This is a genomic window from Roseovarius sp. CAU 1744 (assembly GCF_039839345.1).
Lineage (GTDB): Bacteria > Pseudomonadota > Alphaproteobacteria > Rhodobacterales > Rhodobacteraceae > Roseovarius.
Genome location: NZ_JBDOQV010000002.1, coordinates 282,628 through 396,920, shown reverse-complemented (window position 1 = coordinate 396,920; position 114,293 = coordinate 282,628). Strand labels below are relative to the sequence as shown.

105 protein-coding genes, 4 tRNA genes and 1 other RNA gene (2 of these 110 only partly in view) are annotated in these 114,293 nt (G+C 62.8%); 39 read left to right on the top strand and 71 right to left on the bottom strand.

The window, feature by feature from the left end; genetic code table 11:
* On the top strand, positions 1–880 hold the 3' portion of the coding sequence (locus AAFO92_RS05845) for a nucleoside-diphosphate sugar epimerase/dehydratase (protein ID WP_347533714.1). It extends 998 nt beyond the left edge of the window; 880 of the gene's 1,878 nt are visible here — the last part of the coding sequence; the start codon falls outside the window, past its left edge; the stop codon is at positions 878–880.
* A 196-nt stretch (positions 881–1,076) separates the two neighbouring features.
* Here the strand turns inward: AAFO92_RS05845 and AAFO92_RS05840 are convergent, their stop codons facing one another.
* The 3 genes from AAFO92_RS05840 to AAFO92_RS05830 form a co-directional block, all read right to left on the bottom strand.
* The gene (locus AAFO92_RS05840; protein ID WP_347533713.1) at positions 1,077–2,546 is read right to left on the bottom strand and encodes a carboxypeptidase M32; all 1,470 of its coding nucleotides are present in this window, start codon (positions 2,544–2,546) and stop codon (positions 1,077–1,079) included.
* A gap of 1 nt (position 2,547) precedes the next feature.
* Complete coding sequence (gene ctaA / locus AAFO92_RS05835; RefSeq protein WP_347533712.1) at positions 2,548–3,687, bottom strand: heme A synthase; 1,140 nt, start codon at positions 3,685–3,687, stop codon at positions 2,548–2,550.
* 65 nt (positions 3,688–3,752) lie between these two features.
* Positions 3,753–4,493 carry an RNA methyltransferase gene (locus AAFO92_RS05830; RefSeq protein WP_347533711.1) on the bottom strand — a complete coding sequence of 247 codons (741 nt, stop codon included), beginning with the start codon at positions 4,491–4,493 and terminating at the stop codon, positions 3,753–3,755.
* Between the two features lie 166 nt (positions 4,494–4,659).
* On the opposite strand from AAFO92_RS05830, the gene AAFO92_RS05825 reads away from it, so the two are divergent.
* Complete coding sequence (locus tag AAFO92_RS05825; protein WP_347533710.1) at positions 4,660–5,280, top strand: thiamine phosphate synthase; 621 nt, start codon at positions 4,660–4,662, stop codon at positions 5,278–5,280.
* A 3-nt stretch (positions 5,281–5,283) separates the two neighbouring features.
* On the opposite strand, the gene AAFO92_RS05820 is transcribed toward AAFO92_RS05825, so the two are convergent.
* The 4 genes from AAFO92_RS05820 to AAFO92_RS05805 form a co-directional block, all read right to left on the bottom strand.
* Positions 5,284–7,017, bottom strand: a complete 1,734-nt coding sequence (locus AAFO92_RS05820; RefSeq protein ID WP_347533709.1) for an ankyrin repeat domain-containing protein — start codon at positions 7,015–7,017, stop codon at positions 5,284–5,286.
* Between the two features lie 169 nt (positions 7,018–7,186).
* The gene (locus AAFO92_RS05815) at positions 7,187–7,990 is read right to left on the bottom strand and encodes a lysophospholipid acyltransferase family protein (protein WP_347533874.1); all 804 of its coding nucleotides are present in this window, start codon (positions 7,988–7,990) and stop codon (positions 7,187–7,189) included.
* A gap of 26 nt (positions 7,991–8,016) precedes the next feature.
* Complete coding sequence (locus tag AAFO92_RS05810; RefSeq protein ID WP_347533707.1) at positions 8,017–8,784, bottom strand: GNAT family N-acyltransferase; 768 nt, start codon at positions 8,782–8,784, stop codon at positions 8,017–8,019.
* A 100-nt stretch (positions 8,785–8,884) separates the two neighbouring features.
* Complete coding sequence (locus AAFO92_RS05805) at positions 8,885–9,088, bottom strand: DUF3553 domain-containing protein (protein ID WP_347533705.1); 204 nt, start codon at positions 9,086–9,088, stop codon at positions 8,885–8,887.
* Positions 9,089–9,115: 27 nt separating this feature from the next.
* On the opposite strand from AAFO92_RS05805, the gene AAFO92_RS05800 reads away from it, so the two are divergent.
* The gene (locus AAFO92_RS05800) at positions 9,116–9,715 is read left to right on the top strand and encodes a histidine phosphotransferase family protein (RefSeq protein WP_347533704.1); all 600 of its coding nucleotides are present in this window, start codon (positions 9,116–9,118) and stop codon (positions 9,713–9,715) included.
* On the opposite strand, the gene AAFO92_RS05795 is transcribed toward AAFO92_RS05800, so the two are convergent.
* The 10 genes from AAFO92_RS05795 to AAFO92_RS05750 all read right to left on the bottom strand — a co-directional run bounded on the left by AAFO92_RS05795 (position 9,712) and on the right by AAFO92_RS05750 (position 17,707).
* Entirely contained in the window at positions 9,712–10,977 is a 1,266-nt protein-coding gene (locus tag AAFO92_RS05795; protein WP_347533703.1) for a glutamate-5-semialdehyde dehydrogenase, read from the bottom strand. The two genes, AAFO92_RS05800 and AAFO92_RS05795, sit on opposite strands and share 4 nt — an antisense overlap.
* A 46-nt stretch (positions 10,978–11,023) precedes the next feature.
* Positions 11,024–12,130, bottom strand: a complete 1,107-nt coding sequence (proB, locus tag AAFO92_RS05790; protein WP_347533702.1) for a glutamate 5-kinase — start codon at positions 12,128–12,130, stop codon at positions 11,024–11,026.
* Positions 12,118–13,155 carry a GTPase ObgE gene (gene obgE, locus AAFO92_RS05785; protein WP_347533701.1) on the bottom strand — a complete coding sequence of 346 codons (1,038 nt, stop codon included), beginning with the start codon at positions 13,153–13,155 and terminating at the stop codon, positions 12,118–12,120. The genes proB and obgE overlap by 13 nt, the downstream gene beginning before the upstream one ends.
* Before the next feature lie 53 nt (positions 13,156–13,208).
* Complete coding sequence (locus AAFO92_RS05780) at positions 13,209–13,715, bottom strand: GNAT family N-acetyltransferase (RefSeq protein WP_347533700.1); 507 nt, start codon at positions 13,713–13,715, stop codon at positions 13,209–13,211.
* A gap of 4 nt (positions 13,716–13,719) precedes the next feature.
* On the bottom strand, positions 13,720–14,259 hold the full coding sequence (locus tag AAFO92_RS05775) for a GNAT family protein (protein WP_347533699.1): 540 nt from the start codon (positions 14,257–14,259) through the stop codon (positions 13,720–13,722).
* Positions 14,256–14,861: a LysE family translocator gene (locus AAFO92_RS05770; RefSeq protein WP_347533698.1), complete on the bottom strand. Its 606-nt coding sequence runs from the start codon at positions 14,859–14,861 to the stop codon at positions 14,256–14,258. The genes AAFO92_RS05775 and AAFO92_RS05770 overlap by 4 nt, the downstream gene beginning before the upstream one ends.
* A gap of 84 nt (positions 14,862–14,945) precedes the next feature.
* The gene (gene rpmA, locus AAFO92_RS05765) at positions 14,946–15,215 is read right to left on the bottom strand and encodes a 50S ribosomal protein L27 (RefSeq protein ID WP_347533697.1); all 270 of its coding nucleotides are present in this window, start codon (positions 15,213–15,215) and stop codon (positions 14,946–14,948) included.
* 11 nt (positions 15,216–15,226) lie between these two features.
* Complete coding sequence (locus tag AAFO92_RS05760; RefSeq protein WP_347533696.1) at positions 15,227–15,886, bottom strand: 50S ribosomal protein L21; 660 nt, start codon at positions 15,884–15,886, stop codon at positions 15,227–15,229.
* Between the two features lie 214 nt (positions 15,887–16,100).
* Positions 16,101–16,931 carry a DUF2059 domain-containing protein gene (locus AAFO92_RS05755; protein WP_347533695.1) on the bottom strand — a complete coding sequence of 277 codons (831 nt, stop codon included), beginning with the start codon at positions 16,929–16,931 and terminating at the stop codon, positions 16,101–16,103.
* Complete coding sequence (locus tag AAFO92_RS05750) at positions 16,928–17,707, bottom strand: DUF2059 domain-containing protein (protein WP_347533694.1); 780 nt, start codon at positions 17,705–17,707, stop codon at positions 16,928–16,930. The genes AAFO92_RS05755 and AAFO92_RS05750 overlap by 4 nt, the downstream gene beginning before the upstream one ends.
* 181 nt (positions 17,708–17,888) lie before the next feature.
* Between AAFO92_RS05750 and AAFO92_RS05745 the strand changes: the two genes are divergently transcribed.
* A tRNA-Ser gene (locus tag AAFO92_RS05745) sits at positions 17,889–17,978 on the top strand.
* A 316-nt stretch (positions 17,979–18,294) separates the two neighbouring features.
* Here the strand turns inward: AAFO92_RS05745 and AAFO92_RS05740 are convergent.
* From AAFO92_RS05740 to AAFO92_RS05720, 5 genes are all read right to left on the bottom strand, one after another.
* Complete coding sequence (locus tag AAFO92_RS05740) at positions 18,295–18,768, bottom strand: hypothetical protein (RefSeq protein ID WP_347533693.1); 474 nt, start codon at positions 18,766–18,768, stop codon at positions 18,295–18,297.
* 11 nt (positions 18,769–18,779) lie between these two features.
* Positions 18,780–19,088 (bottom strand): hypothetical protein, encoded by a 309-nt coding sequence (locus tag AAFO92_RS05735; RefSeq protein WP_347533692.1) that lies wholly within the window; start codon positions 19,086–19,088, stop codon positions 18,780–18,782.
* A gap of 132 nt (positions 19,089–19,220) precedes the next feature.
* Positions 19,221–20,087: an AraC family transcriptional regulator gene (locus tag AAFO92_RS05730; protein WP_347533691.1), complete on the bottom strand. Its 867-nt coding sequence runs from the start codon at positions 20,085–20,087 to the stop codon at positions 19,221–19,223.
* Positions 20,088–20,505: 418 nt separating this feature from the next.
* Positions 20,506–22,581 carry a M13 family metallopeptidase gene (locus tag AAFO92_RS05725; protein WP_347533690.1) on the bottom strand — a complete coding sequence of 692 codons (2,076 nt, stop codon included), beginning with the start codon at positions 22,579–22,581 and terminating at the stop codon, positions 20,506–20,508.
* Between the two features lie 150 nt (positions 22,582–22,731).
* Positions 22,732–23,712 carry an SH3 domain-containing protein gene (locus AAFO92_RS05720; RefSeq protein ID WP_347533689.1) on the bottom strand — a complete coding sequence of 327 codons (981 nt, stop codon included), beginning with the start codon at positions 23,710–23,712 and terminating at the stop codon, positions 22,732–22,734.
* A 735-nt stretch (positions 23,713–24,447) separates the two neighbouring features.
* Here AAFO92_RS05720 and AAFO92_RS05715 point away from each other — a divergent pair.
* Positions 24,448–25,197 carry a CPBP family intramembrane glutamic endopeptidase gene (locus AAFO92_RS05715; protein ID WP_347533688.1) on the top strand — a complete coding sequence of 250 codons (750 nt, stop codon included), beginning with the start codon at positions 24,448–24,450 and terminating at the stop codon, positions 25,195–25,197.
* A gap of 112 nt (positions 25,198–25,309) precedes the next feature.
* Here AAFO92_RS05715 and AAFO92_RS05710 read toward each other — a convergent pair whose 3' ends face one another.
* On the bottom strand, positions 25,310–25,939 hold the full coding sequence (locus AAFO92_RS05710) for a pyridoxamine 5'-phosphate oxidase family protein (RefSeq protein WP_347533687.1): 630 nt from the start codon (positions 25,937–25,939) through the stop codon (positions 25,310–25,312).
* A gap of 9 nt (positions 25,940–25,948) precedes the next feature.
* On the bottom strand, positions 25,949–26,413 hold the full coding sequence (locus AAFO92_RS05705; protein WP_347533686.1) for a nuclear transport factor 2 family protein: 465 nt from the start codon (positions 26,411–26,413) through the stop codon (positions 25,949–25,951).
* 149 nt (positions 26,414–26,562) lie between these two features.
* Between AAFO92_RS05705 and AAFO92_RS05700 the strand changes: the two genes are divergently transcribed.
* Positions 26,563–27,117, top strand: a complete 555-nt coding sequence (locus AAFO92_RS05700; protein ID WP_347533685.1) for a TetR family transcriptional regulator — start codon at positions 26,563–26,565, stop codon at positions 27,115–27,117.
* Here the strand turns inward: AAFO92_RS05700 and AAFO92_RS05695 are convergent.
* Positions 27,114–27,986 (bottom strand): NAD(P)-dependent oxidoreductase, encoded by an 873-nt coding sequence (locus AAFO92_RS05695; RefSeq protein WP_347533684.1) that lies wholly within the window; start codon positions 27,984–27,986, stop codon positions 27,114–27,116. The two genes, AAFO92_RS05700 and AAFO92_RS05695, sit on opposite strands and share 4 nt — an antisense overlap.
* Positions 27,987–28,063: 77 nt before the next feature.
* Here AAFO92_RS05695 and AAFO92_RS05690 point away from each other — a divergent pair, with 77 nt between their 5' ends.
* Positions 28,064–30,538, top strand: coding sequence for a penicillin acylase family protein (locus AAFO92_RS05690; RefSeq protein WP_347533683.1), 2,475 nt, complete (start codon positions 28,064–28,066; stop codon positions 30,536–30,538).
* 7 nt (positions 30,539–30,545) lie between these two features.
* On the opposite strand, the gene AAFO92_RS05685 is transcribed toward AAFO92_RS05690, so the two are convergent.
* From AAFO92_RS05685 to AAFO92_RS05585, 21 genes are all read right to left on the bottom strand, one after another.
* Positions 30,546–31,670: a M56 family metallopeptidase gene (locus AAFO92_RS05685; RefSeq protein ID WP_347533682.1), complete on the bottom strand. Its 1,125-nt coding sequence runs from the start codon at positions 31,668–31,670 to the stop codon at positions 30,546–30,548.
* Positions 31,660–32,055, bottom strand: a complete 396-nt coding sequence (locus AAFO92_RS05680; RefSeq protein ID WP_347533681.1) for a BlaI/MecI/CopY family transcriptional regulator — start codon at positions 32,053–32,055, stop codon at positions 31,660–31,662. Before AAFO92_RS05680 ends, AAFO92_RS05685 begins: the two co-directional genes overlap by 11 nt.
* 76 nt (positions 32,056–32,131) lie before the next feature.
* Positions 32,132–32,410: a DUF2160 domain-containing protein gene (locus AAFO92_RS05675; protein ID WP_347533680.1), complete on the bottom strand. Its 279-nt coding sequence runs from the start codon at positions 32,408–32,410 to the stop codon at positions 32,132–32,134.
* A 1-nt stretch (position 32,411) separates the two neighbouring features.
* Positions 32,412–33,209, bottom strand: coding sequence for a carbohydrate ABC transporter permease (locus AAFO92_RS05670; RefSeq protein WP_347533679.1), 798 nt, complete (start codon positions 33,207–33,209; stop codon positions 32,412–32,414).
* A complete protein-coding gene (locus tag AAFO92_RS05665) occupies positions 33,206–34,069 on the bottom strand; it encodes a sugar ABC transporter permease (protein WP_347533678.1) in 864 nt (287 codons plus the stop codon). Before AAFO92_RS05665 ends, AAFO92_RS05670 begins: the two co-directional genes overlap by 4 nt.
* Entirely contained in the window at positions 34,066–35,142 is a 1,077-nt protein-coding gene (locus AAFO92_RS05660) for an ABC transporter ATP-binding protein (protein ID WP_347533677.1), read from the bottom strand. Before AAFO92_RS05660 ends, AAFO92_RS05665 begins: the two co-directional genes overlap by 4 nt.
* Complete coding sequence (locus AAFO92_RS05655) at positions 35,142–36,218, bottom strand: ABC transporter ATP-binding protein (RefSeq protein WP_347533676.1); 1,077 nt, start codon at positions 36,216–36,218, stop codon at positions 35,142–35,144. The genes AAFO92_RS05660 and AAFO92_RS05655 overlap by 1 nt, the downstream gene beginning before the upstream one ends.
* A 108-nt stretch (positions 36,219–36,326) precedes the next feature.
* On the bottom strand, positions 36,327–38,066 hold the full coding sequence (locus tag AAFO92_RS05650; protein ID WP_347533675.1) for an ABC transporter substrate-binding protein: 1,740 nt from the start codon (positions 38,064–38,066) through the stop codon (positions 36,327–36,329).
* Between the two features lie 263 nt (positions 38,067–38,329).
* A complete protein-coding gene (locus AAFO92_RS05645; protein ID WP_347533674.1) occupies positions 38,330–41,776 on the bottom strand; it encodes a translocation/assembly module TamB domain-containing protein in 3,447 nt (1,148 codons plus the stop codon).
* Positions 41,776–43,575 (bottom strand): autotransporter assembly complex family protein, encoded by a 1,800-nt coding sequence (locus AAFO92_RS05640; RefSeq protein ID WP_347533673.1) that lies wholly within the window; start codon positions 43,573–43,575, stop codon positions 41,776–41,778. Before AAFO92_RS05640 ends, AAFO92_RS05645 begins: the two co-directional genes overlap by 1 nt.
* A gap of 319 nt (positions 43,576–43,894) precedes the next feature.
* Positions 43,895–44,350, bottom strand: coding sequence for a universal stress protein (locus tag AAFO92_RS05635; protein ID WP_347533672.1), 456 nt, complete (start codon positions 44,348–44,350; stop codon positions 43,895–43,897).
* Positions 44,351–44,372: 22 nt separating this feature from the next.
* Positions 44,373–46,223 carry a glycine betaine ABC transporter substrate-binding protein gene (locus AAFO92_RS05630; RefSeq protein WP_347533671.1) on the bottom strand — a complete coding sequence of 617 codons (1,851 nt, stop codon included), beginning with the start codon at positions 46,221–46,223 and terminating at the stop codon, positions 44,373–44,375.
* Between the two features lie 27 nt (positions 46,224–46,250).
* A complete protein-coding gene (locus AAFO92_RS05625) occupies positions 46,251–47,801 on the bottom strand; it encodes a BCCT family transporter (protein WP_347533670.1) in 1,551 nt (516 codons plus the stop codon).
* A 366-nt stretch (positions 47,802–48,167) separates the two neighbouring features.
* Positions 48,168–48,257, bottom strand: a tRNA-Ser gene (locus tag AAFO92_RS05620).
* Between the two features lie 238 nt (positions 48,258–48,495).
* The gene (locus AAFO92_RS05615; protein WP_347533669.1) at positions 48,496–50,916 is read right to left on the bottom strand and encodes a DUF3772 domain-containing protein; all 2,421 of its coding nucleotides are present in this window, start codon (positions 50,914–50,916) and stop codon (positions 48,496–48,498) included.
* Positions 50,913–51,947, bottom strand: a complete 1,035-nt coding sequence (locus tag AAFO92_RS05610) for a cysteine synthase A (protein WP_347533668.1) — start codon at positions 51,945–51,947, stop codon at positions 50,913–50,915. Before AAFO92_RS05610 ends, AAFO92_RS05615 begins: the two co-directional genes overlap by 4 nt.
* A 55-nt stretch (positions 51,948–52,002) precedes the next feature.
* Positions 52,003–52,971: an NUDIX domain-containing protein gene (locus AAFO92_RS05605; protein WP_347533667.1), complete on the bottom strand. Its 969-nt coding sequence runs from the start codon at positions 52,969–52,971 to the stop codon at positions 52,003–52,005.
* 163 nt (positions 52,972–53,134) lie between these two features.
* Positions 53,135–53,593: a TrgA family protein gene (locus AAFO92_RS05600; RefSeq protein WP_347533666.1), complete on the bottom strand. Its 459-nt coding sequence runs from the start codon at positions 53,591–53,593 to the stop codon at positions 53,135–53,137.
* On the bottom strand, positions 53,594–54,802 hold the full coding sequence (locus AAFO92_RS05595) for a cyclopropane-fatty-acyl-phospholipid synthase family protein (protein WP_347533665.1): 1,209 nt from the start codon (positions 54,800–54,802) through the stop codon (positions 53,594–53,596).
* A gap of 70 nt (positions 54,803–54,872) precedes the next feature.
* Positions 54,873–56,300, bottom strand: a complete 1,428-nt coding sequence (locus AAFO92_RS05590) for a deoxyribodipyrimidine photo-lyase (protein WP_347533664.1) — start codon at positions 56,298–56,300, stop codon at positions 54,873–54,875.
* A 56-nt stretch (positions 56,301–56,356) separates the two neighbouring features.
* Positions 56,357–57,583: an aminotransferase class V-fold PLP-dependent enzyme gene (locus tag AAFO92_RS05585; protein ID WP_347533663.1), complete on the bottom strand. Its 1,227-nt coding sequence runs from the start codon at positions 57,581–57,583 to the stop codon at positions 56,357–56,359.
* Between the two features lie 352 nt (positions 57,584–57,935).
* Between AAFO92_RS05585 and AAFO92_RS05580 the strand changes: the two genes are divergently transcribed.
* Complete coding sequence (locus AAFO92_RS05580; protein WP_347533662.1) at positions 57,936–59,759, top strand: BCCT family transporter; 1,824 nt, start codon at positions 57,936–57,938, stop codon at positions 59,757–59,759.
* Between the two features lie 86 nt (positions 59,760–59,845).
* Here AAFO92_RS05580 and AAFO92_RS05575 read toward each other — a convergent pair whose 3' ends face one another.
* The gene (locus AAFO92_RS05575; RefSeq protein ID WP_347533661.1) at positions 59,846–61,540 is read right to left on the bottom strand and encodes a tetratricopeptide repeat protein; all 1,695 of its coding nucleotides are present in this window, start codon (positions 61,538–61,540) and stop codon (positions 59,846–59,848) included.
* A 62-nt stretch (positions 61,541–61,602) separates the two neighbouring features.
* Between AAFO92_RS05575 and ssrA the strand changes: the two genes are divergently transcribed.
* The 8 genes from ssrA (at position 61,603) to AAFO92_RS05535 (ending at position 67,102) form a co-directional block, all read left to right on the top strand.
* Positions 61,603–61,953, top strand: a transfer-messenger RNA (tmRNA) gene (ssrA, locus tag AAFO92_RS05570).
* A gap of 90 nt (positions 61,954–62,043) precedes the next feature.
* The gene (locus tag AAFO92_RS05565) at positions 62,044–62,475 is read left to right on the top strand and encodes a nuclear transport factor 2 family protein (RefSeq protein ID WP_347533660.1); all 432 of its coding nucleotides are present in this window, start codon (positions 62,044–62,046) and stop codon (positions 62,473–62,475) included.
* Between the two features lie 121 nt (positions 62,476–62,596).
* Entirely contained in the window at positions 62,597–63,409 is an 813-nt protein-coding gene (locus AAFO92_RS05560; RefSeq protein WP_347533659.1) for a sulfurtransferase/chromate resistance protein, read from the top strand.
* A gap of 4 nt (positions 63,410–63,413) precedes the next feature.
* The gene (chrA, locus tag AAFO92_RS05555) at positions 63,414–64,667 is read left to right on the top strand and encodes a chromate efflux transporter (RefSeq protein WP_347533658.1); all 1,254 of its coding nucleotides are present in this window, start codon (positions 63,414–63,416) and stop codon (positions 64,665–64,667) included.
* A 72-nt stretch (positions 64,668–64,739) separates the two neighbouring features.
* Complete coding sequence (locus tag AAFO92_RS05550) at positions 64,740–65,210, top strand: ClpXP protease specificity-enhancing factor SspB (protein WP_347533657.1); 471 nt, start codon at positions 64,740–64,742, stop codon at positions 65,208–65,210.
* Positions 65,211–65,319: 109 nt separating this feature from the next.
* Positions 65,320–66,711 (top strand): class II fumarate hydratase, encoded by a 1,392-nt coding sequence (fumC, locus tag AAFO92_RS05545; protein WP_347533656.1) that lies wholly within the window; start codon positions 65,320–65,322, stop codon positions 66,709–66,711.
* On the top strand, positions 66,711–66,887 hold the full coding sequence (locus AAFO92_RS05540) for a DUF4169 family protein (RefSeq protein ID WP_347533655.1): 177 nt from the start codon (positions 66,711–66,713) through the stop codon (positions 66,885–66,887). Before fumC ends, AAFO92_RS05540 begins: the two co-directional genes overlap by 1 nt.
* The gene (locus AAFO92_RS05535) at positions 66,884–67,102 is read left to right on the top strand and encodes a ribbon-helix-helix domain-containing protein (RefSeq protein WP_347533654.1); all 219 of its coding nucleotides are present in this window, start codon (positions 66,884–66,886) and stop codon (positions 67,100–67,102) included. Before AAFO92_RS05540 ends, AAFO92_RS05535 begins: the two co-directional genes overlap by 4 nt.
* A gap of 101 nt (positions 67,103–67,203) precedes the next feature.
* On the opposite strand, the gene AAFO92_RS05530 is transcribed toward AAFO92_RS05535, so the two are convergent.
* The 4 genes from AAFO92_RS05530 to AAFO92_RS05515 all read right to left on the bottom strand — a co-directional run bounded on the left by AAFO92_RS05530 (position 67,204) and on the right by AAFO92_RS05515 (position 71,087).
* Entirely contained in the window at positions 67,204–67,617 is a 414-nt protein-coding gene (locus tag AAFO92_RS05530; protein ID WP_347533653.1) for a hypothetical protein, read from the bottom strand.
* Positions 67,618–67,707: 90 nt separating this feature from the next.
* A complete protein-coding gene (locus AAFO92_RS05525) occupies positions 67,708–69,072 on the bottom strand; it encodes a cytochrome P450 (protein WP_347533652.1) in 1,365 nt (454 codons plus the stop codon).
* On the bottom strand, positions 69,069–70,295 hold the full coding sequence (locus AAFO92_RS05520) for a hypothetical protein (protein ID WP_347533651.1): 1,227 nt from the start codon (positions 70,293–70,295) through the stop codon (positions 69,069–69,071). The genes AAFO92_RS05525 and AAFO92_RS05520 overlap by 4 nt, the downstream gene beginning before the upstream one ends.
* A gap of 39 nt (positions 70,296–70,334) precedes the next feature.
* A complete protein-coding gene (locus tag AAFO92_RS05515) occupies positions 70,335–71,087 on the bottom strand; it encodes a cytochrome c biogenesis protein CcdA (RefSeq protein ID WP_347533650.1) in 753 nt (250 codons plus the stop codon).
* Positions 71,088–71,179: 92 nt separating this feature from the next.
* On the opposite strand from AAFO92_RS05515, the gene AAFO92_RS05510 reads away from it, so the two are divergent.
* Positions 71,180–71,407 (top strand): sulfurtransferase TusA family protein, encoded by a 228-nt coding sequence (locus tag AAFO92_RS05510; RefSeq protein WP_347533649.1) that lies wholly within the window; start codon positions 71,180–71,182, stop codon positions 71,405–71,407.
* Positions 71,408–71,432: 25 nt separating this feature from the next.
* Here the strand turns inward: AAFO92_RS05510 and AAFO92_RS05505 are convergent, their stop codons facing one another.
* From AAFO92_RS05505 to purC, 7 genes are all read right to left on the bottom strand, one after another.
* Positions 71,433–72,329, bottom strand: coding sequence for a DMT family transporter (locus AAFO92_RS05505; protein ID WP_347533872.1), 897 nt, complete (start codon positions 72,327–72,329; stop codon positions 71,433–71,435).
* A 168-nt stretch (positions 72,330–72,497) separates the two neighbouring features.
* A complete protein-coding gene (locus AAFO92_RS05500) occupies positions 72,498–75,212 on the bottom strand; it encodes an Rne/Rng family ribonuclease (protein WP_347533648.1) in 2,715 nt (904 codons plus the stop codon).
* 686 nt (positions 75,213–75,898) lie between these two features.
* The gene (locus tag AAFO92_RS05495; RefSeq protein WP_347533647.1) at positions 75,899–77,233 is read right to left on the bottom strand and encodes a sigma-54 dependent transcriptional regulator; all 1,335 of its coding nucleotides are present in this window, start codon (positions 77,231–77,233) and stop codon (positions 75,899–75,901) included.
* 6 nt (positions 77,234–77,239) lie between these two features.
* Positions 77,240–79,012, bottom strand: coding sequence for an ATP-binding protein (locus AAFO92_RS05490; RefSeq protein WP_347533646.1), 1,773 nt, complete (start codon positions 79,010–79,012; stop codon positions 77,240–77,242).
* A gap of 39 nt (positions 79,013–79,051) precedes the next feature.
* Entirely contained in the window at positions 79,052–79,720 is a 669-nt protein-coding gene (purQ, locus tag AAFO92_RS05485; protein WP_347533645.1) for a phosphoribosylformylglycinamidine synthase subunit PurQ, read from the bottom strand.
* Positions 79,720–79,959 (bottom strand): phosphoribosylformylglycinamidine synthase subunit PurS, encoded by a 240-nt coding sequence (purS, locus tag AAFO92_RS05480; protein WP_347533644.1) that lies wholly within the window; start codon positions 79,957–79,959, stop codon positions 79,720–79,722. Before purS ends, purQ begins: the two co-directional genes overlap by 1 nt.
* A gap of 61 nt (positions 79,960–80,020) precedes the next feature.
* A complete protein-coding gene (gene purC / locus AAFO92_RS05475) occupies positions 80,021–80,782 on the bottom strand; it encodes a phosphoribosylaminoimidazolesuccinocarboxamide synthase (protein WP_347533643.1) in 762 nt (253 codons plus the stop codon).
* Between the two features lie 267 nt (positions 80,783–81,049).
* Here purC and AAFO92_RS05470 point away from each other — a divergent pair, with 267 nt between their 5' ends.
* The 3 genes from AAFO92_RS05470 to bmt all read left to right on the top strand — a co-directional run bounded on the left by AAFO92_RS05470 (position 81,050) and on the right by bmt (position 84,415).
* The gene (locus AAFO92_RS05470) at positions 81,050–81,364 is read left to right on the top strand and encodes a DUF1476 domain-containing protein (protein WP_347533642.1); all 315 of its coding nucleotides are present in this window, start codon (positions 81,050–81,052) and stop codon (positions 81,362–81,364) included.
* Between the two features lie 88 nt (positions 81,365–81,452).
* Positions 81,453–83,366, top strand: coding sequence for a phosphatidylglycerol lysyltransferase domain-containing protein (locus AAFO92_RS05465; RefSeq protein ID WP_347533641.1), 1,914 nt, complete (start codon positions 81,453–81,455; stop codon positions 83,364–83,366).
* A gap of 38 nt (positions 83,367–83,404) precedes the next feature.
* Positions 83,405–84,415 (top strand): betaine--homocysteine S-methyltransferase, encoded by a 1,011-nt coding sequence (gene bmt, locus AAFO92_RS05460; protein ID WP_347533640.1) that lies wholly within the window; start codon positions 83,405–83,407, stop codon positions 84,413–84,415.
* A 144-nt stretch (positions 84,416–84,559) separates the two neighbouring features.
* On the opposite strand, the gene guaD is transcribed toward bmt, so the two are convergent.
* Positions 84,560–85,858 carry a guanine deaminase gene (guaD, locus tag AAFO92_RS05455; protein WP_347533639.1) on the bottom strand — a complete coding sequence of 433 codons (1,299 nt, stop codon included), beginning with the start codon at positions 85,856–85,858 and terminating at the stop codon, positions 84,560–84,562.
* A 124-nt stretch (positions 85,859–85,982) separates the two neighbouring features.
* Here guaD and mgtE point away from each other — a divergent pair, with 124 nt between their 5' ends.
* Together mgtE and AAFO92_RS05445 are read left to right on the top strand one after the other, a co-directional pair.
* Entirely contained in the window at positions 85,983–87,380 is a 1,398-nt protein-coding gene (mgtE, locus tag AAFO92_RS05450) for a magnesium transporter (RefSeq protein WP_347533638.1), read from the top strand.
* On the top strand, positions 87,377–87,934 hold the full coding sequence (locus AAFO92_RS05445) for a 5-formyltetrahydrofolate cyclo-ligase (RefSeq protein ID WP_347533637.1): 558 nt from the start codon (positions 87,377–87,379) through the stop codon (positions 87,932–87,934). The genes mgtE and AAFO92_RS05445 overlap by 4 nt, the downstream gene beginning before the upstream one ends.
* 68 nt (positions 87,935–88,002) lie before the next feature.
* On the opposite strand, the gene AAFO92_RS05440 is transcribed toward AAFO92_RS05445, so the two are convergent.
* Positions 88,003–89,136, bottom strand: a complete 1,134-nt coding sequence (locus AAFO92_RS05440; RefSeq protein WP_347533636.1) for a PA0069 family radical SAM protein — start codon at positions 89,134–89,136, stop codon at positions 88,003–88,005.
* Positions 89,137–89,328: 192 nt separating this feature from the next.
* On the opposite strand from AAFO92_RS05440, the gene AAFO92_RS05435 reads away from it, so the two are divergent.
* The 4 genes from AAFO92_RS05435 (at position 89,329) to AAFO92_RS05420 (ending at position 92,365) form a co-directional block, all read left to right on the top strand.
* Positions 89,329–90,033 (top strand): B12-binding domain-containing protein, encoded by a 705-nt coding sequence (locus AAFO92_RS05435; protein WP_347533635.1) that lies wholly within the window; start codon positions 89,329–89,331, stop codon positions 90,031–90,033.
* 140 nt (positions 90,034–90,173) lie between these two features.
* Positions 90,174–91,139 carry a phosphatase PAP2 family protein gene (locus tag AAFO92_RS05430; RefSeq protein ID WP_347533634.1) on the top strand — a complete coding sequence of 322 codons (966 nt, stop codon included), beginning with the start codon at positions 90,174–90,176 and terminating at the stop codon, positions 91,137–91,139.
* Positions 91,140–91,217: 78 nt separating this feature from the next.
* Complete coding sequence (locus AAFO92_RS05425; protein WP_347533633.1) at positions 91,218–91,874, top strand: DUF1638 domain-containing protein; 657 nt, start codon at positions 91,218–91,220, stop codon at positions 91,872–91,874.
* A gap of 155 nt (positions 91,875–92,029) precedes the next feature.
* A complete protein-coding gene (locus AAFO92_RS05420; RefSeq protein WP_347533632.1) occupies positions 92,030–92,365 on the top strand; it encodes a GYD domain-containing protein in 336 nt (111 codons plus the stop codon).
* A 49-nt stretch (positions 92,366–92,414) separates the two neighbouring features.
* On the opposite strand, the gene AAFO92_RS05415 is transcribed toward AAFO92_RS05420, so the two are convergent.
* Positions 92,415–92,825 carry a SufE family protein gene (locus tag AAFO92_RS05415; RefSeq protein ID WP_347533631.1) on the bottom strand — a complete coding sequence of 137 codons (411 nt, stop codon included), beginning with the start codon at positions 92,823–92,825 and terminating at the stop codon, positions 92,415–92,417.
* Positions 92,826–92,955: 130 nt separating this feature from the next.
* Between AAFO92_RS05415 and AAFO92_RS05410 the strand changes: the two genes are divergently transcribed.
* Positions 92,956–93,465 carry a hypothetical protein gene (locus tag AAFO92_RS05410; RefSeq protein ID WP_347533630.1) on the top strand — a complete coding sequence of 170 codons (510 nt, stop codon included), beginning with the start codon at positions 92,956–92,958 and terminating at the stop codon, positions 93,463–93,465.
* Positions 93,466–93,471: 6 nt separating this feature from the next.
* On the opposite strand, the gene rnd is transcribed toward AAFO92_RS05410, so the two are convergent.
* The 4 genes from rnd to AAFO92_RS05390 form a co-directional block, all read right to left on the bottom strand.
* Positions 93,472–94,629 (bottom strand): ribonuclease D, encoded by a 1,158-nt coding sequence (gene rnd, locus AAFO92_RS05405; protein ID WP_347533629.1) that lies wholly within the window; start codon positions 94,627–94,629, stop codon positions 93,472–93,474.
* An 83-nt stretch (positions 94,630–94,712) separates the two neighbouring features.
* Positions 94,713–95,306 carry a phosphoribosylglycinamide formyltransferase gene (purN, locus tag AAFO92_RS05400; protein WP_347533628.1) on the bottom strand — a complete coding sequence of 198 codons (594 nt, stop codon included), beginning with the start codon at positions 95,304–95,306 and terminating at the stop codon, positions 94,713–94,715.
* Positions 95,303–96,349, bottom strand: coding sequence for a phosphoribosylformylglycinamidine cyclo-ligase (purM, locus tag AAFO92_RS05395; RefSeq protein ID WP_347533627.1), 1,047 nt, complete (start codon positions 96,347–96,349; stop codon positions 95,303–95,305). Before purM ends, purN begins: the two co-directional genes overlap by 4 nt.
* Positions 96,350–96,380: 31 nt before the next feature.
* Positions 96,381–96,587, bottom strand: a complete 207-nt coding sequence (locus tag AAFO92_RS05390; protein ID WP_347533626.1) for a hypothetical protein — start codon at positions 96,585–96,587, stop codon at positions 96,381–96,383.
* On the opposite strand from AAFO92_RS05390, the gene AAFO92_RS05385 reads away from it, so the two are divergent.
* The 3 genes from AAFO92_RS05385 (at position 96,573) to AAFO92_RS05375 (ending at position 97,941) form a co-directional block, all read left to right on the top strand.
* Positions 96,573–96,649, top strand: a tRNA-Ile gene (locus AAFO92_RS05385). The two genes, AAFO92_RS05390 and AAFO92_RS05385, sit on opposite strands and share 15 nt — an antisense overlap.
* Before the next feature lie 123 nt (positions 96,650–96,772).
* Positions 96,773–97,228, top strand: a complete 456-nt coding sequence (locus AAFO92_RS05380; protein WP_347533625.1) for a hypothetical protein — start codon at positions 96,773–96,775, stop codon at positions 97,226–97,228.
* Between the two features lie 32 nt (positions 97,229–97,260).
* Positions 97,261–97,941, top strand: a complete 681-nt coding sequence (locus tag AAFO92_RS05375; RefSeq protein WP_347533624.1) for an SOS response-associated peptidase — start codon at positions 97,261–97,263, stop codon at positions 97,939–97,941.
* A gap of 222 nt (positions 97,942–98,163) precedes the next feature.
* Here the strand turns inward: AAFO92_RS05375 and AAFO92_RS05370 are convergent, their stop codons facing one another.
* Entirely contained in the window at positions 98,164–99,624 is a 1,461-nt protein-coding gene (locus AAFO92_RS05370) for a M81 family metallopeptidase (RefSeq protein ID WP_347533623.1), read from the bottom strand.
* A 141-nt stretch (positions 99,625–99,765) separates the two neighbouring features.
* Here AAFO92_RS05370 and AAFO92_RS05365 point away from each other — a divergent pair, with 141 nt between their 5' ends.
* From AAFO92_RS05365 to AAFO92_RS05350, 4 genes are all read left to right on the top strand, one after another.
* Positions 99,766–100,458, top strand: a complete 693-nt coding sequence (locus tag AAFO92_RS05365) for an XRE family transcriptional regulator (protein ID WP_347533622.1) — start codon at positions 99,766–99,768, stop codon at positions 100,456–100,458.
* A gap of 29 nt (positions 100,459–100,487) precedes the next feature.
* Positions 100,488–102,038, top strand: coding sequence for an ABC transporter substrate-binding protein (locus AAFO92_RS05360; RefSeq protein WP_347533621.1), 1,551 nt, complete (start codon positions 100,488–100,490; stop codon positions 102,036–102,038).
* Positions 102,039–102,136: 98 nt separating this feature from the next.
* A complete protein-coding gene (locus AAFO92_RS05355; RefSeq protein ID WP_347533620.1) occupies positions 102,137–104,155 on the top strand; it encodes a CocE/NonD family hydrolase in 2,019 nt (672 codons plus the stop codon).
* Positions 104,156–104,171: 16 nt separating this feature from the next.
* On the top strand, positions 104,172–105,029 hold the full coding sequence (locus AAFO92_RS05350) for an alpha/beta hydrolase (RefSeq protein WP_347533619.1): 858 nt from the start codon (positions 104,172–104,174) through the stop codon (positions 105,027–105,029).
* A gap of 61 nt (positions 105,030–105,090) precedes the next feature.
* Here AAFO92_RS05350 and AAFO92_RS05345 read toward each other — a convergent pair whose 3' ends face one another.
* Together AAFO92_RS05345 and AAFO92_RS05340 are read right to left on the bottom strand one after the other, a co-directional pair.
* Complete coding sequence (locus AAFO92_RS05345) at positions 105,091–105,288, bottom strand: hypothetical protein (RefSeq protein WP_347533618.1); 198 nt, start codon at positions 105,286–105,288, stop codon at positions 105,091–105,093.
* Between the two features lie 133 nt (positions 105,289–105,421).
* Positions 105,422–106,726, bottom strand: coding sequence for an ATP-binding protein (locus tag AAFO92_RS05340; protein ID WP_347533617.1), 1,305 nt, complete (start codon positions 106,724–106,726; stop codon positions 105,422–105,424).
* Positions 106,727–106,766: 40 nt separating this feature from the next.
* Here AAFO92_RS05340 and AAFO92_RS05335 point away from each other — a divergent pair, with 40 nt between their 5' ends.
* From AAFO92_RS05335 to AAFO92_RS05315, 5 genes are all read left to right on the top strand, one after another.
* The gene (locus AAFO92_RS05335; protein ID WP_347533616.1) at positions 106,767–107,678 is read left to right on the top strand and encodes an MBL fold metallo-hydrolase; all 912 of its coding nucleotides are present in this window, start codon (positions 106,767–106,769) and stop codon (positions 107,676–107,678) included.
* Positions 107,679–107,759: 81 nt separating this feature from the next.
* Positions 107,760–107,834: transfer RNA gene (locus AAFO92_RS05330), tRNA-Asn, on the top strand.
* Positions 107,835–107,956: 122 nt separating this feature from the next.
* Complete coding sequence (locus AAFO92_RS05325) at positions 107,957–109,438, top strand: ABC transporter substrate-binding protein (RefSeq protein ID WP_347533615.1); 1,482 nt, start codon at positions 107,957–107,959, stop codon at positions 109,436–109,438.
* A 76-nt stretch (positions 109,439–109,514) separates the two neighbouring features.
* Positions 109,515–110,567 (top strand): AbrB family transcriptional regulator, encoded by a 1,053-nt coding sequence (locus AAFO92_RS05320; protein WP_347533614.1) that lies wholly within the window; start codon positions 109,515–109,517, stop codon positions 110,565–110,567.
* Positions 110,568–110,625: 58 nt separating this feature from the next.
* Positions 110,626–111,381, top strand: a complete 756-nt coding sequence (locus AAFO92_RS05315; protein WP_347533613.1) for an SDR family NAD(P)-dependent oxidoreductase — start codon at positions 110,626–110,628, stop codon at positions 111,379–111,381.
* On the opposite strand, the gene AAFO92_RS05310 is transcribed toward AAFO92_RS05315, so the two are convergent.
* The 3 genes from AAFO92_RS05310 to bamE all read right to left on the bottom strand — a co-directional run.
* Positions 111,382–113,205 carry an ATP-binding cassette domain-containing protein gene (locus AAFO92_RS05310; protein ID WP_347533612.1) on the bottom strand — a complete coding sequence of 608 codons (1,824 nt, stop codon included), beginning with the start codon at positions 113,203–113,205 and terminating at the stop codon, positions 111,382–111,384. It lies immediately after the preceding gene.
* Between the two features lie 39 nt (positions 113,206–113,244).
* Positions 113,245–113,979 (bottom strand): GNAT family N-acyltransferase, encoded by a 735-nt coding sequence (locus tag AAFO92_RS05305; protein WP_347533611.1) that lies wholly within the window; start codon positions 113,977–113,979, stop codon positions 113,245–113,247.
* Positions 113,980–114,065: 86 nt separating this feature from the next.
* On the bottom strand, positions 114,066–114,293 hold the final stretch of the coding sequence (bamE, locus tag AAFO92_RS05300) for an outer membrane protein assembly factor BamE (RefSeq protein ID WP_347533610.1). It continues 228 nt past the right edge of the window; 228 of the gene's 456 nt are visible here — the last part of the coding sequence; its start codon lies beyond the right edge, outside the window — the gene reads right to left on this strand; its stop codon occupies positions 114,066–114,068.

Below are 114,293 nucleotides of genomic sequence, written 5' to 3'. Positions count from 1 at the left end.
CAGCGATGTCGATATTCAACCGGTGCTCGGCTCGGTCTGCGAGCGCGATCTGGTGACCGGTGTCATGAAGAAATACAAAGTCGACACGGTGTTGCACGCCGCCGCGTACAAGCACGTGCCGCTGGTCGAATACAACGCCCTCGAGGGGATGCGGAACAACGTGCTGGGCACCAAGGTGGTGGCGGATGCCGCGCGCGATGCCGGGGCCGAACGTTTCATCCTGGTCTCGACCGACAAGGCGGTGCGCCCCTCCTCGATCATGGGGGCCTCGAAACGCTTTGCCGAACTGCTGATACAGGATCTTGCGACACGGTCGACCAGGACTCGTTTCTCGATGGTGCGGTTCGGCAACGTTCTGGGCTCCAGCGGATCGGTTATCCCGCTTTTTCAGGAACAGATCGCGCGGGGCGGCCCGGTGACGCTGACCCATAACGACATCACCCGCTATTTCATGACCATCCCCGAGGCGGTCCAGCTGGTCCTGCTGGCAGGCACCTTCGCGCGCGGCGGTGACGTCTTTGTGCTGGACATGGGCAAGCCGGTCCCCATTCGCGACGTGGCCCGCAAGATGATCGAAGGTGCGGGGCTCAGCGTGCGCGACCGCGACAATCCCGACGGCGATATCGAGATTCGCATCACCGGGCTGCGCCCCGGTGAAAAACTGCACGAAGAGCTTCTGATCGGGTCGGACATGCTGACCACCCCGCACAGCCGCATCCTGCGCGCGCAGGAGGATCACCTGTCGGAAATCGAGATGGCCAATGCGTTGAACGCGTTGAAACAGGCGATTGAGACCCGCGACCCGAAGCTGATGAACCAGACTCTGTCGAAATGGATCGAACGTGCGGACAAGGCGAAACCCGTGATCGTCAACGAATGACCGGTTGAACTGTCAGGACGATCGCCCCCACAAAGCCGGAATTGCGGGACAAGCTTTCATTGACGGACACGGAATTTTCGAAAATTCCGTATCGGAAAATTGCAATTTTCCCTTCCGTTTTCTGCGAAGAAAACGGTGTCGGCGTTGGCGGTACGGGGGGCCGCAAAGGGGTCAATGCCGCCATCGCAAGGCCTGGCTACGTTGGATAAAGCGCGCCGAACTTCGTATCCAGATACGCCATAAGCGGGGCCGCTTTGGGTTCTGCCCCGCACGCACGTGTGATCAACTCGCGCGGTTCATAGAGCCCGCCATGCCGCTGCACGTTTTCTTCCAGCCATGTTGTCGCGGCGGTCAAATCTCCATCGGCCAGTTGCGCCTCCAGATCAGGTACGGTCTGACGCAGCGCCTCGTGCAGGCAGCCGGCATAAACATTGCCAAGGCTGTAGGTCGGAAAATAGCCGAACAGCCCGACCGACCAGTGCACATCCTGTAGGCACCCATCCGAGGCACGCGTCACGTCATAGCCGAAATCCGCCTTGAACCGGTCGTTCCAGGCCGTTTCGAGATCGGCGACCGAAAGATCACCGGCGATCAGTGCCCGTTCCAGGTCAAACCGCAGCATGATGTGCAGGTTATACTGAACCTCGTCGGATTCGGTCCGGATGAACCCGCGATGAACCCGGTTCACCGCCCTGTAGAACGCATCCGCGTCCGCCACGCCCATATCCCCGAACCGGTCGCGCATCTGCCCGTAGAGCCAGCCGCAATAGGCCCGGCTTCGGCCCAGCTGGTTCTCGTATATCCGGCTCTGGCTTTCATGCACCCCCATCGACACGCCCTGCCCCAGCGGGCTGAGCGCGTAGGCCGGATCAATCCGCTGTTCGTAACAGGCATGGCCGGTCTCGTGGATGGTGGCATAAAGACAGTTGAACGGGTCGTCCTCGCTGGTGCGGGTAGTGATGCGCACGTCGCTGCCGCTGCCCGAGCTGAAGGGATGCACCGCCTTGTCCAGGCGTCCGCGTGTCATGTCGTAGCCAAATTGCCGGGCCAGTTCGCGGGCCAGCTGCATCTGCTTTTGCGCTGCAAATTTCCCGCTGACCGGCGGGTGTTCCGGCTGTGACAGCGCCCGCTGCCGCAGCGCCACCAGACCGGGGCGCATCTCGTCGAACATCGCCTGCAGCTGCGCACCGGTGGCACCGGGTTCAAATTCATCCATCAGCGCGTCATAGGCATCTCCGTCCCCGGCCAGCGCCTGCCCCTCCTCCCGCTTGAGGCGCACGACCTCCGCCAGCACCGGGGCAAAGGCGGCGAAATCATCCTTGCTGCGGGCCTCGGCCCAGACACCCTGCGCGCGGCTGGTCAGCCGGGCCAGTGCCGTGGCCAGATCCGCGGGCACGCGTTGCGTACGTTCGTAGCTGCGCCGGATCAGCCGCAGCTGCGCCGCGCCGGCCTGATCTGGGGCGTCGGCCGCCGCCAGCCAATCGCCGACACGAGGGTCCGTGCGCCGGGCATGTATCACCGCCTGCAACGCGCCGCTCTCCTCGGCACGCTGCTCGGCCGCGCCGCGCGGCATCATTGTTTCCTGGTCCCAACCCAGGCGGCCGGCAATCTGCGACAGCGCCTCAGTCTCTCGCTGAAACGCCATCAGCTCGTCGAACGCGTTCACGTCAGGTCCCCCGGATGGATTGCGCCTGCGGATAAAGGCTCAGGAATCGCGCCCGCAGGATCAGCACCCACAGCGCCACCGCCACCAGCTGATGCACGATTGCCACCTGCCAGGGTGCGCCGTAAACCACGGTCATGATGCCCAGCACGATCTGCGCCATCACGGCGATGAATGCCGCCTTGAACGCCACCCGCGTGGCAGAGTTGGCGCTGCGCCGGCCGCGCAGAAAGACCACGACCGAAAAGACAAGCAGCAGATACCCCGTGATCCGGTGAACGAACTGTACCAACCCGGGATTCTCAAACAGGTTGCGCCAGCCCAGCTCAGTGATCCAGATCGTCGGCGGTAGCACCTGCTCGCCCATCAGGGGCCAGTCGGTATAGCTGCGCCCGGCGTCGATCCCGGCCACCAGCGCGCCGATGAGTATTTGCAGAAAGGTGAAATGCAGCCAGCCGGTCGACAGCCCGAAGAGTTTCGCCTCTTTGCCGCGCCGGGCCTGCATCAATTCGCGCTCTTCGCGGCCCAGGGCCATGACATACCAGCCGATGAACCCGAGGATGACAAAGGCCAGCCCCAGATGCACGGCCAGCCGGTAGCTTGCCACATCGGTCATGCCCTGCCCCAGCCCCGAGGCGACCATCCACCAGCCCACGGCACCCTGTGCGCCCCCAAGAGCGCCCAAAAGCAACAGGCGCCGCGTCCAGCCGGCGGGGATCTTCCGGGCTGCAAGGAAAAACAGGAACCCCACCGCCCAGACCAGTCCGATCACCCGGCCCAACTGCCGATGCCCCCATTCCCACCAATAGATGCGCTTGAAATCCGCCAGTTCCATCCAGGAATTCTGCACCAGGAATTCGGGAATTTCCCTGTATTTGCCGAATTCCACCTCCCAGTCGGCGGCACTCATGGGCGGCAGCGCGCCGGTCACCGGTTTCCATTCGGTGATCGACAGGCCGCTGTCGGTCAGCCGCGTGAGCCCGCCCACCGCGATCATCACAACGACAAGCGCGAACAGCACCGCCAGCCAGGCCCGGATTGCGCCGCGCGCACCGCGGCGGCCCTGGTCGATCATGCCGCCCTTCGGCGCTTCGCGCTTCGGCGCGTCACCGACCTCTTCAAAAATGCTGCGCTTGCCGCTCATCGTGATTGCTCCTGACTTCCGGGCAGAGCCTAGTGCGCCCCTGCGCCCCCTTCAAGCACCGCCCGTCAACGATTCTTCCAGCGGACCATCTGCCGCATCACGCCATGCAGCATCTGTATGTCGGCCCGCGTCAGCGGCATCCGGCTCCACATGTTCCGCAGGTTGACCTTCATGCCCTCGGCCTTGGTTTCCGGAAAGAAGAACCCGGCCTCGGACAGCCGTTCCTCGTAATGCGCGGCCAGCTTTTCAACCTCGATCTGCTCGGCCCATTCGGTCCGGGCCATATCGACGCGTTCCGCCGTGACCGCGCCCTGCGCCCGCCGCCATTCATAGGCGGTCAGAAGCACGCATTGCGCCAGGTTGAGCGAGGCGAAATCAGGGTTCACCGGCACGTTGATGATCGCGTTGGCGCGCGCGATATCGTCATTTTCAAGCCCGGCGCGTTCGGGGCCGAAAAGCACGGCGACTTTTTCGCCAAGGGCAATCTTCTCGGCCGCGACCTGCATGGCGCGTTCCGGGCTGAGTACCGGCTTGGTCAAACCCCGCGCGCGCGCCGTGGTCGCCATCACATAGTGACAATCCTCCAGCGCCCCCGCCACGTCATCGCATAGCTGCGCCTCGTCCAGCAGCCGCCCGGCCCCGCTGGCCATCGCCACCGCCTTCGGATTGGGCCAGCCGTCGCGTGGGGCCACGATCCGCATCCGGTCCAGCCCGAAATTCCACATCGCTCGCGCCGCCGCGCCGATATTTTCCCCCATCTGCGGACGCACCAGCACAAAGGCAGGCTGTTCTTGATCCGTCGGCATGTCACCCGGCTCCGTTTTCCTGCCCGCCTCATAGGCCAAAGCAGGGGTCAGGAAAACCCCGCCCCATGCTTCATCGTTCCAAAAATACTCAAATTCCACCGCCCCGATAGACCCGCTGCGGTTTCCACGTTATAGCGGCGCAAACCATTGCAGGAGTGCAAGGAAAATGACCGAAGCCGAGCAGCCCCAGCTATATCTCATCACGCCGCCCGAACTGGAGCTCAGCCGTTTTCCCGACCAGTTGGCGCAGGTGCTTGACGCCCATGAGGTCGCCTGTGTGCGCCTGGCGCTTGCCAGCCAGGATGAGGATCGTATCGCCCGCGCGGCAGATGCCTGCCGAGAGGTCACCCATGCCCGCGACGTGGCGCTGGTGATCGACACGCATCTGATGCTGGTCGAACGGCTGGGGCTCGACGGGGTCCACCTGACCGACGGTGCGCGCTCGGTCCGTGCGGCGCGCAAGGAACTGGGCGCCGACGCCATCGTCGGCAGTTTCTGCGGCACCTCGCGGCACGAGGGAATGAATGCCGGCGAATCCGGCGCCGACTATATCAGCTTCGGCCCGCTGGGCGCCTCGGGGCTGGGCGATGGCAGCCGCGCCGATCACGACCTCTTCGACTGGTGGTCGCAGATGATCGAACTGCCCGTCGTCGCCGAAGGCCACCTGGATGCGCAGATCATCCGCACCCTCGCCCCGGTGACCGATTTCTTCGGGATCGGAGAGGAAATTTGGCGCGCGGAGGATCCCGCCGCGGCGCTTGGCGCGCTCATCACGGCAATGCAGTGACCCTTACCCTCTGCGCGCCCGGTTCAGCAGCGTCTGGACCTCCGCACCGGCCTCGGCCTCGGCGACCGTGGCCAGCGATTGGCCGCTGTCGCTGGTAATGTCCAGATCGGCACCTTTTTCCAGCAAGTATCGGACGGCGTCGGCATGATTGGCGGCCACGGCAAACACCAGCGGCGTGGTCCAGCCATTTTCCGGTGGTTCGCGATCGGGAAAGAGATCGGCAAATCTCTGGTTGAGCCTGGTTGAATCCTCGGCCAGCCGCGCGCTGATCTGCGCCAGATTTCCCCGTGCCGCGGCGGTGAAGATATCCATGTCCTCCAGATCGAGCAGGGCGATGATCTCTTCCTGCCCGGAATGCAGCGCGTATCCCATCGGCGTGGCAAAGTGCCAGTCGTCCCGGATCGTCGGATCGGCGCCGGCCCTCAGCAACAGGCGCACGCAATCGGCATGACCGTTCAATGCCGCCTCATGCAGCGCCGTGTTGCCGTTGATCGCATTCACATCGACCCCAAGGGCGATCATCGCCTCCAGCGCCGGCAGATGACCGCGTTTGCCGGCGTCGCGCAGCATGTCCGCGATCGGAGCGGTTGCCATAAGGCCGGGATGATCGGCCAGCAACGTCTGCGCCCGCCGAAGATCCCCGGCCATACAGGCCACCTGAAACGCCTCCTCGGGTGTGGGGTCCGATTGCGGTGCTCCGGCATCCAGCAACATTTCGGCGATGTCATGTTCTCCCATCAGCAACGCCACCTGATACGGTAACTTCCCTTTCGTTCTGGTTTCATAGGTGTCATCCGCGCGCCGCAAATCGACGCCATGCGCCAGCAGCAGACGGACCCGGGCGGAAAATCCACGTTTGATGGCCTGGATAAGCTGAAAGTGCAGCGTCTCGCTGGGATGCGGCATCACCCTGTCATCCTCAACCAGCAGCCAGTTATTCCTGTCTTTTGCCGTCAACCCGTATTCCAACAGCAATTCCAGGCAGGTATTGTCGGGTTCGAAACAGCGGTTGTAACAGGCCTGGCTGTCATTGGGGTTTGCACCGCGCTCCAGCAGCGCGCGCGCGAAAACCGCAAAATCAGGATGCTCCGGCTGGTTGATTGGTCCGCCCTCGCCCTCACCAAAGATGCCGGTCAGGGCGGTGAACTTATATTGTCCGCCCCACATATAGTAGGCGTTGGGGTCAGCGCCGCGCTCCAGCAGCGCCAACCCGGCCGCCAGAGTGGAGGTTCCGGGCAGCCGGGCATAGGCCGCGTACATCAATGGCTCCCATCCGAAATATCCGCCCTTGCGATTCAAGAGTTCCGGCTTGCTGTCCAGCCATCGGTGGATGGCTGCCACATCACCGGTGGCCGCGGCGGTGTAGATGCTGTGATGTGCAATCCCGGGGTGCCGGTCCAGCAATTTCCGGGCCTGCTTGAACCGCGCCGGGCCGAAATCGGGCACCGGGCCATAGGCCACTGTCACCAGGTCCAGAAACCGGTTGGCCAGCTGATCGGTGCTTTCATCCGCCGTGCCTTCGACATGGCGCTTCAGTCTGGTCCAGCTGGAAAATCCATGACTGCGCGCCACGACAAGCTGCGCCTGTTGCAGGCCGATGGCCTTGGGGTCGCCAAAATATGGCCCGACCTGGGCCAGAGCCGCCGCGTCTCCGGCACGGACCGCCTTCAAGAGCGATTTGGCGCGTTTGCGCAGGTTTTCCAAACTGGCGCTGGCGGGAAGTGGGGTGATCGTCATGATCGACCTCCTTTCATATCGTCCGGTATCCGCGCCCTCGGACCTGAAAAGAGGTGAGAGAGTAGTATGGGTCAGTCTTTCAGACGGGCTTGGCCCTTCCCGCGGATCGGATGCCTTCTGACAGGCTCCCGAATCGTGACACGACGCCGTGATCCATGCAAGTGCGGCTTTACACCAGCTGCCTTTCAGGCGGCATCCCTGCCCTCACGATCTGTTCCAGATGGGCGGCCAGAACCTTGCGGTCGGCAAAATCCGCAACCTTGACCGGGTCGTGGTAGATTACCGTGACCGAGCCCTGCCGGGGCGCTGCCAGAACCCGGAGCAGGTGCGGGCCGAAATCCATCTCGCCCCACCAGCCGTAGAACCGGGGGTCGGTGCCTGCGGGCGCGCGGTAGACCACAGTAACCGGCTGCACATGCAGCCTGTCGCGCAGCTCGGGGCTGAAGAGGGACTGAAAAAGTGTTGGTTTGAAACGCAAAACCCGCAATCCGTCCGTCGACGTTCCCTCGGGGAAAAACAAGAGCTTGTGACCGGCGGTCAGGCGGCGTTCGAACAGTTCCGTCTGCGCCTTGGCCTGTTTCGGATCGCGCGCGATGAAAACCGTGCCGACCAGGCTGGCCAGAAAACCGATGACGGGCCAACCGGCGACCTCTGCCTTGGAAACGAAATAGATCCGCTTGCGCGCGTTGAGCGTGAAAATGTCCAGCCAGGACACGTGGTTCGATACCACCGCGCCGGGCAGGTCCATCCGCTGCCCCTGCGCCGCGTGGCGCATCCCCAGCACCACGAACCAGCTGCGTGCGACCCATTGGGTCAGGTAGGGGCTGAACGGCCGCCGCTGCCCGTAAAGCGGCACCTCGATCACCCGCAGGATCAACGTCGCCAGCACCCCGGCCAGCAGGATAACCCCGATGGCAACCCCGCGCAGCCCCGCCCGAAGCCATCCCGCGGCCCCGATCGGCGGCAGGGTCATCACGTCATCGGGGTTCCAGGGCCGGGTCACGCCTCAACGCCCTTGGAATAGATGCTTTTCTGTTTCTCGTTCAGGCGTTCCGTATCGAGGATCAGGCAGACATCGGTCGTGTTGAACGCATGATCCACATAGGCCCCGTCGCCGACGTACCCGCCCAGGCGCAGATACGCCTTGATCAATGCCGGCACCTGCAGCATCGCCGCCCGCCGGTCCAGATCCTGGGGGTCGACCAGGTCAAGCCGCTGGTAATGCGCCTCCTTGGCCCTGACGCGCAGGCTTTCGGGCGCCAGGTGCCGGTGATGCAGCAGCGACAGCGGTTGCGCCAGGTCATCCGGGTTGATGCCGTGAAAACTGGCGACGCCGAACAGCACCTCGATACCGTGATCGGCGACGTAATGCGCCAGCCCGTTCCACAGGTGATACATCGCCGCGCCGCCGCGGTAATCGGCGTCCAGGCAGGACCGTCCAAGCTCCATCAGCCTCCGCCCCGAGGATTTGAGCACCGAAAGGTCGTATTCGTCCTCGGAATAGAACTGTCCCGCCCGCGCGGCCTGATCGCCCCGCAACAGGCGGTAGACCCCGACAACGGCATCGTCCCTGCCCGTATCCAGCAGCAACAGGTGATCGAAATACGGATCGAACTGATCCCGTTCCAGCCGCGCGTCGTGATCGACCAATGGCCCGTCGCCGCCCAGCTCCTCGACGAAGACGCGATACCGCAACGCCTGCGCCGCATGCAGTTCAGGCTCGGATTCGGCCAGTTTCACGCGAAATTCTGTTGCCTCTTGGCGCATTCTCAGCCCGGGATTTTCCATTTCTCCGCGTTTTAGAAAAGCCGGCGCGCATTGGCAATCAATCTGACCGGGCGGCGCTGGTGCTCTCCCTATGCGTGTGTTAACCTTCTGGTAACCCCGGTGGGGGATTAAGGACGGGTACCAGTAAGACATGCCGACCATCGACAACGACCTTCCCCGCATTGGGGAAATTCACGGTGACCTTCCCGGTGATGTTCGATTGCACCTGGCCTGTCCCCCAATCGGGCTGATCCGGGTGTTCGACCAGCATCCCGGGTTCGAGTAACGCGTTGAGATCCGACATACAGCGATTGCCTTTGGAGTGACCCTTTTGACCGACCATACAGCGAATGTCGCCGCCCTGATAGGCTCCCGTATCTGCCACGATCTGATCAGCCCTGTGGGCGCGGTTACCAACGGGCTGGAACTGCTGGCGATGTCCGGTGTGGGCGACAGCCCCGAGCTTTCGCTGGTCAACAGCTCTGCCGCGGATGCCAGTGCGCGCATTCGTCTGTTCCGCCTGGCCTTCGGCACCGCCTCCGACGGCCAGAGCACCAGTTGCGACGAGTTGCAACGCGTCCTTGCGGATCACTACGCGGACGGGCGCATCAACCTGCGCTTTCACCCCACCGAGGACCCGTCGCGCAAGATTGCCAAGGCCGTCGTGCTGGCGGTGCTCTGCGTCGAACAATCGCTGCCGGTGGGCGGCGTCATCGACATCAGCGCAGATGGCGACAGCTGGAACATCACCGGCACGTCAGAACGGATCCGGGAACGCGCCCCGCTTTGGGCCGGCCTGCAGGGTGACGCACCGCTGGATGACCTCGCCCCGGCAGATGTGCAATTCCTGCTCCTGCGTGTCCTGCTGGAATCGCTGGATCGCCGCGGCGCGGTCGCGTCCACGACCGAAAAGGTATCCCTGACCTTCTAGGATCGAACGGCCCCCTCGCCTTCGACAAGGTATTTGAAACTGGTCAGCTGGGCGGCGCCAACCGGACCGCGCGCGTGCATCTTGCCGGTCGCGATGCCAATCTCGGCCCCCATGCCGAACTCTCCGCCATCGGCGAACTGGGTCGAAGCGTTGCGCATCAGGATCGCGCTGTCGAGCTCGGCAAAGAACCGTTCCGCGGCGGCATCATCCTCGGTCACGATGCAATCGGTGTGGTTCGACCCATATGTGCGGATATGCGCCATGGCCTCATCGAGCGACTCAACCACCCGGGCCGCGATGATCATATCGAGGAATTCACACCCGTAATCGGATGAGCTTGACGCGGTAACCCTTTCGATTGACTGCAAAACGCCATCCCCACGCACATCGACCCCCGCGTCCAGAAGGGCGCGGATGACGCCCTGACCGATCGTGCTGACCACGTCGCGGTGAATCAGCAGGCATTCCGCCGCCCCGCAGATGCCTGTGCGCCGGGTCTTGGCATTCATCACCACCTTCAGCGCCTTCTCCGGGTCGGCCTCGGCATCCAGGTAGATATGCACGATGCCTTCGAGATGGGCAAAAACCGGGACCCGCGCCTCGCGCTGGACAAGGCCCACCAGCCCCTTGCCGCCGCGCGGCACGATCACGTCGACGGTATCGGTCATGGTCAGCAACTCCTGCACCGCCGCGCGGTCACGGGTGGGCACCAGCTGAACCGCATCTGCGGGCAGGCCGGCCTTGTCGAGCCCGTCGACCAGGCAGGCATGGATCGCGCCCGAGGAATGAAAGCTTTCGGATCCGCCGCGCAAGATCACCGCGTTTCCGGATTTCAGGCACAGCGCCCCGGCATCGGCGGTCACGTTCGGGCGGCTTTCGTAAATCACCCCGATCACCCCAAGCGGCGTGCGCACCCGGCGGATATGCAGCCCCGTGGGCATGTCCCATTCGGCCAGAACCTCGCCCACCGGATCGTCCTGTGCGGCCACCGCGCGCAGCCCGTCGACAATGCCCTGGATACGCGCCTCGTCCAGCTTCAGCCGGTCCATCATCGCATCGGTCAGGCCCTTTTCGCGGCCGTATTCCAAGTCTTGCGCATTGGCATCGACGATCTCGGCCCGGCGTGCCCACACCGCATCGGCCGCCGCCTCAAGCGCGGTGCGTTTCTGGTCGGCGCTGGCGGTGGCAAGCTGGCTCGCGGCCGCCTTGGCGCGGGCGCCGATATCGGCCATCAGGGCGGGGATGTTTTCAAGATCTTTCATCTGGCTTGTCCTTGGAAGTCACGGGTCAATCTATCATCAAGCGGGTTCAGAATGCCATATCGTCACGATGGATCAGCGGTCCCCGGCCGGGATAGCCCAACACATCCTCGATCTGATGGCTGCGCAACCCCATGATCTTGTGCGCGTCGGCGGCGTCGTAGCGGGTCAGCCCCTGGCCCAGCCCGTGGCCGTCGGCATCCCTGACCTCAACCGCATCACCGCGCCCGAACCGGCCTGAAACGGCGGTGACCCCGGCGGCCAGCAGGCTGCTGCCCCCGCGCAGGGCACCGGCGGCGCCGTCATCCACGGCGATCCACCCGCGCGGCTTCATCGCCGCGATCCACGCCTTGCGCTTCTGCTGCGGGTCGCCCTGCGCCAGAAACCAGGTGCAGGCAGCGCCGTTTTCCAGCGCCTCGACGGGATGCAGGACCGAGCCCTCGGTGATCACCAGGTCGCAGCCCGCCGCCGTCGCCGTCTTGGCCGCCATCAGCTTGGTTTTCATTCCGCCCTTGCTGAGGCCCGAACCGGCATCGCCGGCCATTGCCTCGATCTCCGGCGTGATTGCCTCGATCACGTCAAAACGCCGCGCCGAGGGATCCTGCGCCGGGTTGGCCGAATAGAACCCGTCCACATCGCTGAGCAGGATCAGCTGGTCCGCCCCGGCGGTCACCGCCACCTGCGCCGCCATCCGGTCATTGTCGCCATAGCGGATTTCATCGGTGGCGACGGTGTCGTTTTCGTTGACGATCGGTACGACACCCAGCTTCAGCAGCTGCTCCAGTGTGGCGCGCGAGTTCAGGTACCGCCGCCGGTCGGCGCTGTCCTCGAGCGTGACCAGCACCTGTGCCGCCTTCAGCCCATGCTCGCCAAGCGCGCGGTCATAGGCTCCGGCCAGCTTGATCTGGCCCACCGCCGCTGCCGCCTGCGACTGTTCCAGCGACAGCTCGGTTGCGGGCAGGCCAAGCGCATTGCGCCCCATCGCGATCGACCCCGAGGAGACCAGAACCACATCCGTGCCCCGCGCCCGCAGCCGGGCGACATCGGCGGCCAGCGCGGCCAGCCACTCGGCGCGCAGATTGCCGCTTGCGCGGTCCACCAGCAACGCCGACCCGATCTTGATGACCAGGCGTTTCGCGTCCTTCAGGGTTGCCACGGCGCGGGCTCCGTCTGCTCGGACTTGTAACGCAGCCTGTCCTTGTCGATCTGCGTGCGAAGGGCGCGCAGCACCTCTGTCACCCCGTCGCGGGCAACGCCGGACATGGTCATCACCGGCCCGCCGCTTGCCTGTTCCAGCGCGGCAACCCGCTCGGCGCGTTCCTCGTCGCTCAGCGCGTCGGTCTTGTTCAGTACCGTCACCCGCGGCTTGTCGGCCAGAATATCGCCATAGGCCTCGATTTCATGGATGATCGTCGCGCAATCGTCGGCCACCGCGTCCGACGTCCCGTCGACCAGATGCAGAAGCACCGAGCAGCGTTCGACATGGCCAAGGAACAGATCGCCCAGCCCCCGGCCCTCGGACGCGCCGTCGATCAGGCCCGGAATGTCGGCCACGACAAATTCGACGTCGTCCACGCCCACCACCCCCAGATTGGGATGCAGCGTGGTAAAGGGGTAGTCCGCGATCTTGGGCCGGGCATTCGACGTGGCCGCCAGAAAGGTCGATTTCCCCGCGTTGGGCAGGCCCAGCAGGCCGACGTCGGCAATCAGTTTGAGCCTCAGCCAGATGGTGCGCTCCACCCCCTCCTGCCCCGGGTTGGCGCGGCGCGGGGCCTGGTTTGTCGAGCTCTTGAAATGCAGGTTGCCAAAGCCGCCATTGCCGCCGCGCGCCAGTTCCACCCGCTGGCCTACCTCGGTCAGATCGGCGATTACCGTTTCCTGATCCTCGTCCAGCACCTCGGTGCCCACGGGCGCACGCAACACGATGTCATCGCCATCCTTGCCGGTGCGTTGCTTGCCCATGCCGGGTTGGCCGTTCCGGGCAAAGAAATGCTGCTGATAGCGGAAATCAATCAGCGTGTTCAGCCCCTCGACCGCCTCGATCCAGACCGAACCGCCATCGCCGCCGTCGCCGCCATCCGGGCCGCCATATTCGATATATTTCTCGCGGCGAAAACTGACGCAGCCGCCCCCGCCTGCACCCGAACGGATATAGACCTTGGCAAGATCGAGGAATTTCATGGCACGGTCCTTTATGGCATCCGCAATTGCGATAGAGGGAAAACCCGCCGCGCTCAAGCCTGCGGCGCGTTGAGGGTGAAATTGCGGGTTGGCACGTCCGCCCCCCGCGCCGTGCATTTGCTGGTGCAGGCCGCCCCTTCGGCAAAGCCCAGTTTCAGCAACACGCGCGCCGATCCGGGGTTGTCGTCGAAAACACAGGCTTTCAGCCTGCGCCACCGGCCATCGGCAAAGGCGCGGGCGACCAGCGCGCGGCAGATCTCGGTGGCGTAGCCCTGCCCCCAGTGGTCGCGCGCCAGCATATACCCCAGTTCGCCCTCGCCAAAGACGCTGGCCATGCCGACAATCGTCCGGTCGCGCATCACGACCCCGCCCAATCCCTTATCCGCCGGGATAGGCTGGCAGCGCGACGCGGTGAATTCCCGGTCTGACGGCCAGGGCCAGGTGCCGGTATTGCGCACCACGTCGAAATCCGAGGCGATGGCGTGCACGGCCTCGACATCCTCCTGCCCCGCCTGACGCAGCAGCAACCTGTCGGTGCGCAGTATCTCGCCCGAACCCATGGCCCTACCCGTACCGTCTGCTGTAGGTCCAGGTGGGCACGGTCATGCCGCGGGCCACGGAAAAGCTCTCGGCATCGCCAAGGTACTGGAAACCGCAATTCGTCAGCACACGCGCCGACGCGGCGTTGTCCTGGAACACGCTGGCAAAGATGTTGGCGCAATCCTGCGGGTTTGCCTCGACCAGGGCCGTCACCGCCGCCGAGGCGACACCGGTGTTCCAGAAGGCAGGCGCCACCCAATAGCCGATCTCGGACTGGTTCCGGTCCAGCCGCATCAGGCTGATCAGCCCCATAAGCTCGTCACGGCCGGACTTGCTGCCATCCATCGCCCAGAAATCCTCGATCCGGTCCTCGGCGCGGGCGCGGTCAATCAGCGCCTCGGTCAGGCCGGGCGGCAACGGATGCGGGATCGAGGTGGTGTTCATCGCCACCCGCGCGTCCCCCGCATTCATCGCGATCAGCCCGGCATCGGACGGGCGCAGCGGGCGCAGGTCAAATTGCGCCGTTTCGATGACGGGTTGGTTGACGATGGTATCCAGTTTCATCCGTTTTCTCCCCCGAAGAGTACAAACAGCACCGAGGCGACCGTCAGCGCCGCCAGTGCCCACATTAAATATTTTTCCGCCGGTTTTCCGGCCACGGTCCGCGCGATCCGGTCCCCTCCATACGTCCAGATCGGGTGCAAAATGACCTGCAGGGCCAAGAAAGAGATGGCGACGACCAGCGTCGCCTGCAAGGCCGGCGTGCCCGGGGTCACGAAATTGGTAAAACCGGTAACGATCATCGCCCAGGCCTTGGGGTTCAGCGGGTGAACAATCAGACCCGCTGCGAATCCGGGCGCATTCGCGGCACCGTGCCCGACGCCAAGCCGCATATTGGCCACCTTCCAGGCCAGCCAGCAGATATACGCAGCCGACACCCATTTCAGCGCCAGAAAGACGCCCGGCGCCTGACGCGCCAGTTCCATAAGGCCGAACCCGATGGGCCAGATGATCAGCTGCTTGCCAAGCGCGACCCCGGCGACGAAAGGCAACGCCGCGCGGAACCCGAATCGCGCCCCGGTGGCCAGCAACGCCATGTTCGCCGGTCCCGGTGTGCCGACCTGAGAGGCCCCGAAGGCCAGAAGGCTGATAACGGCAACGCTCATGTAAGTTGCCTCCCTGCAAAACGAAAAAGGGACCGGCGGTATCGCCGATCCCCTTGAATTTCTTCCAAAACCCTATTGGTCGGCTTACTCGGCGGCCTCCGCCACTGGCAGGACCGAAATAAAGGTACGGCCCTTGAGGCCCTTGTGGAATTTGACGGCGCCTTCGACAGTGGCAAAGATCGTGTGATCCTTGCCCTGGCCCACGCCTTCACCCGGCCAGAACTTGTTACCGCGCTGGCGCGCGATGATGTTGCCGGGGATAACGGCTTCGCCACCGAATTTCTTTACACCAAGGCGGCGACCGGCTGAGTCTCGGCCGTTACGGGATGAACCGCCTGCTTTCTTATGTGCCATCTCGTCTCTCCTTAGCCTTTGGCCAGTTCTTTGGCCTGTTCAACCCATTCGGGCTTGATCTTCATCGCGTCGAAGCTGTCGACATCGACCGCCGCCAGTTCGGCAAAGCTGGTGATGCCGGCATCGTTCAGCTTTTTGACCGCCGCGGGACCAACACCGGTGATCGCCGTCAGATCATCCGCTGCTGCCGGCTTGGCCTCGGCCTTTTTCGGCGCTTCCGCCTTCGGCTCGGCCTTCTTGGGGGCGGGCTTGGCTTCGGCCTTCTTGGCTTCGGCTTTCTTGGCCGGTTTCGCCGACACCGCGGCGGCGGAAACGGACCCTGCGCCCATCGCTGCCTTCACGCCGGACTTGTCGGCACCCTTTTCCAGGATCTCGGTCACGCGCAGCACAGTCAGCTGCTGGCGGTGGCCCTTGGTGCGCTGGCTGCCGTGCTTACGGCGGCGCTTGACGAAGTGGATGACCTTGTCACCCTTGATCTGGTCGACAACCTCGGCCTGCACGGCGGCACCATCCACCAGCGGCGCGCCGACAACCGGCTTGTCGCCGCCCAGCATCAGAATCTCGTTGAATTGAACTTTTTCACCGGCATCCGCTGCAAGCTTTTCAACACGAAGCATGTCACCCGAGGACACCTTGTATTGCTTGCCACCGGTCTTGAGGACCGCAAACATTTGCTTTTCCTTCACATTTCCGCGTCCGCCGGTCCCCCGCACCCGGGGCGTTTCGGCCGTTGGCCACCTTGAACAGCGCGCCCCGAAAGAGCGATATTTCATCCACCCGCACAGGGACCGCCCCTGCCGAGATGCGCGCTTATCGGGGCAAACCGGGCGCAAGTCAAGCCCTGAGTTTGCCGCGCCTGCCCGGTCGCGGCGCCCCGCGCCCCGGCTATAGCGGCACGCTTTTCATCTGTTCGGCAATCGCCCGGCCGATCAGATAGGAAATCTCTTCATACATCCGGTCGAATGACGCGAAAATGGCACGGTTGAGCTCCCGCCCGGCCGGTGTCCGGTAAAACGCGGCATATTCCTCCAGCTGCGCAGGGCGCAATGGTTCATAGGCGTATAGCAGGAACGCCTCCAGCCATTCCTCGGAACTCTTGCGTGTCTCGTCCTCCTGCGACCAGACATCGGCAAAGATTTCGTCTTCGGTCGCCTCGTAGGCACCGCCGTCCCTGAGGCCGCGATAGAACATCAGGCTGGCATTGAGTGCGCCCATGACGTTGAAATCAACCAGGTCGCTGTCGTCGATCACCCGGGTGATCCGGGCGGCAAGCGCGGGGTCGCGGCCCTCGGCCTCGCGGAACCGGGCAATCGCGGCCTGCTCCTCGTCGGGATCCAGAAAGATGTGGCGGGCCTCCAGCTCATGCCCGATGATTTCCTGCCCGTCGGGTGTTTCGAAATAGGCGATCATCGGGCCCAGATCCGCATCGGCAAGCTCCTTGCGGAAATCGGCGCTGACGAGCGACAGCATGTTGTGGACATCATAAATGCGTGACACTTCCGCGCGCCACGCCCCCTGATCGGCATCGGGGATCATCTCCTGCCCCAGCTCGGCGCCGTACCGTTCGCCTTCCAGGCGCATGATGGCGACCGTCTCTTCGAAACGCAGCAGGTCGATCAGACGGCTTGCGGCCTCATCGCTGCCGGCCAGACCCGGCACCGCCGCAACGATTAACCCCAGGGCCGGAACGATCCGCCGGCGGATGGCGTCGATCAAAGCTCGAGGCCCGGCGACAGATCCGCCATCCGATCGGCCAATGCCTCGAACCGGTTTGCCATGATCTCGTACTGGACCGCGTTCATCAGAACATAGAGCTGCTTCATGTCAGGATGTTCCAGCGCCTCGGCATAGGCCAGCAGGTCCGCATCCGAAAGGTCGCGATAGGTATACGCCGCCGAGATCAACCCGGATTGCTTCAGCGTCTCACGCAATGCGTCTTCGGATTCGCTCAGCAGGGCGCGCAGGGCCTCTGCGTCGATCTCCTGCTCCAGAACCCCGGCGTTCGAGGCCGCCATGAGGAACCGGAACTGGATCTCGTGCATCCCCTTCACCGAGGTATCGGCGCTGTCGATCGCGTCATTCATGCGCCTGAGATATTCGATCCGGTCGCCCCCCTCTTCGACGATCTCCGTGCCAAGCGACACGCGCTCAGCGTCGTTTTCATCCATGTGCGAGATATTCTCGACCTCGACCAGCCGCTGCCCCAGGGGCGAGCCATAAAAATCAATGGCGTGGTCCAGCAGCCTGTCATCCAGCGTCTGCGACAGGATCTCCAGGGCCGTCTCGCGCATCCGGTCGGTGTCGAAAACCTCCTCCGAGGTCGTGGTCCATTCGCTGCCGAAATCGCTGGCTGCCATGCCCAGCATCGAGGGCGCGTCCTTGGCCGCAAGCGCGATACTGTCCAGCGATACGTCGAAACCGGTTACCACCAGAAAATTCTCCAGCCGCGCGCGATCCGCCGCCTGCACCGCGCTGCCAACGCTGATGCTCAAAGCCCATATCAGGGTGAAAACGGCCAGTAGCGGATGATGAAGACGGCGGCGACCTGACGACATGGCAAGCGGATCCCTTGGTTTTGCTGACCCTTTATACCTAGGAAAATTCTGCCGCCAAACAATGCAAAACCTCTTGTCACCGTTTCCAAACGCAATTACACGCCCCCAAGACCCCCGCGGAGAGGTGCCGGAGTGGTCGAACGGGGCGGTCTCGAAAACCGTTGTGGGTGCAAGCCTACCCAGGGTTCGAATCCCTGTCTCTCCGCCAATTCAAAATTGCTTTGAACGCCATAAAGCCCCGAAAATGAATGCCGTTAGCTCGTTCCGAAACATTTCGGGGCGTTATCGTCCGCATTTATTGAGTTGCAAGATACGATACCTTCTGCGCTGCACCGCCCCAAGTGAACTGCAGGGGAATCCAACCGCAATCAAGAAGCCAGGCAGGACGCTTTCGCTCTGAAAGCGCGCACTCTGGCATGGGCGCGCGGCTTCCGGCGGTCTAATCCATCGGAGAACTGCGAAAGCTGCTAAAAAAACGCGTGCCGGTGAATTGCCACCCAGCGTGAACTGGACGGCAATCTGGATTACTCGGCGGCGACCAGAATGATGTGAGAGGCCTCGCCGCCCTCTTCCAGCAGTTCGACCGCGTGGCGGCAAAACGCGCTGTAATCATACGCGGCAATTGCATGCTGACCCCCGATATAGGCAGAAAAACCCATCATCGTGGCAAGCACGGCCTTTTGTTTTTCGTCTTCATCCTCGATCGCGGCGATGTGTTCAAAGACATAGGCCAACTCATCGGCGTTGCGGGTTTCGTCGATCTCGAACTCCTCGCAATTCGCCGCGTAAGCGTGTTGCAGCGCCAGCGATTTCAGTACCGCGCTATGGGCTTCGTCGAGATACGCGGTGATCGCATCATTAGCCATGTCGGAAACGTGGATATCCATTTCCACCAGCACCGCGTCGCTGCCTGAAAGGGGCGGCTCGTCGGACTGGGCAAATGCGTTGGTGGCCGCGAAGGCTGCGGCGACGGCAATGGTCGAATAAGTTCTCAACATCTCTTGTCTCCTTACCTGCGGCCGAATTCGTTGTAGGTGGCATAAGGCTCGACCCGTCCACGCCAGTAACAGGCTTTGGCGTTGGGGAAACAGTAGATCGGGCTGCCCCTCTTGTACCCTTCAAGGTAGTGACCGCTGCGGCGATGGTATCGGTAGTTGTTGTTTCTTCTTTCCTTTTTGATCTCACTCGCGATGGCAACGCCCAAAATGGCACCGGCGAGACGTGCTTTCTCTTTTTCGGTTAGCGCGGTTGCAGGTTGCGCTAACCCTCCGATTGCCACGGCGCCCGCAAGCGTCAAGGCGGTCAATGATCGTTTCATTTCTTATCCTCCGTGTTGAATGCAATTGGTGAAAAAATGACGATGTTCCCAAGGTCAATTAACTCGGTACTACGCGATGAAAATTCTGATTTCCCCCTCCACTGGTTTCTGTTGTTGATTGATTACCCGTATTTAGCCTTCGCGGCTTCGGCGCAGGGTTTCGGATGGCAGTTCGCCGAACATCTGCTTATAGGCCTTCGAGAACCTGCCGACGTGGCTTATGCCGCAGCCCACAGCGATGGATGTCACCGTATCTTCGGGACCGGCCCTCACAAGGCGCTCACGGGCGTTCCTCAATCGAATATTCGATAGCCGCGTCCACGGCGTCTCGCCGGTAGTTTTGCGAAACAATATCTGTAATTGGCGCTGCGAAACGCCGGCCGCCGCCGCGATATCGATCAGCCGGAGAGGGTCGTCGTAGCGTTCCTGCATGAATGCTTCGGCCTTGGAAATTGTCCGCGGGGACCCGGATGCCATTTTCTGGTCGGTGTCTGACGCAGTATCGAGCACCAAACGCAATTGATCTTCGACGAGTTGCTCTGTTAGTGCGTGCCAGTGCGCGGGCATCGCCTTTTCCAGGCCCTGGTTGAAAACAGAGAACACATATCTGAGAAGGCGGCTGAGCGAGACCGCAGCAGCATCTGAAACCTGTATTTCGGGTTTTCCGGTCCGATTGAAATTCAGATCCAGGCCTTCGACTGCCCTGGCTTGCATCGGCACCTTGATCAAGAAAGACCGAAAGTCATTGGTGCCGTTGCGGCGCACGCGGGATACCCTGTGGCTGGGCCTGAAGGCCAGCGTGCCACCTTGTGGCCGGCGAAATTCGCTTTCTTCGGATCGGACTTTCAAAAACCCGTGGTGCGGCATCATCACGGTCAGGGATCCATTGTCGATGAGTTCGATATCATGACCCGACGACCTGATATCAAGCAAATTGATCCCGCTTCCTTCCAGCTCTGCGTGGGCAACAACGATCTTTCGCTGCGGCACATCAGCCATGCGAAAATCGATGGGTTGACTGAAACGAATGTTACTACTTTTTCCAGAGAAGGCAGCATTATCGGACCACGAATGCACCTGATACCTGATCAAATTCCCCCTCCCGAAAATCACTGAAATCGAAGTCTAGATTAAACCCTAAACCCCTGAATCTAAAAGTCTGACAGCTAAAAACCGGCCCCAGAATACTATTTTTTCGCAATTTGGCCAAGTGGCTGCGCAAATCGGACAACGTGACGACCTGCGCATCGCGCAGGGTATAGAGAATCCCACCGCCGGGCTACCCTGTCGGAACGGCGGCACCCGTCATGCCGCAAGCGGGTGATTTTGGATCAGGGCTCTCTCCACATCGCCCGACAGGTTATACGGCCCGGTCCGAACACCGGGACGCAAACACAGATCTGTCCCCGGGAAACCCCTACCAGGCAGCGGCCCGTTTCTCCGGGGGGAGCCACATTGGATCACCCTCCTTGATGTCGAAGGTTTCATACCACGCATCCACATGCTGGAGCGCGGCAACCGCCCGGTAGAAATCGGGCGCGTGGCCATCGTTGATGACAATGGCCTTGAGATAGGTGTCGGTCGCCTTCATCGTCCAGAACTGGGCCCAGGCGACAAAGCACCGCTCGGCGGGGGTCATGCCGTCGATCTCGACGTTTTCCTCGGGATGTTCCTCAAGATATTGCATGAGCGCCTCGTAGGCCAAGGTGATGCCGCCGACATCCGCCATGTTTTCGCCCACACCCAGCTGTCCGTTGATGAAGACGCCCGGCAGTACCTCATACGCATTGGCCTGGTCGATCAGCTTCTTGGCTTCGACCAGGAATGCCTCGGCGTCTTCCTCGGTCCACCAGTTGCGGAAATTCCCGTCTCCATCATACTGCCGGCCGGTGAAATCGAACCCGTGGGTCATTTCGTGGCCGATGACGGCACCGATCCTGCAGAATTTCAACGGCGCATCCATATCGGAGGAATAGGCCGGCGGCTGAGTAATTGCCGCGGTGACCTCGAACCCGTTGATAAGGGGCGAATAGGCTGCATTCATCGCGATCGGCAACGTCGATTCAGCGTTGAACTCATCGTGTTCCGGTGGCCGCGTGAGCAAATCCAGCTGCCGCTCCATTCCGAACGCGCCAAGTGCAATCATGTTGGCAACCGGATCAGGCCCAATTTCAACCCCGCTGTAGTCGATCCACGTGTCGGGGTAGCCGACCTTGTAGTAGAACTTGTCGACTTTCTCCAGGGCTGCCACACGCGTGGGGTCGGACAGCCAATCACTGTTTTCGATCCGCTGGCGGAACACCGCCTTGATGCGTTCGATCATGTCGAGCATTTCGGATTTGGTTTCGTCCGAGTAAAATTTTTCGACATAGACCTGGCTGGCGGGATGCCCGAGATGCTTGCTCATGAGCTTGTAGATACGTTCCGACCTCGGCAGGTCGTTTCGTGCGCCCAGCAGCGCCTCGAAGAAATCCACCGAGACATCATTTAACGCGCTTGCCAGGAAAGGAGAATACTTCTGGATGAGGCGGAATTTCACGTAGTCCTTCAGATCATCCAGCGGCGTTGTGCGCCAGACTTCGGAAACCATGGCAAGGGCGCGCGGCTCCCACATGTAGAAGAACGCAGGTTTCTCGAAACCGACGGTTTCCAGATACAGGTCAACATCCACCTCGGGCGCGATTGCCTTAACCTCATCAAACGATTTACGGTTCAACTTGTTGGAGGGGTCCTTGGCCTCGGCTGGTGTAAGGAAGGCGCTGTAAAGCCTTCGTTCGATATCGAGCGACAGATCAGCAACGCGCGAGGCCTCGTCCGGTTCGTAGCCCGCCGCCAGAAGAAGGTCGTTGATGAAGGTCCGGTAGGCGGTCAGCTCCGGGCCATCCACCGGACCCCGAAGGATTTCCTGAAAGTGTCGGTCGATGCCAAATGTCTGCCCCAGCGAGAAGAACGCGTGTTTTGTCCCGTCGGTAGGGTCTTGCGAGGGGCCGAACATGGTGAAGAGCGCCGGACCCGAGCTTGCGGCCTGCGCCGCCACCACCCTGGTCAGTTCCCTGAAATCAGTGACGGCATCGACCTCGTCCAGCATGTCCCTGATCGGCTCGATCCCGGCCGCGTCAATCGCGTCCACGTCCATGAAGGCATTGTAGAAATCCCCGACGATCTGCGTCGGGGATCCTTTGGGCGCGTCGGCGGCCATTTCCCCCGCTTCGGCCGCCGCCGCCGCGACCTGCTTTGTAAGCCGGTCGGTCATGATGTAGAAAATCCCGTGCGCCGGCTTGTCCGCAGGTCGGTCGACCCGGTCGATCCAACCGCCAGAAGCGTAGCGGTAGAAATCCTCTGCAGGGTCGACGCTGGTATCCATGTTGTCTACGGAAAAGACGAGGTCGTCGGGCGTGAGTGGTGGCAATTCGCTGGCCCTGACCCCCGCCGCCATGGAAGACGCGAGGCACATGCCCGCAAGCGCGGTTGTAATCTTGTTAATCACTTTCATGTTTCTCTCCCTGAATTCTTCAAATGGTGCCAACCGCCGCGATCGGCATAATCCTTCTAAAAAAGCCGCAATTCACAAATTTCGCTAACACCTGACGCATTGGGCGCGGCAATGCGGGCGAGCGGCCCGCCTGCATTTTCGTTTACGCGCTCAGCCGCCATAGATCACCGCATCGGGGATTTCGTAGCGTTCGCCGGCGCCTATGTTGATCATGTTCAGATCGCCCTGGCGGTTCTGGCCGAATGCCATGCCGGGATCGCTGCCGACAAGCTCGCCTTCGCGGAAATCAAGGTATCGTTCACCGCCGTTCGGAAGGCTGATCCAGACGCTTGCCGTCCCGCCCGTGCCGCGTGACACGCGAAAGCTGCACGAACCTGTCGGCTGGTCTATGGTCATGGCGCACGGGATAATGCCGGTTGCGTTGTTGGCACCTGGTGCCGGCGCTTCCTCAAGGTATCTTCCGCTGGCCCATCCGATGGCGGCCCGATCGGCCCTTCCGATCTGGCACCACTTGGTGGCGCCGGACATCTGGCAGCCGAGATTGGTTATTCTATCGCCGTTGTACAAGCGTCCGACAACCTCGTTACCCGTGCCCGGACCAGCGCGAACGTTGAGGTGATCGCCCTCCGGCACACCGGTCACCTGCCACCAGTCGGGACCGCCCGACAGGCCGTCAGCGTAATCCGGATCCTTTGTGCCCTCATTGCTGCGGGCAAGGTCTGATGGCGCCGGATCACCGTCAATCGACAGTGCGATTGTGTAGTTCGCCACCTCGCCGCGACGGGCGGCATTTCGCATCAGGTAGACGCGTATCCTGTAATCTCCGGAACGGAGCAATGTGCCGTCATAGCTGTTGCCGCTGACAGACCCAATGTGCAGCGCTGTCGGATCGCTGTCGGGAAGCAGGTTGAAATAGGCGGACAGATTGTCTGTTGAAAAATCGATTTTCAGGCGTTGCCCGGCTGCCGCTCCGATCAGATAGTCAACGATTTCGGTCCCCTTGATCTGGCCATCGAGCGATGTGCCCGAGGTGCCCGCAGCAAACTGTATCCGCGCCTCCTGAATTGGCTGGGCATTCAGTTGGCTGATCAATCCGGCAAACATCAAAATGAACAGGGCAATGTGTTTCATCTGTTTCGGTCCTTCGTTCCATATTGTTTACAACACGACAATTGCCCGACTGATACGCACCCGATTAAATGACCGACCTCCGGCGGCTCAGCACGAGGTATTAGATGAACCACCAGAGGTCGAGTTGGGTGCGAAACCCACTTGTCGCCACCTGCGTCCACGAACTTAGCAGTGGTGTCAGCGTGAACCTCAGAGACGCCAGCGAGGTTGGTATTGCGAACCTCGATTTCATGATATGTGCTCCTCGGCAATTCACGCAATCTTAGATTTAGTGAACCGATTCTCAACACGGTTATTCAGTTCGGAAGTATCTGTATTATAAACGCTTTTCCGCATTTTCGTGGTGGCGCGATGCGATGCGTTTGGCGCGCCACCTATCCAAATTGCCCGGCAATTATCCAGAATGCGAACTGCTCAACCGCCGCAAGTCCAGGGTGAGACCCAGGCACCGCGTTGCCGGAATTGCGTTTGTCGAAGGCAGTTACAATCCCCCTCGCCGCTATTCCGGCTCGGAGTATCCGGCCACCGATCAACTCCGAACGGACCACCGCTGTGCGGCAGGATTTCCAACCCCTGTTTTCGGATCTGATGCGCGTTACCGACGCGCTCTTCCTGGTGCCGTCATGATCGCGGGCCAGTGTTGGAGCTTGTACCAGGTCTGCGGAAATCTTGTCGGATTTCCAGATCCTTTGCCCTATGCTTGGCTGAAAGCTCTCCGGCACGCGGGAACGTTTCATGAAACTGAATCCGACTTGGACCGTCGCGTTTTTCATTTATATCCTCTACCTCGTGGTTATCTTTGCCACGTGGTATGTGACCGGTGCCGACTACCTGAAACTCACCGGCGCAGATACGATCGCCAGCTTCACGGTGCTTCCGCTCTTTCTTGGCGCGGTTTTCCTGGTTTTTGTGCTTTCACATCTCGGCTGGTGGCGCGAGGTCATGACTGAAGACAGGAAAGGCGGGCCAGGATGGGCGCTTTGGGTTGTTCTGGCGGTCACTGGCGGTTTTGTCCTGCTTAATGTGATTGGCGCGGACTGGACCCGGATCACGGCGACGCATTTGATGTTTCTGGTGCTGGCCGCAATTTTGGTCGGCTTCAACGAGGAGGCGCTGACCCGCGGTATCCTTGTCGTCGGCGCGCGTGGGTCGAAGTGGAGCGAGAGCCTGGTCTGGCTGTCTTCAAGTCTCGCGTTTGGCCTGCTGCACCTTCCGAATGCTCTGTTCGGGTTGCCGCTTGTTGCCGCCATTGCCCAAGTCGGCTTTGCCTTCCTCGCGGGCAGCGGTCTCTACGTTCTCAGACGGGTCAGTGGCAGCCTTCTGGTGCCGATTGCCGTGCATGGGGCCTGGGATTTCGCGACGTTCTCGAAGGGAGCCTCTGGTGCCGAGGGATCGTCCGCGATTCAGATGTTCCAGTTTGGCACATATATCGTGTCCATCGTCCTTGTGATCATCGTCCTGCGGCGCGACAAGCGGCCTTCGTGACACCAGAGGTCATCATTGCGCGCCCGACCCGTACAGACCCCGATCAACATGGTGAAATTGCACGGGGAACACGTATGCGGAACAATTCCATTTCGTATTGATTAGGAGGGGCTCAGTTCCGTCCCTCAAGGCTTTCCTTCAGCCGGGCGTTTTCGGCGCGCAACGTCGCCAGTTCCTGTTGGATCGGTGCGATGATGGGCTGCAGCTCTTCTACCGTCAACCGGACCGGAAGGTGCTGCGGGCAGTTCCAGTCCAGCCCCTCGATGGTAATCACGACCGCACGTTCTGGGCGGGCGCGGTACTGGTCGTCGCTGAGCCTTTCAAGCAGGTCGGGATCATCGCCGCGCTCGACCAGCCGCGCACGACCGAGGATCTTGAGGCGGGCGGAATTCGGGTAATCCACCAGGATCATTGCAATTCTGTCATCCGCGGTCAGGTTGCCGGCGCTGATATACTGGCGATTGCCGCGAAAATCGGCATAGGCGATCGTCTTTTCGTCCAGAACCTTCAGAAATCCCCTGGGGCCGCCGCGAAACTGCACATAGGGCCAGCCGGTCTCGGACACGGTTGCCTGATAGAACCCGTCACGCTGCGCGATGAACTGCGCCTCGTGCGGTCCCAGCGTCGCATCCGCGGGTGCGGTGGCCTCGAGCACCCTGTCATAGGCCCGGGCCGAACCCTGCTTTTCCTGGATGCCGCGCACCCCCGGGGTAAAGGTCAGTTCTGCGAATGCCTTCGCCATCGTCGCCTCCTACAGACCCAGTTCGCTCAACCCGGGATGATCGTCCGGCCGCCTGCCCTGCGGCCAGCGAAACTTGCGGTCTTCCTCGCTGATCGGCAGGTCATTGATGCTGGCAAAGCGTTGCGCCATCAGGCCATCGGTGTCGAATTCCCAGTTTTCATTGCCATAGGACCGGAACCATTGCCCCGCGTCATCGTGCCATTCATAGGCAAAGCGCACGGCGATGCGGTTGCCATCACAGGCCCAGAGTTCCTTGATCAGCCGGTATTCATGCTCGCGCTGCCACTTGCGGGTCAGAAACGCCTCGATCTCGGCCCGGCCGCGGGGGAATTCGGCGCGGTTGCGCCAGGCGCTGTCGGGAGTATAGGCCAGCGCGACCTTGGCCGGATCACGGGAGTTCCAGCCATCTTCGGCCGCGCGCACTTTCTGCATTGCGGTCTCTATGGTGAAAGGCGGCAGCGGCGGGCGGGTCATGGCAATTCCTCTGGTGGTGTTCTGGTGGTGTACCGATCGGTACCCTATATGTGTAAGCTGTACCGATCTGTCAACCTTTTTGCTCGTAATTTCCTGCACTCTCCTGTATCCCGTTGCCAGCGAACGGATGATCGACAGACACGGGGACCATGCGGCAAACCAAGAAAGACGAACTTGTCGAGAAGGCATTGGGTGTTTTCTATCAGAACGGGTTCCACGCCACCGGGATGGACCGGCTGGTGGCGGAAACCGGTATCTCGAAAACGTCGATGTACAAGCATTTCAACAGCAAGGACGACCTGATCCTTGCGGCGCTGGAACTGCGCGACCGGCTGTTTCGGGACTGGATGGTTCAGCGTATCGAAGCACTGGCGTCAGCGCCCGCGGATCGCATTCTTGCGCTTTTCGACGTTCTGGGCGAATGGTTCGACAGCCCGGATTTCAAAGGGTGCATGTTTATCAAGGCCTCGGCCGAGTTTCCGGACGCGGCGCACCCGATCCGCCGGCAATCGGCAGCCCACAAGCGCCTGATCCAATCCTATATCCGCGATCTGGCCCGGCAGGCGGGCCTCAACGATCCCGACAGGATCGCGCGCCAGATGATGCTGCTGAAAGAAGGCGCGATCATCGCCGCCCATGTCACACGCAGCGACACCGCCGCGCACGACGCCAAGGAGGCGGCAAGACAGTTGCTGTCGGCCTAGTCCAGTTTGCGCAGACGTTTGAACAGGCTCGACGTGTCCCAACGCCCGCCGCCCATCTTCTGCACGTCCTTGTAGAACTGGTCGACCAGCGCCGTCACCGGCAGCGAGGCACCGTTTTCGTTGGCGGTATCAAGGCAGATGCCTAGATCCTTGCGCATCCAGTCCACGGCAAAGCCATGGTCGAACACGTCATCCAGCATGGTCTCGTACCGGTTCGCCATCTGCCAGCTGCCGGCGGCGCCCTGGCTGATCACCTCAACCACGGCGCGGCCGTCAAGGCCCGATTTCTCGGCGAAATGCAGCGCCTCGCTGAGGCCCTGGACCAGGCCGGCAATGGCAATCTGGTTGCACATCTTGGTCTTCTGCCCGGCACCGCTGTCGCCGATCCGGCGGCAGATTTTCGCGTAGGTCGAAATCACCGGCTCGACCGTGTCATACGCCGCCTGGTCGCCGCCGCACATGATCGACAGGACGCCATTTTCGGCGCCCGCCTGCCCGCCCGAGATCGGCGCATCGACAAAGGACAGCCCCAGATCGCTTGCCACCGCATATAGCTCGGACGTGACCAGTGCGGATACGGTTGTGTGATCGACGAAGATCGCGCCCTTGCCCATCCCGGCAAACGCGCCCTCATCGCCCAGACAGACCGAGCGCAGATCGTCATCATTGCCGACACAGGCCATCACGATCGACGCGCCCTCTGCCGCCCCCTTTGGCGTGTCGGACGAAGTGCCGCCATGCTGCGCCACCCATTTCTGCGCCTTGGCCGCGGATCGGTTGTAAACGCAGACCTCATGGCCCGCCGCCTTTAGGTGCCCGGCCATCGGAAATCCCATCACACCCAGTCCCAGAAATGCCAGCTTTGCCATCTTCTTCTTCCTTGCCATTGTCTCGGTTCGGATTTCTGACTATCCCGGCTGTGGATGCAAGGAAAATCGGGGCGGGCATGGCTCAGATCTTTAGATGGTTGCTGCGGATCGCCGGGGGCATGGTTCTGCTGGCCGTGATTGCCATTTGCGGGCTTTACTTCCTGCTGTCACGGTCCCTGCCCGATTATGACAAGACCATCACGGTCGCCGGTATCGGCGCCCCGGTCGAGATCGTGCATGACAATGCCAACGTGCCGCATATCTTCGCAGGGAACGACGCGGATGTGTTCTTTGGCCTGGGATATGCCCACGCGCAGGACCGACTGTGGCAGATGACGATGCTGCGGCGCACGGTACAGGGCCGCCTGTCCGAGGTCTTCGGGCCCCGCACCATCAACATCGACAAGGTGCTGCGCCGCTTCGACCTCTATGGCGCGGCGATCAAATCGGTAGAGGCACAGGACGAGCGCACGCTTGCGGCCCTCAACGCCTATGCCGCCGGTGTCAACGCCCGGCTTCAGGACATCAACGATGCCGCCCTGGGCCGCGGTGCGCCTGAGATGTTCGTCTTTTCCAATCCGATCGCCCCCTGGCAGCCCGCCGATTCCATCGCCATCATCAAGCTGTTGTCGGTGCAGCTTTCGGCGCATCTGGAACATGAGGTGCTCTATGCCCGCACCTCGCTGGCGCTCGACGACGCGGCGCGGCTGGCCGATATCATGCCGCTTGATCCCGGCAGCGGTATCGCCGCCCTGCCAGACTATGCGAGCTTCTGGCCCGGCACCCCCCTGCCCACCATGTTGGCGGCGGCGGAGGGGCCGGAACACCCGCTCTCGCCGTTCCATAAACGCGCCTTCGCCGGGGCCTCCAACGCCTGGGCCGCGGCCCCGGCCCGCTCTGCCTCGGGTGGCACGTTGCTGGCCAATGATCCTCATCTGGGCTTCACCGCACCGGGCATCTGGTATCTTGCACGGCTCGAGCTGTCCTCGGGCGGGGTGATTGGCGGCACCGTGCCCGGCGTGCCCACCGTCATGACCGGGCGCAGTGCCAGCCTGGGATGGGGCATCACCTCATCCTACCTGGATGATCAGGACATCTTCATCGAGAAGGTGAACCCCGACAATCCCGGCGAATACCTGACGCCCGAGGGATACAAACCCTTCATCACCCAGCGGTCGATCATCCGGATCAAGGATGCCGATCCCGTCACCCTGACCCGCCGCTGGACGGAAAACGGCCCGGTCCTGCCCGGTTCGCATTACAACCTGGATCAGGTCACGCCCTCCGGCCACGTGGCGTCATTGTCCTGGACGGTGCTCAGCCCGCAGGACACGACCATGAGCGCGGCCATCGAGCTGATGTATGCCAAGACCATCGCCGAGGCGCTGGAGGCGGGGGAAAAATACATCGCGCCCAGCCAGAACCTGACCCTCGTCGATCAGACCAAGATCGCCATGAAGACCATCGGCGCGATGCCCCGCCGATCGGCTGACCACGAAAGCCGCGGCCGGATGCCCTCGCGCGGGTGGATCGCCGAAAACCGCTGGCAGGGGATCAGCCCCTATTCGGCCAATCCCGAATTCGTCGCGCCCGCGGGCGGGCTTCTTGGCAATACCAACAACAAGACGGTTGACCGCCCCTTTCCCCTGCATGTCAGCTATGTCTGGGGGGACACGCAGCGCGTGCACCGCTGGAAGCGGCTGATGCAGAACCGCGAGGTACACACCCGCGACAGCTTTATCGAGGCACAGCTGGACGCGGTCAGCTTTACCGCGCGGTCCCTGCTGCCGCTGATCGGCGCCGACCTGTGGTTCACCGGTGAATCCGCCCCCGAGGGCACGCCCGAACGCCAACGCCAGCGGGCGCTGCAGCTATTGTCGGACTGGAACGGCGAGATGAGCGAGCATCAGCCAGAGCCGCTGATCTACGCCGCCTGGCTGCGGGCGCTGCAGGACCGTCTGATCCAGGATCAGCTTGGCCCGCTGGCGGATGAATTCACCCATCCCAACCCGGTGTTCATCGAGCGGGTCTACCGCGACATCGACGGTGCCGCGGCCTGGTGTGATGTCAAGCAGTCCTCGCCGGTTGAAACCTGCACCGATATCGCCCGGCTGGCGCTGGACGATGCGCTGATCTGGATCGGCGAACGTTACGGTACCGCGCTGGAAAGCCTCCGCTGGGGCGATGCGCATCAGGCCACCCATGACCACCCGGTCCTGGGCGACGTGCCGGTGCTGCGCTATTTCGTGAATATCCGGCAATCCACCTCGGGCGGCGATAACACCCTGCTGCGCGGGCGCACGCGCGGCTCCGGGGAAGAGCCGTTTCAGAACGTGCATGGCGCGGGGTATCGCGGGGTCTATGATTTCGCCGACCCCGACAGCAGCGTTTTCATCACCGCGACGGGCCAGTCGGGGCATTTCCTGTCCCGGCACTACGATGACCTGTCACAGCTCTGGCGGCGCGGCGAATATATCCCGATGTCGCTTGACCCCGAACTTGCGCGCGCTGCGGCGGTCGGGGTGACGGTGCTGAATCCGGCCCCGCAATAGGCTGCCGTCAGTACCGGGTTGCCAGTGTCCGCTGATCCAGCCGCTCCAGATTCACGATCGTGCTCAGCATCAGACGGTCCTGGCTCCAGTCCGCCTGGCTGCCTTGCGACGAGATCGCGCCAAAACCGATCGCCGCCGCGAAAGGCAGGATCAGCGCCGCCGTGACCCATCTGGACGGTGCCGGCTGCCGGTGCGACAGCATCGCGACCACGCGGCGTTTCAGGAATTCCGCCGCGCGCCGCCCGCCCCCGGACCGCAGCAGCGGCACGGATGGCGCGGCCACCTGCCGCAACCCGCGATGGCCCAACGCGTTCTGACACACCCTCAACAGGCAGTCGCAGTAATCGCGCACGCCAAACTGACGCCGCGCCAGAATCTGCTGGTCGCAGGCCAGTTCCCGCAGCTCGTCGACCTCGCGCTTGAGATAGATGAAGGCCGGGTTCCAGAAGAACACCGGGCGCAGCGCTTCAAGCGCGATTTCCCAGCCCAGATCGCCCTGCCGCATGTGCTGAAGCTCATGGGCGATGGCAATCCGCAGATCATCGGCCTGCGACAGAAGCGCAGAGGGCAACACGATATAGCGCCGCGTCAGGCCGCGGGTGGAAAACGGGACATCTATGCGGTCGGTCAGGACGATGTGGACCGTGCCGAAACGCCGCCACAGATAACCGCGCCGGATGACAAGCCCGACCTGCCAGGCGTTGCGCATCAGCCGCCCCGCGCCAATCAAGGCGCCGCCCGCAAGGAAAAGCGCCACTGCAATCCCAAGGACCGAGGACAGCCCGGTGACATCTTGTGTGAACACCAGCCGCGACATCCACAACGCCTCGAACTGCGAGGGGGACATCCCGATGCGGCCATTCAGGAACTGCGCCAGGGCGAAATCGGAGATGCTTGCCGAATAGCCAGCGCCCCACAGCCCTGCCTGGGCAGCAAGGTGATGCAGGGCGATGACCAGCGGTGTCGCGGCCACGGCCAGCAATATGCCATAAATCAGGTGAAGCTGCATCAGACCGGCCCGGCGAAGCCACGTCTGGTTCAGCACAAATCGGGCGGCGGCCCACAAGACAGCCGCCAGAAAGAGAACCAGGTTTGCATCAATATACGCGTTGAAAATCGAGTCAGCCGTCATTGTCGGTCAACCTCCTGTCCAATAGCGCCCGTATCTCCTCCAGCGCTTCTTCCGACAGGCCGTCATCATCCACCAGTCGCGCCACAAGCGACGCGGGCGTGCCGTCGAACAGCTTGTCCGACAGGTTGCGCAGGGATTTCGACTGATAGGCCTCGCGGGCGAGCGCGGGTTTGTAAATCAGGGTCTTGTTGTGCTTCTCACTGGTCACAAACCCCTTTTGTTCCAGAATGCGCAAGATCGTCGCCGCCGAAGTATAGGCCAGGTTCCGGCCCGCCGCGAGGCGTGACAGAACATCCCGCACGCTGCCCTGGCCAAGCGCCCAGAGTTCGGTCATGAACTCCAGCTCGACCTCGGTCAAGAACTCGCTCTTCTTCTTCTGACGCATACGACTTTCCGCTTTACCAAACTGCTCGCCACCCGGTCAGCCTAGAGCGCACCGGCGAAAAACGCCACCGGGCGCCTCAGACCTTCCAGAAACAGAAGACGCCCCAGGCAATGCTCAGCCCCAGGGGCGCCCACAACGGCATCCCGACCAGGCCCAGCCAGGCCAGGAAGATATAGACCGTGCCCAGAAGCGAGATGAACAGCCTGTCGCCCCGGGTCGTCACCAGTCCGAAAACGCCCCTGCGCTCATCCCCGCCCGGCCGGCGGATTTCCAGCACCGTGATGACCCCCATCGCGGTGAAAATCCCGACGAAGACCAGCGCCGTGGGCCATGTCCATGCCATCCAGTTCAGCATTTCAGACCCTCCCCAGGGCGAAGCCCTTGGCGATGTAGTTGCGCACGAAATAGATCACGATGGCGCCGGGGATGATCGTCAGCGTTCCCGCCGCCGCCAAGAGGCCGAGCTCGTACCCCGCGCTTGACGCGGTCTTGGTCATCGTGGCGGCAATCGGCTTGGCCTCGACCGCCGTCAGGGTCTTCGCCAGCAAGAGTTCCACCCAGGAGAACATGAAGCAGAAGAAGGCCGCCACCCCGACCCCCGCCTTGATCGACGGCAGGAAGATCGACACGAAGAACCGCGGGAAGGAATAGCCATCGACATAGGCCGTTTCATCCAGTTCCTTGGGCACGCCCCCCATGAACCCTTCGAGGATCCAGACCGCCAGCGGGATGTTGAAAAGGCAATGCGCCAGCGCCACCGCCAGATGCGTATCAAACAGGCCCACCGCCGAATAAAGCTGAAAAAACGGCAGCGCAAAAACCGCCGCGGGTGCCATCCGGTTGGTCAAGAGCCAGAAGAACAGCTGCTTGTCCCCCAGGAACCTGTAGCGGCTGAACGCATAGGCGGCAGGCAGGGCCACGGTGATCGATATCACCGTGTTTATCGACACGTAGAGGATCGAATTGATGTAGCCCCAGTACCAGGACGGATCGGTGAAGATCACCCGGTAATTGTCCAGCGTGAAGGTCTGCGGAAACAATGAGAACCCGGCCAAGATCTCGTTGGTGGTCTTGAAGCTCATCGCCACCAGCCAGTAGATCGGCAAGAGCAGGAACAGGATATAGATGATCGGGATCAGGCTGCGCTTTCTCATTTTGCGTCATCCTTCGTCATCAGCGTGTAGAACAGCCAGCTGACCAGCAGCGTGATCGCGAAATAGATCAGCGACATCGCCGCCGCCGGACCCAGATCGAACTGTCCTAGCGCGATCTTCACCAGGTCGATGGACAGAAGCGTGGTCGAATTGCCCGGCCCCCCGCCGGTCAGGACAAACGGTTCGGTGTAAATGTTGAAACTGTCCATGAACCGCAGCAGGATCGCGATGGTCAGCACCGTCTTCATCTTGGGCAACTGGATATAGCGGAACACCGACCAGGGGCTGGCGCCGTCGATCTTGGCCGCCTGGTAGTAGGCATCCGGGATCGAGACCAGCCCGGCATAGCTGAGCAGGACCACCAGCGAGGTCCAGTGCCAGACATCCATGATGATGATCGTGATCCAGGCCGCCAACGGGTTCTGGGTCATGTCATAGGGGATGCCCAGCGTGTGGTTCATCAGGTATCCCAGCAGCCCGATATCGGGTAGCGCGAAGATGTTCCACATCGCCCCCACCACGTTCCACGGGATCAGCATCGGCAGCGCCATCGTCACCAGGCAGACCGGCACCCAGATGCCCTGGCGCGGCATGCTGAGCGCGATGATGATGCCAAGCGGCACCTCGATCGCCAGAATGATTCCGGTGAACAGGAATTGCCGGCCCAGGGCGGCGTGGAACCTGTCGGAGTTCAGGAGCTCCTCGAACCAGCGCAGCCCTTCGAAGAAGAACACGTTGTTGCCAAAGGTTTCCTGCACCGAATAGTTGACCACGGTCATCATCGGGATAAGCGCGTTGAACGCCACCAGCAGGAGCACCGGCAGCACGAAGAACCACGCTTTCTGGTTTTCTGTTCTCATGCCCCTGCCCTTTCCGTGGCCAGCCAGCCATCGCGGTAGACGCGCGTGTGACTGGCGGTGAATGCAAGATGCACGGCCTCGCCCTGCGCTGGCAAATCGCCCGTGCTGATGGCCTTGACCAGGGTATCGCCGACCATCGCGTCGACGACGCTGTGGCGGCCCACATCGGCGACCTTGCGCACACGCGCCGGCAGCCCCGCGTCCGCGATCCTGACGAATTCGGGGCGCACACCAAGCTGGGTCAGACCTTCGCCAAGACTGATCCGCCCCTCGACCTCCACCTTGTGGCCCTCGAAATAGGCCGATCCGTTGCGAATGTCGGCGGGCAGCACATTCATGCCCGGCGAGCCGATGAAATGGCCCACGAAAGTATGCGCCGGGCGCTCGAACAGTTCCACCGGCGTGCCGATCTGCACGATCTCGCCCTCTTGCATCACAACGACCTGATCGGCAAAGGTAAGCGCCTCGGTCTGGTCATGGGTGACATAGATCATGGTTGCGCGAACTTTCTGATGCAGCTCCTTGAGTTTACTGCGCAATTTCCATTTCAGATGCGGATCGATCACGGTCAGTGGTTCGTCGAACATCACCACGTTCACATCGTCGCGCACCAGCCCGCGGCCCATGCTGATCTTCTGCTTGTTGTCGGGCGACAGGTTGGCGGCGCGGGTGCTCAGCATGTCGGTGACTTCCAGCATTTCGGCAATCTCCAGCACGCGCGACCTGACCACATCCTCGGCCACGCCGCGATTGCGCAGCGGAAAGGCCAGGTTGTCGAAAACGCTCATCGTGTCGTAGATCACCGGGAACTGGAAAACCTGGGCGATGTTGCGCTGGTTGGGCGGCAGATCGGTCACGTCCACATCGTCGAACAGAATCCGCCCCTCGGACGGGGTCAGCAGGCCCGAGATGATGTTGAGCAGCGTCGATTTTCCGCAGCCGGACGGCCCCAGCAGCGCATAGGCGCCGCCATCCGACCAGTCCAGGTCGATCTCTTTCAAGGCATAATCATCCGGCCCGGACGGATCCGGGTAATAGCTGTGCCGCAGCTTCGAGAGTGTGATCTTGGCCATCAGTCCACCCCCCGAGAGACCAGCTGCCCATCGGGCGCGAAATAGAAACAGGCCGCCGGATCAAGGTAGAACTGATGATCCGCGCCGATCTCGAACGGATGGACGCCATGCGCAAGCGAAACCCAGTCGGCCGACCGCATCTGGAAATGCGCGCTGCTTTCCGACCCGCTGAGCTCGGTCACCAGAACCGTGCCCGTCAGCGCCACGGAATGTGCCTCAGAACCCACCGGCGCCACGTGATGCGGGCGGACGGCAATCGTATATGCCCCGTCGGTCAGATCCCCCACCGCGCCCGTCGCCGGCCACGCGGCATCGTCGCCCATGTGGATCACGTCGCCTTTCTTGCGGATCTCGGCGGTGTTGATGGGGGGATCGGAAAACACCCTTGCCGCCATCATCGACTGTGGATGGCGGTAGATTTCGGCGGTTGGCCCGAACTGCACGACGCGCCCATCCTCCATCAACCCGGTCTTGCCCCCCAACAGCAGCGCCTCTTCCGGCTCGGAGGTGGCATAGACCACGACCGCGCCGCGCCCGGCAAACAGTTCCGGCAATTGTTCGCGCAGTTCCTCGCGCAGCTTGTAATCCAGGTTGGCCAGTGGCTCGTCCAGAAACACAGCCCGGCTTTCCTTGGCGATGGCCCGCGCCAGCGCCGTACGCTGCTGCTGTCCGCCCGACAATTCATGCGGGCGGCGGTGCAGCATCGGCCGAAGCTGGAGGATATCTGCGGCCTCTTCCACCCGCCCCTGGATTTCCGATTTCGGCATACCCGCCACTTTCAGCGGCGAGGCGATGTTATCGAACACCGTCATATGCGGATAGTTGACGAAAAACTGATGCACCAGGCTGATATTGCGCTTCTGCGTGTTCAGCCGGGTCACGTCCTGGCCATCCATCAGGATCTGCCCGCCGGCGATCGGATCAAGCCCCGCCATCATCTTGATAAGTGATGTCTTGCCCGCCCCGGTTTCCCCCAGAAGCACGTTGAAGTGACCCGTTTCCAATATCAGCGAGGTCGGCTTGATATGGACCTGCCCGGCGACTTCCTTGGTGATGTTTCTTAATTCTACGGTCATCTTGGTCCTTGCCGACACCCCTTTCGGCGCATTCACGATGGCCGGGGCAGAAACACGCCCCGGCCATCAATGCGCGGCATCCCTGCCGCACCTTACAGGAACTTGGCCCTACTGGGCAGCCCAGCGGGCGACAAGCTCGTCATAATTGACGGTCTGGCCCTGCGGCTTCTCGTTCTCCAGCTTGGCCTTGGGCGATCCCGGCTTCGACAGCCATTCCTCGGGATCGCTTTCCGGGTTCAGGCGCGGGCCGCAGCCACCATAGACATTGGCCCCCTCGTCCGCCGCCTGCATCCGCGACATGGTGATATCCATCTCCTCGGCCAGACGGTCCATGGCTTCCTGCGGGGTAAAGGCGCCCGAGTTCACGTCACCGATCTGCTGCCACCAGATCTGCGCCAGCTTGGGATAATCCGGCACGTTCACACCGGTCGGCGACCACGCCACCCGGTCCGGCGAGCGGTAGAATTCCACCAGGCCGCCCAGTTTGGGCGCACGTTCGGTGAAGCTTTCGTGATTGACCGAGCTGTCGCGGATGAAGGTCAGCCCGACATGGGATTTCTTCACATCCACGGTCTTCGAGGTCACGAACTGCGCATAAAGCCATGCGGCCTGCGCCCGGTCGCCGGGCGTGGATTTCAGGAAGGTCCAGGACCCCACGTCCTGATAGCCGACCTTCTGACCCTCTTCCCAATAGGGACCGTGCGGGCTGGGTGCCATGCGCCACAGCGGATTGCCGTCGGCATCGACAGTGTTGTTGCCCTCGGATTGCGGCTTGACCATGTCGGCGGTGAAGGCCGTGTACCAGAAGATCTGCTGTGCCACGTTGCCCTGGCTGAGCGCCGGAAGCGACTGGTAGAAGTCATAGCTGGCCGCCCCCGGAGGCGCGTAATTCCGCAGCCATTCATCCCATTTGCGGATCGCATAAACCGCCGCCGGGCCGTTGGCCGCCCCACCGCGGCTGACGCTGGCGCCAACAGGGTTGCAGGTGCCCGCTTCCATCCGGATGCCCCATTCGTCGACCGGGATACCGTTGGGTTCGCCCTTGTCGCCGGCGCCGGCCATGGAAAGCCAGGCATCGGTCATCCGCCAGCCCAGGTCGGGCGCGCGCTTGCCGTAATCCATGTGACCATAGATCGTGGTGCCGTCGACCTCTTTCACGTCATTGGTGAAGAACTCGGCGATATCCTCGTAGGCCGACCAGTTGACCGGCACGCCCAGGTCATAGCCGTATTTCTCCTTGAACGCGGCCTGCAGGTCTTCGCGGTCGAACCAGTCCTTGCGGAACCAGTAGAGGTTGGCGAATTGCTGGTCAGGCAACTGATAGAGCTTGCCATCGGGGCCGGTGGTGAACTGGCTGCCCATGAAATCGTCCAGATCGAGCGTCGGCGAGGTGGTCGCCGCCCAGTCGCCCGCCATCTGGTCGGTCAGGTTGTAGGCCAGCTGCAGGCGCGAATGCGTCCCGATCAGATCACTGTCATTCACGTAGCCATCATACAGGTTCCGGCCGGTCTGCATCTGGGTCTGCACGGCCTGAACGACCTCGCCCTCGCCCAGGATCTGGTGGTTGACCTTGATCCCGGTGATTTCCTCGAACGCCTTGGTCAGAACGTCCGATTCATACGAATGTGTCGGAATGCCTTCGGACAGAACATTGATTTCCATGCCGGCATAGGGCTGCGCGGCCTCGATGAACCATTGCATTTCGGCCATCTGTTCGTCTTTCGACAGAACCGATGGCTGGAATTCCTGATCAATCCAGCGCTGCGCCGCCGCTTCATCGGCTGTGGCTGCACCTGACGCCGCAATAACGGCAGACGCGGCAACCGCGCCCAGCAGATACCTACGCATCTTTTCTCCTCCCATAAATTTTGTACCGGAATGATCCGGCAGATGCAGTCTTGTCGGGAAATCGGTGATTTGCAAACTAAAAATTTAGTAGACACGGCTCTTTCATGACCGCGCGCGCAAGGTACCAAACGTCTCTTCGCGCGGCTGCTGCATCAGCCACGGCGCCAGAACACAAGCGCGCCGGTTTTCGGTGCCATTCTGCGCGTCACCCGCTGCTGACGTCGCGCGGCACCAGGCCGGCTGCAAGGCGCATGAACGGCCCCCTAATAGTCCTTTTCGAAGAAGATCCCCAAACCGGTGCCGCCATCCGAGCCGACGGAGCCACGCAGCTTGGTCCGGCGCGAGAGGTCGATGTTCAGATTGATTTGCGTGTTCTGTTGATCGCCGATCTGCACATCGGTATAGATATTGTCGCTGATATACTTACCGACCCCAAGCGTCGTTTCGCCATCGGCATCCGAACTTACACTGAGGTCGTCAAGCCCGGTCGACTGGCGGATGCGTTCTGCCAGGCTGGTGCCGCCCCGGCCTGCGAGGGTCGCCACCGCCGAGGCCAGCTGCAGCGCCTGAAACGCCGAAAGCGAACCCAGGTCGCGGCCGAACAGCAGCCGCGCCAACACCTCGTCATCGGGCAGCGGCGGCTCGGACACAAAGCGGACCTCCGGCGCATCGGCGCGCCCCTCGATGATCACGCGTACCACGGTGTCATCATCGGCGACCGTGCTGGCCACCAGCCGAATCCCCGGCACGAAATCCCCCTGAAGGCGCGCGCGCCCCTCGTCCAGGGTCAGGCGCTTGCCCAGGATGTCCAGCCGCCCGCGGATCAGGTCGAGCCCGCCGATCGGGATGATATCCGCCGTTGTCCCGGTCATGCGGAAACGCCCGCCCAGTTCCGCGTCAAGGCCCCGGCCACGCACGAAAACGCGGTTATCCGCGACGATCAGCACGTCAAGCCCAACCGCGGGCCCCGCCGATGATCCGCCGGTATCAGGTCCGTCGGCAATCAGCCCGGCATTCCGGCGTGTTTGCCGCACGTTACGCGGCTCGTTCACATGCCGGATCTCGGGGATATGACCCGCGCCCAGACCGGTTGACGGAACCCGGACCTCGGTATTGTCCAGATTGATCTGGCCGGTGATCGTGAGGTTGTCGGGCGCGTTGCCCTGAACCACCAGATCACCCCGCGCCAGCGTTTCGAACAGTTTCGGATCGCGCAGCGTCACCCCAAGGATCCTGACCCCGAGGCTGGTGGCATGGGGTGCCTGCGTGCCAACATCGCCGGCGATCACCAACCGCCCCCCGGTGGCAAGATCGGCCGACGATCTGATCGCGGCCTGATTGCCCGACAGGGTGATTGTCGTGTCGATCCCGGACAGCGAATTCTGCAGTGCGGGCAAGGAAACGCGCGCCCCGGATGTGCTGAGCTGACCCGAGACTGAGGACAGCGCAAGCGGACCGTCAAGGCGCAGATCGAACCGGGCCATTCCCTGTGCGGCGTTGGGCCGTATCCGCCTGTTGGCCAGGGCCAGTGGCAAGGTGCCATTCATCTCCAGCGCGGCACTGCTGGCATCCGACCGCACTTGACCGGCCACCGCAAAGGTGCTGCCGCCGGGCCCCTGCCCGGTGGTGTCCACGGCCCAGCTTTCGCCCTGCTGGCGGATCCGCGCCTCGAATTCGGCGCTGCCGGGCAGATCCGGCAACAGCGCCGCCACATTGCCGATCCGGCCGGTCAGCCTGGCGCTCGGCTCGCCGCCTTCGGGCAGGGCAACCTGGCCCCGTGCGGTGGACTGGAACGGCCCGGTGCCCTCGATATCGACCAGCCAGCCGGTACCGTGCTGCGTGGCCTCGCCCGACAGTTCCACCGGCCCGGCGATCCCGCTGACAAAGCGTTGCAGGTCGTCAAGCGCGGTCCGAAATTCGAAATTGGTCTGTTCCGAGCTGACAAAGCCGTTCACGGCGGCCGACGCCCCCGTGGTGTCCAGCGTCGCAGAGCGCAGCACCAGGCCGTCCTCATCCCGTTTGCCCGAAACGAAAAGCGTGCTCTGCCCGGCAAGGATCGGGTCGACCTTTTCGATGCCCGCCCCCAGGTCCGTGCCCGTGGCCGACAGTTCCAGGTCAAACGCGCCCGTCAACAGCGCGGCTTCGCCCTTGAGGTCAGCGGTCAGCCCGCCTTTCAGGGGCTGCCCCGCCAGATCGGAGAAGCGGGCAATATCCTCGACCTCGGCGCTGAAGGCACCGGCGAATGTCACCGCGCTTTCCAGCCCGTCGATCCTGCCGCCGCCGGAAAGGGTCATGCCGTCGCCCTGCAGGCTGACATTGCTCAGGTCCAGCGGCGCGCCCTCGCGCCAGGCAAGCTCGCCCAGCAACGCAAAGCTGTCACCTAGGGCACGCGACACCGCGTCGTCGGAAAGCCCGATACCGAAAACGCGGCTGTCGATGCGCGCCGTCACCGCGCGGCCATCGTCGTCATTCTGGATGGTTCCGTTGGCTGACAGATCGACCCCGTCGATCGCGATATCGGGGCGCTCGAAATCATCCAGCCGGGCCTTCACGATCCATGCATCGCCCTCGGCGGCATCGAACAGCGCGGTGATATCCGCCCGGCGCACCAGCGTTGGCGGGCCGGACAGCGGCAGCGTGACCTTGCCCTGCGCCGGGTCTTCCAGCAGCCCGTTGATCTCGAACCGTTCCGGCAGCCCCTCGGCCGAGATATCGACGGTCCCTTCCAACAGCAGCGACGCGGCCCTGAGTTCCATCTTTTCAAGGCTGACGCGGCCATCGGGAAACAGCCGGACCAGGCTAACCAGCGCCACGTCATTGCCGAAAAACGGCTGGTAGGCGGGGGCGAAAAGCGGCGCCAGATCCCCGGCGATGTCAACCGATATGATCCGGGGCGATGGCTGATCCTCTGCCGCGGCGGAGCTTTCGGCGCTTACCACCTGCGTGCTGATCTGGCCCGCCATCCTTTCCTCGCCCGCGCTTTTCAGCACCACCCGGGCGACAAATTCGTCAATCGGCGCATCGCCCTGCACCGACAGTTCCAGCGCCGGTCGGCCCGGAAGGTCAAGCAGGGTAGCGGTGATGCCATCCTCGGCCTCGTCCAGCAGCAGGTCCAGCACAAGCTGACGGGTGGCGTTGGCATAACGGCCCGCCAGGCTGAATTGCCCCCGCGGCCCGTTCAGGCGCGTCACCGACAGGTCCGCCTGCCCCTCACCCCCGGCAAGCGATACCGCGCCGTCCACGGTCAGGGTGACAGGCTCGCCAAGGATGGTTTCGCCCAATGTCACCTCTCCGGCGGCCAGCTTGCCGATATTGATGCTGACCGGCAGTTCCGGCAGTGAAAACCCGGTCGCGGCCTCAGGCGAGGCAGGCGCGTCACTCTTCGGCAGGCGCGCCACGTCGATCCGCGCGGCGGAAATCTGTTCGATCTCGATCTGCCCGCGCAGAACCGCCAGCCGGTTCCAGTCCAGCACCGCATCTTCCAGTGTCAGCCAGATACCGTCGTCATCGGCGACGGTCAGCCGGTCCATGCTGACCCGTGAACTCAGCACGCCGCGGAACCCGTCAATGCGCACCTCTCGCCCCAGCCCGGACAGGGCATCCTGCAGGTACCGGGTGATCCTGCCCTTGTCCTCTTCGGCCGTGTCCTGCTGGGCTGCGGCCCCGGTCAGGCTGATGACCAGCAGGGATATGATGAAAAGCCAACGCATCAGAATGCCTGTCCAATCCCGATATAGAATTCAAAACCCGACGTGTCGGGGCCAGTCACAGGGACCGCAACATCGAACCGGATCGGGCCAAAGGCGGTCTTGTACCGGGCCCCGACCCCGGCACCGCTGTGCCAGTCGCCGGTGCCGTCGGGAAAACTGTTCCGGCCGATATATCCGACATCGTAGAATACCACGCCACCGATTTTTCCGCTGACCGGGAAACGCGCCTCGCCCGCCAGCCCGATGAATGACCGCCCGCCGGTCCGTACGGTGCCGGTCAGGATCGACAAAGACTGGTAGGACTGGCCGCGAACGGTGCCGCTGCCGCCCGACAGAAACAGAAGGTCCGGCGGTGTGCCCGCCAGCGATGACCCGATGATCGACCCGAATTGCAGCCGCGTGGCCAGCACGATCTCGCTGTTTCCCAGCGAGCGATAACCGCGCGCGTCCAGATAGCCGCGCGCCCCGCTTTCGCTGCCGTCGAGGCCGTAATAGGGCAGCGCCTCGGCCGACAGGTAGAACCCTTCGGTCGGGTCCAGTTCGTTGTCCCGTTTGTCCCAGGTCAATTCGATCGGCACGGTCAGATGGGTGAAGGTCCGGCTGCCGAACTGGTCGCGCGCATCCGAGAAGCGATAGGCAAGCCCGATCCTTCCCTCCAGCTCTTCCGAGTAATAGTGGCTGATCCCCGCGCCCACGGTGATCTGTTCCGAATTGAACAGCTCTTCATCCAGCTGCTCAAGCTCGATCAGCGCATAAAGGTCGGTATCGGAATCAAAGGTCGACGGCCGCGTCAGGCCGATGCGCAGCGTACTATCGACGCCCTCGGTGTCACCGCCCAGGCCGGCAATTTCGGCCTCCACGCGAAACCGCTCGGCCCCGCCAAAGAGATTGCGGTGCATCCAGAAGCCCGACAGCGTCAGCCCTTCGATGGATTCGATCTCGGCGCCGAAGCCGAACCGCCTTGGCTTGGCGTCCACGACATCCAGATCGATATCCAGCGTGCCGTCGGGGTTCAGCTGATCGGCTTCGCGAACCGTGACCGCGCTGAACGCGCCCGTGCGCCGCAGCCGGTTGGCCGCGCGCTCTACCTCGACCGGGTCGAACAGCTTGCCCCGCGGGATACCGGCAATGCGGCGGATACGGTCCTCTCTGACATCGCTGGGCCCAGGCACGTTGACCTTGCCGAAGGTCGCCGAGCGGCCCGGATCCAGCGCCAGATCGACATTCAGCCGCGCCCTGGCGTGATCGGCGGTAATGTCTTCGCGAACGACGCGCGCCTTGGCGAAACTGCGGGCACGCCACGCGTCTATACCTGCCTCGGCGGCATCAGCGATCACGCCCACATTGGCGGGCTGACCGGGGGCGAAACCTTCCGGCAGCTTGGTATCGGGGTCCAGCGGGCCGATCCTGGCCGTGCCCAACCGGAAGGGCGGCCCCGTCTCGATCAGGATCATGACGCGGCGCACCGATCTGAGTTGCGCCAGCGGCGGTATCTCGGCGGCCTCGCGCCCATCCACCAGGATCTTGATCACCGGGCCGAAATACCCCTGCGCATAAAGGTTCGACACCAGGTTGCCGTAATCCGCCTGGGCCGCCGCCAGGATATCCAGCGGGGCGGTCACCTCTTCGCGCATGGCGGTCATCACCAACGAGGACTGGGTCAGCCGGTCGCGCAGCGCCTCATCCTGACGGGTCAGCTGCAATCCGGCCTCAAAGCACCAGGCGGTGCTCAGCCGGCACAGGAAAAAAGCGGTCGCCACCCACCACAGCCAGCCAGGGCGCATCGCTTTGTCAATCATTGAAAACCCACTTCCGGCAGCTCCGACACCCACATCCCCGACCCTGCTTGACCGGGCGATCCACCATGTAAACCTAGGACAAGCGCCCCCCTTCGTCCATGCACATACCGCAAGAATCCGCCGACCCGGCCCGACGGCAGTGACTGGCGCGGGAACGCGATGATCGGCCACGGGCGGAGCGTTGAATTAGTGCCAGCACGCAACGCCAGCGGGAAATCCGATGGCCTTCACCGCTTCGCTCAACGGCGTGAATTCAAGCTGGGCGAAACCGATCTGACGCGGCCACGCCAGATCCGTCAGCTCAGGCGCTGCGCGAGGGTCAGTTCTGACGCATGACGTTGACCGAACATTCCGCGTGACGCACCACGCGCGCCGCGGTTGGGCCGATCAGGTAATCCGACAGCGCCGGACGATGCGCGCCCAGCACGATCATCGTCGCGCCGATATCCTTGGCCACGTTGAGGATTTCCTCGTAGGCGGTGCCGTGGCGCGCAATCGTCTTGACCTTCATGCCGCTCGGGGTCTGTTCGGACACTATCTTGTTCAGCTGTGTCAGCGCTTCTTTCACGATGGCCTTAAGGTCATATTCCTCGGATCCGCCCGTCTCGCCGCGGATTGCATAGCGCCAGTCCAACCCCGCGAGAATATCCGGCACCACGGTCATCACGATCAGTTCACCCTGTCTGGCCTTGGCCTGCATGACCCCTTCGGCAATCGTCTTCAGGCCGGTTTTCTGATCGGCCATGTCGATTGGAACGAGAATTTTCTCAGTCATTCCACAATCTCCTTTCCAGGGGTCAGCGGGCTTCGCGGCGCACGAACAGCCAGAAGAGCCAGACAAACATCAACGTCAGCGCGACATTGAGGATCGAGACATCCGCTGACGGGTTCATGGGCGCCGGCGGTTCCGGCAGACTGGGCGCAAAGGCGGCGGCAACAGGCAGCACCGGGTCGATCAGCTCGCCTCCGCCGATGCCCGCGGCAAGTGCCTTGACCGTGCTTGCCGGCACCGGTTTCAGACTGGGCGCGGCGGTGGCCCCCGGCCCCTGTTCACCGATGGCAGCAGCCGCCGAGCCCGGCGCGGGACCGGCCAGGACCACCTGGCTCGACAGTGTCTCAATCGGTGAAAACTGCAACCCGTAAGTGCCGCCCGGGATGCGGATCTTGCGCAGGAACGGATATTTGACAAGATTTCCGCCATCCTCCCAGCCAGCGATCGGCAAGAGTTTCAATCCGCCTTCGTCGAAGGCATCCCGTAGCGCGCTTTCACCCGCCGGTGCCGCGATGATCGCCACCTTGCCGCCATCCACGCCCGCCAGCAATTCCGCCGGCGTGGTGGCCGCGGTCACCTCAAGTTCCGCCGACAGGCCCAGCCCGTCTTTCAGGATCGTGGCAATCCGGTGAGAGGCAGACCCTTCGGGCCCCACAAGGAGCGTTGCCGCCGCGCTCAGTGATGACGGGCTGCCGTCGCCGGTTGTGGCAATCACATGCACCGCGTTGCTGCCGACAGCGGCTAGCCCCTCGTACTGGTCCATCCGCACCGGTGTCGGCCCGGACAGGTCAAAGAAGCTTTCGGCACCCACCATCGCAAGGCGCGTCTCGCCGGCGGATACCGCTTGGAGCGGCTGCGTGACGGGCGTGATCGTCACCTCGCGGCCGACATAGGCCCGCCGGGCTGCGCGCAGGGCCGTGCTCGACAGGTCGCCCCCGGCCATCAGCGGCGATGCGGCGATGGCCAGCGGGTCGACCGCATCGACCGCGCCCGAGGAGATCAGCCCAAGCCGCGCCAGCGTATCGCGGGCCACCGCCCGCGGTGAACGTCCTTCCAGGTCGACCTTGCGGTTGAGCGCCTGCATTTCCTCATTGCTGAGGATACCGCCAAGCGCGTCCAGCGCCCCCCCGAGGCCATCGAAGGCCGAAAGCGACGAGACCCTGACGATCGGCGCCAGTTCATAGACCGGAAAGAATTCCAGATCGTCGTCAAGGATCACCAGCCCGTAATCGGCGATCTGACCATCGGTGGTATAGACCTCGATCACGTCGACCTGGCCGTCGAGCAGATTGTCATAAAGCTGTCCGCGATCCGACAGCGGCACCTGTTCGACCGCGCCGAATTCGAACCCGTAGCGCTGAACCATCGGGTTGAGACCATCGAGGGGCCGGGCAATGAAATCATCCTCGATCCCCAGCGTCACCTCTGCGCTGCGCGGAACAAGGTCCGACATGGTGCTGACGCCCAGTTCTTCGGCGCGCTCGGGCAGCATGGCAAGGCCGTAGTTATTGGCAAAGCCCACGCGCTCGCGCCATGAAATGCCAAGCGGCTCGAACACTTTCTTGACCCTTGCCAAGGCTTCGTCACCATCGGTGACGGGGCTTTGTCCGAGCATCACCAGGCCGGTCCCGTTATATTCGGGATAGGCGTCAATATCACCGCGCTTGAGCGCCTCGAGGATGGCGGGTGTATTGGCATATTCCACCACCCCTTCGACCGGCAGGCCCTGTTCCTCGAGGATGGCTGCCATCATCTGGGCCATGATCCGGCTTTCACCGAAATTCTTGGCACCGATCCGGATTTTCTTTTCGTCCTCGGAACAGCCGGCCAGCAGGAACACACCGGCGAGAATGGATATGAATGTCTTTCTGAACATGAGACAGTCCTTTCTTTCCGGTTGGTATCAGGCCGAACCCTCGGCAGCGCCTTCGGCTTCGCCGCGGGCCTCGATGACTTCGGGCGCGTCAAGTTCCTTGCGGATTTCGCGCAGGAAACCGACGATCTGCAACAGCACGATCACCGCAAACGGGATCGCCCCGGTAATCGCCATCGCCTTGGCCACCGTTACCGACTCTGTCACCAGGGTCGAGAAGGTCAGCACCGCGATCAGGACGCCCCAGATCATCTTCTGGATGATCGGCGGGTTCAGGTTGCCATCCGTCGTCATCATCGACAGCACGAAGGTGCCCGAATCCGCCGATGTCACCAGGAAGATGAACAGCAGCGCCGCCGCCAGGGCCGCAAGGATGGTGGCGCCCGGGAAATAACCCAGGAAGGCAAAGAGCGCGGCAAAGACATCCTCGAAGATAATCTCTTTCAGCCCGCCGCCGCCGTACATTTCGATGTAGAAACCGGCACCACCAAAGGCCGCGAACCAGAGCATCGAGAACATGGTCGGCACCAGCACGACGCCAAAGATGAACTCGCGGATCGTGCGCCCGCGCGAGATGCGGGCGACAAAGATGCCGATGAACGGCCCCCAGGCCAGCCACCAGATCAGGTAGGTCAGCGTCCAGCCCGAGGTCCAGCCCTGAAGCCCCTCGAACGGGTAGAGGGTGAAGGATTTGGTGATGATCGCGCTGAAATACTGGCCGATCGAATCGACGAATGTTTCCAGGATGAAGGCCGTCGGCCCGGCATAGATCACCATCAGCATGATCGCCACGGTCAGGACCATGTTGATGTTCGACAATATCTTAATGCCCTTGTCGACGCCGGTGGTGGCCGACAGCATGTAGGCCACGAACAGCACCACCAGGATGATCATCGACATGGTGTTGTTCTGCGGCGTGTCGAAGGCATAGAACATGCCCGACCGCACGGCGAGCGCTCCCATGGCAAGCGATCCGGCAAGCCCGAAGACCACCGAGATCACCCCCAAGATATCCGCGGCCTTGCCCACCTTTTCACCCGTCGGCCCCTTGAAGACATGCTTGATGGGGGTCGAGATCATCGAGCTTTCGTTGCGGCGGAAGGTGAAATAGGCGATCACCAGCGCGCAGCAGCCATAGATTGACCAGGCATGCAGTCCCCAGTGCAGGTTGGTGATGACCAGCGCCTCGCGCGCGGCCTCGGCGGTTTCGCCCTCCATCCCCGGCGGCGACACGAAATGATACATCGGCTCCGCCGCGCCCCAGACCAGAAGCCCCGAACCCATGCCGCCGGCAAACAGCATCGCGATCCACGAGGCGGTGCTGAATTCCGGCTCTTCATTGTCCTTGCCAAGGCGGATATGGCCATAAGGCCCGAAGGCCATGTAACCGCCCAGCAGCAGGAAACCGGAACACATCGCCAGCCACATCCAGCCGGCACCGTTCAGCAGGTAGCTTGTGAACGCCTGCGCGGAACCGGTCATGCTGTTGGGGCTTATCACCCCCCAGACGCCGATGGCGAGGCACAGAACCATTGCGACAATGAATACGGTATTGAAAGATGCATTTTTAAATGCGGACATCTGCTTGCTCCCTGTGTCCGGGCATCGAAACTTCTGCTGGCTTCGATCGTCCGAGAAGGGAATGTCAGAAAACTTCACAAATCAAGATTGACACCCGGAAAAGGTCAGGTGCGCCGATTCGTTTGAAAGTTTCGGGGTCGCCGTGCAATGGCAAGCGGGCAAAAGAACCTTTTTCTTTCAACGCAGAGCGATCTTTTGCAGGGCCGCAGACCCCGGCCGGATCGCCGGCGGGCCGGCGCCAACCCTCTGACCACATCCGCCCGAAACGATGCGCCGGTGATCTCGTGCGGCTTCCCATGCGGGACAGGAAACCCGGAACCACGACCAGTTGCAGAGAACGGCCCTGTTGTTCATCGCAGAGTGGGATGGCGGAGCGACAGGGATTCGAACCCTGGAGACGGTCTCCCGCCTACACACTTTCCAGGCGTGCGCCTTCGACCACTCGGCCACCGCTCCGTTGGCCCGGTGTGTAGCCTGACTTTCTTGGCCTGCGCAAGGGGTGATCGACGCGCCTGCCGGGTGCGCCGGCAGATCGGTGGCCGGCCCGCGGGTCAGTCCGCCAGATGCCGGCAAACACGCGGGTAATGACGGCCCTTCGTTTCGGTCTTTCCGGCACGCAGCGGTCCGAATTCGCGCGGTCGGCGCCATATGGGTGCCGCCGCAGGGTAACGAGTGGCCCGGACCCGCGCCGTCATCAGGATTGATCACCGTCGCCGTCGCCCGCGTCCATGTCCTTGATCCTGGTTCGACGTTTTGGTGCCTTCGGTGCCGGTTCCGCGGGGGGCGGTGGCGCGGCATTCTGCAATGTCTCCGGGTTGCGCAGCCAGACGTCGCGCTGTGCGAACGGAATCTCGATACTGTTATCCGCGAATTTGCGGGCGATTTCGTGGTTCATGTCCGAATGCACGTTCAACATCCAGTTCACATCGCGCAGGATCGCCCGGATCTCGAAATCAAGCGAATCCGCCCCGAAGCCGCGGAAGACGACATTGGGCGGCGGGTTGGCGACGACCATCGGATGCGCTTCGGCGATCTCCCTGAGAATCTGCTCGACCTGTTTCGTATCGCTGCCATAGGCCACACCGACCGGCACGATCACCCGTCCGACGGTGTTGCCCTTGGTGTAATTGGTGACCGTGCCGCTGACCAGGTCGGCATTGGGCACGATCACGTCCGAGCGGTCGAAGGTTTCGATCGTCGTGGAGCGCACCGAGATGTCGCGCACATAGCCGTGGGTGCCGCCGACCTCGATCCAGTCGCCCTCGGAAATCGGCCGTTCGATCAGCAGGATGATACCGGAGACGAAGTTCGAAACGATGTTCTGGAGGCCGAAACCGATACCGACCGACAAGGCGCCGGCCACAATGGCAAGCGAGCTGAGGTCGATCCCGGCACTGGTGACGGCCACGATCGCTGCCAGGAATATCCCGATATAGCCCACGCCCGAAACGATCGCGTTCTGCCCGCCAGTGTCGATATTGGTCTTCGGCAGGACGGTGTTCTTCAGCGTTCCCTGGATGAACCGGGTCAGCAGGTAGCCGGCGGTGAAGACCAGCGCCAGGGTCAGGAAAATCGTCGGCGAAATCCGAACGCCACCCAGTTCGATACCAGAGGTAAACCGCGTCCAGAGCTCGGTCAGGTCGGTGACGCGCGCGCCCCAGATCAGCGCAAAAACCGGCAGTGACAGCAAGACCAGCACAAAGCCCGCAACCACGGTCGTCAGCGAATCCGCCCCGTCTTCGGGCTTTCTGCTTAGCAGGACGTAGACCTCGTTGACCAGCCGCTGCAACACCACCAGCACCGCCAGCAGAAGCAGCGACAGCAATGCCGGCAGCATCAACGCCTCGGCCGCCTTGAAATAGCCGATGGCCGCCAGCACAGGCGCCACCACGGCCAGCACCAGGATCGCCCGGCAGATCAGGCGCACCAAACGGTTTCGGAAGGTATCGACACCTTCCACCCCGCCAGCCTCGGTGTGGATCTTCAGCAGCTTCGAGAGCCGCCACAGCAGCCCCGCCGCCACCAGCGTGACCGGAAAGATGGTGACGATCATCGCCGCCTCGGACCAGTCGAAGATGTCGGCGGTCTCTTCGAGGAAATTGACAAGCGCAACGACCAGGCCCAGGCCCGTACCCAGCACGCGGCCCGTGCGGCGCTGGTCGTCATCAAGGTTCAGCGGCAGGTCACGATGTGTGCGGAACGGGAAAATCCTCACCGATACCCACCGGGCAAGGAAATAGATGAACAAGGACACCAGCAGCGCGGTCAACATCTGTTCGGTGCGCAACCCCACCAGCCCTGTGGCAAACATCGCCGCAACAATCATCAGCGCGCCGACATAGGGCAACAGCAATTCGCCAACCGAAATGGCAAACGCGACCAGCCAGCGCGCGGCGCCTGGGCGTTCATCGGGTTTCAGAACGCGCCGCGACAGCACACGGCACCAGCGGCGGCCACGCGCCACCAGCGCCACGCCGATCGCCAGCAACACCAGGATAAGCGGCAGATTTTCCTTGGTATCGGCGCGCTGCACCGGGCTGCGCCAGGCCAGCCGGAGTTCGGAATGAAGCGTCCGGTACGCGTTGAGAAGGGCGTTCAGCCCATCATCCCAGTGGGCGATATTCAGGGGCGACGGCCCCAATTCCAGCAGTTCGGCCTTCTGTCGGTCGCGAACGATCTGGTCGATCCCCTTGATAAGACCGTCCGCCCGGCTATAGGCCAGTTCGGCCTTTTTTACCGGTGCCTGCAACTCGGACAGGCGTTCGTTCAACTGCGTTCGCTGCGAGGCGATATCTTCTGCTTCGTTTCCGTTCTCGGGCGCCGGTCCCAACGCATCCAGCTGGTCGCTCACCGTGCCGATGGCGCTGCGATTGACAGATTGGGCATCCAGGAATTGCTGTCGCCAGTCGGCGATCTGGTTGCGCAGTTCCTCAAGCGCCGTAATCGAGGCCCGCCCGCTGGCAATCGCGTTGTCGGCACGCGTGGCAACGTTTTCCCAGGTCGGATAGTCCGGCTCGATGCTTCCCGGTTGCGCCGAGGCCGGCATCGCCAGCACGGACGCCAGGCCCGCGCATACCAGCGCCAGAACAAGGAGAAGCTGCCGGATTCGGGTCATGCTTCCTCGAACACGCCGGGAATCGCGCGCGGCGCGTCGGTCAGCCAGTCGGGCGACGGCAGGCCCTTCTCGCGCAGGAATTCGGGGTTGAACAGCTTTGACTGGTAGCGCGTGCCGTAATCGCACAGCACGGTGACGATGGTGTGCCCCGGTCCCATTTCGCGCGCCATGCGGATGGCGCCGGCGACGTTGATGCCGGTTGATCCGCCCATGCACAGCCCTTCCTCGCGCAGCAGGTCAAACACCACCGGCAGCGCCTCGTCGTCGGGAATCTGCCAGGACATGTCCGGGGTGAACCCTTCGAGGTTGGCGGTAATGCGCCCCTGCCCGATGCCCTCGGTGATCGAGCTTCCCTCGGCCGCCGCAGCGCCGTCACGGTAAAGCGTGAACATGCCCGAGCCCATCGGATCGGCCAGCGCCACCTTGACGCCCTTGGGCTGAAGCGCCGCGCCCACCCCGGCCAGCGTCCCGCCAGAGCCGACGGCGGCGACAAACCCGTCAACCTTGCCGCCGGTCTGGTCCCAGATCTCGGGGCCCGTGGTCTCGATATGGGCCTGGCGGTTCGCCACGTTGTCGAACTGGTTGGCCCAGATCGCGCCATTGGGGTCACTCTGCGCCATCTGCTCGGCCAGCCGCCCGGAATACCGCACGTAGTTGTTGGGATTCTTGTAGGGCGCCGCCGGCACCTGCACCAGCTCGGCCCCCGCCAGCTGGATCATGTCCTTCTTTTCCTGGCTCTGGGTCTCGGGGATCACGATCACCGTCTTGAACCCCATCGACGCGCCCACCAGCGCCAGGCCGATGCCGGTATTGCCGGCCGTGCCCTCGACAATCGTGCCGCCGGGGCGCAGATCGCCGCGCGCCACCGCATCCCTGATGATATACAGCGCCGCGCGGTCCTTGACCGACTGACCCGGGTTCAGGAACTCGCATTTTCCCAAAATGGTGCAGCCGGTCAGTTCGCTGGCTTTCTTCAGCTTGATCAGCGGTGTATTGCCAATGGCCGCGGCCAGATCCTCAGCGTATCGCATTGCCTGATGCTCCTGTCTTAGCGCCCCAATGGTGTATGTGCAGACGGGCCCAACATCAAGCGTCCGATCCGGCATCGGCGCGCAGTCTTGCGCGTTCCCGCTGCAACCACAGAAGGCACAGGATCAGCGGGCCATTCGCGGCCTCGCCCGAGGGGATCAGCGCCATCGCCTGCTCAAACGGCAGCACATGGGTGCGAATGTCCTCATCTTCGCTGTCCAGCCCGCCCTGGCCCATGTTCAGGTCCGGCAGATCGCACAGGCCCACGTAACAATGAAAATACTCGGTCGAACAACCCAACGAGCAATAGTGGCTCGACACGTGTTCCAGCCGCCCAAGCGCCAGCCCGGCCTCTTCGACGGATTCGCGCTGCGCGGTTGCCTCGGGGGTTTCGCCCGGATCGACACGGCCCGCCACCGGCTCCAGCATCCACGGGTGCGGGTCGCCGCGCCCGAACGGGCCCATGCGAAATTGCTCGACCAGCAGCACCCGGTCGCGCACCGGATCATAGGGCAGAACGATCGCCGCGTCGGTGGCCACGAAGACCTCGCGTGTCACCGGTGGGCTTTGGCTGCCGTCGAACATCGGATGCCTCAGCGTGGCTTCGCGGGTCAGGAAGAAACCCGCATGGCGGTTATGCTGTTCCAGGACCTCGACGGCATCGGCGTGCAGATCGCTGCGCAGGTCGGTCGGGGCACCGGCGGCGGCGGTTGCACGCGACGCCGCCCGAACCAGGATCATCGGCATCATCCGGCTTAGGGTTTCCGCAGGCACCGCGGACCGGTGCTGCGCCACCTCTTGCGCGGCGTTCAGCGCGATCTGTCCCCATGCGGGTTCCCACGCCTCCAGCAGCCAGTCGCGGGTGGTTTCGGACGCCTCAGCCGCCCGGCAATAGACCGTAACCGGCCGCGCGCGGCCTTCAGCAATCACGGCGCACTCTGCCGGCGCATAGCCGAGACCCGCTGCAAAATAGGCGATGGCTGACTGCGCGTCCGCCGGCGCATCCTCGATCACAATACCACTCACTGTGCCCTCTGCGGGATGCAGATCGGGAAAACACGCCATGGGCGCGCCGCGAAGGGCATACCCCTGTAACTCTGCCCGCTTACCGGTGATGGGTGCCCGGCAAATCCCGTCCAACAATGGCGTCCATGCCATTGGTCCATAAAGGAAAATTTCGCTCATCCGGTTACGACCAGCGGCGCGATGCCCATTCCGCCACAACCCCCGTCACGATCCCGCCGACGAACAGCGTGATGATCAGGTTGGCATCCAGCAGGTTGGTGCCGAAATCGATCGCGATCTCGAAAATCGCGACAATCCCCTCGACGGGCCCTTCATACCGGTTCTGCAGCGCCAGCTTGAGCATTTCATTGAAGCTCTGCAGGAACAGCGCCCAGAACACCAGCGCGGCCATGCCCGTCAACCCGGCGCTGAAGGATTCGAGATAGCTGCGCCCGACCCGTGTACCGACGACGAACCAGCCGCAGGCCAGTCCAAGTGCCAGATTGACATAGTTGAACCAGCCGAAATCCGTGCCGTCGGGCATCAGCGGGCGCACCAGATCCGAGGCATACCAGGCAATTCCCCCAAGGATGGCGGCGGCGGCCAGTTTGGCGGCGGTTGGCATTCTGTCGGTAACGGGCATCTATCGCGGCCTTGCTACTGTGATCTGGACTACATCGCAATTACCGCTTTGGAAGGCCCCCGCACAAGAGGTCAGGTAAAAATTCCACATCCGGCGAAACCTGTCATCAAAGCCAAGGCCCGCGATCTGATCCCATTTGGCGTTGAAACTTTCGTGCCAGCGGCGCAGCGTCTGGCTGTAGCTTTGTCCAAAGGCATGACAGTTCGCAACCCGCAGCCCGGCGCGTCCGATCTCGGTATCAAGCGCCGCAGGGCTGGGTAACATGCCGCCCGGAAAGATGTATTTCTGAATAAAATCAACACCTTTTCGGTATGCTTCCCAGCGACGCTCCTGAATGGTGATGATCTGCAACGTGGCCTGCGCACCGGGGTGCAGCCGATCTCTTAGCGTTCCGAAATAGGCGGGCCAGTATTTCTCGCCCACGGCTTCGAACATCTCGATACTGGCGATACCGTCATAGCTGCCCCGTTCGTCCCGGTAATCCTGCAACTTGAACGTCACCTTGTCTGAAAGTCCATTCTTTTCAATGCGCTGCCTGGCGAACTTCAACTGCTCTTCGCTGATGGTTAGACCTGTGACCCGCAAGCCACGCTCTTTGGCGGCATATTCGGCAAACCCGCCCCAGCCACAACCGATCTCCAGCACGTGATCGCCGCGTTTCACGCCCATCTGGTCAATCAGGCTGGCATATTTGGCGGTCTGCGCATTCTCAAGGCTTTCCTGCCCGGTTTCGAAAAGCGCGCTGGAATAGGTCATGGTTTCATCCAGCCAGAGCGCGTAAAACTCATTGCCCAGATCGTAGTGATAGCTGATGTTCTTGCGCGCCTGCCGGCGGCTGTTGCGGTTCATCCAGTGGCGCATGCGTTCATAGGCGCGCAGCAGGCCCATGCCCGGAAAGCCGTCATAGATCACGTCGTTGTCATGGTGCATGAAATCCATGAACGCCTGCAGATCCGGCGTGCTCCACCAGCCTTCCAGATAGGCGTCACTGAACCCCAGGTCGCCCTCACGGATCAGCCGGACAAAACTGTCGGGGTTATGGATCACGATCTCGGCCACCGGTCCCGGCTTGCCGCCTTCGGCCCGGAACCGCCGCCCGTCGGCCAGAACGAAATCCAGGCGCCCGTGATTGATCTGCCGGGCACGCTCGAAGACCTGCGCGAAATAGCGCGGCAGATCGGATTGGCCCTTGGTATCGGTCAGGGTCATGCGCCCTCCCTATGATGTCCTCAACAGGCTAGGCTCTGGGCGGGTTTTTTCGCAAGAAAATTGTTAACGATCAGAAATTCCGCGCCTCATATGCAGCCAATGCGCGCTTTCGCCCCTCGGAAAGCTCCACCAGGGGTTGAGGATAGGTATCCTTGGGCGACAGGTTCCACCACCGCGGCACCGCGTCGAAATAGGCCAGTGCGGTGCGTTCGGGGCTGTCGCGGCCTTCCGCGATCCAGCGCGCCACATAGTCGCCGTCCGGGTCGAATTTCTGCTGCTGGGTCTCGGGGTTGAAGATGCGGAAATAGGGTGATGCATCCGGGCCCGAGCCGGCCACCCACTGCCAGCCCATCGCGTTCGAGGCCGGATCCCAGTCGGTCAGGCAGTCCTCGAACCATTTCTGCCCGATCCGCCAATGGCACATCAGATGCTTGGTCAGGTAACTGGCCACGATCATCCGGGCGCGGTTGTGCATCCTGCCGGTCACATACATCTCGCGCATCGCGGCGTCGACGAAGGGCACCCCCGTGCGGCCCTGTTTCCACGCCCAGACCTCGGACAGGCGTTCATCCTCGTTCCAGGGAAAGCTTGCCCATTCCTCGCGCCAGTTGTCGGACAGGATCCGGGGGGTGTGGTACATCAGGTGATAGGCGAACTCGCGCCAGACCAGCTCCTTGAGCCATTTCTCGGCCCCCTTAGCGCCGCGATGCAGCGCGCCGAGCCCCGCGTGCCAGCAGGTGCGCGGCGATATTTCCCCCAGCGAGAGGTATTCGGACATGCCCGAGGTGCCATCAACCGCCACCAGGTTTCGCGCCTGGCCGTAATCCTCGATACCGTCACCTGTGAACCAGGCCAGCCGATCCTCGGCGCAGGCCTCGCCCGGCCGTTGCCAGCCCGAAACCACCGCCGCGCCCCGCTGCATCGCGGCCCCAAGCCGCCAGCCTTCCAGATCATCGCTGGCAGGCCAGTTTTCCGGTGCGGGTATGGCCCGGGGCGCCGCCTCTGGCGCGGGAACATCCCGGTCTTTCACCGCGTTCCACATCGGTGTGTAAACCTTGTAGTAGCCCCCCTGCCCGGTCTCGACCGTCCAGGGTTCAAACAGCAGATGGCCGCCGACGCTCTGCGCGCAGATCCCCTGTGCCTTCAGCCCGGCCTTGATGTCGGTATCGCGCTTGATCGACGCCGGATCGTAAAGGCGCGTCCAGATCACGCTGTCGGCACCTGTTTCGGCGATCAGCCGTTCCAGCACATCCCCGGCCGGACCGCTGCGCAGGATCAGGCGGCTGCCCTTGCGCTCCAGCGCCTCGGACAACACCCGCAGCGACAGGCCCAGCCGCCATTTCGGGGCCGCGCCCAGCCCGTCTACGTTGTCGTCGCGGATAAAGACCGGTATGACCGGCCCGCCGCGGCCGCATGCCTGCAGCAGCGCGGGATGATCGCCCAGCCTCAGATCGCGCCGAAGCCACAGAATGGTTGGTTTGCTATTGCTATTGCTCATGCGCTGCCCCGTTCATTCCCGCTTTCAGGATAGGCCGGTCTGCGGCTGGGGCAATATCACACCACGTCTTCGAGCGCGGTCAACAGCTTGTCGATCTCGGCCTGCGCGGTGTAATGCACGAAACTCAGCCGCAGAACGCCCTTTTTCAGGTCGATCCCCATGGATTGCAGCGGGCGCGCGCCGTAAAAATCGCCGCCCCCCGCCATGATCCCGTGCGCGGCTAGGTCCGCCGCGGCCGCCTCGCCCGGGCCGTTCAGCTCCACGGCGATCGTCGGCGCCTTGGCCGCCGCCTCGCGCGGGCCGATCAGCCGGACCGAGTTCTTCTCTGCCAGGTAGTCCAGCACCGGCTGCAACAGCTCGGTCTCGTAGCCGCGCAACAGGTCATGCACGCCCTCGGTGCGCGCCGCGGCATCGCCGGTAATGCCATGATGGCTGGCCAGTGCGTCATAGTAATCTGCCATCCCCGCACAGGCCGCCACCTGGGCGTGATCCGGCCCCGCGGGCGTGAACCGCTTGTAGAGGGTGTCGGCATTGAACCAATGCGCCTGGTTGGGCAAGAGCGCCCCCAATTCGCGGCGCAGGACCATGATACCCTGATGGGGTCCATAGGTCTTGTAGGCGGAAAACAGATAGATATCGGGGCCCATGTCGCCCACATTCACGAAACCATGCGGCGCATAGGAAACGCCGTCGACACAGACAAACGCACCCGCCGCATGGGCCGCGGCGGTGATCTCGACAATCGGGTTCACCGCGCCGACGATGTTGGAACAATGCGGGAAACAGACCAGCCTGACATTCTCGTCCAGCAGGTTTTCCAGATCCTCGACATTCAACAGCCCGGTTTCGGGATCGATCGCCCATTCGCGGATTTCGATCCCGTCCTCGGCCAGCCGGCGCCACGGGCCGCTATTGGCCTCGTGGTCCTGGTCGGTCACGATGATCGCCTGCCCCGGCTCCATCCACTGGCGGAAGGCCTGGGACAGGACATAGGTATTCTGGGTGGTCGAGGGCCCGAAACTCAACTCGTCCCTGGCCACGCCCAGCATTGCCGCCAATCGGCTGCGCGCCTCGTCCATCTCGGCGCCGGCCAGCCGGCTGGCCTCGTAGGGCGCATAGGGCTGCACCTTGCGCTGGCGGTAGTACCGTTCAAGCCGCTCGATCACCGGCCCGCAGGTATAGGACCCGCCGGCATTCTCGAAAAAGGCCTGCCCCTGCAGGGACGGTTCCGAAAAGGCGGGAAAATGCGCCCGCACGAATTCATTGTCCAGATTGGTGGTCATGACGGGCGCCCTCTTCCCATGTGGTTATTGCGGCACACACAACAGCAAAAACCCAGCCCGTGCAACAGGACCGGCGGATCGGGGAACTCTTCCGAATCCCCGAAACGGATTCCTGTAACGCTTACGCTTTTTCAATGTCGCCTGAAATCCGCGGGCCAAACCGGAAGCCGGTCGAATTCAAACGTCGCAAAACCGCCTGCCGATGTCGCTATTTATCGCCATCGCCTCCGGCCCGGCATGAGACAGTCGCCGGAATTGGGAGGCACCGCCGGAAATCGAACCGGAAAGGCTGAGAAATCGGCCTTCGGACCGGCATTCCTCTCGGTCGTGGAAACAATCACAGGGACACAACATGTCAATCAAACCTCCGTTTACGGAACTCGAGATCAAGACACAGCCGGATGGGTTCTACAAGGACAACAGCCTGCCGATCGCCCTGATCTCAAAAAGCATCATGGTCGCGCTCGTGCTCTGGGCGCTGGTCTTTCCGGCCAATGCGAATGGCATGCTGAGCAACCTCAACTGGACGTTGCTGGAGACATTCAACCAGTTCTACATCATCATCGTCGGCATCTTCGCGTTCTTCCTGTTCATCGTTGCGATCCTGCCCTATTCGGGCCGCAAGGTGATGGGGCCCGAGGGCGAAAAACCGGAATTTTCTAACTTCTCCTGGTTCTCGATGATGTTCGGTGCCGGTCTGGGTGTTGGCCTGATGGTCTATGCCACCGCCGAGCCGATGGGGCTTTGGGGGTCGAACCCAGTTGTCGTCGCCGGTGAGGTGGCCGGCAGTTCGGAGGAAGCCGTGCAATCGGCCTTCCGCTACACGTTCCTGCACTATGGCTTCCACGCCTGGGCGATCTATGTCGTGACCGGCCTCAGCCTGGCCTATTATGCCTATACCCGCGACATGCCGCTGACCATCCGCTCGGCCCTGACACCGCTTCTGGGCTCAGCGGCCAACGGATTCCTGGGTCATGTCGTCGATGTGCTGGGCGTTGTTGCCACGATCCTCGGCGTGTCGGTCACCATCGGCTTTGGCGTTTCCCAGTTCGTCGATGGCCTTTACGCGGTGACGGACATGGGGTGGCTGGTGAACACCGCGGGTGACGTGCCGACCCCCAGCACAGTCGGCCTGATCTCTGCCCTGATCGTCATCATGGCGATGTCGATCCTGTCCGCGGTCTCGGGCGTGGGCCGGGGCATCAAGTACCTGTCGAACCTGAACATGGTCCTGTCGCTGATCCTGCTGATGACCTTCGTCATCTTCGGCTCGTTCCTGTTTGCAATGACCACCTATGGCACGGCGATCGTGGATTACATCCTGCATTTCGCATCGCTCAGCTTCGAGGCCTACGGCCCGCAGTCAGAAGCCGACTTCGCCGCCGCCCTGCCCGAGGCTGCAAGACCACTGACCGCTGACCTGATGGCCGGCGCAACCAATGCCTGGGGCAGCTTCGACGCGTTCAAGTCGGGCCTCGAAGGGCCCGCGGCCGAACTGGACGATGCCACGCTGGCGGCGGCCTATGCCGCCGGCACCGACGGGCGCCTGTTCGGCTGGCAGGCCGGCTGGACCACCTTCTATTGGGCCTGGTGGATCGCTTTCTCGCCCTTCGTGGGCCTGTTCCTGGCGCGCATCTCCAAGGGGCGCACGGTGCGTGAATTCATCCTTGGCTGCGTCATCGCCCCGGCCCTGGTCTGCTTTGCCTGGATGACGATCTTGGGCGGCACGGCGGTCAACCTCGAAGTCGCCGGCCTGGCCGATCCGTCGATCGCGGCGGCCTCGACCACCAACAAGCTCTTCGTGGCGCTTGAAAACATCCTCAGCGAGGGCCTCTACGGCATTCTCGTGGTGATGTGCGTGGTGCTGATCCTGACCTTCCTGGTGACCTCGGCCGACTCGGGCATCCTGGTGATGAACACGATCATGTCGGGCGGCAGCCATGAGACCGGCATCAAGCACCGCATCATCTGGGGGCTGATCCTGACCGCGGTGATCGGCGTGCTGATCGTGGCCGCGGGTGAGAACAACCCGCTGGATGCGCTCAAGAACGCGATGATCATCGGCGCCCTGCCCTTCACGATGGTGATGGGGCTGATGTGCATTTCACTTGCCAAGGCGCTCTACCGCGACGGTCTGCGCGAAAAACACGGCGTGGCCGAACAGCCCGCGGAATAAACCCGGTCCGGTCGGACCATTGAACGGCGCCGCCCCAAGCGGCGCCGTTTTTCATTCAGGCCGGTCCGCGAGGGGCCGGTGACAGATCAGACCTTGCAATCTGTCAGATAGGTTTCTGCCCGATCGTATCCCGCCGCTTTCGCTTCCTCCAGCAGTGCCTTGCCGCGCGTGTGGCGCTCTTTCAGGTTGTCCTCCTTCGGATTGCGGCACAAAAGGTGGCCCAGATACATCTTGGCTCCCACATGGTTGTGCCGAGCCGCATGTTCAAAACTGCGTTGCGCCGAGCTCGCGTTCTTCGTCACGCCCTGCCCCGCCATTCGCATGAAGCCTTGGAAATAGAGCGCCTCCAGATGGCCCCGCTTGGCCGCCTCGTCAATCCGCTTGATCGCGCCGTTGTACAGCTTTTCCTTGCGCAGGATCAAACCGATCTGGAACATCGATTCCGCGTCGCCCTCTTCGGCACCCTGGATAAACAAGGTCTGCGCCCTGGTGCGGTCGTCTTCCGAGTCCGACGCCTGCAAAAGAAGGCCCAGATCGCCATATCCCTCGATCACCCGTCCAATGATCGCCTGTTGCAGATACCGGCGCGCCTCCTCCTGCGTGCCCTTGACCCAGTTCAGCCGGATGGCGCGGCCCAGCCAATAGGCCGCCTGCGCATTGCCCGCTTGGGCCAGCTTTTCCAGGTCGCGCTTGGCCGCGGCCGGGTCGGGCGTGATCCCCGGCCCACCGAAATGCCGAAAAGCCAGGTTCAGCATCGCGGGCGCAAAACCTTCGGCGGCCAGCCCTTCCAGCATGGTCCTGACCCGTTCGGTCAGCGCCACGTCATTCGTGCGATTGGCCTTGGCGGTCAGCGCGCGGGTGGCGGAGAACCGCACCGAGGGCGCCGCCTGCCCCGCCGCCAGCGCCGCCTCGCAGACCGGGACCGCATGATCGGGGTTCAGAACGGCGAAAGGCACCGAATGATCCTTGCGCCCGCGTTCGCGCCCCGGATCGCCGGGGCTTTCGGCCAAATACAGGCACAGGGCAGAGAGTGACGCGCGCCGCGCTGTGTTGAGATCAGACTCCACCAGAAACCCACCAAAACCGGACGCGTAGTCCAGGTGAACCGTCTTGATGTTCTGATGTTTCTGGGCTTCGGCCTGAGCGTCCAGGGCTGCGAACAGGCCCTTGGCGTCGCGCACAATCACCTTGCCTTTCTCGACACTGACATCGTGCCCGGCGAACTGGCCTGGTTCGGGATCGAAATCCCCCGCAGACTCGTCATAATAAAGGCGCCCGTTGCCGAAGCGCAAATAGAAATACTGGTAGAACCGCTTGTCGTCTTTTTTGCGTTCGACTTGTGCCACATAGATCTTGTCATCGGGCGTCTTGTGGATCGAAAACGGCGCGCCCCAGAAGATGTTGCTGCTGGGCAGGCGAAAGAATGGCGCCAGCGACTCGATATCGCCCGCGCCCGGCAGCGGCTCCACCCGATAGGTGCCGTTGTCCCACCGCAAAGCATGAACGATCACAAAAGGTGGGTGGTTGGGTTTGCGCAGCGCTGCAACCTTTTCGCCATAAACCGTGATCTCGTCGTCGGGGGATTTGGCGACAGCGACCACATCGACGCCCGTTTTGATGCGGAGCGCGGACGAACTGTTGAAAATCGGCGTGTCGGATTGCATCTGCACGCCGCTTGGACCGACCGGCGCGGTGCCAAAAACGAAAACGAACGCCCACGCGACACCGGGCACGGTAAGACACAGGCAAAGGCACAAAAGCAGTTGTCTTGAATGTCTCATCAAAATTCTCCCCAAATCTAAGACAACTGTAACAAGGGGTTGGCTCTAATCAACCGTCCGATTTGATTGCAAAAGACGCTTGGCCCACCTATATTCGCCCTGTCCTTCGGGACTATGGACATAAACGCGCTCGTAATAAGCGGATCGGACCCGGGGGCGGTACCCGGCGGCTCCACCAAAATCCCTTTCATTTGAAGGGTTTCGGGGCCGAAACAGGATCGACGAACGTCTAAAGGGGTTAGCTTTGTCCCGGTGAGGTACCACCGTTATCGGTCCGAACAGTACAATTGCAAATGACAATCGTGCTCCGGTAGCTCTTGCTGCGTAAGCAGTCGGAAACACCGAAATCTAAGCCCTAGCCTCTAGCCAGGTTAGGCGGGGTTCGCAGGCACCTGGCAACAGAAGCCTGCACTTACCCCGCAAACCCCATCGGCCCTGCCTTGTTTGCAATTCATCCTGGCTGCGTTAGGCTGTTCGTGCCGTAGCTGAGGCCGGGGGCGGTGATGAACAAGCGCGAGATTCTGGAAACGTGGTTTCAGCGCGTCTGGCGCGACGAAGATCTGGATGCCATCGCCGAGATGATGGTTGAAGATGCCCCGGTTCACGGGCTTGATAAATCTCCTCAGCTGGGCGCGGCCGATTTCAGGGCGTTTGCCGAAACGATGCTGAAACGCATCAAGGAGACCACGATCACGATCGACGAATACCTCGAAAGCGGCGATCAGGTCTCGGTGTTAATGAACATCTCCGCCAAATGTCGCAAGACCGGCAAACCGGTGCAGATATTTGGCCTGACCATGTGCCGCATCGTAGATGGCAAGATTGCCCGGGCCTATAACTACGCTGATTTCATTGGCCTTTTCGAACAGCTAGGCACGATGCCTCCGGATGTCATGAAAAAATGCCTGTGCGGAGAACCCCTCGGGACCACCTGAAATGAATTGACACATCCGGCCCTGCAATGCAGAAACTGGGGGCAAGGGGTGCTTTGCGACATCCCCGTGAGGCGCCAGCCCAAAGTCGCATCCACTGTTCACGTGACCCAGAGGATGCCCCATGCCCGCCCCTAACGAAATCACCCCACAGCAACTCTTGCGCCTGATCGGGACGCCCGATTGCCCGGCGATCATCGATATCAGCATCGATCCGGATTTCGCCGCTGACCCCTTTCTGATTCCCGGCGCGTTTCGCCACCCGCACACGGATATACCCGGTCTGCTTGACAGGCTCGATGGCAGGCGCTGTGTGATCATCTGCCAGCAGGGCATCAAGCTGAGCCAGGGATTGACCGCCTGGCTGCGCAGCGAAGGGATCGCCGCCGAATATCTTTCGGGCGGCATGTATGGCTGGCGCGACACCCCAGGCGCGCCGCGCATCCCGGCCGCCGCCCTGCCCGATCCTGTCGGCGGCAGCACCCTCTGGGTGACGCGCCACCGTCCCAAGATCGACCGCATCGCCTGTCCGTGGCTGATCCGTCGTTTCGTCGATCCGGCGGCGCGCTTCCTGTTTGTGTCGCCGGCCGAAGTCGCCGGCGTGGCCGACCGCTATGGTGCGACGCCCTTTGACGTCGAGGATGTATTCTGGTCGCACCGCGGCGACAGGTGCACCTTCGACACCATGCTGGAGGAGTTTTCCCTGCAGACCGAGGCGCTGACCCGGATGGCCGCGATCATCCGAGGGGCAGATACCAACCGCCATGACCTGGCACCCCAATCCGCCGGTCTGCTGGCGCTGTCGGTGGGCCTGTCGCGACAGTATCGCGACGACACGGCGCAGCTTGGGGCGGGCATGGTGCTCTTTGATGCGCTGTACCGGTGGGCGCGCGACGGCGTCGATGAAGGCCATGACTGGCCCACGGGATCGAAGTAACCCCATGCAGCACCCGTCCCTGCCAGAGCTTTTTCGCGTGTTCGGACGCATCGGCCTGCTGTCATTTGGCGGTCCGGCGGCGCAGATATCGCTGATGCATACCGAGTTGGTCGATCGTCGCGAATGGCTGAACGAGCAGCAATTCCTGGGCGCGCTGTCGTTTTGCATGTTGCTGCCCGGGCCCGAGGCCATGCAACTGGCCACCTATGCGGGTTGGCGCCTGCACGGGGTACGCGGCGGGATTCTGGCGGGGCTGCTATTTGTCCTGCCCGGTGCCCTTGTCATCCTTTGCCTCGCCCTGGGTTATGCCCATTTCGGCGACCTGCCATTGATCCAGTCGCTGTTCATCGGGGTCCAGGCCGCCGTTATCGCCATCGTGTTTCAGGCGCTTTTGAAGCTCTCGTGCAAGGCGCTGAAAGGGTGGGACAGTTGGCTGTTGTCCCTGCTGGGATTTCTGGCGATCTTCGCCTTTGCGGTGCCGTTTCCGGCCATCATCGCCGCCGCCGCGCTGTGGGGTTTTTTCATGGCGCCGCAGGATACCGGCAGCACCGTGCCGGAAATGCCGGTTCATACGCCGGTTTCGCAGACCCTGAGAACCGTTGCCGTCTGGGGGGTACTGTGGCTTGCCCCGCTGATTCTGGTCTGGGCGGTCGATGCTGTTTTTCTGACCCAGCTCGGCGTTTTCTTCAGCAAACTGGCGGTGGTGACGTTCGGCGGGGCATATGCGGTGCTGGCCTACATGACGCAAGCCGTCGTCGACACCCACAACTGGCTTACCACGCAACAGATGATCGACGCGCTCGGCCTTGCGGAAACAACGCCGGGACCGCTGATCCTGGTGACAGAGTTCGTGGGCCTCCTGGCGGGGTTTCAGCAGGGCGGCATCGCGCTGGCGCTGGCGGCGGGTATCCTCACGCTATGGGTCACGTTCACCCCATGTTTCCTATGGATATTCGCCGGCGCGCCCTATGTCGAAAACATCCTCGCCCGGCCGCGGCTCAAAGGTGCGCTGGCGGCGATCTCGGCCGCGGTGGTCGGCGTGATCCTCAACCTGTCGGTCTGGTTCGCCCTGCATGTGCTTTTTTCGGAGGTCATGCAGGGCCGCTTCGGGCCGGTGCCCGACCTCGCAGGCTTCCGCCCCCTGAGCGCCGGTTTCGTCGTGCTGGCCTGCGTGCTTTTCCTGGGGCTGCGCCTGCCGGTGCCGGCGTTGCTGACCCTCATGGCCGCCGCCGCCGGGGCCGCGCATTTTTTCGCCTGATCTTTCGCGCAGCGGGTCTTTTGTTTTGTTTCGAATCCCCTATGCTGAAATCTCAGATAGCCGGGGAACATGATGTCGCGCTCGATCGATTATGGAAACCTGATGCACCGCGCCATGCGCGGACTGATACAGGACGTTCTGAACGACGTGCGCGAGAACGGTTTGCCCGGCGCGCATCACTTCTTCATCACCTTTGACACCACGCACCCGGATGCCCGGCTGGCGGATTGGCTGCGCGAACGCTATCCCAGCGAGATGACCGTGGTCATGCAGCATTGGTTTGACGATCTCGACGTCACCGATACGGGATTCTCGGTCACGCTGAATTTCGGTGATGCGCCTGAGAACCTGTATGTTCCCTATGACGCCATCGAAACCTTTGTCGATCCTTCGGTCGAATTCGGCTTGCGGTTCGAAACCCAGGACGATGACGCCGCCGAGGACGAACCCGAATCCTCCGAGACCGAACCCGTGGCCGAGGAAGAGCCGGAAGCCGACAAGCCCGAAGCCGAAGTCGTGAGCCTCGACAGTTTCCGCAAGTGAGCCCTGCCCAAACCGTGATCCCCGGAATGCCGCCACAAACGCCCGTGCCGGATTGAATTTCCGCGCATCTAGGATATGACGGTGCAAAATCATTCAGGAGAGTTCCAACATGCCCCAGACCCGCACCGAAACCGACAGTTTTGGCCCGCTTGACGTTCCGGCGGACAAGTACTGGGGCGCACAGACGCAGCGGTCGATCATGAACTTCCCGATCGGGTGGGAAAAACAGCCGGTCGCCATCGTGCGCGCGCTTGGCGTCATCAAGAAGGCCTGCGCACAGGCCAATGTCGAACTCGGCAAGCTGGACGCCAAACGCGGCGAGGCCATCATTCAGGCGGCGGGTGAGGTGGTCGAGGGCAAGCTGGACGACAATTTCCCGCTGGTTGTCTGGCAGACCGGTTCCGGCACGCAGTCGAACATGAACGCCAACGAGGTGATCGCCAACCGCGCGATCGAAATCCTGGGCGGCACCATCGGCTCCAAGGACTCGGTGCATCCGAACGACCATTGCAACATGGGGCAATCGTCGAATGACACCTTCCCCACGGCAATGCACATCTCGGCGGCGACAACGGCACATGACGTTCTGCTGCCCGGCCTGGCCAAGTTGCACGCCGCGCTGGAACAGAAGGTTCAGCAATTCGACGGCATCATCAAGATCGGCCGCACCCATACCCAGGACGCCACGCCGCTGACGCTGAGCCAGGAGTTTTCGGGCTATGCTCACCAGGTCGCGATGGGGATTGCCCGCGTCAAGGGCGCGCTTGGCCGGATCTATGAACTGGCGCAGGGCGGCACCGCCGTGGGCACCGGCCTCAACACCACCAAGGGCTGGGACAAGATGGTCGCCGCCAACATGGCCGAGATCACCGGCCTGCCCTTCGTCACCGCCCCCAACAAGTTCGAGGCGCTGGCCGCCCATGACGCGATGGTGGAAATGTCAGGGGCACTGAAAACCGTGGCCGCCTCGCTGTTCAAGATCGCCAATGACATCCGGCTTTTGGGCTCCGGCCCGCGCTGCGGGCTGGGCGAGTTGATCCTGCCGGAAAACGAACCCGGCAGTTCGATCATGCCCGGCAAGGTCAACCCGACCCAGTGCGAGGCGCTGACCCAGGTCTGCGCCCATGTGATGGGCAATGACGCTGCTGTCGGGTTCGCCGGATCGCAGGGCCATTTCGAGCTGAACGTCTACAAGCCGATGATGGCCTATAACGTGCTGCAATCCATGCAGCTTCTGGGGGATGCCAGCAGCGCCTTCACCGATAACCTGGTCAACGGGCTGCGCGCCGATGAAACGCGGATCGACAAGCTGATGCGCGAATCGCTGATGCTGGTGACGGCGCTTGCCCCCGAGATCGGCTACGACAACGCCACCAAGGTTGCCAAGACCGCGCACAAGAACGGCACCACGCTGAAGGAAGAGGCGATTGCGCTTGGCTTCGTGGACGAAGAGACCTTTGACCGCGTGGTGCGCCCGGAAAACATGGTTGGCCCCCGGTAATGGCAGAGCCGGTCAATCTGAACCGGTATCGCAAGGCCAGGGCGCGGGTCGAGAAAAAGGCCCGCGCCGATGAAAACGCGGTCAAGTTCGGCCGCAGCAAGGCGGAAAAGGAGCTGGACAAGGCCCGCGCGGACAAGGCCCGTGGCGCGGTTGATCAGCACAAGCGCGACGAATGAGCGGCCGGCCGGTCAAACATTCCCTGACCCTGCGCGGCCATCGCACCAGTGTTTCGCTGGAGGACGCATTCTGGCGCGCGTTCCGGGAAATTGCGGAAGAAAAAGACACTCCGATCAATGCGTTGGCAGCCGAAATTGATGCAGATCGCGGTTCTGATATGGGCCTTGCCTCAGCCATCCGGGTCTATGTGCTGAACCATTACCGAGATAAATGACTTTTTGACCACCTTGGGCCAAATCCAACATTTGAATCGAGATTACATCTATCGAGAGTAAGCTAAGTTCCCATCCAGATAAAGAAAAGCCAGATTTCGGCCTACATACAACCATGCTCATGTTGGGTGCCTTGGGCAGTTTCAAGGTCACCTTGGCCGTCAAAACCTAAGAATACATACATACGGATATTACATGGAAAACGGTTGGCTTCGCGTGTAAATACTTCACGTCCTACGTTTATTTCGTTTTGATATCGCATCCAAACCTGAGAGCTCGGCGTGCGTTCAAATCCCGCATTATTCAGTTTCTTAACAACAGCTTCCCGTAGTTCTCCCGGCATGAACAGCTCGGGAATAAGGGCAACGCGCTCGCTGGAACTATACGTATTTAGGCCGTTCCTGATTTCATTGGCAATTGGGTTGAAACGCAGATCAAACCTCTTGAAAGAGTTGAGCACAGCTAATCCTGTTATAACGAAAAGAACTGCAATCAACGCAAAGGTTAACTTAAGCAAACTTCGTGGCTTCAAGTCCCATAACCTCACAAGTAAACCGCCCTTTGCTCAATTCTTTATTGGCAATTCGCGCTGAAGTCGAACGGCTTCTCAGCCGTTACGGCGTTTCAAGCATAGCCAGATGCCTTGCTTACCCCGAACCGTGAGATGGGCCACGGGCATTGCCGGGCGGTCGGGGACCAGTTCGAAACGGTAGGCCCTCACCAGCATCGACAGCAATAGCGGCCCCTCGATCATTGCAAATCCCGCGCCGGGGCAGACGCGCTGACCGGCGGAAAACGGGATGTAGGCCCGGCGCAGGCAGGTCTTGCCGTTCTCGGTCGCATATCGCGCCGGGTCGAAACCGTCCGGGTTGTCCCACAGCCGCTCATGCCGGTGCAGGTGCCAGGGGCTCAGCACGATCTGCGCGCCCATGGGAACCGCCCGATCACGAAACCGTTCGGGGCGCGCGGCCTGGCGCACCATCATCGGCACTGGCGGATAAAGACGCAGGGTTTCGCGGAACACATCGCGGGAGACACGCAGTTTGGACAATTCGGAAAACCCGAAATCATCGGTCAACGCCTGTGCCTCCTCGGCCACCCGATCCTGCCACTCGGGATACATCGCCAGTAGATAAAGTGCCCAGGCAAGGGCCGAGGCGCTGGTCTCGTGCCCCGCCAGAAAGAAGATCGCCACCTGATCGACCATTTCGTCGGTGTCGAATCTTTGCCCGGTTTCCGGGTCCGGCGTGGTCATGATCTTGGTGGCCAGATCGTCGGGGGCGGTGCCGGTGCGGATCTGATCCGCCCGCTCGGCGGTCAGCCGGGAAATCAACCTGCGGATATGCCGCGCGGTCTGGCGGGTGGCGCGCCGGTGCAAGCGCGGAAACCAGCGTGGCAGCGGCAGGAACGCGCCAAGGTTGACGACCGGTTGCTTGCGCTGATGGTTGCGGAAGCTCTGGAACACTTCCGCCGCGACCTCATGCTCGATCGGGATCGAAAACAGGGTGCGAAAGATCACGTCGGCGGCGGCATGGCTGGTCTGCGCCTCGATTTCCAGCGGCTGGCCGTCGGCGTTGGGCGCCAGCCGCGCCACCGCGCCCTGCCCCGCCGCCCGGATCGACGGGAAAGTGTCGCGCAATCTGCCACCCTCGAAGGCCGGGTCGATGATCCGGCGCTGCCGCTTCCAGACCGCACCGTTGGTGACAAAGACCGAATTGCCCAGAAGCGGACTCAGCCCCTCGCGGATGCGATCGGATTTGGGAAAATCATCGGGCCGTTCGCGCAGCACCAGGTCGACCAGCTCGGGCTGGTTACACAGGTAGGACCGGAAGAACGGCGTTCGGAATTCCGCCATCCACGCACGGTAAAGCCGCGCCGGCTGGGCCGACAGGATGTCCCTGCGAAAAAGCCGCAAATAGCGCCAGAGCGAGACGCGCCCGGCGCGGGCGGGCGGCTTGGGCGGCAGCGTCATGGGGTGACGCCCCGATGCGATGAAACCGCCGCCTCGATCCGCGATCTTGACGGGGCGCGGCCCTTGAACCGGTCTGCCAGCGTGCGTGGCCCGGCGGTGATCTGGAAATAATCGTAATCGCCGGGGCGATCAAAGGCGCAGAGATACTGAAAATGCAGCCGGAAGAACCGCCAGCGCAGCGCCTTCCAGCGTTCCGGGCTGAGGGTCTGGGTGAAGGCGGCAGACAGGACCAGCGGCCAGCGTTTGGCCGGTGTCGCAACGCCGCTGACCCCAACCGGATCACAAAGCGCAAAGGCACAGCCATCCCCCGGGGCGGTGATATCGACCCAGGCGATGTCGTCCCGCGACGACAGGAACTGCAGATCGGCGCGCAGCCGGTGCGCCTGCGGCAGGAAGGACACCATCGGCACCACCTGCCCGAGGGTCAGGAAAGACAGCGCCGGACCGCTATCCGGTACCCCACCCTGCCGGATCAGATCGGCCAGGATCGAAATGCCCAGATGTGCCCCCGAAGAATGGCCCACCACCAGCACCTCGTCCGCCTCCCCGGTCATCGCTTGCGCGATTTCATCGGTGAATTCGGCCATGCGCGTCTCAAGCTCGGGCGGGTTGGCGCCGTAATGCTGCGCCGAATAGGCGTAGTTGTGCAGCAGGTAATAGGTGAAGAACCGGCTGTCCTGCCGCTTGAACCACACCAGCAGCCCCCAGGCCGCCGCCAGCCCGGCGGCCAGCGCGATCATGTGTCCGACCAATCCCAGCACCGGGATCAGCGCCGCCTTGCCCGCCCAGACGACAACCGACCCCACGCCCACGGCAAGAACCAGTTGCAACAGCAGGAAGCCAACCGGGTAGAGCGCGGCAATCACCGGCCCCTTGCGCAGGCGCATCAGGCGAAACAGCGCCCCGGTCGAAAGGTAGATCCACGCGGTTCGGAACAGCAGCGCGTAGCTGCCGGCGATCCCATGATCCATACTGCCGCGCACGATGTCGGACCAGATCAGCGTTTCGATATCCGTCCGGTTTTGCGTGCCGTCAATCAGCGCCTCGACATGCCAGCCATAGCGGCCCGGCGCCTGTTGCGGCCTGAGGTTGATTTCATACCCCGAGATCGCCGCCTGCGCCGCGCCTTCCTTGCGGTAAAGCTCGCGGTAGCGCCGGGGATGGATCGGGTCATAGCCCGGTATGTAGAAAACGTGCCTGCGGCGCACTGGTCGGCTGCTCATGGCGGCGACGTTAGCGCAGGTTTTTCACGAGCGGTAGGATTATCCGATATTCGCCAGCGCGGGGAACATCTCCAGCAGCCAGTAGGAAAAGGCCGAGAAGCCGCCGGTCAGCATCAGCAGGCCGATTGTCCACAGCAGCAACCCCATGCAGCGTTCGATTTGGGCCATGTGGCGCTTCATCCACGCCATGACCCCCGTGAGGCGCGGCAGAAAGGCGGCGACCAGAAGGAAGGGCACCCCCAGCCCGATGGCATAGACCGCCAGCAGGAAGGTGCCGCGCGGCACGGAACCCTCGGAGGCGGCCAGCGACAGGATCGCGCCCAGCTGCGGGCCGATACAGGGCGTCCAGCCAAAGGCAAAGGCAAGCCCCAGGATATAGGCCCCAAAGGCCGAGCCACCCCGGTCGCCCGCATCCATACGGGCCTCACGGTCCAGGAATCCAAGGCGGTAGATGCCCAGGAAATGTAGCCCGAACCCCATCACCAGGATCCCGGCGACGGTGTTGAACGTGCCCTGATAGGTCAGAAAGGCCGTTCCGATGGCCGAGGCGGCAAAGCCCAGGAACAGGAACACCGTCGACAGGCCCAGCACGAAAAACAGCGCCGGCACGGTCGCACGGGCGCGCTCGGTCCCGCTGGTCGCCAGTTCGTTCAGGGTCACGCCGCTCATATAGGCCAGATAGGGCGGCACGATCGGCAGCACGCAGGGGCTGAGGAAAGAGATCACGCCCGCCAGCAGCGCCACGATCATGGCGGGCAGAAGGCTTGCGTCGATGATTTCTATGCCGAACATTTCACCCACATAGTCAATTCCGAAGGCCGCGTCACGGGGCCTCGGTTCACAAGCTTGTGGACAGCAAGTGACCTGGCGCATATGTCGCGGCTATGGACATGATCGAGATCGATGCCCGCGGGCTGCTGTGCCCGCTGCCGGTGCTGAAACTGGCCAAGCGAATCAAATCGCTAGAAGCCGGCGCGCAGGTGCGTCTTCTGGCCGATGATCCGGCCGCCGTGGTCGACGTGCCGCATTACTGCACCGAGACGGGGCACGAACTGGTGTCGGTCACCAATGGCGCGGGTTGCCAGGTCTATCTGGTACGGAAATCCGTCTGAACGGCCGTGGCCGGCGAAACGGATGCTAACCCTGCGCTTTCGCCTTCTTTCCACGCCAGAGGATAAACAGCCCTGACAGCACGATCAGCGCGCAACCGGCCAGCATCGACAGGTCGAGTCGTTCGCCGAACAGGACCACACCCAATCCGACCCCGAAGATCAGCCTGGTGTATCGGAACGGTGTCACGGCCGAGACTTCGCCGGTGCGCATCGCTTTCATCAGGCAGGCATAGCTCAACACGCCCGCCAGCACCGCCCCCAGCAGGCACAGCCAGGCCGGGATCCCGGGCGACACGAACGCAGCACGGTCCCAGATCGCAAATAACAGCCCGGCAACGGCGACCGACAGGAAGCCGTAGAGCCCAAGGATAAGCGCGCTCAGCGACGCGGGCGCGGCGCGGCTGGCCAGATCGCGGCCGGCAAAGCCGAGCATCCCGAGCACCGCCAGAATCGAAAGCATCGAAAAGCCTTCGGCGCCGGGCTGTATGATCACCACAACGCCCAGCAAGCCGATGATGATCGCGCCCCACCGCCGCCAACCGACCGTTTCGCCAAAGACCAGCGCCGCGCCCGCCACCACGACGATCGGCGTCGCCTGCAGAATCACCGTCGCCGCCGATAGCGGTGTCAGTGCGAGGGCCAGCACATAGAAAAGGCGGCCGGTGATCTCGAAAAACGCGCGAACGCGCATGGGCCGGGACATCACATCCGGCGAGTATAGGCGCTCGTTCTTAAGCCGCGCGGCGCAGGCAAAAAGAAGCGCACCGCCGAGGCCGAAAACTATCATGATCTGCCCGACGGGAATGGTCGTGGACGCGGCCTTCAGAAACGTATCTTCAACCGCAAAGCCCGCCATCGCGGCGACCATGAAAAAGCTGCCCTTCAGATTGGCGCGGAGGTCTTCCTTGGTATGGGTGGTCACGGCGATTCCATTGCGGATTTTATGGATGTCCTGGCTGAGTTCTGGCAGGTCTGTCAGCAACCCGCAATCCCGGCCAGCAAGCAATCCCTATCCGCCTGCCGGGTTGCGTGAAACAAAAAACGCACTTCTATAAAAAGAGGTGCGTTTTCATGTCATTACATGGAGCTCTTAACGTCCCAGAGACCACCAGCCCTTGCGCTTGGGCTTGTCGGATTCCGGGGCCTCCTCGGCCACCGGGTCCGACGCGGGGGCCGGGGCGGGTTCAGGCTTTGGGGCTTCTGCCACGGCGACATCGCTGACCGGTTCGGCAATGACGGCGGCGGGCTTCGTCCCGGCTTCGGCCATTTCCGGCGCGGGCGCTTCGGCCTCGGCGGTCTCCGGCTCTTTCTTCTTTGCCCGGGACCGGCGCTTCTTGGGCTTCTCCTCTGGTGCCGGGGCCTCGTCGGCGGCGGTCTCCGGCTCGGCAGGCGCCTCGGCGTCGCTCTCGGCTTTCTCGGCCGGGGCTTCATCGGCCTTCTTGCGCGGTCTGCGGGTGCGTTTGGGCTTGGGGGTCTCTTCGGCGGGCGCTTCGGCCGCCGCATCATCGGACGGCGCCTCATCTTGCGCCGGTTCCGCCTCGCCCGTCTTGGCCTCATCCGCGTCTTCAGCACCGTTTTCCTGCGCGGCAACCGCCTGATCGTCCCCCGACGTATCGGATTTAGACTTGCGGCGGCGACGGCGGCGGCGGCGCTTCTTGGGCCGGTTCTCATCATCTTCGGCGGGGTCGGCGGGCGCCCCTGCCGCAGTTGCCTGATCTTCTTCGCTGTCTATGTCATCCATCAACGAACTGTCGACGGACACAACGGCCTCTGACGCGTCCGGAATATTGCGGGTTGCGGTCTTGTATTTCTCAAGCGAGAAATCCGGGCTCACAAGCATCGGGTCGCCTTCGATCCGCACCGAAAGCCCATAGCGCGCCTCGATCTGGGCGACGTGTTCCCGCTTCTGGTTCATCACGAAATTCGCAATCCCGACCGGGCATTTGACCAGCACCTCCCGTGACCGGCGGCGCACGCCCTCTTCCTCGATCTGGCGCAGGATGCTGAGCGCGAGGTTGTCGTCGGAACGGATCAGACCGGTGCCATGACAGGCCTGGCAGGGTTGCGTCGTGGCCTCGATCATCCCCGGACGAAGCCGCTGACGCGACATCTCCATCAGGCCAAAGCCGCTGATCCGGCCCACCTGGATGCGGGCGCGGTCGGTCTTCAGCTTTTCCTTCATCCGCTTTTCAACGGCCGCGTTGTTGCGGCGTTCGTCCATGTCGATGAAGTCGATCACGATCAAGCCTGCCAGATCGCGCAGGCGCAACTGGCGGGCCACTTCCTCGGCGGCTTCGAGATTGGTCTTGAGCGCGGTTTCCTCGATCGAGCCTTCCTTGGTGGCCCGGCCGGAGTTCACGTCGATTGCCACCAGCGCCTCGGTCACGCCGATCACGATATAGCCGCCAGATTTCAGCTGCACCGTCGGGTTGAACATGCCGCTCAGGTAGCTTTCCACCTGGTGACGGGCAAAGAGCGGCATCGCATCGGTATAATGCTTCACGTTCTTCGCGTGGGACGGCATGATCATCTTCATGAAGTCCTTGGCGATACGGTAGCCGCGCTCGCCCTCGACCAGAACCTCGTCGATCTCGCGGTTATAGAGGTCGCGGATCGAGCGTTTGATCAGGTCGCCCTCCTCGTAGATCTTGGCCGGCGCAATGGATTTCAGCGTCAGTTCGCGGATCTGCTCCCACATGCGCTGCAGGTATTCATAGTCGCGCTTGATCTCGGACTTGGTCCGTTTCGCCCCGGCGGTCCGCACGATCAGCCCCGCGCCGGAGGGTACGTCGATTTCGCTGGCGATCTCTTTCAGCTTCTTGCGGTCGGCGGCGTTGGTGATCTTGCGCGAGATACCGCCGCCACGCGCGGTATTGGGCATCAGCACGCAGTAGCGGCCTGCCAGCGACAGGTAGGTGGTCAGTGCCGCGCCCTTGTTGCCGCGTTCTTCCTTGACGACCTGCACCAGAAGGATCTGGCGTACCTTGATGACCTCCTGGATCTTGTAACGGCGCGGACGCGGTTTGCGCGGCGGCCGGATGTCTTCGCTGTCATCCTCGTCGGCCACGGACTCGATGGTTTCGTCCTTGGCCGATGCGTTGGCCCTGGACTGGGTATCATCATCGTCGTCGGCGTCGTCGTCCTGTGCGTCGTCCTGTGCGTCATCTGGGGCGTCCGCCGCGTCAGCAGCGCCTTCCCCCGCTGCGGCCTCGGCGTCATCTGGCGCGGCGGGTTCCGCTTCGGTCGTATCGGCATCGGTGCTCTCCTGCGCACCGTCGTCGGGTTCTTCCACGGGCGTGTCACCGACCAGTTCCATCGGCGAAACGCCTTCATCCGGGTCAAGCGCGTCGTCGCCCAGGTCGATCGTTTCCATCCCCGAGATTTCGCCCTCGGTCAATTCCGAAGTCACCACCGCATCCTCGGAAGAGGTCTTCTCCGCCTTGGCTTTCGCCCGTCCGCGCCCACGGCGCTTCTTGGGTTTTTCCTCTTCCTCATCGCGGGCCTTCATCGCCTCGGCATAGGCGCGTTCTTCTTCCAGCAGCGCCTCGCGGTCGGCGACGGGAATCTGGTAGTAATCCGGGTGGATCTCGGAAAAGGCCAGGAAACCGTGGCGGTTTCCGCCATAGTCGACAAAGGCCGCCTGCAGCGACGGTTCGACCCGGGTGACTTTTGCGAGGTAGATGTTGCCAGCTAGCTGGCGTTTGTTCTCGGATTCAAAGTCGAACTCCTCAACCTTGTTTCCGTCAACCACCACGACACGGGTTTCCTCCGCGTGGGTGGCGTCGATAAGCATTTTCTTAGCCATGTTGTCCAATTGCATCGCGGCAATCGCACCGGCCCCGGTGGGGCGGCGAGCTGCGGCTGATGTCTGATAAGGGCGATAGCGGGCGCGCGTGAGGAGGTGCCGGAGACGGCCCCTGCTCTGACGTTTTGTTGCCTCGCGCGCTTCATCGCGTTTCTTCTCCGGCGCCTTGCGTGACGCCAATTTGGGGCCCGATATGCCATTTTCTGGCCTCGGGCATGTAGTCGGCCCCGTTTTCCAGGGCCCAATCGGTCTGTTCAGCGGCACGGGACGGGCCCGGCTTGTCTCTGATACAGCGAATCTCATGCGGCGGGTCCGGTTGAACCGCTGCCGTCAAATCACACTAAAGCGGGAAGTGGTGGAATTACAATGGCGAAAATGACTTCGGCAATGGCGGAAGGCCGTCTGACCGCTTGGGCCCTGGGCGGTCCGTCAACGTGAGCGGCGCGATCGCCAGACCGCGGGATGGCGGCGAACCTGAGTTCAGCGCAGTTTATCCCTGCCAAGTCCGAATAACCCGTGAAGGCGTCGCTGACGTCAGCCAATCGCCAGCCCGGGGGGCGGTCTGGCGATCGCGCGGCGGCCTGCGGCCTTGAGTCCGCGCGGGGGATCACTGCAACGTCCGCTTTCTCCGCAAAGCAAACAGCCGCGGTGCTGTGCTGATCGCTATTTGCGGCAGTTGCTTTCGCTCAAAGGTAATCCGACCGTTGCAACCCGTATTTCGCCATCTTCTCGTTCAGCGTCCGGCGCGGCAGGCAGAGCTCGTCCATCACCGCGGCGATGGAGCCCTTGTGGCGGCGCATGGTGTTGTCGATCAGCATCCGTTCGAACGCCTCGACATATTCCTTGAGCGGCTTGCCCTCGGTCGTCATCACCGGCTGCATTTCCTGATGATCGGACATCAGCAGTGACGCGATGGTGCCCGAGCCGCGGCGTGATTGCAGCACCGCCCGTTCGGCGACGTTGAAAAGCTGGCGCACGTTGCCGGGCCAGGGTGCCTGCAACAGCTGCGCGGCCTCCTGCGCCGAAACCTTTGGCGGCTCGCAGCCGTAGTCATCGGCGAACTGATCGCCGAAACGCGTAAACAGCGTCAGGATATCCTCACCGCGCTGCCTGAGCGGCGGCACGGTGATGCGCAAGGACGCCAGACGGTAAAAGAGGTCCGGGCGCAGCGCATCCTCACAGGTGCGGTCCTGTTCCTGCATGTTGCAGATGGCGACGATGCGGGTTTCGGGCGGTGTGCCCTCTTCGTTCATGAAGGTCAGCAGCCGCGCCTGCGCGGTGTCGCTGAGCGCCTCGATATCCTCCAGCACCAGCGTGCCGCCGCGCGCCTCTTCGACCGCCGGAAGCTGCGTATCCTCGGGGTTCATCGGCCCGAACAGACGCTTCATCAGCGCGTCGTCCTCATAGGCCGAACAGGGGATCAGCACGAATTTCTTGCCCGCCCGCGCACCAACCGCGTGCAGGGCATGGGCCACCAGAGTCTTGCCGGTCCCGGTTTCACCCTCGATCAGAACATGGCCATCGGCCTGACCCAGATCGAGGATATCCTCTTTCAGCCGCTCCATCACCGGACTGGCGCCGATCAGCTTTTTCATCAGCTGACCACCATCCGAAAGCTCGCGGCGCAGGGCGCGGTTATCGAGCGTCAGACGACGGGCATTGGCGGCCTTCTTGGCCAACTCGTTCATCCTGTCCGGGTTGAACGGTTTTTCGAGGAAATCATAGGCCCCGATCCGCATCGCCTCGACCGCCATCGGCACATCGCCGTGACCGGTAATCATGATGACCGGCAACGAACTGTCCGAGCCCATGAGCTTTTTCAGGAACTGCATCCCGTCCATGCCGGGCATCTTGATGTCGGTCACGACGATGCCGGGGTAATCGGGCCCGAGCTTCTTCAGCGCATCCTCGGCACTGGCAAAGGCTTCGGTGTCATAACCGGACAGGGCCAGCCACTGGCTGATGGACTGGCGCATGTCTTTCTCGTCGTCGACAATCGCGATTTTCATGGCACTGGGCATGGCAGGTCACTCCGCTGCACGGGTCTCTTCTGGTAATATGGGCAGCTGCATTTCAAATACAGCCCCCCCGGCGGCACCGTTTCGCGCGGTCAGCCGCCCCCCGAGGTCGTTCACGATCCCCGAGGAAATGGCAAGCCCCAGGCCAACGCCGTCACCGGGTTTCTTGGTAGTATAGAACGGTTCAAAGAGATTGTCGTGGTCGGTGATGCCCGGCCCGTTATCGCGCACCGTCAGGGTCGCGGTTTCACCGGCCGCCAGCAGGATCTCGACCTTGGGATCATCCACCGCCTCGGTCGCGTCGAGCGCGTTGCGCAGCAGGTTGATCATCACCTGTTCGATCCGCACCCTGTCACCCATCACCTGAACCGGCTGATCCGGCAGGGTCCGTTCGATCGTGACCTGCCGCTGGCGCAGCTGCGGCTCCATCATCGCAAGGGCCGAAGCCAGCGCATCGCCCATATTTACAGGCTCTACGGCATCGCTGTTATGGCGCGCATAGGACTTGAGCTGCTTGGTGATCGCGCCCATCCGCTCGATCAGATCGTCGATCCGCTGGAACGAGGACAGGGTTTCATCCGGGCGGTGGCGCTGCAGCAACAGCCGCGCGCCGGCCAGATAGGTCTTCATCGCCGCAAGCGGTTGGTTCAGCTCATGGCTGACGGCTGCCGACATCTCGCCCAGTGCCGCCAGTTTCGAGCTCTGGGCGAGGGTCTGTTCAGCCACGGCGAGGTTCTCCTGCACCCTTTCACGCTCGGCGATTTCCCGCTGCAACCGGGCGTTCAATGCGCGAAGCTCTGCCGACTCACGCTGGAACAGCACCATCCGCAGCACGGTTTTCCGGTTCAGGAAGTAGAAGGCCAGCGCCAGGAGAATCGCGAAAACCATGATTTCCAGCGCCAGGAAACCGTTCACCTTTTCCCGGACGCTCTGATAGGTTGTAAAGCTGGCAATGCGCCACCCGCGAAAGGCGACACGCCCCTCGACCCGCATCACCGCCTCGCCCTGCAGATAGGCGTCGGCGGGCAGCGTCGTCCAGTCCTGCGTGGCCTGAATGGCGCGCTCGATGGCGCTGGTGACGGGTTGGCGGGCCAGCGCATCGACCTCGCTCAGCCCGCGCCAGCGGGGTTCCGTGGACAGGATGATCTTGCCTTCGCTGTCGGTCACCAGCACGGCGTCGGAAATTCCCGACCAGGCGCGTTCATACTTGGCCAGATCAACCTCGACCACGATCACGCCCGCCAGTTGGTTCTGGCTTTCGATCCGCCGCGAATAGAAGAAACGGTACTGACCTGCATCATTCTCCAGCACCTTGAACACCGTATCGGCCGAGCGCAGCGCGTCGATGAAATAGGGCGCCTGCGGGTGGCTTTCGCCCAGCGAATTCCGGTCGGTCGACGCCACCGTGCGCCCGTCCTTGTCCAGCAGGGTCAGCGTCTTGGCGCCGATTTCTTCGACGAAAGAGATCAGCCGCGCGGTTGACCTTGTGTAATCGCCCGAATTCAGCGCGATGATCAGCGCCGGGTCACGCGCCAGCAGCTGCGGCACGATGGAGTTCTGGCGCAGTTCGCTCAGCAGGTTACCGCTGTAGAGAACCAGACGAAGCTCTGCGCGATTGCGGGTATTCTCGGTGAAACGGTCGGTCAGCAGCCGGTTGGTCACAAAGACGACGGCGATGGCCACCGCCATCAGCAGCAACAACGCCCCCCGCGCGCGCCAGCTGAAGGTGCGCGGCCGGTTGACCGGCCGGCTCTCGGCCTTATCCGCCTTTGACAGTTTCATGGCCGCAGGATACGCCCGCCCGCGCGCCGCCTCAAGGTCTTAGGCATGTACCAGCTGGTTCACGGCATGGGCAAACAGCGTCGCGCCCTCGGCATTGCCGTGCAGCGCCTCCGCCATCCGCTCGGGATGGGGCATCATGCCCAGCACGCGGCGGTTTTCCGACAGGACACCGGCAATGTCCGCCACAGATCCGTTGGGATTGTCGGTATAGGTGAACGCGATGCGATCCTCGGCCTTGAGCCGGGCCAGGTTTTCCGCGTCAACATTGTAATTGCCGTCGTGATGGGCAATCGGCACCGTGATCACCTGCCCCTTGGCATAGCCGCCGGTATAGATGCTGTCGGAGGTCTCGACCCTCAGCCCGACCGGTTTACAGATATACTTGAGCGCCGCGTTGCGCAGCAGCACGCCGGGCAGCAACCCGGTTTCGGTCAATATCTGGAAGCCGTTGCAAACGCCGAAAACATACCCGCCGCGCTCCGCATGTGCCTTGACCGAACGGCAGATCGGCGAATTGGCCGCAATCGCTCCGCAGCGCAGGTAGTCGCCAAAGGAAAATCCGCCCGGAACGCCGATGAAATCGACACCGTGCGGCATGTCCGTGTCCTTGTGCCAGACCATCGAGACCTTGGCACCGGCCTTTTCCAGCGCAACGGCCAGGTCACGATCGCAGTTCGACCCAGGAAAGACGATGACGGCGGCGTGCATCAGATCAACTCCACCGAGTAGCTTTCGATCACCGTGTTCGCCAGCAGCTTCTCGCACATGGCGGTAACGGTGTCGCGCGCGGCGGCCTCATCGGTTTCGGCAAGGTCCAGTTCGATCACCTTGCCCTGCCGCACCTTTTCCACCCCGCCGAAACCAAGGCTGCCAAGCGCATGACGCACCGCCTCGCCCTGCGGATCCAGAACCCCGTTTTTCAGCATGACATGCACGCGTGCCTTCATCGGATTTACCCCATTTTCCGGTGGCGCGGGTCTCGCGCCGGTTTGGTTTTTGATCGGCCCGTCAGTTTATCAGCGTGGGCCGGATCATCGGTGTGGCGCCCTTGGGCATGACGCCCAGACGGGTGGCGACCTCGGTATAGGCATCGGTCAGGTTGCCCAGGTCGCGGCGGAACACGTCCTTGTCCAGTTTCTGCCCGGTCTCGATATCCCACAGACGGCAGCTGTCGGGGCTGATCTCGTCGGCCACGATCAGGCGCTGGAAGTCGCCTTCGAACACGCGGCCGATCTCGATCTTGAAATCCACCAGCCGGATGCCGACGCCATACATCACGCCCGCCATGAAATCATTGACCCTGAGCGCCAGGCTCAGGATGTCGTCCATGTCCTGCTGGCTGGCCCAGCCGAAGGCGGCGATATGTTCCTCGGTGACCAGCGGGTCGCCAAGCGCGTCATCCTTGAGGCAATATTCCACGATCGGGCGCGGCAGCTGCGTGCCCTCGTCGATCCCCAGCCGCTTGGCCATTGTGCCGGCGGCATAATTGCGCACGATCACTTCCAGCGGCACGATTTCGCAGGCGCGCACCAGCTGTTCGCGCATGTTCAGACGCTTGAGGAAATGGGTCGGTACGCCGATATTGTTCAGCCCGGTCATGAAATATTCGCTGAGCATGTTGTTCAGCACGCCCTTGCCCTCGATCACCGCCTTCTTCTCGGCATTGAAAGCGGTGGCATCGTCCTTGAAATACTGGATGATCGTGCCCGGCTCGGGGCCCTCGTAAAGGGTTTTCGCCTTGCCTTCGTAAATCTTCTTGCGCCGTGCCATGCACACCTCGTCGCTGGACCGGGGCCAAATCCCCTGGGTCTTTGCGCTCTCATAGTGCATGGGCCGGATTGCCGCAAGACAGCGCGTTCGGTGGCTTAACTTGTGCGCATTACATCACGCAGATCTGTGAACACGCCCAAAACGGGCTGCGCCAGATCGGGATGTGCCCTGTTGGCGACGGGGCCGGGCGCCTGATCTAACCCCTTGCGGTTTTTGCACCGGAGCGCCATATCTAGAGCAATTGAAATGCTTGCACAGGGAACGGCCATGACCACCTTTGACGATCGCGAAGCCGCATTCGAGAACAAATTTGCCCATGACGAGGAAATGGCCTTCAAGGCCGAGGTGCGCCGCAACAAGCTGTTGGGCCTGTGGGCCGCGGAACTGCTGGGCAAGACCGGCGCCGAGGCGGATGAATATGCCAAGGAAGTGGTGAAATCCGATTTCGAGGAAGCCGGTATCGAAGATGTCGTGCGCAAGGTGGCGGGCGATCTGGGCGACCTGGCCGATGCGGACACGATCCGCAGCAAGATGGCGGCGCTTCTGATCGAGGCCAAGGGCCAGATCATGAACGAGGTCTGACCCACCGCCTGCCTTGTGGGAAACAGGCGCGCCGTGTCGGGCGCGCCTTTCTTTTTTCGTGACAAGTTTATCTGTTAAGGCGCGCGCAATGCCGCCTGCCTACCCTGCCCGCCTGAGATTTGGCGGGGGCTGCATGCACAATCCGACGATAGGGTGGCGAAGACGCCCCTGGCGCTTCGCCAGGGCAGCATTGCCGCTGTTCATCGGCGCGGCCTGTATCTGGCTGGTGCAGCGACAACTTGGTGCCGGCGCCCTGCCCGAGATCGGTAGCGCTCTGACCCGCCTGAGCGTCGGGCAATGGGCTGCGGCGGCGCTGGCAACGGCGGTCAGTTTCTGGGCCGTCGGGCAATATGATGTGCTGATCCACCGCCATCTTGCCACCGGCTACGGCGCACGGCCGGCCGGTATCGCGGGCAGCGCGTCGATCGCACTGGGTCAGCTTCTGGGCATGGGGATCATCGTCGGCGGGCTGGCGCGCTGGCGCATGTTGCCCGGCCTCAGCCCGACACAGGCGATGCGCGTTACCCTGACCGTTACGGCGTGGTTCTTCTTTGGGTTGGTCGGGGTCTTTGCGCTGGTGTCCCTGGTCAGCCCGGTTGCCGTCCTTCCGGGGCCGGTGGCGCTGTTTCTTCTGGGGTCCGTGCTTCTCGTAATCATGCGCGCCTTCCTCAATCCGCGCCTGACCCTGTTCCGGAAACAGGTCGAGCTGTTGCCCGTGCCCGCGTTACTGATGTTCCTGATCTTCGCGCTAATCGACACGCTCTGCGCCGCCGTGGCCCTGTGGGTGCTGATGCCACCGGGTATGGAAATCTCGCTCGCGGTGCTGTTTCCCGTCTATCTGGGCGCGCTGACCGCCGCCCTGGTCACCGGCACCCCCGGCGGGGTCGGGCCATTCGAACTGACCCTGCTGGTCTTCCTGCCCGCCTGGCCCGAGGCCGAGGTCATGACCGGGATCGTCGCCTTTCGCCTGATCTACTACGCGCTGCCCGGCGTGATCGCGATGGCGGTGCTGTGCCGGCCGTTCGGCACGCCATCTTCCCGTCATGCGCCGCTGACCGCGATCACCGATGAGGCGCTGCGGGCCGCGCCGCGGGCAGAGCTCGGCGTCAGCCGTCAGAACGGGGCGCGGGCGCTGGCCGGATCGAACGCGGTGATCGCCGTGGCCACGACACCACAGGCCAAGGTCGCCCTGTTCGATCCGCTGCGCGGCCATGCCAATGCGGCTGTGCCGGCGCTTCTGGCCGAGGCGCGCCGCGGTAATCGCGCGGCATTGATCTACAAAGCCTCTGCCAGGCACGCCGCGCGCTGCCGCCGGGCCGGGTTGAAGGCGCTTCATATCTGCGACGAAATGGTGCTGAACCCGGCCACCTTCACCACCGAAGGCGCCAGTTTTCGCCAGCTGCGGCGCAAGCTGCGCCAGGCGGTCAAGGCCGGTGTGACGGTTCAGCAGGCAACCACCCTGCCGGTTCGGCAAATGCGTGCCATCGACCGTGAATGGCAGGCTGCCTGCGGTGCGGCACATGGGTTTTCGATGGGCACCTTCTGCCCCCGTTATCTGCGCCATCAACAGGTATTCCTTGCCTACCACCAGGATGATCTGGTGGGGTTCGTCAGTTTCAGCGTCTCGAATCACGAACTCTGTCTCGACCTGATGCGCACAGGCGCCGATGCGCCGGACGGCACCATGTACCTGCTGGTCCAAGCCGCCATCGCGCGGGCAGCGCAGGACGGGCGCAGGCGGATGTCCCTGGCGGCCCTGCCCCCGTATCGCAGCCCGAATGCGCTGACCGGCTGGGCCGCGCGCAGGTTTGGCCGCAGCGGGTTGGACCGGTTCAAATCCTGCTTCGCACCGCGGCGCGAACCGCTCTATGCGCTGGCGCCCAGTTGGCCGGGTATGATGCTGGCCCTGGCGGATGTCGCCCGCGCGGTGCGCCGGCCCGATACAAATTGCGTTCACATAGATGATGAAGATTATGAGTTTGCGCCAATCCGGCAAACGTGACACATCATGATCTGCAACTCATGTGGGACCGCTGACTTATGACCAATGCCCTGAGCCGGCTGATGCAGACGCGCGATTGGATTCTGGCCGATGGCGCGACGGGCACGAATCTGTTCAACATGGGGCTGGAATCCGGTGATGCGCCGGAGATGTGGAATGAACAGCACCCCGACCGCATTCACAAACTGTACAAATCGGCGGTCGATGCGGGCAGCGACCTGTTCCTGACCAATTCCTTTGGCGGCAACGCTGCGCGGCTCAAGCTGCACGGCGCTGAAAAACGCGCAAACGCGCTGTCCCGGATTTCGGCCGAGATCGGGCGTGAGGTGGCCGACAGGGCCGACCGCCCAATCGTGGTGGCCGGGTCCGTTGGCCCGACCGGCGAGATCATGGCCCCGATGGGCGCGCTGACCCATGAACTGGCGGTCGAGATCTTCCATGAACAGGCCGAGGGGCTGAAGGATGGCGGCGCCGACGTGCTGTGGCTGGAAACGATCAGCGCACCCGAGGAATACCGCGCCGCCGCCGAGGCCTTCAAACTGGCCGACATGCCCTGGTGCGGCACGATGAGCTTTGACACCGCCGGCCGGACGATGATGGGCGTGACCTCGGCAGATATGGCGGCAATGGTCGAAAAGCTCGACAATCCGCCGCTGGCCTTCGGTGCCAATTGCGGCGTCGGGGCATCGGATCTGCTGCGCACGGTTCTGGGTTTCGTTGCCCAAGGCACCGAACGGCCGATCGTGGCCAAGGGCAATGCCGGCATTCCGAAATATGTCGACGGGCATATCCACTATGACGGCACTCCGGACCTGATGGCCGACTACGCGGTGCTGGCGCGCGACGCGGGCGCCACGATCATCGGCGGATGCTGCGGCACCATGCCCGAACATATCGCCAAGATGCGCGCGGCGCTGGAGACGCGTCCCCAACAGGGCCGCCCGACCCTGGATCAGATCACCGACGCCCTGGGGCCGTTCTCGTCGGCCGCCGACGGCACCGGCGAGGAGGAAGCCGCACCGCGCCGCAAGCGCCGCCGGCGCGGCTAACCACGACAGCCCCCGCAATTCCCGCGCATAGGCGGCAAGGATTCGGGCCTCCACTTTCCCGGCTCTCCTACAAACTGCTGACTGGGCCGCGCCCCCGGAAATCGTGCCTCTGGCCGATCAATCCGCGCCGCGTTGCAGGCCTGGTCAGAGCATTGGCCTGCCCGCAACCCATACCTGGCGGATGGCACGATCATCGCCCATCATGATGGTCGGAAAGACCGCCTCCCACAGATCCTTGGCCTGTGCGTGGCGTTGGGCGATGGCCGGGGTCGAAGCCAGATCGAGCGCGATCACGTCGGCCTCGGCGCCCGGTGTGATATTGCCGATCACGCCGCCCATATGCAGGGTCTCTGCCGAGCCGACCGTGGCCAGCCACAGCAATTGCGCCGGATGCAGCGCGGTGCCGGTGAGCTGCCCGATTTCATAGGCCGCGGCCATTGTCCGCAGCATCGAAAAGCTCGACCCGCCGCCGGTATCGGTGGCCAGCCCCACGCGCTGCCCTTCGGCGATCCGCGCGGCGGTATTGAACAGGCCCGAGCCGATGAATGTGTTCGAAGTCGGGCAATGGATCAGCGCGCCACCGACCTCACGCAGCCGGTCGCGTTCGCGGTCCTCAAGATAGATCGCGTGGCCATATAGCCCGCGCGCGCCCAGAAGCCCGTGCGCCTCGTAGGTGTCCAGGTAATCCCGCGCCTGCGGGTAAAGCGATTTGACCCATTCGACCTCGTCGGTCTGCTCGCTCAGATGGGTCTGCATCAGGCAATCGGGGTGTTCGGCCCAGAGCGCACCCATCGCCTCGAGTTGTTCCGGCGTCGAGGTCGGCGAAAAGCGCGGCGTGATTGCATAGGACAGCCGATCCACCCCATGCCATTTCCCCAGCAGGGTCTTGCTGTCGTCATATCCCGATTGTGCGGTGTCGCGCAGCCCCTCGGGGGCGTTTCGGTCCATGCAGGTCTTGCCCGCGAAAACCCGCTGGCCGCGCGCCTGGGCGGCGGTAAAGAACGCCTCGACGCTTTCGGGATGGATGGTGCAGTAGCTGCACAGGCTGGTGGTGCCGTTCGCCAGTGTCAGATCAAGGTAACGACCGGCGATGTCGGCGGCATATGCTGCGTTGCCGAACCTCATTTCCTCGGGGAAAGTGTAGCTGTTGAGCCAGTCGATCAGCCGCTTGCCCCAGCTGGCGATCATTGCCGTCTGCGGGTAATGCACATGCGCGTCAACGAACCCCGCCATGATCAGCGCGTCGCCCTGATCACTGAGCTGCGCACCGGGGGCCGCGGCCTGCATCTCGGCGCGCGTGCCGGAGGCGCTGATCCGACCGGCCCGGATCAGCACCGCCTCGTCCAGTCTTGCCGCCGCGGCGGGGTCACCGTCGAACGGCGAGCCGGTGTAGGACAGCACCTGTCCGGTCAGGATTGTGTCGGTTGCGGTCACGGGGGTCATGCTCCTTGTTATGTGCCGCCCGACAGGATACGCATCGCGATCCATCACGTAAATCTGCCTATTTTCATTGTTTTCCCGAAGCTGCTTCTTTAATCCTCGAAGCAATCGCGGAAAGGAGGGGCGCATGGCCGAAGACCCTGAGCAGAACAACCCCGAGCCTGACCGCGAGGAGGACGAAGACGCCTATCTGCTCAGCCCGCAGGCCGTTGCCCGGATCATGTACGCGGTCGATGCGGGCGATCAGAAACTGCTGTGGGAAGAGATGGAGCCGCTGCACGCGGCCGACATCGCCGACCTTCTGGAACAGATCAACGCCTTTGACCGGCGCCGCCTGATCGAACTTTACGGCACCGAGTTCGACGGCGACCTGCTGACCGAGCTTGACGAGTCGATCCGCGAGGAAGTGATCGCGATTCTGCATCCCGAGGTGCTGGCCGAAGCGGTGCGCGAGCTGGAATCCGACGATGTGGTCGACCTGGTCGAAGATCTGGAGGACGAACAGCAAAACGCCATCCTGGAGGTGCTGGAAGACAGCGACAGGGTGGCGGTGCGGCAATCGCTGACCTATCCGGAATATTCCGCCGGGCGCCTGATGCAGCGCGAGGTGGTGATGGCGCCCGAACACTGGAACGTCGGCGAAGCCATCGATTACATGCGCGATCAGGATGACCTGCCCGAGCAGTTCTACCACATCGTTCTGGTCGACCCCAAGCTGCACCCGGTGGGCAATGTCATGCTGGGCAAGGTGATGGCGTCGCGCCGCGAGGTGCTGCTGAGCAGCATCGTCGAGGAAACCTTTCACACCATCCCCGTCAACCAGGACGAGGAGGATGTCGCCTATGCGTTCAACCAGTATCACCTGATATCGGCCCCGGTGGTGGACGAGAATGACCGCCTGGTCGGCGTCATCACCATCGACGACGCGATGGCGGTGCTGGACGAAGAGCACGAAGAAGACATCCTGCGCCTGGCCGGGGTCGGGGAAAGCAGCCTGAGCGACAAGGTGATCGACACCACCAAGCGGCGCTTCCCGTGGCTGGCGGTGAACCTTGTCACCGCGATCCTCGCCTCGCTGGTGATCGCCCAGTTCGAGGCGGCCATCGCCCAGATCGTGGCGCTGGCGGTGCTGATGCCGATCGTGGCCTCGATGGGCGGCAATGCCGGTACCCAGAGCCTGACCGTGGCGGTGCGCGCCATCGCCACCAAGGACCTGACCGCGTCCAACGTCTGGCGCGTCATCCGGCGCGAATGCATGGTCGGGCTGATCAACGGCGTGATCTTCGCGGTGGTGATGGGCGTTGTCGGCGTGCTGTGGTTCGGCGGGCCGCAGCTGGGCTATGTGATCGCTGCCGCGATGGTGATCAATCTGGTCGTTGCCGGGCTGGCGGGCACGGTGATTCCGGTCATTCTGGACCGGATCGGGATCGACCCGGCGCTGGCCTCGGGCGCCTTTGTCACCACGGTCACGGATGTTGTGGGGTTTTTTGCCTTTCTGGGGCTGGCAGCGGCGGTATTGCTATGAATGATCTGAAATCCATCAAGGCGGCCGCGCGCAAGGCCGCCTTTGCCCGGCGCAAGTTGGCGCACGAGGCCGGCGGACCGGGCCGCGCGGGGCTGCTGTCGGGGGTGCTGGCGGGTTATCGCGGGGTGCCGATGTCGGGCTTCATGGCGATCCGCACCGAGATCGACCCGGTGCCGGCGATGGAAGAAGCCGCCGCGCACGGCCCTGTCGGGGTGCCGGTGATCCAGCGCCTTGGCCTGCCGCTGAAGTTTTCGCGGTGGGAGCCGGGCTGCACGCTGAAGGAAGGCCCGTTCGGGGCGATGATCCCAGAGGTGGATGATTTCTTTGAACCCGAGATCCTGGTCGTGCCACTGGTGGCGTTCGACCGTCAGGGGGGGCGGCTGGGCTATGGCGGCGGGTTCTATGACCGCACCCTGGAACTGCTGCGCGCCAAACGCCCGACCCTGGCGATCGGCTTTGCCTATGCCGCGCAAGAAGACGTGAACCTGCCGCTGGAGCCGACCGACCAGCCGCTGGATATGATGGTGACCGAAAACGAGGTCATCACCTTCTGATAGCTCCACCACCGCGCCGGTATTGCGGCCCTTCCCGGGCGCGCAAGGTAACCGGACGCGGTGAATTCTCAGCCGTGATCCGCGGCGTGAAACCCCTTTGGGAAAAGCGATAGCTGGCTGCTCTCTCCGGGCGGCACCTCGAAGAGGTCGCAACGCAAGCCCGGCTGCGCCCGATCCAGCCCCAGGTGCCGCGCAGCCCTGTCGAACCGCTGCGCAATCATCTTGGCATATGCCCCCTCCCCACGCATCCGGCGGCCCCATTCCGCGTCGTAATCCTTGCCGCCGTGCATCTCGCGGATCAGGCCCATGACCCGGCTTGCCCGGTCTGGATAATGCTGCGCCAGCCATTCCTGAAACAGGGGCGAAACCTCCAACGGCAGGCGCAGCATGATCCAGCTGGCGGCCTCCGCCCCGGCCTCGGCCCCCGCCTCAAGGATGGATTCGAGTTCCGGATCGGTCAGGCCGGGGATGACCGGAGAGGTCATGATCCGCACCGGCACCCCTGCCCCGGTAAGCGCCGCAATCGTCGCAAGCCGCCGTTTCGGCGCTGGCACCCGCGGCTCCAGCCGCCGCGACAGCCGCGCGTCAAGAGTCGTGACCGAGACGCCGACACGCACCAGCCCCCTGCCTGCCATATCCGCAAGGATATCAAGGTCACGTTCGATCAGTGCACCCTTGGTCACGATCGCCACCGGATGATTGAAATTCCGCAGCACCTTCAGGCAGCTGCGCATGATCTCATGCTCTTTTTCGATCGGCTGGTAGGGGTCCGTGTTGGTGCCGATGGCAATCGGGCGCACGCGGTAACGGCGGCGCCGCAGCTCTCGCTCAAGCACTTTTGCCGCCCCCGGACGCGCGATCAGCCGGGTTTCGAAATCAAGCCCCGGCGACAGGCCCAGATAGGCATGTGTGGGACGGGCAAAACAATAGATGCAGCCATGCTCGCAGCCGCGATAGGGATTGATCGACCGGTCAAACGGCAGATCGGGCGAGCGGTTATAGGTGATCAGGCTCCGCGGGATTTCGACCGAGACATGGGTGCGCAATACCTGTTCTTCCTCGGGGCGATCCCAGCCGTCGGCTTCAAACCTCCGGTCCAGCGCCTCGAACCGGCCGGTGCGATTGCTGACCGCACCCCGTCCGGCGGGCCGAATGGCGGGATCTGTGCTGCTGTCGGATTCCATCCTCCAAATTTGGAACATTTAGCGAACATTTGCAATAAGGCCATATAGACCATGAATGTATTTCAGTAACACTGAAGCGAAATCCACGGTATAAGTCGGTAGAAGAAGCAGTGATGTCGCATTTCGAAGAGTGTCGGAGCGGCAAAAGAACGAAAGCTGCCGCAACGAAACGATGCGCGCATCCCGCGCCCAAGATCGAGGGAATCCGTTATGTCAGACGAAGAAGACGACATCATCCTGTCGGAACTGGACGACGAAGAACTTGTCCAGCAAATGTTTGATGACCTCTATGACGGCCTGAAGGAAGAAATCGAGGAAGGCGTCAACATCCTGCTTGAACGCAAGTGGGAACCCTACCAGATCCTGACCGAGGCGCTGGTCGGCGGCATGACCATCGTCGGCAAGGATTTCCGCGACGGCATCCTCTTTGTCCCCGAAGTGCTGCTGGCCGCGAATGCGATGAAGGGCGGCATGGCCATCCTCAAGCCGCTTCTGGCCGAAACCGGCGCGCCCCGCGTGGGCAAGATGGTGATCGGCACGGTCAAGGGCGACATCCACGACATCGGCAAGAACCTCGTGTCGATGATGATGGAAGGCGCCGGATTCGAGGTGGTCGACCTGGGCATCAACAACCCGGTCGAAAACTACCTTGAGGCGCTGGAAACCGAACAGCCCGACATCCTGGGCATGTCCGCCCTGCTGACCACCACCATGCCCTACATGAAGGTGGTGATCGACACGATGGTGGAACAGGGCAAACGCGACGATTTCATCGTTCTGGTCGGCGGCGCGCCGCTGAACGAGGAATTCGGCAAGGCGATCGGCGCCGACGCCTATTGCCGAGATGCCGCCGTGGCGGTTGAAACCGCCAAAGATTTCATGTCCCGCAAGCACAATCAGGGTGCAACCGGCTGAACCGGGTCAACACCTGTGTTGGAATGCGAACGGAGCCCATTGCGGGCTCCGTTTTCTTATGTGCGCCACCGTGATTTCTCAGAATGGTCATATTCAACGGATAGGCGTGAACCGGCAAGAAAACAAAGGATCCGCCATCCATGCCCCTGACCGTCACCAGTAGATCGTTGTATCTGATCCTGCTGTTTTTTGTTCTGGCGGATGTCGTGCTGCTTTGCACGTCCAGGGCCACGCTGGACCTGAGCGAGCCCTCCGACCTGTTCTGGAGATTGTCGAGCACGGCGGCCTTTGCCATGATGTTCGTTGTATTCAGCATGCGCGCGGCGACCCTCGGGGCGGTAGGCCGGTCGATAAAGTATTTCGCCGAGGCGGGCCTGTTCCTTTCGCTTGTCCAGATGTTCCTGCCGCTCTTCAACCACCTGACGATGATGCTGCCCTTTCCCCTTCAGGATGACCTGCTGTCGGGCCTTGACCGGAGCATCGGGTTCAACTGGCTGGCCTATTTCGAATTTGTCCACGCCTACCCGACGCTCATCAAGATTCTGGAATTCTGCTACGTCCAACTGTCCTACGTCGGCCTGATCGCATTGATCGCATTGGCGCTTTTGGGGGATCCGCGCCGCGTTCGGTTCTATGTCGAGGTCTTCTTCCTGACCGGTGTGATCGCCATCGTCATCGGCGCGGGCTTTCCGGCGCTGGCGGCGGTCCATCTCTATGTCGGCGACCTGTCGGCCTATCCCAATTTCCCCAGCCCGCCGGGCGTCTATCACCTGCCGCATCTCGAACTGCTGCGTGATGCCGATGCAGCCGTACCTCTTGATCCGGTCGGCCTGCCTGGGCTGGTCACGTTCCCGTCCTATCACACGGCCTCCGGCATCCTTCTTTGCGTGGTCTTCTTCCGCACATGGCTTTTCGTTCCTTTCACGACCTATTCATTGCTGATGATCGCGTCCTCGCCTGTCTTCGGGGCCCATTACCTGATTGACATCATCGCCGGCGCAATCCTGTCCGTGGCTGTGGTCTGGTACCTGCTGGGGCTTCCAAGGTACCACGGGCTCTTTGCCCAAAACGCGCGAGATGAAAGAACGGCAGCGCTTTTGACCTGAAACACGGCGTTTTTCTCTCGTCAGTTTGCCGCGTCATTTGTAAACTGTAGTCCAGAATACATTCACCGAGACGTGGTCATGCCTGGTCTGCCCAGTGACGAAACGCTAACCCGCGAAGGGCTTGCCGTACAGGACGCAAAGGCGCCGATCCTGCTGATTGCCTGCGGCGCCCTGGCGCGCGAGATTCTTGCGCTGAACAAGGCCAATGGCTGGGATCACATGACGCTGACCTGCCTGCCGGCGAAATATCACCTGTATCCCGAAAAGATCACCGAAGCGGTCGAGGAAGCCGTCGCAAGGCACCGCGACGCCTATGACCAGATCTTCGTGGTCTATGCCGATTGCGGCACCGGCGGGCTGTTGCAGGCCAAGTGTGACGAACTGGGCGTCAAGATGGTTGCCGGCCCGCATTGCTATTCGTTCTTCGAAGGCAACGAGGCCTTTTCCGAACGGACCGAGGGTGGCGAGATCACCGCCTTTTACCTGACGGATTTCCTGGTCAAGCAATTCGACGCCTTCGTGTGGAAACCCATGGGTCTGGACCGCCACCCCGAACTGCGCGACATGATCTTCGGCAATTACACCAAACTGGTCTATCAGGCCCAGATCAGGGACGCGGCGCTGTTGGAAAAGGCACAGGACTGCGCCAGGCGCCTGGGGCTGGAATTCGAATACCGTTTCACCGGCTATGGTGATCTGGAAACGGCGCTGCGGGGCGTGGCCGGGAAAACCTGACCTTTGCCGGTTCGGCAGGTCGATGTCATGAAAACCGTTTGCATAACGGGCCTTTAGGTTCGTTCGGGATCAAATCGCCGGATTATGCTATGCTGTCGGCGCTACGCGGGGCCACCCGGCAGCATCTTGATCACAAAAAATCTGGGGGAAAAGTCATGCCATTTTACTTGTTTCAGGGTCGCTATACCACCGCATCGCTCAAGGCCATGGTCGATGATCCGCAGGATCGCGAGGCAGCGGCCAAAAAACTTATCGAGGCCGTGGGCGGCACGCTCCACCATCTGTTCTTTTGCTTCGGCGACGAGGATGTCGTGGCGCTGATCGAAGCGCCGGATGACGGGGCGATGGCGGCCTGCGCGCTTGCCGTTGGCGCATCCGGCTCAATGTCAGGAGGTGCCACGACCAAGCTGCTGACATCGGCCGAAGCCATGAAGGCGATGGGCGCGGCCAAGAAAGCCGCCGCCAGTTACACGCCCGCCTCCTCGGGCTGACACGCGCCAATCGCACGGGATCGGCAGGTTCCGGTTCACCGGAAAGGGATCATGCGGTTTCCGCCGCCACCTGCCGAATTCGTTCGATCATCGACCGCAACCCGTTGGACCGTTGCGCCGATAGATGATCGTTGAGGCCAAGCCGGGCCAGCTCGCCCCCGGCATCAACCCGCGGCACCTCGGCCACGGGCAGACCGTTGTAGAGTGCCCTGAGAACCGAAATCAGCCCGCGCACGATCAGCGCGTCGCTGTCACCGTCAAACGAGAACACGCCGCCCTCGATCCGGGGATGCAGCCAGACCTGGCTTGCGCAGCCCTCGACCTTGGTCGACGGCACCTTCAGGGCATCGTCCAGCGGTGCCATCGCCTTGCCGTGGTCGATGACATAGCGATACCGGTCCTCCCAGTCCTCGAGGAACTCGAAATCTTCGACGATATCTTCAAACGCGGCGCTGGCCATGGTCCTGACGTTCCCTGTGGTGATGTCAAAACACCTAAGCACGCACCCCGCAAAGGTCCAGCCCAACCTTCTGTCTTTTCAATGCGGACGTGATGGGGTAACCCGATGTGAGTGATAAGGGGCAGGTGCGATGCGGACATTTGTGACAGTTCTGGTGATTTCGTCGATGGTATTGTCGGGCTGCGCGCGACTGCGCGACTCGCGCCTGAACCCCGGCAACTGGTTCGGCGGGGGCAGCCCGCAGCCGGTGGCCGCGGAACCCGGTCAGGCCAACCCGCTTATCCCGCGCGAAACCCGCATCCGCCGCCGGGATCGGCGCGAAATCTACACCGGAACACCGGTTGACCAGATCACCGGCGTAAGCATCGAACCGACCACCGCCGGGGCGATCATCCGCGTGACCGGCGTTTCGCTGCAGCAGGGCGCCTATGACGTGCGCCTGATATCCGACACCAACGGCGAACCGGTCAATGGCGTGCTGACCCTGCGCCTGATGGCGGTTCAACCCCGCGATACCCCGCAAGGCAACCCCAGACAACGCTCGGTGCAGGCGGGGCGGTTCGTGTCGAACAATGACCTGGCCATTGCCAGCACGATCCGTGTGATCGGGGCGCGCAACGAACGTTCCGCCCGGCGCTGACGCGCCTCAGAGCTCGATGATCCGAATGTTGTTGCCGCTGGCGGTGAGCGCGACCTTGCCCTCGCAAAGCCTGAGCGCATCCTGCCCGAACACATCCGCGCGCCAGCCGTTCAGCGCAGGCAGATCGCGAATGCCGGCGGCGATCTGATCCAGTTCCGCCGCATTGGCAATCAGCTTGGGCGCAACGCCGAAACTTTCGGTCTTGGCCTTCAGCAGCACGCGCAACAGGTCGGCCAGCGCCGGGTTCACCTGCAGTTTCTCCTGACGGGTGTCGGGTTTGGGCTGTTCCTTGGGAGGGCATTCCAGCCCGGTCTTGACAGCCGCCAGGATTCCCTCGGCGATCTCGCCCTTGCGCGCCTCGCGCAGAAGCAGCCGCGCGCGGCCCAGATCCTGCGGCGTCGCCGGCCGGGTCGAAGCCAGCTCAACCAGCGCGTCATCCTTGTAAACCCGGTTGCGGGGGATATTGCGGGCCTGTGCATAGGTTTCGCGGAACTGGGCCAGCTCCCGCACGACGGCCAGAAAGCGGCCCGAGTTGTTGCGGGTCTTGACCCGCCGCCATGCCTCTTCGGGGCGGGTCACATAGGTTTCCGGATCGGTCAGAATACGCATCTCTTCGGCGACCCATTTCGCGCGGTCGTTCTGGCGCAGCTTTTCGGCCAGGAATTCGTAGATGTCGCGCAAATGGGTCACATCGGCCAGCGCATAGGATTTCTGCGCCTCGGTCAGCGGGCGGCGCGACCAATCGGTAAAGCGCGATGTCTTGTCAAGCTGCTGTCGGGCGATCTTCCGCACCAGTGTCTCGTAGCCCGCCTGCTCGCCAAAACCGCAGACCATCGCCGCCACCTGCGTGTCGAAGAGCGGCGCGGGGATGATGCCGGCATCGACATAGAAGATCTCTAGATCCTGACGGGCGGCGTGGAACACCTTGACCACCGAGGTGTCGCGGAAAAGATCGTATAGCGGCTCAAGCGACAGCTCGCCCTCCAGCGGGTCGACCAGAACGGCATCGTCCTCGCCGTCCCCGGGCACGGCCAGCTGCACCAGGCACAGCTTGGAATAATAGGTGCGTTCGCGCAGAAACTCGGTATCGACGGTAACGTAGTCATGCGTTGCGGCTTTTTGACAGAAGGCAGTCAGATCCTGGGTCGTGGTGATGGTTTTCATATGGTTCTTTTGTCTTTCCCGAGGGTCTGGAGAAAATCCGTGTATAGAGGGCAGCGGGCGGTAATTGCAACTGTCCGGCGCTGTCAGGGCAAGGAAAGCATCGCCCGGTTTCCGGCCGCGAACCGGCGCAGCACGGCCGGATAGAGGATATGTTCCTGCCGCAGCACCCGCGCGGCCAGCGTATCGGGCGTGTCATCGGGCAGGATCGGCACACGCGCCTGACCCAGCAACGGGCCATCGTCCAGCGCCGGCGTCACCTCGTGCACGCTGCACCCGGCCTCGGTATCGCCCGCCTCCAGCGCGCGGGCATGGGTGTTGAGGCCGCGATACTTGGGCAAGAGCGACGGATGGATGTTGATCATCCGCCCCTGCCAGCGGCTGACGAATCCTTCGGTCAGCACCCGCATGAACCCGGCAAGGCAGAGGATATCCGGCGCCGCGTCCCGCAGGCGCGCATGCAGCACATCCTCGAACGTCGCGCGATCATCGCCATGCGGCCTGTGATCGACCACCGCCGTGTCCACGCCCCTGTCCGCCGCTTTCTGCAACCCGCCCGCATCATGATTGTTGGACAGGACCAGGCAGGCACGGGCCGGATGATCGCCCGCCATGCTGTCCACCAGCGAGACCATGTTCGACCCGCCGCCCGAGATCAGGATCGCCACCCGTTTCGTCAAGCCAGCGCCCCGGAATAGCTGACGCCCGGCGTATCGGTGACATGTCCCAGGCGGCAGGCCGTCTCGCCGGCCTCTTCCAGCAGGGCGTGCAACGCATCGGCCCGCGTGGCATCGACGGCCAGAACCATGCCGATGCCGCAGTTGAAGGTCTTGAGCATCTCGGCCTCTGCCATGCCGCCCTGATCCGCCAGCCATTTGAACACGGGCGGCAGATCCCAGGCGCCCAGATTAATCGCCACGCCGCAGTTCTCGGGCAGCACGCGGGGGATGTTCTCGGTCAGCCCGCCACCGGTGATATGCGCCAGCGCGTGCACGCCCCCTGCCCTGACCGCGGCCAGCGCCTGTTTCACGTAAAGCCGCGTGGGGGTCAGCAACGCCGCGCCCAGCGTGCCCTCGGCCCAGGGGCAATCGGCGTCCCAGCCCAGGCCCGACAGCTCGACCAGCTTGCGCACCAGGCTGTAGCCGTTGGAGTGAACCCCGTCACTGGCCAGACCCAGAAGCACGTCGCCCGCCGCGACACCGGCAGGCAGGTCAGCGCCACGCTCCATCGCGCCCACGGCAAAGCCCGCCAGGTCGAAATCACCTTCGGGATACATGCCCGGCATTTCAGCCGTTTCGCCGCCGATCAGCGCACAACCCGACCGCACGCAGCCCTCGGCAATCCCCTCGATGATCCGCGCGGCGCTGTCGGTATCCAGCTTGCCGGTGGCGAAGTAATCAAGGAAGAAAAGCGGCTCGGCTCCCTGGCAGACCAGGTCGTTCACGCACATCGCCACCAGGTCGATGCCCACGCCATCGACATTGCCGGTATCAATCGCGATCCTGAGCTTGGTGCCCACCCCGTCGGTCGCCGCCACCAGGATCGGATCGCTGAAGCCTGCACCCTTGAGGTCAAAGAGCGCGCCAAACCCACCCAGGCCCGCCATGACACCGGGCCGCCCGGTGCGCTTGGCCGCGGGCTTGATCCGGTCCACCAGCGCATTGCCCGCGTCGATATCTACACCGGCATCGGCATAGGTCACACCGTTTCTTTTCTGGGTCATTGGCCTGCTCCGCTTGGGTCTTGCGGCTTCTCTAGTCGCCCGCCCCGCGCCGGGCAACCAGAAACCGAACGGTGAAACGGAAAACCGGCACCCAGAGCAGCACGGCGGGCACAGATGCGCGTGCCAGAAACCCGCCCGCCCCGGTCCATCGGGCGAAAAAACCGCCCCGGTGCCGCATCCGCTTGACCTTGGGCGGATTGCTTTCTACGACGGGCGTCAGGTCGGGCCTGTAGCTCAATTGGTTAGAGCAGAGCGCTCATAACGCTTTGGTTGGGGGTTCGAGTCCCTCCGGGCCTACCAGACCAGCTTGTTGAAACCAAGATAGGTCCTTGCCTTTCAGGGGCTTCGCCCCCTTGACGGTTACAATAGCCGGTTGGCTGTGAAGGCTGGTTGAGAGGCCGCGGGAAAGCTTTCCTGCGTGTCATGGTCACGGCAGACGGATCGGTATTCCTCGGCCAGGCTGCTGCGCGATCCGGTGCCCGGCAGCGATCAAACCCGCCGGATCACCCTGACGGCTTTACTGTTTGGATGTTCTTGGTATGTTCTAACGTCATGCCAGTATCGTTCCCACCTGTCCGCCCCCATCCCGGCAAGCCGTTCCACAGGCTGAAAGACGCAGCCCGGCTTTGCCAGGTCATGACCGTCCGATGCAATCTTTGCCATCGCAAGACCAACTTCCTGGCATCGGATTTGATCAAGGTGGTGGACCCCGATCTGCCAGCCCACCAGCCGCCTTTCCCGTGCTCACGGTGCAAGACGACCGAATACATCAACGTCAGGCTGCGCGTTCCCGACGCGACCGAGATCGGCAAACTGCCCATCCGGCGACCGGACCGGATAATCCAGAAATGGCGAACGGTGATGCTTGGTGATCCTTGACGCGATACCCGGTGCTGTGACCATCTGGCCCCATGTGTAACCTCTATTCCAGCACCAAGCCGGTTGAAGCGATGCGCCAGTTGTTCGATGTTCCGGTAAAGAACGTCCATCTGGGCAATGCCGAGCCGCTGGCGGCGATCTGGCCCAAATATCCCGGCTATGTCATGCGCCACACCAAGGATGGCGAGCGCGAGCTTGTAACCCTGTCCTGGGGTTTCCGCACCACGAAGGTAAGCAAGAAGACCGGCAAGACGCTGCAGCCCGCCGCATGGAACAATGCGCGCGACAACAAGGTCGCTACATCCGGCCTGTGGAGAGGCAGCTTTCAACAGCGTCGGTGTTTGGTTCCAGCGACCTCATTCTGCGAAGCCAAGGGGCGTAACCCGGCAACCTATTACTGGTTCGGGCTTGATGGCGGCGAAGAACGGCCGCTCTTCGCCTTCGCGGGCCTCTGGACTGTCTCGCAGTTCGAAGGGCCGGACGGGCCGGACAGATGTGAGGTCTATACGATCATCACGACCAGCGCGAACGATCTCGTCAAGCCCGTGCACCCGGATCGAATGCCGGTGATCGTGCCGCCAGAAAAATACGAAACCTGGATGGCGGGCAGCGCGGACGACGCGCTGGAGGTGCTCGAACCCTACCCGGCAGATCAGATGAAGGTGTTCAAATCCGGCGAGAATGAAAAAGACGATGCGCTGCCGCCTACCTGACGTCGTTTCAGTCGGCTTATTCCATAGACCGTCAAGTGGTTGAACTTTCTAGCGCATCCATTTGAATACTCACATTTCTTTGGTATCTATATTCAGGGTCTCGCAGTCAATCCACTGCCTTAATCCGTTCCCGTCCGCTGACGGTTCAGCGCTGGCGAAGACACAGGCCGCAAACAATCCCGCCTTTCCGCAGCGGAAGCGGCAGGCGGCGGCCTGGCGATACTAGCTTTCAAAAGGTGTCTCAGTTGCCGGCCAATAGGCCGAGGTTAGCTTGGTATAGTTCATGCTCCGGAAGTCGGGGGAGGTGCCGCCCGGTGTCGCAACCTGGATGATCCGCGCCGCGATCGGCTGAAACGGGCCGAAGAAGTGGAACAGGGATTTGACGGTGATGAGCGATTTGGCCGACAGGTCGATCCCAAGCTGTTCGAACGCCTCGGGGTGGTAAACCTGCGTCCGCAGGTCATTCACCACGATGTCGACCTCGTCGCCGGTCCGCAGCCAGACCATCGTTCCCAGCGGCTCCAGCCCCTTGCCCAGATGTTGCCCCAGACCCGCGGCGACATTCATCACCCGCGCCGTGATATCCACCGGCTCCCCCGACTCGGGGCCGACCTTGCCGCCCAGGCGCAACCGCAGGCCGGTACCGATCCCGGCATCCTGGCAGATCCGAACGACACCCGGATCCCAGTAGATGCCCGTGGCAACATGAGACAATGACCGGTCGAGCACGGCGCGCAGCATGAAGGTCGAATCCCCCGGCGCGCCGCCCCCGGAATTGTCGCCCATATCGGCCAGAACAACCGGCCCCCCGGCGCCCGCCGCCGCCACCTCGTCCAGCGCGGCATCAAGGCCCGACAGCGGGGTTGTCACCTCGTGCCGCAGACGAAAAAACTCCTGCCCGACCTGTTCCGCGGTCAAAGCGGCCAAACCGGGATCGTTGTCGGTCAAAACCAGCACACGCGCCCCCACATCGGCCACATCCGCCCAGGGAAAGCCATGCGCCAGCGACACCGACAGGATGCCGGGCGCGCTCTCCAGCGCCGTCATGCGGTCAACGAAGCCGCGCATTGCGCCGGTCTTGGTGAGGTAGAGATTGACCATCCGGCAATCGAACTGCCGCATCACCGGCCGGATTTCACCCGTGAATGTCCGGTAGGCCAGATCAAACAGTTCCGCCGCGCGGTCCGAGGCGTCATCATGCGGATATTCCTTGAAGCAGATGACAAGGTCGCTGGCATCCAGCATCCGCTGCGTGAGGTGGCAATGCAGGTCAAGCGCCAGACCGATGGTTGCGTCAGGGCAAAGTTTCCGCACCCTTCCTGCGATGTCGCCTTCACAATCGTCCACGCCCTCCGCAACCATCGCGCCATGCAGCTGCAACAGGATGATGTCCGCGCCGCCTGCCCGGTCAAGATCCGCCAGGATCTCACCCCGCAGCGCGTCGTAACATTGCCGCGTCGTGCGACCTGCAGGCTCGGCAATCGCGGCAAGGCTCTCGACCACCTCCCAGCCCAAAGCTTCGGCCCGCGCGCGCCAGACATGAAGCGCCTCTGTCATCAGGTTGGGGGCTTCGCGCGTCGCATCGCCGTGGCGCAGGAAATACTCCTCGAACCCGGACATGGCCGTGGGCATCGGACAGAACGTGTTGGTTTCGGTTGATAGCGTCGCGATGAAAAGCCGCATTATCAGTTCATTCCGTTGGAATATTCACGCCCCGGCATGAGTGGAATTTTCAGAATTGAACCCTGTATAACGTAATTTTTCAACAAAATTCTTGTCATGAGCGAATTTTTTGGGATACTGCCCGCGTAACCGGAGGTGAACGTGGCACAGCCTGAAAGGATCGGACAACCGGACAATGCCGATATGGCGCCGACCCGCAGCATCGCGGCGTTCGGGCTGGAAGTCCGGCAGTTGCGCAAGGCCCGGCGCCTGACCCTCGCACAGCTTGCCGCCGCAAGCGGTATCTCCGTCAGCCATGTCAGCGCCATCGAACGCGGTGCGGTCAACGCATCGCTGGAGAAGGTGACCCGCCTTGCCGATGCGCTGGCGGTGCCGGTCGCCTGGTTCTTTACCCGCCGCCCGGGCGCCGGCCCGCTTGAGCGGGCCCATGTGGTGCGCGCCGAAAATCGCCGCAACCTCAACCTGTTATACGGCGAACCTGCCGAGGAAAGCGGCTATACCGACTGGCTGTTGTCCAGCACCATCGGCGGGGACTACTATTTCGGGATCAGCGAATACGCGCCCCGTTCGGAAGAGCGCGATGAAGGCATCGTCGTGCGCGACGGAGAGCAGCATTGCCTCGTGCTCGAAGGTGAGATCGAGCTGGTGCTGCGCGACGAGGTCATCACGCTCCGCGCCGGCGACAGCTACAGCATCCGCGGCGACATTCCTCACAGGACATCGAACAAGTCGGACCAGCCCGCGCGGATGATCTGGGTGAACTCACCGGTGATCATTCCACGGGACCACACAGGCGATGATCCGTCGGCCGTGCGGACCGGGCCCTCGTCCTGAACAGATCATAACAAAAGGGAGAAGATAACATGACACGGAATTTCATTCAGCCCACCCGCCGGAACGTGTTGCAGGGCGGCGCTGCGCTTGGCGCGCTCGGCCTTGCCGGAATGCCGGCTTTCGCCCAGACCGGTAAACGCGGCGGCACGGTGCGTGTCGCGCTGGCCGAAGGGTCGACACAGGATTCGCTTAACCCGTGGACCTACACGGATATCTACATGATGTCCGTGGGCTTCGCGACCCATTCGACCCTGACCGAAATTGATCCGTCGGGCGAACTGGTGGGCGATGCCGCCGAAAGCTGGGAGGGATCCAACGGCGCCCAGACCTGGACCTTCAAGCTGCGCCCCGAAGTCACCTTCTCGGACGGGCGCAAGCTGACAGCGGATGACGTGATCGGTTCGCTCAAGTTCCACGCGGGCGAGGAATCGGGCTCGGGGATGCGCACGACCGCCGACCTGATCACCGGCTACCGCAAGGATGGCGACGAAACGGTGATCTTCGACCTTGACGGTCCCAATGCCGACTTCCCGTTCCTGATGGCCGATTACCACTTTATCCTGATGCCGGTCGAAGACGGACAGGTGAACTGGCAGGATTTCATCGGCACCGGCGGATACACGATGGAAAGCCACAAGGCCGGTGTGCGGACACAACTGAAGCGCCGCGACGATTACTGGAAACCGAACCGCGCGTGGTTCGACGAGATCGAGATCCTCTATGTTCCGGACGTGTCGGCGCGCCAGAACGGGCTGCAGACCGGCGAGGTCGACATCATGAGCCGCGTCGACCTCAAGACCGTGGGCCTGCTGGAGCGTGTGCCGTCGGTGCGGGTCGAGGAAGCGACCGGTTTCCTGCACTATACCTTCCCGATGAATACCGGGCTGAACCCCTATGACAACAACGAGCTGCGCCTTGCGCTCAAGCACGGCATCGACCGGGAAGAAATGGTCAAGACCATTCTGAACGGCCGCGGGATCGTCGGCAACGACCACCCGATCGCGCCTTCGGTCCCCTATCACAATACCGAACTGGCACAGCGCACCTATGACCCAGACAAGGCGAAGTTCCACCTCAAGAACGCCGGCCTCGACAGCATCGACCTGACCTGCGCCGCCGCCGACGCGGCCTATTCCGGTGCGCTGGATGCCACGGTTCTCTATCGTGAACACCTGAGCCCGGCCGGCATCAACCTGACCGTCGACCGCAAGCCGAATGACGGCTACTGGTCGGATGTCTGGATGCAGGAGCCGTTCTGCGCCTGCTACTGGGGCGGACGGCCCACCTGCGACTGGATGTTCTCCAGCGCCTATGCCTCGGGCGCGGACTGGAACGACACTTATTGGGAGCATGAGCGGTTCAACGAACTGCTGCTGGAAGCGCGGGGCGAGCTGAATGCCGACCTGCGCGGCGAGATGTATGGCGAAATGCAGCAGATCGTAAGCGACGAAGGCGGCGTCGTGGTCTGGGCCTTTGCCAACTATGTCTATGCGATGACCGACAAGGTCGCCCACGGCCCGGTGGCGTCGAACTGGGAAATGGATGGCGGCCGCTGGACCGAACGGTGGTGGCTCGCCTGAGCCGCAGCGCCCCGGCGTGAGCCCGGCGCGGCCGCATTTGCCGGCCGCCCCGCCCGGCCGACACCGGCCGGATATTTCCTCTTCGAAGGCCCTGCCCCATGCCCGACGTCAGTGTAACCGAAACCGTGTGGATCCCGATGCCCGACGGCAAGCAACTTGCCGCGCGGCTCTGGCTGCCCGAAGGCGCGACGGGAACGCCGGTGCCTGCCCTGCTGGAATATATCCCCTATCGCCGCCGTGACCGCACCCGACTGCGCGACGAGGGGATGCACCCGCGATTTGCCGCCAACGGCTATGCCTGCCTGCGGGTCGACATGCGCGGTTCCGGCGACAGCGACGGCGTGATGGTGGACGAATATACCCAGCAGGAGATGCAGGACGGCGCCGATGTGGTGCAATGGATTGCCGCGCAGCCCTGGTGTGACGGCAAGGTCGGCATGTTCGGCAAGTCCTGGGGCGCCTTTACCGCCTTTCAGGTGGCGGCCCTGCGCCCCCCCGCGCTGAAAGCCATCGTGCCGGTGATGGGCACCGATGACCGCTGGCTGGAAGATATCCATTTCTGCGGCGGCTGCCTTGCGGGCGACAATTTCTGGTGGGGCTCGATCATGCAGCTCTACAACGCCTTTCCGCCGGACCCCGCCATTGTCGGCGACAATCGCTGGCGCGAGATGTGGAAAGAACGGCTGGAGGCGATGACCTTCTGGCCGGCGCAGTGGCTGGAACATCAGACCCGTGACGGGATGTGGCGGCGCGGGTCGATCTCGGAAAACTACGATGATGTCCAGATCCCCGTTTTCTATTTCGGTGGCTGGGCCGATCTGTACCGTGACACGCCGTTTCGCATCGCCGAACGGCTGAAAGGCCCGGTCAGGGTGCTGATGGGTCCCTGGGCGCATCTCTACCCGCATGAGGGCGTGCCAAGGCCAAGGGTGAATTTCATCGACGAGGCGGTGCGTTTCTGGGATCGCTGGCTCAAGGATATCGACACCGGCCTCGACGATGAACCGCCGCTGCGGTTCTGGATGCAGGAGAGCGTGGCACCGGCGGGCTTCCACGAATTCAGGCCCGGCCGCTGGGTCGAGGAACCCGGATGGCCGTCGCCGAACGTGTCGCCCCTGGCGCTGTGGCTCAACAACGGCACGCTGCAGGACACCGCCCGCCCGGATGGCGCGGAAATGTCGATCTGCTCGCCCCAGACATTCGGACTGGCGGGCGGCGACATGTGCTCTTTCGCGCTCAAGGGCGACATGCCCGGCGATTGCCGGATGGACGCGGGCGGCGCGCTGCTGTTTCGCAGCGAACCGCTTGATCAGGCGCTGGAAATCCTCGGCCAGCCCGGCCTGACGCTAGAGCTGGCCGCGGATCAACCCCACGCCTTTGTCGCAGCACTTCTGGTGGACGAGGCGCCGGATGGCGCGCAGACGCTGATTTCGCGCGGCTTCTGCAACCTCATGCACCGGGATGGTGACACGAATCCCCGGCCCGTCGTGCCCGGAGAGGTCATGCGCGTCGGCCTACAGATGCACGCCATCGGGTATCGCGTGCCGGAAGGGCACCGGGTGATGGTCCAGATCGCCTCGGCCTATTGGCCGGTGCTGTGGCCCGCACCGTCCCCTGTCACGCTGACACTGGCCGCCGGCCGATCCGTCCTGACAGTGCCGCAGCGCCGCGACACGCCCCAGGCGCCCACCCCCCGCACGCTGCCGGAACCGCCGACCGATCAATTACCGCGGCCCAGTGCGCGGCTCCGCGAGGGTTCTTTCAAACGCAGCCTGTCGGTCGATCTGACCACCGGTCTGCACACAGCGCGCATGTATTCCGATGGCGGCGTGTTTGGGCCGGTGGGCCAGATGCAGCTTGAGACCGGCACGGCGCTGTCCGATGTCTCGGACCGGGTCTACAGCATCCATCCCGATGATCCGCTGAGCGCACGGGCGACGATGGAGCAGGAAAGCAGGTTCGAGCGCGGTGACTGGTCAGCACGCATCAAGACCACCTCCGAACAGACCGCGACGGAAACCGAGTTTCACCTGACGGCCAGGGTGCAGTGCTGGGATGGTGACGACCTGTTCCACGAAATCGAATGGCACCACGCGATCCCGCGGAACGGCATGTGACACAAGGAGAAAACCGATGAGCGCATATCCCGCCTTTGGCCCCGGCGCCGAGACCCATGAACTGACCACAAAGGATGGGGTGACCATGCGGGTGGTGATCGAGGGCACCGGCCCCGATATCGTCTTCATCCCCGGCGGCGACACCCCGGCGGAAGGCTATGCCCAGATCTTCGCGCGGCTGACGGGCAGTTTTCGCTGCATCGCCTACGACCCGCGCGGCGCCGGTGAAACCTCCGCGCCGCCGCCGCCCTGGTCGATGTCGGACTATGCGCGCGACTGCGCCGCGGTGATCGACGCGTTCTGCGGCGGTAAGGCGGTTGTCTGCGGCTTGTCACTTGGCGGGCTGGTGACACAGGCCACCGCGATCGAATTTCCCGGCAAGGTCCGGATGGCGATCCCGATGGGGACGGCTGCCTATATCGACGGTTTCACCCGTGACTGGATGCAGGCCGAAATCGACATCCGCAAGGCGGGTGTGATCCTGCCCGACTATTTTCTGGCGCCGCATTATGCGGTCTACGCATTTCCCGCCGCCGCGCTGGCGGATCCCGGTCTTTGGGGTGAAATCAAGCAAGCCTATACCGCGCGTTTCAGCGGCCGCGACCCTCGTGACACGATCGACCAGTGGGAAGCCTGCCTGGCCTTTGATTGCCGCGCGGCGCTCAGAACCTGCCCGGTGCCGTTCCGGGTGATCGGTTTTTCCGAGGATATCCAGACGCCGCCGCCGATGTGCCGGGCGGTGGCCGATCTTTCGCCGGACGGCGAATACCATGAAATCGCCGGGCTCGGGCATGTATCATTATCCCGTCACAAGCCCGATGTCGTTGCCGGCAAGCTCAAGGAAATTCTGGGCGAAATGTTGGTCAGAGGCTGACACGGGGCCGCCACGACCCGGGAAAGCCATCGCGGGCCGGGCCCTTCAGGCCCATGCCAAATCACGACTTGCCCGCTGTCAGGCCGGTCTGTTTGCTGGCCCATTGCATCCCGAAGGCAGCGCCCACGAAAAGCATGATCGGCCAGATGATGACCTTCAGCGTCTCGACCGGTTCCGCCTCGGCCGCTTTCCAGGCGACGAAACACAGAAAAACCGCCAGGCACACGGCGATTTCACGTTTGAAGGTTTTCTTTTCCATGATTCCCCCGGCCCGCTCGCGCCATATCCCGGCGGCGTCCCCATGCCGCGCTGCGACTATCCGGATCATCTCTTGCCGGCGCGTTACCGCAGCGCCCGATACACCACGATCCGGCGCGCGGCAGACACCGCCCTTACCTGCCGATGACAATATCCGCACGCAGCCCGCCCAGGTTCTCGCTTTCGCCCAACCGCAGCATACCGCCATGCGCGCGCGCGATGTCCGCGGTGATCGCCAGGCCCAGCCCCACGCCGCCACCCTTGTCCTGATTGCGCGCCGGATCGAGCCGGGCAAACGGCTTGAGCGCCTCTTCGCGCTGTTCCTCGGGGATGCCGGGGCCGTCGTCCTCGACCCGGATGCGCAGCGTTCTGTCGGTCAGCATGATCGAGATCTCGGCCACCGTTCCGTGGCGCACGGCATTGTTGATGAGGTTTTCGACCGCCCGGCGGATGCTGTCCTCGCGCAGGACCACCTCGCCCGAACCGGTCGCCTGGACAAGATTTGCGTTGATCTGGGCGCGCTGGCAATCGGCAACGATCTTCTCGATCAGCGCGATCGGGTCGACCGGACTTGCCTCGCCCTCCTGCGCGCCGCGGGCAAAGGCCAGGAATTCATCCAGCAGCCGTTCCATATCCGCCACGTCGCGCTTCAACAGATCGACCTCTTCCTCCTCCAGCATCGACAACCCCAGCTTCAACCGGGTCAGCGGCGTGCGCAGGTCATGACTGACCCCCGACAACATCAGCGTACGCTGCTCGATCTGCCGCTCGATCCGGGCGCGCATGTCCAGGAATGCGCTGCCGGCAGCGCGCACCTCTATCGCGCCGGCTGGCCGGTAGACCACGTTGCGCCCCCGGCCGAACGCCTCGGCCGCGCGGGCCAGCCGGGTAATCGGCCGCAATTGGTTGCGTAGGTAGAGATAGGCGATGATCGTCATCAGCACGCCGAAGACGGCCATATAGACCAACAGCTGATGCGGGTTCGACGCCGACACCCGCCGCCGGTCGAAACTAAGCTCCAGCGGCCCCTCGGGCGTGGTAAAGAAAAGCCGGACAACCTTGTCATCCGGCAATGAGATGGATTGAACGCGGGGCAACAGCTTGGTGAATTCCCGGATCACGACGGCACCGGTGAAATCATACCAGCGGCGGTAATCATCCTGCGGCATCTCGGCCTGCGAGATCGGACCCACGGCAATTTGCAGCACCGCGGCCATCGCCACGCCTTCGCTGTCGCCCGAGACCGCCCCGTGATCCAGCACCAGCTTGACCTCGCGGCTGACCGCCTGGGTCATCTGCCGGGTCACACCCTCGAAATGGCGCTGAATGAAAACGATCGTGATCACCAGCAACAGCGAAATCACCGGCATGAGCAGGATCAGGAATGCCCGGCCATAAAGGCTGCGAGGCATATAGGGTTTGAGCCATCGGAAGTTCATGCGCTAAACCTAGCCGGGCGGCGGCACGAGAGGAAGGGCAATGGACCACCAAGCTGAATTCAATCCACCTGTCGGCAAGGCAGAGGTGACTGGCAACGACATCCGGCGTATCGTGGCGCCCAACCCGTCGCCGATGACCTTTCGTGGCACCAATACCTATCTGGTGGGCGACAGGCAGGTTGCGGTGATCGATCCCGGCCCTGACCATCCCGGTCATCTGGCGGCGATTCTGGCGGCCCTGCGGCCGGATCAGCAGGTCACCCATATCCTCGTGACCCACGCCCATCTGGATCATTCACCGCTGGCCGCCCCCCTCGCCCGCGAAACCGGCGCGAAAATCTACGCCTACGGCGCCGCCGATGCCGGCCGCAGCGCGATCATGCAGCAACTGGCCGATACCGGTCTGGTGGGCGGCGGCGAAGGGGTGGATGCGGGTTTCACGCCCGATGTGGGCCTGGATGACGGTGCGGTGCTTGACGGCGACGGCTGGCGATTGATGGCCCATTGGACGCCCGGCCATTTCGGTAATCACCTGTGTTTTTCGTTGGGCGATGTGGTCTTTACCGGCGATCTGGTGATGGGCTGGGCCAGCTCGCTGGTATCGCCGCCCGATGGCGACCTGACCGATTTCATGGCCTCCTGCGACCGCCTGCACGCGCTGGAGGCGGGGGTGTTCCACGCGGGCCACGGCGCACCGATCACCGATCCGCGCGGCAGGCTGGACTGGCTGATAGGCCACCGGAAATCACGCGAAGCAGCGATCCTGGGCCAGCTTGACCGCGGGCCGGCGAACGCGGAAACGCTGGCCCGCATGATCTATACCGACACGCCCACCGCCCTTCTCCCCGCGGCCACCCGCAACGTCTTGGCACATCTTGTTGATCTGTATGGAAAAAACCTCGCAAAGCCAGAAACGGAACTGACCGCAGGCGCGGCATTTTCGCTGACCTGAATCCGGAAGACATTTACGCAAAAAAAGTGTGACAATCCCTCTGGACGGAACCAATCGGTGTTGCTATACGGGCCTCCGTGTTCCGGCGTAGCTCAGCGGTAGAGCAGTTGACTGTTAATCAATTGGTCGTAGGTTCGATCCCTACCGCCGGAGCCAATTTCATAGACATTTGACACAGACCCGCGCTGTCGATCGGGTTGGCGTGATTGCTTTGTCCCGAGAATCGGGCGACTAATGGGCTGCGGGCCGCGTTTTTGCCCGCGATCCGGGAGAGGCAATTGCGCTATTTCCAGTCGGTCCTGATCTGCGCCCTGCTGTTCGCCGGGGCGGCCAGCGGGCAGCCCGCGGGAACGTTCCGACATGCGCATGAGGTCGGTTTCGGCAATCTCTCGAGCCTTGATCCGATTTCGACCGGGCGCGTGTTGCAGATCACCGAAAAGATCATGAACCGCCTGGTGCGGCCCGGGCTGGACGGCAAGCCGCAACCCGATCTGGCAACCGGCTGGGAGGTCAGCCAAGACGCCACGCAATGGACCTTCAGACTGCGCGATGGCGTCCGCTTTCACGACGGCAGCGATTTCGACGCCAATGACGTTGTCTACTCTATCGAACGTATCCTCGACCCCGAGATGGACAGCCCCGTGCGATCGGTCATCAACATGGTCAAGAAGGTCGAGGCGCTGGACCCGTTGACCGTGCGATTCACCCTGAAACACGGCTTTGCCGATCTGCCCCTGCAGCTGATGGAGGCCCGGCTGCGGATGATTCCCGACGGCTCCGGCGATACGATCGGGCGCAGCGGCATCGGCACCGGCCCCTTCAAGGTCGACAAATTCGACGCCGACGGCATCAGTATCCTCAGCGCCAACGAGGATTACTGGGAAGGTCCGCCAAAGCTGGCGCGGATCGAGGTGATCGGCATCCCCGATGGCCAGGCGCGGCTGACGGCGTTCCTGGCCGGGCAGCTTGACATGGAACGCGGCATCAACCCGTCCCTGCGCCGGGTCCTGCAGAATTCGGACCGCTACAACGTTCAGGACATTCCAACCGGGAACTGGATCGGCATGGTTTTCCGGACCGATGTGCCGCCCTATGACGATGTCCGGGTGCGCAAGGCGATAAGACTGGCCGTTGACCGCGAGGATCTGTTGAAACTGGTGCTTGGCGGTGGCGGCATCGTCAGCTGCGATACGCCGGTCGGTCCGAATGATCAGTATTACGCCGATTTCGACTGTCCGCAGGATATCGAACAGGCCCGCGCATTGCTGGCCGAGGCCGGGTATCCCGACGGGTTGGAGATCGAGGTTTACATCTCCACGCTGGAGCCGACCTGGCCCTCGATGGCCGTGGCCCTGCAGGAACAGCTGGCGCCCGCGGGCATTCGCGTCAAGATCATCAAGGCCGCCACCGATGGGTACTGGTCGCAGATCTGGATGCAGAAGGATGCGGTCGGCACCCGCTGGGGTGAACGCCCCGCGGCCCAGGCCCTGAACGAAATTTTCCGCTCGACCGCCAAGTGGAACGAGAGCTATTTCAACGACCCCACCTTTGATGCCATGCTGGACATCGCCAGCCAGGAACTTGATTTCGATAAACGCCGCGCGCTCTATATCGGCGCACAGAAATACCTCTTTGACCATTCCGGGACGCTGATCCCCTATCACATCACCCAACTGGTCGGGCTGTCGACGCGGGTGCAGGACCTGGACGCGGTGAAGAACGACGCCGTACGCTGGCATCTGGTGTCGGTGACGGAATAGCCGGGAACGGGCCGCAACCGGCCGCACCCCGCGCGATTCGGCTTGCGGTCGGCCCCGGGCGCTGCTTCAAAGGGCCATGCGCCACGCGATCACCACGATAGGTCTGATCTGCCTGTCCGCGGTCGCGGGGGTGGCCGCAAACTGGCTGGGTCTGCCCCTGCCCTACCTGCTGGGGCCGCTTTGCCTGACGGCGCTGATCGCCACCATTCTGCCGGCGCAACTGCCCGATGGCTACAGCTTTCCCAACTGGCTCAGGATGATCTTCATTGCGGTCATCGGGCTGATGATCGGGGCACAGGTCACGCCGGACCTTTTTGCCAATGGTCAGCGTCTGCTGGCCAGCCTGCTGGCGCTGATCGGATTCGTGATCCTTGCCATTGCCTTTAATTTCCAGGTGTTTCACCGGTTCGGCGGATATGACAGGGCAACGGCGCTGTATTCCAGCACGCCAGGCGGGTTGTACGAATCCATCGCGATGGGCGAAGAAGCCGGCGCCGACATGCCGCGCCTGATCCTCCAGCAATTCCTGCGCATCATCGTCGTGGTCACAATGCTGCCGATCGGGCTGTCGCTCTGGCTTGGCGCGCCGGTGGGCAGCGCCGCCGGCATGACCCTTGCGCGTCCGTCGGTGCCGCTGGAGGTGCTTCCCCTCATCCTGATTTCGGGCTGTCTGGGCATCGTCGCTGGCAAATACCTCCGCCTGCCCGCCGCGCAGCTGACCGGGCCGATGCTGGTGGCCGCCCTGTTGTCGCTGACAGGTCTCGTGCCGCTCGATATCCCGCAATGGCTGGTCAACGACGCGCAGATTGTGATCGGCACCGCGCTGGGCATGCGGTTTACCGGGCTCAGCCGGGCGCTGATCTTGCGCGGGCTGGGCCTGTCGCTGATCTCGGTCGGCGGGATGCTGGTGCTGGCGGCGGCGCTTGCCGCAGTGCTGGCCCCGCTGGCCGGCGAAGGCTTTGACGTGATGCTGATCAGCTTTGCCCCCGGCGGCGTGACCGAAATGGCGCTGGTGGCGCTCAGCCTGCAGGCCAGCCCGGCCTTCGTGACATTGCATCATATCATGCGCATCCTACTGACCGTCATCGGCCTGTTCGTCCTGCGGCAGCGTATCGCCCGGCGGCTTTGACAGGCGGGCGATTCTGCATTATCTGAACATCTGTTCATTTACCTGACGGAGAGAACCCATGCGCATCACCGATACCGCTGCCATCGTCACCGGAGGCGCCTCGGGCCTGGGCGAGGCCACCGCCCGCCATCTGCGCGACATAGGGGCTCAGGTAACGCTGCTGGACCGCGACGCAGAGCGCGGCAAAGCCGTTGCGCAGGAAATCGGCGCCACCTTTGCCGAAACCGATGTGACATCCGAAAGCTCCGTCCAGGACGCGCTTGCCGCCGGCAGGTCGGCGATGGGCCGGATCACCGCCGCGATCAACTGCGCCGGAATCGCCACCGGCGCCAAGACGCTGGGCAAGGACGGCCCGCACCCGCTGGCCGATTTCCAGCGCACCATCGACATCAACCTGGTCGGCAGTTTCAACATCGCCCGCCTCGCCGCCGCCGAGATTGCCCGGAACGACCCCCTGCCCGACGGCACCCGCGGGGTCATCATCAACACCGCCTCGATCGCCGCATTCGACGGACAAAAGGGACAGACCGCCTATGCGGCCTCCAAGGGCGGGATCGTCGGACTGAGCCTGCCGATGGCACGCGACCTAGCGCGCGAAGGCATCCGCGTGATGGCCATCGCACCCGGCACGTTCCTGACGCCGATGCTTCAGGGCCTGCCGGCCGATGTGACCGAGGCGCTGGCGCAGGACGTGACCTTTCCCAAGCGCCTGGGGGACCCCGCAGAATTCGCCGCGCTGGCGCGGTTCATCATCGAATGCGACTATCTGAACGGTGAAACGATTCGCCTGGATGGCGCGTTACGGATGCAGTAATCAGCCCTGCGCCTCGGCCTTTTCCGCCAGTTCCAGCCATTCTTCCTCGGCCTCCAGCAACTTCCGCTGACGTTCGGCCAGCGCCTCCGACGCTTTCTTGAACTTGACCGGCTCGCGGGTGAACAGCTCGGGGTCGGCCATCAGCTCCTCCAGCTTGGCGATCTCCGCCTGCCAGCGCTCCATCAGCCCCGGCAGTTCTTCCAGCCGGTGTTTCTCGGTGAAGGACAGACGGCGGGGCGTTCCTGCGTTTTGCGTTAATTCCGGCTCTTTATACTTTGGTTTTGCAGATTTTTCTCCCGTATCTGCCCCACCGTTCGACTGCCTCTGCGCCTGATAGTCGCTCCAGCCGCCGGCATAGACAGTGGTACGTCCGCCCCCCTCGAAGGCAATCGTGGTGGTCGCCACGCGATCCAGGAAATCGCGGTCGTGGCTGACCAGAAGCACGGTGCCGTCATAATCGTCCAGCAATTCCTGCAACAGGTCCAGCGTCTCGATGTCCAGATCATTGGTCGGTTCGTCCAGCACCAGCAGGTTGCTTTCCCGCGCCATCAGCTTGGCCAGCAACAGCCGTGCCTTTTCCCCACCCGACAACGAACGTACCGGCGCACGTGCCTGACGTTCGTCAAACAGGAAATCTTTGAGATAACCTACAACGTGGCGCGGCTGACCCCGTACCAGGACCTGGTCGGCCCGGCCTGAAACGCGCATATCCCGGTCGCCGGTCATGCTTTCCCAAAGGCTCATATCCGGGTCCAGTTGCGCGCGGGTCTGGTCGAACACCGCCGGCAGCAGGTTGGTGCCGTGCGTCACCTCGCCGGTATCGGGCGCGATCTGCTTCAGCAACAGCTTGATCAGCGTCGTCTTGCCCACGCCGTTCGGCCCGACAAAGGCCACCCGGTCGCCGCGCTGCACCTTCAGATCGAATTTCCCAAGGATCACGCGGCCCTCGTAGGATTTCCCGATTCCGCGCGCCTCGATCACCTTCTTGCCGGATTTGCGTCCCGCCTCGAGCGCCATCGCCGCGGTGCCCTGACGCCGGATCTGGCCGGCCCGTTCCGCGCGCAGCGCCTGCAATGCCCGCACCCTGCCCTGGTTGCGCTTGCGGCGGGCGCTGATGCCCTCGACCGCCCAACGCGCCTCGGACTTGATCTTGCGGTCCAGCTTGTGACGCTGCTGGTCCTCTTCCTCCCAGACCTTGTCTCGCCACGCCTCGAACGCGTCGAAACCTTTCTCCTGCCGCCGCGACATTCCCCTGTCGATCCAAAGGGTTGCACGCGATAGTTCGCGCAGGAAAGTACGGTCGTGACTGATCAGGATATAGCCTGCGCGGGTCTGCTTCAGCTCGGCCTCAAGCCAGCGGATCGCGTCGATGTCCAGATGGTTCGTGGGCTCGTCCAGCAGCATCAGATCCGGCGCCTCGGCCATCAGTTTTGCCAGCGCCGCGCGCCGCCTTTCTCCGCCGGACGCGGTGGCGACCGGGCGCGCGGGATCGAATTTCAGCCCCTCCCCGGCGCGCTCGACCCGGTACATCTCGGCCACGTCCAGTCCGCTTGCCGCATAGTCGCCCAGGGTGGCAAAACCCGTCATCTCGGGCTCTTGCTCCATGTAGCCGACGCTGATCCCCGGCGGAATGCTGCGCGCGCCGCGATCCGGTTCCACCAGCCCCGCCATCACTTTCATCAGGGTGGATTTGCCCGACCCGTTCCGGCCCACCAGCGCCACGCGATCCCCCGGCTGCACGACAAGCGACAGGTCGTCAAATACCGGCTCGCCGCCGAAGGTAAGCGAAATGCCGGTCAGTTGAAGCAGGGGTGATTGGGCCATGCGCGCGGGCTACCGCGCCACCTGCGGCGCGTCAAGAAGCTATAGCGCGACGGCCCGCAACAGCCGCTTGCGGGTGGCGGGGATGGCCTTGATCTCGAGCCCGGTAAAGACATGCAGGGTGTTGAGCTGCCGGTCGACCACCGCATGATCGCTGACCCATCCGCCCATCAGCAGGTAGGTCCGCAGCAGCGGCGGCATCCGCGACATGGCCAGCCGGGCGTCGGGCTTGCGCCGCCTCAGCTTCTGCGCGAACCGAAAGACCGACGGCGCCTTGACCCGCGGCAACCATCGGCGCGGCGCCAGGTGGCGTTCCTTGAGCATGGCGAAGGCGTCCAGGTAGCTATCGGCATCCGTGCCGGAAAACGACGAACAGCCAAACAGCATTTCAACATCGTTCTCATCGACATACCGGGTCATGGCGCCCCAGGCGAGGCGCAGGATATCCGGATCCTTGATATCTGGCAGGATGCAAAACCGGCCCATCTCGACCATCTTGCCATCATAGCGCTGCAGCGCCGACAATTCGTAGAATTGCGCGGAATAGCTGCGGTTGATCTCGGTGCCGCGGGTCAGCGGCAACATCCGAAAACAACAGACCAGCCTGCCACCCGCCACCTCTTCGATCAGGATATGGGTGCAGATTTCGTCGAACGGATCCTCGTCAAGCCCCTCGAACCCGAAGAAAGCCAGGTGCCGCAATGCCTGTGCCGCGTGCAGATCGTCCCCGGATTGCGCCGTGCGCACGCGATATCGACCAATGACCAGCTGTGTCATACCGGAACCCTGACATTCACCCTACGTATCCTTCACGTAGATACGCGTCATCTAGGGTTCAAGTTATGTCAAAGCTGTGACGCCGGTCAGTTAAACAGCTCGGATGGGTCGATATTGCCGATATTGCCCAGAAGCTGCCGCAGGAAACCGTTGCTGACGACCGACGAATCCGTGACCCGGCGTGTCAGCGGCACGATGTTGCCATCCGCCAGGCTGAACCGTTCGATATTCCGGATCGTGTCGCTGTCGTCAAAGCTGATGGCCAGCACCTGACGTTCGACCACTTCGGGCCGGAACATGCCGAAGGTCCGGAA

Bases quoted from the DNA above. Each gene is read 5' to 3' on its own strand.
- AAFO92_RS05660 (WP_347533677.1), bottom strand. From the start codon at position 35,142: ATGGCCAAGATCACACTCTCGAAGCTGCGGCACAGCTATTACCCGGAT.
- AAFO92_RS05415 (WP_347533631.1), bottom strand. From the start codon at position 92,825: ATGGCCAGCGCCGCGTTTGAAGATATCGTCGAAGATTTCGAGTTCCTC.
- AAFO92_RS05430 (WP_347533634.1), top strand. From the start codon at position 90,174: ATGCCCCTGACCGTCACCAGTAGATCGTTGTATCTGATCCTGCTGTTT.
- AAFO92_RS05725 (WP_347533690.1), bottom strand. From the start codon at position 22,581: ATGAAAGTGATTAACAAGATTACAACCGCGCTTGCGGGCATGTGCCTC.
- AAFO92_RS05675 (WP_347533680.1), bottom strand. From the start codon at position 32,410: ATGCTGAACTGGATGGCATGGACATGGCCCACGGCGCTGGTCTTCGTC.
- AAFO92_RS05425 (WP_347533633.1), top strand. From the start codon at position 91,218: ATGCCTGGTCTGCCCAGTGACGAAACGCTAACCCGCGAAGGGCTTGCC.
- AAFO92_RS05500 (WP_347533648.1), bottom strand. From the start codon at position 75,212: ATGGCTAAGAAAATGCTTATCGACGCCACCCACGCGGAGGAAACCCGT.
- AAFO92_RS05705 (WP_347533686.1), bottom strand. From the start codon at position 26,413: ATGACCCGCCCGCCGCTGCCGCCTTTCACCATAGAGACCGCAATGCAG.
- AAFO92_RS05600 (WP_347533666.1), bottom strand. From the start codon at position 53,593: ATGCCCGTTACCGACAGAATGCCAACCGCCGCCAAACTGGCCGCCGCC.
- AAFO92_RS05610 (WP_347533668.1), bottom strand. From the start codon at position 51,947: ATGCGATACGCTGAGGATCTGGCCGCGGCCATTGGCAATACACCGCTG.
- AAFO92_RS05510 (WP_347533649.1), top strand. From the start codon at position 71,180: ATGGACATGATCGAGATCGATGCCCGCGGGCTGCTGTGCCCGCTGCCG.
- AAFO92_RS05520 (WP_347533651.1), bottom strand. From the start codon at position 70,295: ATGAGCAGCCGACCAGTGCGCCGCAGGCACGTTTTCTACATACCGGGC.
- AAFO92_RS05380 (WP_347533625.1), top strand. From the start codon at position 96,773: ATGGTCACGGCAGACGGATCGGTATTCCTCGGCCAGGCTGCTGCGCGA.
- AAFO92_RS05360 (WP_347533621.1), top strand. From the start codon at position 100,488: ATGACACGGAATTTCATTCAGCCCACCCGCCGGAACGTGTTGCAGGGC.
- AAFO92_RS05820 (WP_347533709.1), bottom strand. From the start codon at position 7,017: ATGACGATCACCCCACTTCCCGCCAGCGCCAGTTTGGAAAACCTGCGC.
- AAFO92_RS05780 (WP_347533700.1), bottom strand. From the start codon at position 13,715: ATGGGTTCGGGCGAGATACTGCGCACCGACAGGTTGCTGCTGCGTCAG.
- AAFO92_RS05515 (WP_347533650.1), bottom strand. From the start codon at position 71,087: ATGTTCGGCATAGAAATCATCGACGCAAGCCTTCTGCCCGCCATGATC.
- AAFO92_RS05650 (WP_347533675.1), bottom strand. From the start codon at position 38,066: ATGCGTAGGTATCTGCTGGGCGCGGTTGCCGCGTCTGCCGTTATTGCG.
- AAFO92_RS05490 (WP_347533646.1), bottom strand. From the start codon at position 79,012: ATGAAACTGTCAAAGGCGGATAAGGCCGAGAGCCGGCCGGTCAACCGG.
- AAFO92_RS05645 (WP_347533674.1), bottom strand. From the start codon at position 41,776: ATGCGTTGGCTTTTCATCATATCCCTGCTGGTCATCAGCCTGACCGGG.
- AAFO92_RS05580 (WP_347533662.1), top strand. From the start codon at position 57,936: ATGTCAATCAAACCTCCGTTTACGGAACTCGAGATCAAGACACAGCCG.
- chrA (WP_347533658.1), top strand. From the start codon at position 63,414: ATGCAGCACCCGTCCCTGCCAGAGCTTTTTCGCGTGTTCGGACGCATC.
- AAFO92_RS05370 (WP_347533623.1), bottom strand. From the start codon at position 99,624: ATGCGGCTTTTCATCGCGACGCTATCAACCGAAACCAACACGTTCTGT.
- AAFO92_RS05760 (WP_347533696.1), bottom strand. From the start codon at position 15,886: ATGTTTGCGGTCCTCAAGACCGGTGGCAAGCAATACAAGGTGTCCTCG.
- obgE (WP_347533701.1), bottom strand. From the start codon at position 13,155: ATGAAATTCCTCGATCTTGCCAAGGTCTATATCCGTTCGGGTGCAGGC.
- AAFO92_RS05320 (WP_347533614.1), top strand. From the start codon at position 109,515: ATGCGCCACGCGATCACCACGATAGGTCTGATCTGCCTGTCCGCGGTC.
- purC (WP_347533643.1), bottom strand. From the start codon at position 80,782: ATGGCACGGCGCAAGAAGATTTACGAAGGCAAGGCGAAAACCCTTTAC.
- AAFO92_RS05825 (WP_347533710.1), top strand. From the start codon at position 4,660: ATGACCGAAGCCGAGCAGCCCCAGCTATATCTCATCACGCCGCCCGAA.
- AAFO92_RS05525 (WP_347533652.1), bottom strand. From the start codon at position 69,072: ATGACGCTGCCGCCCAAGCCGCCCGCCCGCGCCGGGCGCGTCTCGCTC.
- AAFO92_RS05740 (WP_347533693.1), bottom strand. From the start codon at position 18,768: ATGTTGAGAACTTATTCGACCATTGCCGTCGCCGCAGCCTTCGCGGCC.
- AAFO92_RS05615 (WP_347533669.1), bottom strand. From the start codon at position 50,916: ATGACCCGAATCCGGCAGCTTCTCCTTGTTCTGGCGCTGGTATGCGCG.
- AAFO92_RS05535 (WP_347533654.1), top strand. From the start codon at position 66,884: ATGAGCGGCCGGCCGGTCAAACATTCCCTGACCCTGCGCGGCCATCGC.
- AAFO92_RS05565 (WP_347533660.1), top strand. From the start codon at position 62,044: ATGAACAAGCGCGAGATTCTGGAAACGTGGTTTCAGCGCGTCTGGCGC.
- AAFO92_RS05595 (WP_347533665.1), bottom strand. From the start codon at position 54,802: ATGACCCTGACCGATACCAAGGGCCAATCCGATCTGCCGCGCTATTTC.
- AAFO92_RS05305 (WP_347533611.1), bottom strand. From the start codon at position 113,979: ATGACACAGCTGGTCATTGGTCGATATCGCGTGCGCACGGCGCAATCC.
- AAFO92_RS05665 (WP_347533678.1), bottom strand. From the start codon at position 34,069: ATGAGAACAGAAAACCAGAAAGCGTGGTTCTTCGTGCTGCCGGTGCTC.
- mgtE (WP_347533638.1), top strand. From the start codon at position 85,983: ATGGCCGAAGACCCTGAGCAGAACAACCCCGAGCCTGACCGCGAGGAG.
- AAFO92_RS05630 (WP_347533671.1), bottom strand. From the start codon at position 46,223: ATGTTCAGAAAGACATTCATATCCATTCTCGCCGGTGTGTTCCTGCTG.
- AAFO92_RS05375 (WP_347533624.1), top strand. From the start codon at position 97,261: ATGTGTAACCTCTATTCCAGCACCAAGCCGGTTGAAGCGATGCGCCAG.
- AAFO92_RS05575 (WP_347533661.1), bottom strand. From the start codon at position 61,540: ATGAGACATTCAAGACAACTGCTTTTGTGCCTTTGCCTGTGTCTTACC.
- AAFO92_RS05335 (WP_347533616.1), top strand. From the start codon at position 106,767: ATGGACCACCAAGCTGAATTCAATCCACCTGTCGGCAAGGCAGAGGTG.
- AAFO92_RS05345 (WP_347533618.1), bottom strand. From the start codon at position 105,288: ATGGAAAAGAAAACCTTCAAACGTGAAATCGCCGTGTGCCTGGCGGTT.
- AAFO92_RS05775 (WP_347533699.1), bottom strand. From the start codon at position 14,259: ATGAAACTGGATACCATCGTCAACCAACCCGTCATCGAAACGGCGCAA.
- AAFO92_RS05440 (WP_347533636.1), bottom strand. From the start codon at position 89,136: ATGTTCCAAATTTGGAGGATGGAATCCGACAGCAGCACAGATCCCGCC.
- AAFO92_RS05730 (WP_347533691.1), bottom strand. From the start codon at position 20,087: ATGGCTGATGTGCCGCAGCGAAAGATCGTTGTTGCCCACGCAGAGCTG.
- AAFO92_RS05310 (WP_347533612.1), bottom strand. From the start codon at position 113,205: ATGGCCCAATCACCCCTGCTTCAACTGACCGGCATTTCGCTTACCTTC.
- purM (WP_347533627.1), bottom strand. From the start codon at position 96,349: ATGACCCAGAAAAGAAACGGTGTGACCTATGCCGATGCCGGTGTAGAT.
- AAFO92_RS05770 (WP_347533698.1), bottom strand. From the start codon at position 14,861: ATGAGCGTTGCCGTTATCAGCCTTCTGGCCTTCGGGGCCTCTCAGGTC.
- AAFO92_RS05710 (WP_347533687.1), bottom strand. From the start codon at position 25,939: ATGGCGAAGGCATTCGCAGAACTGACCTTTACCCCGGGGGTGCGCGGC.
- AAFO92_RS05670 (WP_347533679.1), bottom strand. From the start codon at position 33,209: ATGAGAAAGCGCAGCCTGATCCCGATCATCTATATCCTGTTCCTGCTC.
- AAFO92_RS05585 (WP_347533663.1), bottom strand. From the start codon at position 57,583: ATGACCACCAATCTGGACAATGAATTCGTGCGGGCGCATTTTCCCGCC.
- AAFO92_RS05495 (WP_347533647.1), bottom strand. From the start codon at position 77,233: ATGCCCAGTGCCATGAAAATCGCGATTGTCGACGACGAGAAAGACATG.
- AAFO92_RS05735 (WP_347533692.1), bottom strand. From the start codon at position 19,088: ATGAAACGATCATTGACCGCCTTGACGCTTGCGGGCGCCGTGGCAATC.
- AAFO92_RS05355 (WP_347533620.1), top strand. From the start codon at position 102,137: ATGCCCGACGTCAGTGTAACCGAAACCGTGTGGATCCCGATGCCCGAC.
- AAFO92_RS05410 (WP_347533630.1), top strand. From the start codon at position 92,956: ATGCGGACATTTGTGACAGTTCTGGTGATTTCGTCGATGGTATTGTCG.
- AAFO92_RS05655 (WP_347533676.1), bottom strand. From the start codon at position 36,218: ATGACCGTAGAATTAAGAAACATCACCAAGGAAGTCGCCGGGCAGGTC.
- AAFO92_RS05470 (WP_347533642.1), top strand. From the start codon at position 81,050: ATGACCACCTTTGACGATCGCGAAGCCGCATTCGAGAACAAATTTGCC.
- AAFO92_RS05625 (WP_347533670.1), bottom strand. From the start codon at position 47,801: ATGTCCGCATTTAAAAATGCATCTTTCAATACCGTATTCATTGTCGCA.
- AAFO92_RS05805 (WP_347533705.1), bottom strand. From the start codon at position 9,088: ATGTCGGATCTCAACGCGTTACTCGAACCCGGGATGCTGGTCGAACAC.
- AAFO92_RS05715 (WP_347533688.1), top strand. From the start codon at position 24,448: ATGAAACTGAATCCGACTTGGACCGTCGCGTTTTTCATTTATATCCTC.
- AAFO92_RS05315 (WP_347533613.1), top strand. From the start codon at position 110,626: ATGCGCATCACCGATACCGCTGCCATCGTCACCGGAGGCGCCTCGGGC.
- AAFO92_RS05540 (WP_347533655.1), top strand. From the start codon at position 66,711: ATGGCAGAGCCGGTCAATCTGAACCGGTATCGCAAGGCCAGGGCGCGG.
- AAFO92_RS05700 (WP_347533685.1), top strand. From the start codon at position 26,563: ATGCGGCAAACCAAGAAAGACGAACTTGTCGAGAAGGCATTGGGTGTT.
- guaD (WP_347533639.1), bottom strand. From the start codon at position 85,858: ATGACCCCCGTGACCGCAACCGACACAATCCTGACCGGACAGGTGCTG.
- AAFO92_RS05420 (WP_347533632.1), top strand. From the start codon at position 92,030: ATGCCATTTTACTTGTTTCAGGGTCGCTATACCACCGCATCGCTCAAG.
- AAFO92_RS05685 (WP_347533682.1), bottom strand. From the start codon at position 31,670: ATGACGGCTGACTCGATTTTCAACGCGTATATTGATGCAAACCTGGTT.
- AAFO92_RS05350 (WP_347533619.1), top strand. From the start codon at position 104,172: ATGAGCGCATATCCCGCCTTTGGCCCCGGCGCCGAGACCCATGAACTG.
- AAFO92_RS05590 (WP_347533664.1), bottom strand. From the start codon at position 56,300: ATGAGCAATAGCAATAGCAAACCAACCATTCTGTGGCTTCGGCGCGAT.
- purS (WP_347533644.1), bottom strand. From the start codon at position 79,959: ATGAAGGCACGCGTGCATGTCATGCTGAAAAACGGGGTTCTGGATCCG.
- AAFO92_RS05690 (WP_347533683.1), top strand. From the start codon at position 28,064: ATGGCTCAGATCTTTAGATGGTTGCTGCGGATCGCCGGGGGCATGGTT.
- AAFO92_RS05435 (WP_347533635.1), top strand. From the start codon at position 89,329: ATGTCAGACGAAGAAGACGACATCATCCTGTCGGAACTGGACGACGAA.
- AAFO92_RS05560 (WP_347533659.1), top strand. From the start codon at position 62,597: ATGCCCGCCCCTAACGAAATCACCCCACAGCAACTCTTGCGCCTGATC.
- AAFO92_RS05635 (WP_347533672.1), bottom strand. From the start codon at position 44,350: ATGACTGAGAAAATTCTCGTTCCAATCGACATGGCCGATCAGAAAACC.
- AAFO92_RS05695 (WP_347533684.1), bottom strand. From the start codon at position 27,986: ATGGCAAAGCTGGCATTTCTGGGACTGGGTGTGATGGGATTTCCGATG.
- AAFO92_RS05795 (WP_347533703.1), bottom strand. From the start codon at position 10,977: ATGAAAGATCTTGAAAACATCCCCGCCCTGATGGCCGATATCGGCGCC.
- AAFO92_RS05465 (WP_347533641.1), top strand. From the start codon at position 81,453: ATGCCGCCTGCCTACCCTGCCCGCCTGAGATTTGGCGGGGGCTGCATG.
- AAFO92_RS05340 (WP_347533617.1), bottom strand. From the start codon at position 106,726: ATGAACTTCCGATGGCTCAAACCCTATATGCCTCGCAGCCTTTATGGC.
- fumC (WP_347533656.1), top strand. From the start codon at position 65,320: ATGCCCCAGACCCGCACCGAAACCGACAGTTTTGGCCCGCTTGACGTT.
- purQ (WP_347533645.1), bottom strand. From the start codon at position 79,720: ATGCACGCCGCCGTCATCGTCTTTCCTGGGTCGAACTGCGATCGTGAC.
- bmt (WP_347533640.1), top strand. From the start codon at position 83,405: ATGACCAATGCCCTGAGCCGGCTGATGCAGACGCGCGATTGGATTCTG.
- AAFO92_RS05815 (WP_347533874.1), bottom strand. From the start codon at position 7,990: ATGACCCTGCCGCCGATCGGGGCCGCGGGATGGCTTCGGGCGGGGCTG.
- AAFO92_RS05810 (WP_347533707.1), bottom strand. From the start codon at position 8,784: ATGCGCCAAGAGGCAACAGAATTTCGCGTGAAACTGGCCGAATCCGAG.
- AAFO92_RS05445 (WP_347533637.1), top strand. From the start codon at position 87,377: ATGAATGATCTGAAATCCATCAAGGCGGCCGCGCGCAAGGCCGCCTTT.
- AAFO92_RS05830 (WP_347533711.1), bottom strand. From the start codon at position 4,493: ATGCCGACGGATCAAGAACAGCCTGCCTTTGTGCTGGTGCGTCCGCAG.
- AAFO92_RS05680 (WP_347533681.1), bottom strand. From the start codon at position 32,055: ATGCGTCAGAAGAAGAAGAGCGAGTTCTTGACCGAGGTCGAGCTGGAG.
- rnd (WP_347533629.1), bottom strand. From the start codon at position 94,629: ATGAAAACCATCACCACGACCCAGGATCTGACTGCCTTCTGTCAAAAA.
- AAFO92_RS05550 (WP_347533657.1), top strand. From the start codon at position 64,740: ATGTCGCGCTCGATCGATTATGGAAACCTGATGCACCGCGCCATGCGC.
- AAFO92_RS05720 (WP_347533689.1), bottom strand. From the start codon at position 23,712: ATGAAACACATTGCCCTGTTCATTTTGATGTTTGCCGGATTGATCAGC.
- AAFO92_RS05640 (WP_347533673.1), bottom strand. From the start codon at position 43,575: ATGATTGACAAAGCGATGCGCCCTGGCTGGCTGTGGTGGGTGGCGACC.
- rpmA (WP_347533697.1), bottom strand. From the start codon at position 15,215: ATGGCACATAAGAAAGCAGGCGGTTCATCCCGTAACGGCCGAGACTCA.
- ctaA (WP_347533712.1), bottom strand. From the start codon at position 3,687: ATGAGCGGCAAGCGCAGCATTTTTGAAGAGGTCGGTGACGCGCCGAAG.